The sequence below is a fragment of the Ferruginibacter paludis genome, from assembly GCF_030409685.1.
Taxonomy (GTDB): domain Bacteria; phylum Bacteroidota; class Bacteroidia; order Chitinophagales; family Chitinophagaceae; genus Ferruginibacter; species Ferruginibacter paludis.
This window is the reverse complement of sequence record NZ_JAUFQJ010000006.1, coordinates 634,134-731,397: the sequence shown is the minus strand read 5'-3', so window position 1 is coordinate 731,397 and position 97,264 is coordinate 634,134. Positions and strand designations below refer to the sequence as shown.

The 97,264-nt window shown below is 41.8% G+C and carries 81 protein-coding genes, 1 tRNA gene and 1 pseudogene (1 of these 83 running past the window's edge); 39 read left to right on the top strand and 44 right to left on the bottom strand.

Translation table 11 applies throughout. The features are described from left to right. The 3 genes from QWZ08_RS13530 to QWZ08_RS13520 all read right to left on the bottom strand — a co-directional run. A partial coding sequence (locus QWZ08_RS13530) for a beta strand repeat-containing protein (protein ID WP_290337965.1) occupies positions 1-2,095 on the bottom strand: 2,095 nt, incomplete at its 3' end. A gap of 579 nt (positions 2,096-2,674) precedes the next feature. Continuing rightward, positions 2,675-6,295, bottom strand: a complete 3,621-nt coding sequence (locus tag QWZ08_RS13525) for a beta strand repeat-containing protein (protein WP_290337964.1) — start codon at positions 6,293-6,295, stop codon at positions 2,675-2,677. Positions 6,296-6,455: 160 nt separating this feature from the next. Continuing rightward, a complete protein-coding gene (locus QWZ08_RS13520; protein WP_290337963.1) occupies positions 6,456-8,657 on the bottom strand; it encodes a T9SS type A sorting domain-containing protein in 2,202 nt (733 codons plus the stop codon). A gap of 560 nt (positions 8,658-9,217) precedes the next feature. Between QWZ08_RS13520 and QWZ08_RS13515 the strand changes: the two genes are divergently transcribed. Beyond that, entirely contained in the window at positions 9,218-10,675 is a 1,458-nt protein-coding gene (locus QWZ08_RS13515) for a M20 family metallopeptidase (protein ID WP_290337962.1), read from the top strand. A gap of 101 nt (positions 10,676-10,776) precedes the next feature. On the opposite strand, the gene QWZ08_RS13510 is transcribed toward QWZ08_RS13515, so the two are convergent. Then, a complete protein-coding gene (locus QWZ08_RS13510; RefSeq protein ID WP_290337961.1) occupies positions 10,777-11,274 on the bottom strand; it encodes a hypothetical protein in 498 nt (165 codons plus the stop codon). 236 nt (positions 11,275-11,510) lie between these two features. Then, on the bottom strand, positions 11,511-13,652 hold the full coding sequence (locus tag QWZ08_RS13505) for a M1 family metallopeptidase (RefSeq protein WP_290337960.1): 2,142 nt from the start codon (positions 13,650-13,652) through the stop codon (positions 11,511-11,513). A gap of 214 nt (positions 13,653-13,866) precedes the next feature. Here QWZ08_RS13505 and QWZ08_RS13500 point away from each other — a divergent pair, with 214 nt between their 5' ends. After that, positions 13,867-14,202, top strand: a complete 336-nt coding sequence (locus tag QWZ08_RS13500) for a hypothetical protein (RefSeq protein ID WP_290337959.1) — start codon at positions 13,867-13,869, stop codon at positions 14,200-14,202. Positions 14,203-14,731: 529 nt separating this feature from the next. After that, a complete protein-coding gene (locus tag QWZ08_RS13495; RefSeq protein WP_290337958.1) occupies positions 14,732-17,050 on the top strand; it encodes a GH92 family glycosyl hydrolase in 2,319 nt (772 codons plus the stop codon). Positions 17,051-17,060: 10 nt separating this feature from the next. Here the strand turns inward: QWZ08_RS13495 and QWZ08_RS13490 are convergent, their stop codons facing one another. Together QWZ08_RS13490 and QWZ08_RS13485 are read right to left on the bottom strand one after the other, a co-directional pair. After that, on the bottom strand, positions 17,061-17,492 hold the full coding sequence (locus tag QWZ08_RS13490; protein ID WP_290337957.1) for a phage tail protein: 432 nt from the start codon (positions 17,490-17,492) through the stop codon (positions 17,061-17,063). A 169-nt stretch (positions 17,493-17,661) separates the two neighbouring features. Then, positions 17,662-18,528, bottom strand: coding sequence for a CE1 family esterase (locus tag QWZ08_RS13485; RefSeq protein WP_290337956.1), 867 nt, complete (start codon positions 18,526-18,528; stop codon positions 17,662-17,664). Positions 18,529-18,666: 138 nt separating this feature from the next. On the opposite strand from QWZ08_RS13485, the gene QWZ08_RS13480 reads away from it, so the two are divergent. The 4 genes from QWZ08_RS13480 (at position 18,667) to QWZ08_RS13465 (ending at position 26,513) form a co-directional block, all read left to right on the top strand. Continuing rightward, a complete protein-coding gene (locus QWZ08_RS13480) occupies positions 18,667-21,177 on the top strand; it encodes a serine hydrolase (RefSeq protein ID WP_290337955.1) in 2,511 nt (836 codons plus the stop codon). Positions 21,178-21,285: 108 nt separating this feature from the next. Next, positions 21,286-22,350: an N-acetyltransferase DgcN family protein gene (locus QWZ08_RS13475; RefSeq protein WP_290337954.1), complete on the top strand. Its 1,065-nt coding sequence runs from the start codon at positions 21,286-21,288 to the stop codon at positions 22,348-22,350. Positions 22,351-22,352: 2 nt separating this feature from the next. Continuing rightward, complete coding sequence (locus QWZ08_RS13470) at positions 22,353-23,420, top strand: mandelate racemase/muconate lactonizing enzyme family protein (protein ID WP_290337953.1); 1,068 nt, start codon at positions 22,353-22,355, stop codon at positions 23,418-23,420. 108 nt (positions 23,421-23,528) lie between these two features. After that, positions 23,529-26,513: a T9SS type A sorting domain-containing protein gene (locus QWZ08_RS13465; protein WP_290337952.1), complete on the top strand. Its 2,985-nt coding sequence runs from the start codon at positions 23,529-23,531 to the stop codon at positions 26,511-26,513. Positions 26,514-26,603: 90 nt separating this feature from the next. On the opposite strand, the gene QWZ08_RS13460 is transcribed toward QWZ08_RS13465, so the two are convergent. Then, positions 26,604-27,797 (bottom strand): Gfo/Idh/MocA family protein, encoded by a 1,194-nt coding sequence (locus QWZ08_RS13460; RefSeq protein ID WP_290337951.1) that lies wholly within the window; start codon positions 27,795-27,797, stop codon positions 26,604-26,606. A 111-nt stretch (positions 27,798-27,908) separates the two neighbouring features. Beyond that, the gene (locus QWZ08_RS13455; protein ID WP_290337950.1) at positions 27,909-29,105 is read right to left on the bottom strand and encodes a nucleoside permease; all 1,197 of its coding nucleotides are present in this window, start codon (positions 29,103-29,105) and stop codon (positions 27,909-27,911) included. A gap of 251 nt (positions 29,106-29,356) precedes the next feature. Here QWZ08_RS13455 and QWZ08_RS13450 point away from each other — a divergent pair, with 251 nt between their 5' ends. After that, complete coding sequence (locus tag QWZ08_RS13450) at positions 29,357-31,111, top strand: SMP-30/gluconolactonase/LRE family protein (protein ID WP_290337948.1); 1,755 nt, start codon at positions 29,357-29,359, stop codon at positions 31,109-31,111. 10 nt (positions 31,112-31,121) lie between these two features. On the opposite strand, the gene QWZ08_RS13445 is transcribed toward QWZ08_RS13450, so the two are convergent. Next, the gene (locus QWZ08_RS13445) at positions 31,122-32,237 is read right to left on the bottom strand and encodes a Gfo/Idh/MocA family protein (RefSeq protein ID WP_290337947.1); all 1,116 of its coding nucleotides are present in this window, start codon (positions 32,235-32,237) and stop codon (positions 31,122-31,124) included. Between the two features lie 224 nt (positions 32,238-32,461). Continuing rightward, the gene (locus tag QWZ08_RS13440) at positions 32,462-32,812 is read right to left on the bottom strand and encodes a DUF6370 family protein (protein ID WP_290337946.1); all 351 of its coding nucleotides are present in this window, start codon (positions 32,810-32,812) and stop codon (positions 32,462-32,464) included. 237 nt (positions 32,813-33,049) lie between these two features. Here QWZ08_RS13440 and QWZ08_RS13435 point away from each other — a divergent pair, with 237 nt between their 5' ends. Continuing rightward, positions 33,050-33,727, top strand: coding sequence for a hypothetical protein (locus QWZ08_RS13435; protein WP_290337945.1), 678 nt, complete (start codon positions 33,050-33,052; stop codon positions 33,725-33,727). Positions 33,728-33,803: 76 nt separating this feature from the next. Here the strand turns inward: QWZ08_RS13435 and QWZ08_RS13430 are convergent, their stop codons facing one another. Further along, positions 33,804-37,160 carry a DUF7948 domain-containing protein gene (locus tag QWZ08_RS13430; protein WP_290337944.1) on the bottom strand — a complete coding sequence of 1,119 codons (3,357 nt, stop codon included), beginning with the start codon at positions 37,158-37,160 and terminating at the stop codon, positions 33,804-33,806. 230 nt (positions 37,161-37,390) lie between these two features. Next, entirely contained in the window at positions 37,391-37,972 is a 582-nt protein-coding gene (locus QWZ08_RS13425) for a WG repeat-containing protein (protein ID WP_290337943.1), read from the bottom strand. Positions 37,973-38,145: 173 nt separating this feature from the next. Here QWZ08_RS13425 and QWZ08_RS13420 point away from each other — a divergent pair, with 173 nt between their 5' ends. Then, complete coding sequence (locus QWZ08_RS13420) at positions 38,146-39,141, top strand: nucleoside hydrolase (protein ID WP_290337942.1); 996 nt, start codon at positions 38,146-38,148, stop codon at positions 39,139-39,141. A gap of 91 nt (positions 39,142-39,232) precedes the next feature. Here the strand turns inward: QWZ08_RS13420 and QWZ08_RS13415 are convergent, their stop codons facing one another. Together QWZ08_RS13415 and QWZ08_RS13410 are read right to left on the bottom strand one after the other, a co-directional pair. After that, positions 39,233-39,610 (bottom strand): DUF779 domain-containing protein, encoded by a 378-nt coding sequence (locus QWZ08_RS13415; protein ID WP_290337940.1) that lies wholly within the window; start codon positions 39,608-39,610, stop codon positions 39,233-39,235. Between the two features lie 71 nt (positions 39,611-39,681). Then, a complete protein-coding gene (locus tag QWZ08_RS13410) occupies positions 39,682-41,214 on the bottom strand; it encodes an aldehyde dehydrogenase family protein (RefSeq protein WP_290337939.1) in 1,533 nt (510 codons plus the stop codon). 147 nt (positions 41,215-41,361) lie between these two features. Here QWZ08_RS13410 and QWZ08_RS13405 point away from each other — a divergent pair, with 147 nt between their 5' ends. Then, positions 41,362-42,300, top strand: a complete 939-nt coding sequence (locus QWZ08_RS13405; protein ID WP_290337938.1) for an AraC family transcriptional regulator — start codon at positions 41,362-41,364, stop codon at positions 42,298-42,300. A gap of 116 nt (positions 42,301-42,416) precedes the next feature. Beyond that, on the top strand, positions 42,417-45,683 hold the full coding sequence (locus QWZ08_RS13400; RefSeq protein WP_290337937.1) for an alkaline phosphatase family protein: 3,267 nt from the start codon (positions 42,417-42,419) through the stop codon (positions 45,681-45,683). Between the two features lie 144 nt (positions 45,684-45,827). Here the strand turns inward: QWZ08_RS13400 and QWZ08_RS13395 are convergent, their stop codons facing one another. Together QWZ08_RS13395 and QWZ08_RS13390 are read right to left on the bottom strand one after the other, a co-directional pair. Beyond that, positions 45,828-46,361, bottom strand: coding sequence for an ORF6N domain-containing protein (locus QWZ08_RS13395; RefSeq protein WP_290337936.1), 534 nt, complete (start codon positions 46,359-46,361; stop codon positions 45,828-45,830). Between the two features lie 63 nt (positions 46,362-46,424). Beyond that, positions 46,425-47,552, bottom strand: coding sequence for a Gfo/Idh/MocA family protein (locus tag QWZ08_RS13390; protein ID WP_290337935.1), 1,128 nt, complete (start codon positions 47,550-47,552; stop codon positions 46,425-46,427). Positions 47,553-48,394: 842 nt separating this feature from the next. On the opposite strand from QWZ08_RS13390, the gene lepA reads away from it, so the two are divergent. From lepA to QWZ08_RS13375, 3 genes are all read left to right on the top strand, one after another. Beyond that, on the top strand, positions 48,395-50,185 hold the full coding sequence (lepA, locus tag QWZ08_RS13385) for a translation elongation factor 4 (RefSeq protein ID WP_290337934.1): 1,791 nt from the start codon (positions 48,395-48,397) through the stop codon (positions 50,183-50,185). 264 nt (positions 50,186-50,449) lie between these two features. Continuing rightward, positions 50,450-50,824, top strand: a complete 375-nt coding sequence (locus QWZ08_RS13380) for a hypothetical protein (RefSeq protein WP_290337933.1) — start codon at positions 50,450-50,452, stop codon at positions 50,822-50,824. Between the two features lie 285 nt (positions 50,825-51,109). Further along, positions 51,110-51,367 (top strand): hypothetical protein, encoded by a 258-nt coding sequence (locus tag QWZ08_RS13375; RefSeq protein WP_290337932.1) that lies wholly within the window; start codon positions 51,110-51,112, stop codon positions 51,365-51,367. Positions 51,368-51,463: 96 nt separating this feature from the next. On the opposite strand, the gene QWZ08_RS13370 is transcribed toward QWZ08_RS13375, so the two are convergent. The 14 genes from QWZ08_RS13370 to QWZ08_RS13305 form a co-directional block, all read right to left on the bottom strand. After that, entirely contained in the window at positions 51,464-52,684 is a 1,221-nt protein-coding gene (locus QWZ08_RS13370) for a family 8 glycosyl hydrolase (protein ID WP_290337931.1), read from the bottom strand. A gap of 76 nt (positions 52,685-52,760) precedes the next feature. Next, the gene (locus QWZ08_RS13365; protein WP_290337930.1) at positions 52,761-53,771 is read right to left on the bottom strand and encodes a hypothetical protein; all 1,011 of its coding nucleotides are present in this window, start codon (positions 53,769-53,771) and stop codon (positions 52,761-52,763) included. A 71-nt stretch (positions 53,772-53,842) separates the two neighbouring features. Then, entirely contained in the window at positions 53,843-54,388 is a 546-nt protein-coding gene (locus QWZ08_RS13360; RefSeq protein ID WP_290337929.1) for a D-glycero-alpha-D-manno-heptose-1,7-bisphosphate 7-phosphatase, read from the bottom strand. Continuing rightward, positions 54,385-55,149 carry a nucleotidyltransferase family protein gene (locus QWZ08_RS13355; RefSeq protein ID WP_290337928.1) on the bottom strand — a complete coding sequence of 255 codons (765 nt, stop codon included), beginning with the start codon at positions 55,147-55,149 and terminating at the stop codon, positions 54,385-54,387. The genes QWZ08_RS13360 and QWZ08_RS13355 overlap by 4 nt, the downstream gene beginning before the upstream one ends. 98 nt (positions 55,150-55,247) lie before the next feature. Then, the gene (locus QWZ08_RS13350; protein ID WP_290337926.1) at positions 55,248-57,014 is read right to left on the bottom strand and encodes an alpha-L-fucosidase; all 1,767 of its coding nucleotides are present in this window, start codon (positions 57,012-57,014) and stop codon (positions 55,248-55,250) included. Between the two features lie 42 nt (positions 57,015-57,056). Then, complete coding sequence (locus tag QWZ08_RS13345; protein WP_290337925.1) at positions 57,057-58,445, bottom strand: glucosidase family protein; 1,389 nt, start codon at positions 58,443-58,445, stop codon at positions 57,057-57,059. Positions 58,446-58,509: 64 nt separating this feature from the next. Further along, entirely contained in the window at positions 58,510-59,103 is a 594-nt protein-coding gene (gmhA, locus tag QWZ08_RS13340) for a D-sedoheptulose 7-phosphate isomerase (protein ID WP_290337924.1), read from the bottom strand. An 8-nt stretch (positions 59,104-59,111) separates the two neighbouring features. Then, positions 59,112-59,834: a TylF/MycF/NovP-related O-methyltransferase gene (locus QWZ08_RS13335; RefSeq protein WP_290337923.1), complete on the bottom strand. Its 723-nt coding sequence runs from the start codon at positions 59,832-59,834 to the stop codon at positions 59,112-59,114. Positions 59,835-59,837: 3 nt separating this feature from the next. Further along, on the bottom strand, positions 59,838-60,860 hold the full coding sequence (locus QWZ08_RS13330) for a GHMP family kinase ATP-binding protein (RefSeq protein WP_290337922.1): 1,023 nt from the start codon (positions 60,858-60,860) through the stop codon (positions 59,838-59,840). 74 nt (positions 60,861-60,934) lie between these two features. After that, complete coding sequence (locus QWZ08_RS13325; RefSeq protein WP_290337921.1) at positions 60,935-62,092, bottom strand: glycosyltransferase; 1,158 nt, start codon at positions 62,090-62,092, stop codon at positions 60,935-60,937. A gap of 58 nt (positions 62,093-62,150) precedes the next feature. Continuing rightward, the gene (locus QWZ08_RS13320) at positions 62,151-62,540 is read right to left on the bottom strand and encodes a GxxExxY protein (protein ID WP_290337920.1); all 390 of its coding nucleotides are present in this window, start codon (positions 62,538-62,540) and stop codon (positions 62,151-62,153) included. Positions 62,541-62,674: 134 nt separating this feature from the next. Beyond that, positions 62,675-63,616, bottom strand: coding sequence for a glycosyltransferase family 2 protein (locus tag QWZ08_RS13315; RefSeq protein ID WP_290337919.1), 942 nt, complete (start codon positions 63,614-63,616; stop codon positions 62,675-62,677). A gap of 323 nt (positions 63,617-63,939) precedes the next feature. Continuing rightward, on the bottom strand, positions 63,940-64,437 hold the full coding sequence (locus QWZ08_RS13310) for a DUF4199 domain-containing protein (protein WP_290337918.1): 498 nt from the start codon (positions 64,435-64,437) through the stop codon (positions 63,940-63,942). A 1-nt stretch (position 64,438) separates the two neighbouring features. Beyond that, positions 64,439-65,713, bottom strand: a complete 1,275-nt coding sequence (locus QWZ08_RS13305; RefSeq protein ID WP_290337917.1) for a dihydroorotase — start codon at positions 65,711-65,713, stop codon at positions 64,439-64,441. 108 nt (positions 65,714-65,821) lie between these two features. Here QWZ08_RS13305 and QWZ08_RS13300 point away from each other — a divergent pair. Beyond that, a tRNA-Pro gene (locus tag QWZ08_RS13300) sits at positions 65,822-65,895 on the top strand. 148 nt (positions 65,896-66,043) lie between these two features. On the opposite strand, the gene QWZ08_RS13295 is transcribed toward QWZ08_RS13300, so the two are convergent. After that, on the bottom strand, positions 66,044-66,817 hold the full coding sequence (locus tag QWZ08_RS13295; RefSeq protein WP_290337916.1) for an NUDIX hydrolase: 774 nt from the start codon (positions 66,815-66,817) through the stop codon (positions 66,044-66,046). Between the two features lie 195 nt (positions 66,818-67,012). Between QWZ08_RS13295 and QWZ08_RS13290 the strand changes: the two genes are divergently transcribed. The 5 genes from QWZ08_RS13290 to QWZ08_RS13270 all read left to right on the top strand — a co-directional run bounded on the left by QWZ08_RS13290 (position 67,013) and on the right by QWZ08_RS13270 (position 74,083). Continuing rightward, positions 67,013-67,396: a hypothetical protein gene (locus QWZ08_RS13290; RefSeq protein ID WP_290337915.1), complete on the top strand. Its 384-nt coding sequence runs from the start codon at positions 67,013-67,015 to the stop codon at positions 67,394-67,396. A gap of 127 nt (positions 67,397-67,523) precedes the next feature. Continuing rightward, positions 67,524-70,031 (top strand): glycoside hydrolase family 2 TIM barrel-domain containing protein, encoded by a 2,508-nt coding sequence (locus QWZ08_RS13285; protein WP_290337914.1) that lies wholly within the window; start codon positions 67,524-67,526, stop codon positions 70,029-70,031. A 36-nt stretch (positions 70,032-70,067) separates the two neighbouring features. After that, the gene (locus tag QWZ08_RS13280) at positions 70,068-71,105 is read left to right on the top strand and encodes a family 43 glycosylhydrolase (RefSeq protein WP_290337912.1); all 1,038 of its coding nucleotides are present in this window, start codon (positions 70,068-70,070) and stop codon (positions 71,103-71,105) included. Positions 71,106-71,155: 50 nt separating this feature from the next. Beyond that, positions 71,156-73,255 carry a PKD domain-containing protein gene (locus QWZ08_RS13275; RefSeq protein WP_290337911.1) on the top strand — a complete coding sequence of 700 codons (2,100 nt, stop codon included), beginning with the start codon at positions 71,156-71,158 and terminating at the stop codon, positions 73,253-73,255. Between the two features lie 18 nt (positions 73,256-73,273). Continuing rightward, the gene (locus QWZ08_RS13270) at positions 73,274-74,083 is read left to right on the top strand and encodes an SDR family NAD(P)-dependent oxidoreductase (protein WP_290337910.1); all 810 of its coding nucleotides are present in this window, start codon (positions 73,274-73,276) and stop codon (positions 74,081-74,083) included. A 32-nt stretch (positions 74,084-74,115) separates the two neighbouring features. On the opposite strand, the gene QWZ08_RS13265 is transcribed toward QWZ08_RS13270, so the two are convergent. After that, the gene (locus tag QWZ08_RS13265; RefSeq protein ID WP_290337909.1) at positions 74,116-75,012 is read right to left on the bottom strand and encodes a helix-turn-helix domain-containing protein; all 897 of its coding nucleotides are present in this window, start codon (positions 75,010-75,012) and stop codon (positions 74,116-74,118) included. A gap of 179 nt (positions 75,013-75,191) precedes the next feature. Here QWZ08_RS13265 and QWZ08_RS13260 point away from each other — a divergent pair, with 179 nt between their 5' ends. The 6 genes from QWZ08_RS13260 (at position 75,192) to QWZ08_RS13235 (ending at position 78,815) form a co-directional block, all read left to right on the top strand. Further along, positions 75,192-76,175, top strand: coding sequence for an aldo/keto reductase (locus QWZ08_RS13260; RefSeq protein WP_290337908.1), 984 nt, complete (start codon positions 75,192-75,194; stop codon positions 76,173-76,175). Between the two features lie 16 nt (positions 76,176-76,191). Further along, on the top strand, positions 76,192-77,031 hold the full coding sequence (locus QWZ08_RS13255) for an SDR family oxidoreductase (RefSeq protein ID WP_290337907.1): 840 nt from the start codon (positions 76,192-76,194) through the stop codon (positions 77,029-77,031). Positions 77,032-77,051: 20 nt separating this feature from the next. Next, positions 77,052-77,627, top strand: a complete 576-nt coding sequence (locus QWZ08_RS13250) for an NAD(P)H-binding protein (protein ID WP_290337905.1) — start codon at positions 77,052-77,054, stop codon at positions 77,625-77,627. 21 nt (positions 77,628-77,648) lie between these two features. After that, positions 77,649-78,038 carry a cupin domain-containing protein gene (locus QWZ08_RS13245; protein WP_290337904.1) on the top strand — a complete coding sequence of 130 codons (390 nt, stop codon included), beginning with the start codon at positions 77,649-77,651 and terminating at the stop codon, positions 78,036-78,038. A 71-nt stretch (positions 78,039-78,109) separates the two neighbouring features. Then, entirely contained in the window at positions 78,110-78,487 is a 378-nt protein-coding gene (locus tag QWZ08_RS13240; protein ID WP_290337903.1) for a putative quinol monooxygenase, read from the top strand. Positions 78,488-78,611: 124 nt separating this feature from the next. Next, entirely contained in the window at positions 78,612-78,815 is a 204-nt protein-coding gene (locus tag QWZ08_RS13235) for a hypothetical protein (protein WP_290337902.1), read from the top strand. Here QWZ08_RS13235 and QWZ08_RS13230 read toward each other — a convergent pair. Both QWZ08_RS13230 and QWZ08_RS13225 read right to left on the bottom strand, forming a co-directional pair. Next, on the bottom strand, positions 78,812-79,645 hold the full coding sequence (locus QWZ08_RS13230) for a hypothetical protein (protein ID WP_290337901.1): 834 nt from the start codon (positions 79,643-79,645) through the stop codon (positions 78,812-78,814). The two genes, QWZ08_RS13235 and QWZ08_RS13230, sit on opposite strands and share 4 nt — an antisense overlap. A 369-nt stretch (positions 79,646-80,014) precedes the next feature. Continuing rightward, positions 80,015-80,263: a hypothetical protein gene (locus QWZ08_RS13225; RefSeq protein WP_290337900.1), complete on the bottom strand. Its 249-nt coding sequence runs from the start codon at positions 80,261-80,263 to the stop codon at positions 80,015-80,017. Positions 80,264-80,461: 198 nt separating this feature from the next. On the opposite strand from QWZ08_RS13225, the gene QWZ08_RS13220 reads away from it, so the two are divergent. The 3 genes from QWZ08_RS13220 (at position 80,462) to QWZ08_RS13210 (ending at position 83,046) form a co-directional block, all read left to right on the top strand. After that, complete coding sequence (locus QWZ08_RS13220) at positions 80,462-80,923, top strand: Arm DNA-binding domain-containing protein (protein ID WP_353960488.1); 462 nt, start codon at positions 80,462-80,464, stop codon at positions 80,921-80,923. 751 nt (positions 80,924-81,674) lie between these two features. Continuing rightward, a complete protein-coding gene (locus QWZ08_RS13215; RefSeq protein ID WP_290337898.1) occupies positions 81,675-82,427 on the top strand; it encodes a hypothetical protein in 753 nt (250 codons plus the stop codon). A gap of 295 nt (positions 82,428-82,722) precedes the next feature. Continuing rightward, positions 82,723-83,046: a BRCT domain-containing protein gene (locus QWZ08_RS13210; protein WP_290337897.1), complete on the top strand. Its 324-nt coding sequence runs from the start codon at positions 82,723-82,725 to the stop codon at positions 83,044-83,046. 52 nt (positions 83,047-83,098) lie between these two features. Here QWZ08_RS13210 and QWZ08_RS13205 read toward each other — a convergent pair whose 3' ends face one another. Continuing rightward, a complete protein-coding gene (locus tag QWZ08_RS13205) occupies positions 83,099-83,758 on the bottom strand; it encodes a GTP pyrophosphokinase (RefSeq protein ID WP_290337896.1) in 660 nt (219 codons plus the stop codon). 662 nt (positions 83,759-84,420) lie between these two features. Between QWZ08_RS13205 and QWZ08_RS13200 the strand changes: the two genes are divergently transcribed. Beyond that, entirely contained in the window at positions 84,421-86,178 is a 1,758-nt protein-coding gene (locus QWZ08_RS13200; protein ID WP_290337895.1) for an adenosylcobalamin-dependent ribonucleoside-diphosphate reductase, read from the top strand. Between the two features lie 95 nt (positions 86,179-86,273). On the opposite strand, the gene QWZ08_RS13195 is transcribed toward QWZ08_RS13200, so the two are convergent. After that, positions 86,274-86,885 (bottom strand): hypothetical protein, encoded by a 612-nt coding sequence (locus tag QWZ08_RS13195; protein WP_290337894.1) that lies wholly within the window; start codon positions 86,883-86,885, stop codon positions 86,274-86,276. Between the two features lie 349 nt (positions 86,886-87,234). Between QWZ08_RS13195 and QWZ08_RS13190 the strand changes: the two are divergent. From QWZ08_RS13190 to QWZ08_RS13165, 6 genes and pseudogenes are all read left to right on the top strand, one after another. Further along, a pseudogene (locus QWZ08_RS13190) lies at positions 87,235-87,780 on the top strand (nitroreductase family protein). Between the two features lie 15 nt (positions 87,781-87,795). Further along, entirely contained in the window at positions 87,796-88,200 is a 405-nt protein-coding gene (locus QWZ08_RS13185) for a hypothetical protein (protein ID WP_290337893.1), read from the top strand. Between the two features lie 67 nt (positions 88,201-88,267). After that, positions 88,268-88,660, top strand: a complete 393-nt coding sequence (locus tag QWZ08_RS13180) for a hypothetical protein (RefSeq protein WP_290337892.1) — start codon at positions 88,268-88,270, stop codon at positions 88,658-88,660. A 5-nt stretch (positions 88,661-88,665) separates the two neighbouring features. Continuing rightward, positions 88,666-88,803 carry a hypothetical protein gene (locus tag QWZ08_RS13175; RefSeq protein ID WP_290337891.1) on the top strand — a complete coding sequence of 46 codons (138 nt, stop codon included), beginning with the start codon at positions 88,666-88,668 and terminating at the stop codon, positions 88,801-88,803. Continuing rightward, positions 88,787-89,236 carry a DUF5655 domain-containing protein gene (locus tag QWZ08_RS13170; RefSeq protein ID WP_290337890.1) on the top strand — a complete coding sequence of 150 codons (450 nt, stop codon included), beginning with the start codon at positions 88,787-88,789 and terminating at the stop codon, positions 89,234-89,236. The genes QWZ08_RS13175 and QWZ08_RS13170 overlap by 17 nt, the downstream gene beginning before the upstream one ends. A gap of 26 nt (positions 89,237-89,262) precedes the next feature. After that, positions 89,263-89,529 (top strand): zinc ribbon domain-containing protein, encoded by a 267-nt coding sequence (locus tag QWZ08_RS13165; RefSeq protein ID WP_290337889.1) that lies wholly within the window; start codon positions 89,263-89,265, stop codon positions 89,527-89,529. 84 nt (positions 89,530-89,613) lie between these two features. On the opposite strand, the gene QWZ08_RS13160 is transcribed toward QWZ08_RS13165, so the two are convergent. The 5 genes from QWZ08_RS13160 to hpf form a co-directional block, all read right to left on the bottom strand. Beyond that, a complete protein-coding gene (locus tag QWZ08_RS13160; RefSeq protein WP_290337888.1) occupies positions 89,614-90,651 on the bottom strand; it encodes a zinc-dependent alcohol dehydrogenase family protein in 1,038 nt (345 codons plus the stop codon). A gap of 63 nt (positions 90,652-90,714) precedes the next feature. Beyond that, a complete protein-coding gene (locus QWZ08_RS13155; RefSeq protein ID WP_290337887.1) occupies positions 90,715-91,302 on the bottom strand; it encodes a T9SS type A sorting domain-containing protein in 588 nt (195 codons plus the stop codon). 173 nt (positions 91,303-91,475) lie between these two features. Continuing rightward, positions 91,476-92,321 carry a phosphatidate cytidylyltransferase gene (locus QWZ08_RS13150; RefSeq protein WP_290337886.1) on the bottom strand — a complete coding sequence of 282 codons (846 nt, stop codon included), beginning with the start codon at positions 92,319-92,321 and terminating at the stop codon, positions 91,476-91,478. 63 nt (positions 92,322-92,384) lie between these two features. Next, entirely contained in the window at positions 92,385-93,164 is a 780-nt protein-coding gene (gene cysQ / locus QWZ08_RS13145; protein ID WP_290337885.1) for a 3'(2'),5'-bisphosphate nucleotidase CysQ, read from the bottom strand. Between the two features lie 64 nt (positions 93,165-93,228). Then, positions 93,229-93,531 carry a ribosome hibernation-promoting factor, HPF/YfiA family gene (gene hpf / locus QWZ08_RS13140; protein WP_290337884.1) on the bottom strand — a complete coding sequence of 101 codons (303 nt, stop codon included), beginning with the start codon at positions 93,529-93,531 and terminating at the stop codon, positions 93,229-93,231. 218 nt (positions 93,532-93,749) lie between these two features. Between hpf and QWZ08_RS13135 the strand changes: the two genes are divergently transcribed. Continuing rightward, positions 93,750-94,775: a CapA family protein gene (locus QWZ08_RS13135; RefSeq protein WP_290337882.1), complete on the top strand. Its 1,026-nt coding sequence runs from the start codon at positions 93,750-93,752 to the stop codon at positions 94,773-94,775. 104 nt (positions 94,776-94,879) lie between these two features. Next, the gene (locus tag QWZ08_RS13130; protein ID WP_290337881.1) at positions 94,880-95,551 is read left to right on the top strand and encodes a phosphoribosyltransferase; all 672 of its coding nucleotides are present in this window, start codon (positions 94,880-94,882) and stop codon (positions 95,549-95,551) included. Positions 95,552-95,556: 5 nt separating this feature from the next. On the opposite strand, the gene QWZ08_RS13125 is transcribed toward QWZ08_RS13130, so the two are convergent. Continuing rightward, the gene (locus QWZ08_RS13125; RefSeq protein ID WP_290337880.1) at positions 95,557-96,591 is read right to left on the bottom strand and encodes a hypothetical protein; all 1,035 of its coding nucleotides are present in this window, start codon (positions 96,589-96,591) and stop codon (positions 95,557-95,559) included. 15 nt (positions 96,592-96,606) lie between these two features. After that, on the bottom strand, positions 96,607-97,264 hold the 3' portion of the coding sequence (locus tag QWZ08_RS13120; protein WP_290337879.1) for a ribose-phosphate diphosphokinase. 314 nt of this gene lie beyond the right edge of the window; 658 of the gene's 972 nt are visible here — the last part of the coding sequence; its start codon lies off the right edge, out of view; its stop codon occupies positions 96,607-96,609.

Here is a 97,264-nt window from a genome sequence, read left to right as displayed (position 1 = left end):
CACCGGTAAATGACCATGGATCATTATTGTAAGTTCCTGCATTGGTATGAGTAGTACCGGCCACAATGATTGTTCCAACTGTTGCACCTGTTTCACCATTCACACCAGTGATGGTGTAAGTAGCTGTATGAGGATTGCCATCATAAGTGACACTGTATCCTGTTACATTAACAGTAGGATTAGCTTTATCAACAATCAGTGTTACCGATGCTGAAGCAGGTTTATAATTTGATGTAGGTGCTGCACTTACGCTTAATGTTTGTGTGCCCGCATTTAATAAAGTACCAGCAACTGGGTTATAAGTTAAAGCACCCGGGGCAGATCCGCCAGCGACACCTGCTACTGATGCATTCAATTGTGTTGAACTTAGCAATGTGCCGTAGGTTATGTTGGCAGGGTTAGACCAGGTAATGATTTGGTCTGCTTTGCTTACACTGATCTTAACTGTTTTTGTTGCGGCATTATAATTTGTAGTTGATGCAACATTTGCAACAAGACTTTGATTGGACCCTGCATCTAATAGGGTACCCGACGATGGCGTGTAGGTTAAAGTACCAGGTGCAGTTGCACCCGCTGTTGCAGAACCTGTCACTACCGCATTAAGTTGCGTTCCACTTAATAGTGTACCATATGTTATATCGGCTGGGTTTGCCCAAGTGATGGTCGGATCAGCTTTATTTACGGTTATTAAAACCGTCGTTGGGCCTGCCGCATTATAGTTGGAAGTTGCTGCAGCACTCACACTTAAAGTCTGACCGACTCCAGCGTCTAATAGCGTCCCTGAAGCAGGTGTATATGTTAATGCTCCTGGTGCGGAAGCCCCTGCTGTTGCGGAACCAGCCACCGTGGCATTCAACTGTGTTGCGCTCAATAAGGTGCCATAAGTAATGGCGGCAGGATTTGCCCAGGTAATTGTTTGATTTGCTTTGTTTACATTGATCTGTACTGTCTTTGGTCCGGCAGCGTTATAATTTGTAGTTGCCGCAGCACTTACACTTAAAGTTTGCGCCAATCCTGCATTTAATAAAGTACCTGCTGCAGGAGTATAGGTTAATGCCCCTGGTGCAGAAGCTCCCGCTGTTGCAGAACCAGCCACCGTGGCATTCAATTGTGTTGCACCCAACAATGTTCCGTATGTTATATCGGCTGGGTTTGCCCATGTAATTGTTTGGTTTGCTTTATCAACAACAAGCGCTACTTGTTTTGTAGCTGCGTTATAGTTTGTAGTTGCTGCAGCATCCACCTGTAATGTTTGACTTCCTGCAGATAGTAACACACCTGATGCAGGTGTATAGGTTAATGCGCCTGGAGCAGATCCCCCAGAAACTCCTGCGACCGTTGCATTAAGTTGCGTTGCACTTAATACCGTTCCATATGTAATGTTGGCAGGATTTGCCCATGTGATTGTTTGGTCAGCTTTATTTACAATTAATTTACCAGTGCCAGAAGAGGCTGACCAAGTAGGAAGTTCTGCAGCAAAACTGGCCCCTACACCGCTATTGTATGTATTCGCATTTATTGCGCCAAGGCTAACAGATGAGAGGGTTGCGACTCCAGAAGCATTTGTGACAGCTGTATTTATCAAGGTGCCATTTAATGTAAAGCTAATAGTCTTACCTGAAATTGGAGGATTACCACCCCCTTGCTGTTTTAGAGTAGCTGTCAGCGTTACAGTTCCTCCATATATTCCCGTTACATTGTCAACAGTTAAACTTGTATTTGCATCTGTAAACGTCCATTCCGCATGTAAACCCGAGCTTCCACCATCCGCAGTCAACAAAAAAGTTGCCCCAAGGGCATCACCATCTGTTGGAACGTCCCAAGACGATGACACGTTTCCGCTATTATCTGCAACTGTGGTAAAGGGTTGGTGATACGCCGCATCAGTACCCAATGGATCGTCTCCCACGTGAATTACCTGCAGCGTTACCGTTTCACCGGGCTGAAAGCCGGTACCAGTAATAATTGCAGTTGATCCTGGCGGGTAATCCAGCAAATCAGTTTTAATGGTTGCCTGTCCTTGTGCCTTAAAGGCACCTAAGGTTAAAAACAACATAAATGCGAGTGTTAGCCGGGTAAAAATTAGCTTGCTCATATGGCTTGTTTTGGTGAAGATGAAGATGTAGAATTGATTCTATTGTTAACTTGTTTATTAGTTGTTGCAATTATTAAAAGCTACAGTCCGTTACAATGCAACATGCATTATAGCATAGACTAATGATTTGAAAAAAGTATCTTCTTTGGAATGGGCTATTGTAAAACGACGTGGTTGTTAGTAAGGATAATAATCTTAGTTACGGAATGCAATAGGAATAAATAGAAATGGAGTTTGTAATGATAGTGGATCAGAAATCAGTAGATAAGACAACGAAAGTAGAAGACTTTTTTTAAAATTCCTAAATTTTGATAACTTTTTCTTAACAAAATTTCTTTTTAAACCTGAGAAAAGAGCGGTAATTATTGGTCCGGCATAAAAAATGGATAGAATTTCACTCTCGCTTACATCATTGAATATGTCCATTTTCAATTTGGGAAAAGATTCAAAACAAGACACCAGGCCTATTGGGCCTGGTGTCTTGTTTTGAATTTAGTTGGCCTTCAGGGCCTGAACTTTTCGAGGGAAAATTCTCCTTCGATATGTATCTGTGTTTCTCTAACTGAATTAATTAAAGGTCTAGTAAGTAAAATCCGCCGACCAGCTAACTCTGCGATGTGTGCCTGGTGCAGAAGTAGAGGAAATTACTATTCCCACTTCATCACCTGCGGCTACAGTAAATGAGTTGGAAGTGTCAGAACCACTTACAGCAGGTTGAGTTATTGTAGTTGTTACTGTTTGTGCAACTCCATTTTTATAAACTGTGATGATGAGGTTATTACCACCACCGGGCGATCCATCCAGTTTTACGTATAAATTCCTGACTGTGCCGGCTCTCGACATTACCGTTCTGGTTCCTGCCTGAACGTCTGATGTTGAAACAGAACTTATTGTACCCGTAATTGGATAATAATTTTTTTGACCGCCACTGGAAGTAGTCTCTGTAGAATTATTTGTATTACCGCTTAACATCATTGTTCCGCCATTTACCCACACCGGTGTGGCTGCTCCGGCAGACTGTAGTATCTGTCCTGTTGTACCTGCAGCAGTAGAGCCCATTGCGGTTGTACTTGCCCCGTAAATAACACCACCAGCTGTTAGGTTGGATGTTTGTCCGGTACCTCCGTTGGCTACCGTTGTTGTACCGCCGCCAGCTTGCTGATCTAACTGGTAGCGGGTGCCGCCAACAGTTCCATAAAAGTGCGTACCATTAAATTCCACCGCGCCGTTTTCAGGGGTAGTAAGGTTTGTGCCTGCAGTGAATTTTAAAGGGGCAGTATTTGCAGCTGCAGTACCTGCTCCAAGGTGTAAAGCTGCTGTAGGATTGGTTACACCGATCCCGACATTTCCTGCTTCGTCCACCACATCAAGTACAGTTCCTGACGACGTTTTCCATTCCGTTAAATTGGCTGTTTGTGTAGCGCTGTTGCCTTGTATACCTAGTGCCACACTTGCATCCCGCTGTGATGCCACTATAACACTGGTTCCTGAGATGCCGCCAATAAAAGCAGGGAACGCGGCTGTTTGTCTGTCACCACCCAAAATGGTAGCCCAGTAGGAGCCCATTTGCAGGGATTGTCCCCCGCCGCCCTGCCAGTAAATATCTCCACCATCTCCACCAATTCTAAAGTTACCAGAACCGGCTGTATTTGTAAAAATCATCTGTGCAGTTGTAGCAGTTCTTCTTATCTCCAAATTATCTTTTACAGACAGGTAATAACCAGCAGCAGGGTCAGTTAAGCCAACGCCCACCTTGCCCGTACTATCAATAATCATTCTTTCGGTATTGTTTGTTCTGAATCTTAAGGAAACATTATTGGTCGAGCCTAAGAAATGCGAACCTGCTGTTGCGGCGTTTCCAGTCAAACTCCAGGCTGTTCCGGTTGCCTGTTGGTCTAGCTGATACCGTGTAGTACCGATAGTTCCATAGAAGTGAGTACCGTTATATTCTACTGCTCCATCTTCCGGGGTTGTAAGATTAATCCCTGCGGTTAATTTTAAAGGAGCCGTATTGGCTGCGGCAGTACCAGCTTTTATATGTAAAACTGCCGTTGGAGCTGACGATCCTAAGGATGTTTTACCATTTGCATCCATATATAAATTGACTGATCCTCCGCCAATGGTGTTTCCTGTAAATGCTGAACGGGCTTCACTCATAATTGCAAATATGCCTGAATTATCGTAAGCTATTGCAGCTCCGGCAGACCCCGCCGCTATCGCTCCCGCTTTGCCGGTGGTATTTATTACTGAAACATTAGGCGTTGTAGTAGCCAGGCCGTTTGAAAACCTGAAGTCTGATACGTTCGAAACAGCCTGTAATAAGGTTGTCGGGGAAGTGGTCCCAATACCAACTTTTCCAAAACTATCAACCACCATCCTTTCAACATTATTGGTTCTCATTCTAAGCGACACATTGTTTGTTGAGCCCAAAAACTGTGATCCTGCAGTAACTGCATTGCCGGTTAAACTCCATGCTGTAGATCCAGGATTGGAAGACCAGGAAGGAATACCGCCTGCCAAAGTAAGCACCTGTCCATTAGTGCCAGCAGGTAATTTGCTCCAGGTATTAGCGGCTGAACCATACAGCAAATCACCGGCAGTAACTGTTGTTTGTCCTGTGCCACCATAACTTGCACCTACGGCAGTACCTTGCCAGCTTCCTGTTCCAACAGTACCCAGTGTCGTAATTGTATTTTGACCAACATAGGCAGAGCTGATATCGATTACACCGGAAGTTACCGTTATGCGGTTGGCCGTTCCGGAAACGGTTCCTTGTTTGTTGTTAAACGTATTCCAGTCAGCGCTGCTTAAATAGCCATTAGTGGATGTTGTAGCCTGTGTGATTGCAAAAGCACCAGTCGCATTGTTATAGGTTAACGGTGCCGACGAAGAAAGCGAAGCCAATCCGATACCGCCCAGACCCGCTAAAGTATAGGTGGGAACATTCAGGGTATTGGCTGAAAAAGTGGCTGCACCATTATTCCCTGTAGTAGTTAATGAAATTGCTGCCTGCTTTCCGTTAAAAGCAGTCCAGTCCGCAGAAGATAAAGCTCCACGGTTAGTTGCAGATGCAGTAGGCACATTTAATGTAATTACCGGAGTTGTTGTTCCTGTTGCAACTGTTGATGTTAAGTCAGTTCCGGTAGTTCCCAGCGTTAATGCAGCTACGCTTGTTACTGTTCCTGCATTGGAAGGGTAAACAGGTACATTCAATACACCAGTTACGTTATTGTAAGTTGCTGCACCACTTGTTCCAGTCGTAGTGAGGCTTATGTTTGTTCTACCTGTTGCAGAAGTGAGATAAGTATTGTTATCGTAGCTAATAGTTGTCCCTGATGCTTTTACGAAACCTGTACCGTTTATTGCAGTCTGTTTACTGTTAAAAATATTCCAATCAGTATTGCTTAAGTATCCGTTTGAGGATGTTGTAGCCTGCGTAATTGCAAATGCTCCGGTACCACTATTATAAGTTAAGGGTGCTGTCGTAGATAAAGAGGACAATCCTGCATAGTTGGGTATGTTGAGCGTGTTACCAACCAATGTGGCTGCACCGCTACCACCGGTAGTAGTTAGCGAAATTGCTCCTTGTTTTCCGTTGAAAGTATTCCAATCCGTATTACTCAAATAACCATTGGTGGTGGTATTTGCCTGGTTAATAGAAAATGCCCCGGTGGTGTTATTGTAACTCAATGGTGTTGTGGCCGACAAGGAAGTTAAACCAAGTTTGCCATTGAAAATACTCCAGTCGGAAGACGACAATGCGCCGCGGTTGACTGCGGAGGCGGTAGGTAAATTAAAGGTATGTGCCGTTCCGGAACTTGTTATTCCAAAATCGGTACCGGATGTACCTGTTGCAAATGTTTGCGTAACGCCGGTTAGCCCGTTGAGTGAGCTAATGGCAGCGCCACTGCCCATAGCCAAAGGCGTCCATAAAGGAACAGCCGGCGTGCCGGTATTCACTTTAAACACATTATCTGTGGTGTTAAAAATCAGCAAACCTGTGGCTGGAAGTGAAATGGCATTTTGCTGCGCTGTTGTCAGTCTCGGTGCCAGGAAACCCTTGTCAGTGGCGCTCACATCCAGCATAGCACTATTGTCGGGCAAACTTGATGTGGCGTTTATGCCAACATTCTGGGCCTTGGTTTTGGTAGCCAGTGCCAGCTGCAATATCAGCAGTGTCACGAGGTAAAGCTTTTTCATACTATTGGTTTATTTTTTGTTAGGGTTTTGCCATTCACCAAATCCCCAAAATATTTCAGGGATTCAGTGTATTAATCTTTATTTTTTATCTGTTGTTTCCATTGTTCTTCTACCTGCTCATACGTCTTCTCAATTTGTGCATTATGCGATTCACAATTAATTAATCAACAATTACTTTTTGTGTTTCGTGAGTGTTATCTCGTCCACTGATTTCCAGCTGGTATACGCCTGCCGTTAGTTTAGATACCGTATTCAATGCCTGCGTCCTGGTACCACCCTGGAATTGGATGTCTTTTACAAGGATTACCTGACCTATTGCATTGGTTAATTGTACTTGGTATTTGCCGGCAGGTTGATTGGTCATTACAAGATTGATGACGTTGGTCGTAACAGGGTTGGGGTAAATACTGTAGCCACTGGTACCAGCTGCCATCGTTGCTTTTACAATCACACTATATTTGACATCACCAGTGATGTCGTATGATTTAATCCTGTAATAATTCACTCCTTGCGTAGGTTTAACGTCTAACCAGCTGTAAGTATTGTTAGCATTGCTTGTACCACTGACATTTGTGGTGTTTACATAAGTGAATGTTGAACCGTCTGCCGATTTTTCAACATCATATTTTACCATGTTGATTTCATTCTCTACATTCCAATCTACGGCTATTGCGGTATTCTGCTGGTATGCCTTCACACTAGTAAATGTTACGGGTAAAACAGTTGTAGTTTTGAACACGATTTTAAAACGGTTGGTTGCTGCAGAAGCAGCAGCAGCATTGATCGAAAATTTAACGGTAGTTTTTCCATCGAGGCTGACCAACGTGCTGGTGCCAAGGTAGCTGTCCAGCAAATAGCCCACCATACCTGGCTGCTGCATATTGCTTGCATCAAACACAAACTGGTAAGCTCTCTGGCTGGTAGTCGTTAATTTAAAATAGATAGTATCGTTTACAGTTAGTTCTGGCCTTCTTTCCGCGGCCAGTGAAGTTGTATTTCTTACAATGCTCAGGTTTTCATTTGTATTACCAAATTTTAGAGCATCATTACGGTCAAGTCCACTGCTGAACTTATTGTTGAACTGAACGAAAGTGCCATCAGCCAATGTGGTTGTATTATCTGCATTTAATAAGTATAACGTGGTTCTGATAAGTCCTGATGGAACACCCATTGGCCGAAATCCTACATTGCTTCTGTTGACACTTTTGCTTGACTCATTAAAGCTGATAGAGGCTGTACCTGCAGCCAGGGTTTCTACAAAAAATGCCTGGCCTGATTGAATATCAGTAGTCTGGGCACTTGGTACAGACTGCAGCCAGTTGCCAGTTCCATCCACGTCATCCATTGAAACATAGCCGCCTGTTATGTTCAATGACGGATCCCATACGTAAAATCTTTTGACAAGATTATTCCTTGTAAGATTCTCAAAATTAACAGGAGAAGCATACGGATTGCCGATCAGTGTATATTTGCCAGCTACAGAAGAAGCAGGAAAAGTCTGCGTGCCTGTTTGTAGTGTACCAATGCTGCTAACAGTTGTGTTTGTAAAAGTGCAGGTACACGTATTGGCAGGGTTACGGTCACCTCTTATGAATATAAAATACCCGGTATTGTCGGCACTGCCGGTGTTACCAGCAGAAATAGGCACTTTGGTATTTAAGACATTTACTAAAGCCTGCGTACTGTAATTCCAGGTTTTCATTGAAACTGAATTTTGAGCACTTATATCCAACCCATTTCCAGAAGCACCGGTAGGATTTGGTCCTGTTACTAACAGCCCTATGCCTGGATTATCGGCGCCACGATCCTGCCATGTATTGTATATAGTATTAGAACTGGTAACAGGGGCGGTCATCAACCTCCAGGCTCTTTTTCCGGGAATATATCTTTGTACAGTTGCTTTACCTATAATTTGACTTGTTGCTGCAACAGGCGCTACTCTTGCAGTAAGATTTTCATCTGATTTTAATGTTAGGTTACTGTCTGCATATAAATTGCCACCATTTACCGTAAGTACGTTCGCAACAATTGCCTTTGATTTTAAAGCAACCCCGTAAGCGGATTTTATAACAGATAAATTATTAAATGTTGAAGTTGTATTTCCACCAACGTATGCCGTGGTAGTATCAGTACTACCAGCGAAAACAACTGTACTGGCACCTGCAGCAAAAGTGCCATTATTTTGAAATGCTGCATTATTGATCACCAGTGACACCGTGCCATTTAAAACAAGGCTGCCGCCCGTGTTGATGGTTATTTTTTGAGCATTGACAGTATCACATAACCCGACAACAATAACAAACGTTACAAAGAATGAATAATTTTTTAATGAAGGTCTGCTTATGGTTAAAAATGGTTTCATAATTTGGGTACAGTTTTCCGGAGGTAATGGGTTGTAGTCTGTTTTTTAATTTGCTGGCATTTTTTCTAACAGCTTGTAGTTAAATTTCCACAAAAACTAAAATTTGTATTGTAAAACGCAATTCTACTTTTGAAATTGTGCCTGGGTTGTTGGTGCAGTTATTTGAAGAAGTTGTTTTCATGGTAGTTTTACGTTTGTCACAGATAGCGCATAACCATGCCGTGTTTATAAGGTATTTATAATCATTGAGTTACAACTATATTTGCCATACTCGTTTCCTGATTATGGAACTGAATTTCTAAAAAACGGAACGAAACAAAAATATTTTTTTAGTACTGCTGTAATAGAACTTCTACAAATACAGGTAACCCAACATAAAAAAGGGCATCCCATTGTTTCTGTAAAATTGAAAAAAGGGCACATGGTTTATCAGGTTATAAAAACTGTGGTTAAAGTCTTTTTTTTTAAAGTGAATCAATTTTATAACTGCCTCAGTTTTTTTATTACCGTAAATCTGGCAAGGCTAAAGGCTTTCACTTAAATTGTGCTAAATATGTAGCATGAAATTGAATTACCGGACAATATTTTTACTTCCAGCTGTTTTACTCACCAATTTTTGTACAGGTCAGAAAAAGGCTTCAGGTGCGGAATCATTTAAGAGCCAGGCGATAGCCGACATACAGGCGAAATACCGGGACTACCGTCAGACTGCCATGCAGATATGGAACTTTGCTGAGGTTGGTTACAAGGAAGAAAAAAGCACGGCATTGCTGCAGCAGGTATTAAGTGATAATGGCTTTACCATTCAAAAAGGCGTCGCGTCAATACCAACTGCCTTTGTTGCAAGCTATGGCACAGGGCAACCGGTAATCGCTATCCTGGCAGAGTTTGACGCTTTGCCCGGCTTGTCCCAGGAAGCCATTCCGGAAAAAAAGAGTATACCCGGCAAAGCTGCCGGCCAGGCATGCGGCCATCATTTATTTGGAACTGCTTCAGTAGCTGCCGGCATTGAAATAAAAAAACTGATTGAACAAAAAAAGCTCACCGGTACAATCAGGGTTTATGGCTGCCCCGCGGAGGAGGGCGGTTCCGGAAAAGTATTTATGGTGCGGGCAGGTTTGTTTAATGATGTGGATGTGGCTATACATTGGCACCCGGGCGATAACAATAGTGTTACCATGATGAGCGCATTGGCAAACAAGTCAGCTAAATTCCGTTTTCATGGTATATCAGCACATGCTGCGGCTTCGCCTGAAAAAGGCAGGTCTGCACTGGATGCGGTAGAAGCAATGGATAATATGGTTAATATGATGCGGGAACATATTCCGCAGGAAACCCGGATTCATTATGTAATTACGAATGGAGGTAAAGCCCCCAACGTGGTACCGGATTTTGCAGAGGTATATTATTATGTGCGCCATCCTAAGAGAGAGGATGTTGTGAAAATATTTGACCGTGTAGTGAAAGCTGCCAACGGAGCCGCAATGGGAACAGAAACTACCGTTGACTATGAAATTATCGGCGGAACACACGACCTGCTTTTGAATAAAACACTGGCCGAAGACATGCAACTAAATCTTGAAAAGGTTGGAGGTGTGCATTTGACTACTGATGAAATAGAATTCGGCAAAAAATTACAGACCAGTTTTGGCCCGTTGCCACCTGAAATTGCTACCGCTGCCATTGTAAAACCGTTAAAGGCAGGAGATACCTCAGGTGGTGGTTCTACAGATGTTGGCGACGTGAGTTATGCTGTGCCTACTGTTGGTATGCAGGCCGCCACATGGATACCGGGCACTCCGGCACACAGCTGGCAGGCCGTTGCCTGCGGGGGAACTGAAATAGGAACAAAAGGTATGATGGTGGCGGCCAAAACAATGACGCTGACGGCCATTGATCTCTTTTTGAATCCTGCACTGATTGCAAAAGCAAAACAGGAATTTATACAGGATAAAGGCGATTACCAGTACAAAGCTTTGCTTGGGGATATCAAACCAGCTTTGAATTACAGGGATTAATTCATTTTAATAACTTAACAAAAAAGCTTCCGTAAAGGAAGCTTTTTTGTTAAGTGTATATTTTTTTAGATGGCAGGCAAATCTGTTAAATTCCTTATGATTTATTCGTGTATGAAATCAGTTCTTGAATAGGTGCCGGGTGAAGCATGCTCACCCTTTTGAAAACTAAAGTGCACAAAGTTGATGCCTTTTAGTTCGGTGAGATTATAAGTGACTTCTGCCATATAAGCCTCTGCGCCACTGGATCCTGTTTGGCTGGTTAAATAATTAGCGTTACCGACTTTTATAAAAATGCTGTCGTTGGAAACCTTGTTTAGACTGAGTTTCATCTCAGGATAAATTTCGTTGAAGGATTGAATAATATGCTCCGCTGTTAAAGAGTCTGCAGGAATTGGCCTGTTTCTAACCATCGTAAAACCTTTTTTACCGGAAAAGTCAGCAAACCAAAAATAGTGCGTGTCTTTATAAATATTGGCGGTGTCAGTAGTTACAACAGTGGAAATAGTGTCAGCTACTGGTTGATTCTTCTCAGATTCTTTACTATGGCAGGAAAAAATTACCGGCAATAAATAAAGAATAAATACAGCATACTTTTTCATGATTGTTTTTTATGGGTTACAAGTCAGCAATCTTTGTATCCAAAACCGTGCAAATTTGCCTTATTAAAAGTACTAAGCAATTTATAATATATAATGATAGTTGTCATTATCCCAGATGATTCTAGAAAGCAAAAAGCACTTGATCAAAATAAAAAAAATTACCAGTTCAAAAAAATACGGGATGTTATAGTTTGTTGACTGTTTCCATCCCGCATTTTTTGATAAGAAGTTGTTTGTTATTTGTCCTTCGTAAAAATATAACTGCCACCGCCCTGCGACAGGGAAAGTTCGTTTTTAACTAAATCGAAAACAATAACCAACCCCGCGGCTTCAAAACTAAAGCTGTCTTTGCCTGTATTATTAAGAGCTATTTTCTCCTGGCCTGTAGCTTCCAGTTGAAGGCTGTTATCTTCATTTGTAAAAGTCAGTTTAATCGGGATGTTTTTGTTTGAATATACCCCGGTGTATTTATCAAGATTAATTGTTGCAACAGTATTTATCTTCTTTACACCCCATTTGTTATTGCTTTCATCTGCATCCATGTAAATACCGCCATCCAGTTTTAAAAAGGCAATTTTCTTTTTAGTTTTAATGTTAATGATAGCGGCTTGCAGGTTCTTTTCCCAAATGCCGGCAGTTGCATGAATGGTTTCTTTTGTACTATCAGTATACTCTACCAATACATCTGTTGGTATTGCAAAGCCGCCAATGTTTTTTATGGTAAGTGAATAACCTCCGGCCACAGGAGCCAATTTATCTACCGCAATATCCATGTAATAAGTACTCAAAAACCAGTTACTGAAAAACCAGTTCAGATTTTTTCCGGAGAAAGTTGAAAAGCTATTAAACATATCCCATGGAATTGGGTGCTTGCCATGCCAGCTATCCATAAATCCATGCAAAGACTTTTTGAATAATTCATCGCCGAGCATATCTTTTAACGCCAGGTAAGCAAGGGCAGGTTTACCATATTCATTATGTCCCATGGCTTGGCCGCTTAAAATATTTACCGGTGTAATGATGGGCACCTGTGTTTCATCTGATGGATTTAGAGCCCAGCCTGCAACCCTGAATTGTTTGAAAAAATTATTCGCTTTTTCTTTCCCAAGATCCACCTGGCCTATCAGGTTTTCGAATGCTGTTGTCCAGCCTTCATCCATAAAACCATAGCGGTGTTCGTTGATGCCCATGTAAAAAGGAAAATAAGAATGTCCTACTTCATGCTCAGCAATAAAGCGTTGCATAATGTCATCATCCTGGCGGCTGTCGTTGGCCATCATCGGATATTCCATATCTGCAAATCCTTCTATGATGGTACTCTTGGGAAAAGGATAAGCAACACCCGGCCAGTTATTACTATACCAATCCAGCGAATGCTGAATATGTTTTACCTGGTTGTGAAAATTGGTGGCGTTGTTTAAATAGGCTGATTGGCAACTGGCTCTGCGGCCGGTTTTTTTGTCAACTAAAACACTTGCGGCATCCCATACATAATGGTCGCTGATGCAATATGCCATATCACTTATATTCGAAGCTTTCCATTTCCAGGTATTGCTGGCATTTTGAATGGTTATATTTTTTGCTTCAATATCTTTTTGTGTAGCAACATTAATTACGTCATCGCTTGTAAAACTCTTATTGAATTTTTCCAAGTAGGGAGATTGTAATACTTCTGCGGCATTTAATAAATCACCGGAGCCCCAAACCAAAAAGTTTTTAGGAACGGTAACGGCAACAGTGTAATCATTAAAATCGTTATAAAATTCCTGGGCATCTGTAAAGTCCATCCGGTCCCAGCCAAACACATCGTCCATCACTGCAACCCTTGGATAAAAATAAGCCAGGAAAAAACTGGTGCTGTCGAGTTTACCTTCCCGGCCGCTGCGGTCACTTAAATCATAATGCCATTTAAAACTTAATTGTACGCTGTCGCCTGTGGCAACAGGTTTGGTAAGGCTTACCCGTTTCCATGTTTCGCCACGGGCATCGCCAAAATTGGTAACCGTGCCGTTTTGAGTAAACTGATCAATATGAATACCGGTAGTTAAATAGTCTGCTCCAGTTGCGCTTTGCCTTTCTGCTCCCGGGTTATGAATGTTCATGATCAGTTTAATTACAATGCTGCTGATTGGCTTTGGGCTGTTGTTGATATAGGTAATGGTTTCATCACCGGTAACGGTTTTTGCAGGCGGTGCAACTGCAACATTAATGGTATACCGGCCATAGTTTTGCCAGTATTTTTTTCCGGGTCTGCCATCCATGCTGCGTGTTTCATTGGTGTATGCCTTTTTTATATTTTGTGGCATATATACAGGCTGCTGTGCATATACAATATTGGTTGCTGCGATCAGGCAGGCCGCCAAAAAGACTTTGTTCATACTATATTTTTTAATGAAAATAAGAAGCGGCAATGTACCAACTATTTATTTTACATAAGTGGTAATAATATTTATAAAGGTATAGCACCGTAATCTTGTTTACAATTTACGTCGCGTAAGCCGAATTTTATTTAGTCAGAAAAAAAACAAATGCGATGAATAAAATTTATAACCCCGATGATGGTTATGATGTATTTTATCAGCCTTATATAGAATGTCGCAAGATGGAAACCGGTTGCAGTCTTTAAAGAATATAGTGGAAGAGACCCGCAGCATGGTAGTAAACCTTTCCGAAGAAAATTTTAATTACTGGTACAGTCAAGGTAAGTGGATCCTTAAAGATATTGTTCTGCACCACGCCGATTGTGAAAGAATCATTATCTATCGTGCATTAAGAATTGCCAGAAGCGATGACACCAATTTGCCTGGATTTGATAAAAATCTTTTTGTATCAACTACCAGTAGCGGTAGCAGAACTACCCAAAAAATGTTATGGAACAATTACCCTTCTACCGAACAGCTGGCGTTTTTCTATTGGAAGATTAAGTGATGAAGTGCTGGATAATATAGGAATTGCAAATGGTTTTGATTTAACCGAAAGATTATTAATTAATTATTTGTATGGCCATCATCTAAACCATCTCAATATTACCGGGGAAAGATATTTATAATAAGTTTTTTAGAAAAGGTTTAAGGCAAATTTTAAAAAGAGAAGCCAGGATAAAAATCCAGCTTCGTTTTTTGTCCAATATCCTATGAAAAACCTATTCACCTAGTTGTAATAACTATGCCAATGTGTTTTACGTTATTACTTAACCATGGTCGGGAATAATTTTCCTCATATACAAAAATGAAGTTTTGCGTCTTTGGTAATTCTGTAGAGATCGTTCCCTGTATCTATTAAGTTACGATCATATATTATTAACATGCATCGTATAAACATTATCACACTTAAATTGCAAATGTGATATCAGAAAAAAATGACAGACCTGCTTTTTACGACTTATTTTTGCAGGCTTAATTTGTACAAACGCTCCCTTAAAGGACAGCATTCACCATACTAAATTTGTAAAAAATACATGAACATTTATTTGAAAATAGCTAACCGTGTTGTTACACTTTCTTTTTTATCATTTAATTATTTTGCGGCTAAAGCCCAGTCGCAGCCTGACCTTACACAATATGCCAAACCCATTATCGGCACTCAAAAAATGGGGCACACTTTTCCGGGCGCCATCGTACCTTTTGGTGCCGTGCAGTTAAGTCCTGATACAGACACATTACCCTATGAATATAACAACCGTTACAATAAAGACGTATATAAGTATTGCGCCGGCTACCAGTATGATGATAAAACGATTGTTGGTTTCAGTCATACACACTTCAGCGGTACTGGCCACAGTGACCTGGGCGACTTTTTAATTATGCCAACTGTTGGTGTATTGCAATTAAATCCCGGTACAGCTGATCATCCCGAAAGTGGCTACCGGTCGGTATTTCATCATGAAACAGAAGTAGCAGAACCCGGTTATTATAAAGTAAAATTAGAAGATGATAATATCCTTGCTGAAGTGACAGCCAGCACCCGGGTAGGCTTTCATCAATATACTTTTCCTAAATCAGACCAGTCGCATATTATACTGGACCTGATGGCTGGCATCTATAATTATGATGATAAAAATGTCTGGACATTTGTTCGGGTAGAGAATGATACGCTGGTAACCGGTTATCGCCAGACCAACGGCTGGGGTCGAACGAGGACGGTTTATTTCGCCATGTCTTTTTCAAAGCCAATGGCTGCTTATGGTTGTAAAGATTATTCTAAAAGACAAGTGTACCGGGGCTTCTGGGGCAAATTCAACCAGTCAAAAAATTTCCCTGATTTAGCCGGCAAGCAATTGCGTATGTATTTTGATTTTGCAACGGCAGCCAATGAAACGATTAAAGTAAAGTTTGCTTTATCTCCTGTAAGTACTATCAACGCAATAGAAAATATGCGTACCGAAATACCGCATTGGGATTTTGAAAAAACAAAGCAACAGGCAAAGCAAGCCTGGAATGCCGAGCTCGGCAAAATTGTAATTACTTCGACCAGCAACGAGGAGAAAATAAATTTTTATACCGCCATGTATCATGCGGCTTTGATGCCAACCGTGTACATGGATGTAAATGGTGAATACAAAGGTCTTGATCAGAATGTGCATAAAGCAACCGGCTTTACGAACTATACTTCTTTTTCTTTATGGGATACTTACCGGGCGTTTCATCCTTACCAGAATATTGTTAATCCAACCCGCAATGCAGATATGGTAAAATCTATGCTGGCGCATTATAACCAGAGTGCTTTGCACATGCTGCCCATCTGGTCGCATTACGCCAATGATAACTGGTGTATGAGCGGCTACCACAGTGTTTCAGTTATTGCTGAAGCAATTATAAAAGGTACTGTTACTACAGATTTAGACAAAGCGCTGGATGCATGTATTGCAACAGCCAATCATAAAGAGTATGACGGCATTGGTTATTTTATAGACAAGGGGTATATACCACAGGATAAAAATGGTGTTTCTGTATCTTCAACGCTGGAGTATGCTTTTGATGACTGGAGCATTGCACAGCTGGCTAAAAAATTAAACCGGCAGGATGTGTTTGAAACTTTCAGCAAGCGTGCACAAAACTGGCGCAATGTATATGATTCAACAATTGGTTTTATGCGACCACGCTTAAGTGACGGCAGTTTCAAAAAAGAATTTGATGTATTGAAAACAGATGGCCAGGGTTTTATTGAAGGCAACACCTGGAACTACAGTTTATATGTGCCGCAGGATCCTACAGCCATGATTCAATTAATGGGAGGTAAAAAAAGATTTACTGCACACCTGGATTCATTATTCACTATGCATTTGCCTGATGAATTTTTTGCAGAAACAGAAGACATTACCCGTGACGGAATTATAGGAAATTATGTACATGGCAATGAGCCGGCGCATCACGTAGCTTATTTATACAACTGGACTGATGCACCATGGAAAACACAGGAGCGGGTGCGTATGATTCTTAAAAACCAATACCACAGTGGATCTGCGGGCCTCGGTGGCAATGATGATTGCGGGCAAATGAGTGCCTGGTATATTTTTAGTTCGCTTGGGTTTTACCCTGTAGCACCTGCATCAGGGCAATATTGGTTAGGTAGTCCCGCTATACAAACAGCCAGTGTTCATTTGGAAAATGGAAATACTTTTTCAGTAACTGCCATTGATCAAAGTGATAAGAATGTGTATGTAAAAAAAGTAACGTTAAATGGGCAACTGCTAAACCGCCGTTATATTACTCACGATGAAATTATGAACGGTGGCAAACTTGTTTTTTATATGAGTGCAAAGCCGGTAAAAAAATAGCGACAATCAATTAAGTCTTTTCAACTGTTATCCCTTCATGGGTTAATACCAGTGTTTCCATTGCAACACAACTGTCGTCTGCATTCAGCACAGGTCCCTGGTATTTAACAGGAAAGGCGTTTTTTAATCGCCAGACAACTATCGGGGCGTGGCTTTCATCCAATAGGGAAATGGTCACGTCCCTTCTCTCAACTGTGCCAATCTTTTCTGTATTCAGCCATTCAAACAATTCATTGTCGCCTTTTACAATACCACGCTTCAGCGTGATATCTGTAAACTTTCTCAAGCCGGGAATTTTGCGGAAACTATTTTCAGTGTCAGCGCCATCCCTGAATGAAACAGCTTCAATCTCAATATCCAGTCCGCTTACTTCTGTAAAGCCAATTCTTGTACCGCCCCATTGCACGCTGAAATGGTAACGGTTGATCGCATTGTGTGCCATAAATAAAGGTTTTATTATGAAAAAGAAAATCAACAACAGTAAAATAAGTAATAACAGTAGTTGCACAAATATCATCGGGGTAGGCTTTAACCTGTTAAAATAAAAATTTTTATATAGAAAAGAAGTGGCTTTTTTTTTGATTCTGCGCTCAGTAATAAAATGCTGCTTCTTACTTCATGGTACTTTTAAAAAACTCCCAGGCATAAAGGTACACATCAATATCACCGGGGTAATCGTGATGGCCACCAACAACTTTCAGCAAAGTTACACGTGGTTTATTTGAGGCTTTGTAAGAATAACTTTCAATCGTCTTGTGATCGGTAGTATCGGTATCAGGTAGCAGTGTTTTAACCGGCTCCCCTCTGTAACCAGCGAGTGAAGCCCAATAGGCAAAGCTGTTTTCTGAACTTCGCACCACGCCAAAGCTGCTGTTATTGACAAACATCTCACCACCATTGTAAGGATTCGTTTTATCATCGGTGCCGTTGATGATCATTACCGGCAAAGCCTTATTGGCTAACGTACAATCGCAGCTTGCTGAGTCGGGCATATTGGCAACGATGGCCGTGATGGCTTTTATTTGGTCCGGCATGGTCATGGCTAATTTGTACGACATGTGACCGCCACCGGAAAACCCCGCAGCAAAAATATTTTCTTTACTGATGCCGTATTTTTTCACGAAGTATCCGATCATTGCTTTAAAAAAAGCTTCTTCATTGATGTTCTCTTTATTGGCTGTAGCTGTAGAATACTTACGGCATTCATTCCAGAAATGCTGGTAGCCTTCAGGATAAACGACTAATAATTTGTCTTTACCAGCAATGGCTTCGAGTTGGCCGGTTTTGGAGATGATGTCACCACTATTACCACCCGACCCATGCATCAAAAACAGCAGGCTGCCTCCCTTTAAATCAGCTTCAGGCTGATGAAAAGTGAAGGTTCTGTAATGACCTTCTATTAGAACAGAATCCTTTATCCACTGGCTTTTGGTGTTGCATGAAACCAGGAGTAAAAGTGCAGGCAGTAATTGTTTCATTTGAAAAAGTGTTGAATGAATGTTGCATAAAGATATCAAAATACAACGGCTGTTGAAACAAACAATTTTACTGAAACCGGGAGGGATCAAAAGGAAATTGATGCAATATTCCCCTAACTTTAATGCAAACCTTTCAACATGCCAAAGCTGGTAATTTTTTTATCTTTCATTGCAATTGCTTCCTTAACACAAGCCCAACAGTTGGACGTGAAAAAACTGGATAGTGCATTTAGCGGGTTAAATAAAATACATCGTTTCAATGGTACGGTGTTGTATGCAGAAAAAGGGAAAGTGTTATACAGCAAGGCTTTTGGCGTAACCGACTGCCGCACGAATGAGCCGCTGAAAACTACATCTTCGTTTAACCTGGCCTCTGTTACCAAGCAGTTTATTGGCATGGGTATTATGATATTGAAAGAAAGGGGGCAACTGCGGTTTGATGACAATTGCAAAAAATACATTCCTGAATTACCATATGATGGCATTACCATCCGCAACCTGATGACGCATACTTCTGGTATCCCGGAATATTTTGATCTGTTTCAAATGTATAAAACGCCGCTGGATACACTTACCAATGAAAAACTGATTAGTCTTTATGGCACTTATAAGCCGGTACTCGACTTTGCTACCGGCAGCAAATGGAATTACTGTAACACTAACTATGTTTTGCTGGTAAGTATTATTGAGCGCATCAGCAAACAACCCATTGATGTATTTGTAAAAAAGAATATCACTGGTCCACTGGGCCTTAAAGACACCTACGTGTATCATGTATTGATGCCTGCAGTACCAGCCAATCATGTGTATGGGTTTGAGGAAACAGGGGAGAAGAAAAAATTAAATGACCTGACTCCGTTTGACGGCGTGGTAGGCGATGGTAACATCTATTCATCTGTGGAAGATTTGTATAGATGGGAACAAAGTTTGAGTACGGGCAAATTGGTAAAGAAAGAAACATTCGCAGAAGCGCTGGTGCCCGTTAAATTAAAAGATGGTACAACCTATCCATATGGCTTTGGATGGTTTATAGAAAAAGATAAAGAAGGTGCTTATTCACATACCGGCGGCTGGGTTGGCTTTGCCAATTTAATTTACAGTGATACAAAAAATAAGCGCACCATCATTCAGCTAAGCAGTGGCAGCAATGGCTGGGGCATTCGTACAGCAAGAAATTTTATACAGGGAAAGCCACTGGATATCGCTCAAACCACACTCATAAAAAATGTAGTCGTAATGGATGGTACGGCTGCACCTGCAAAGAATGAATCGGTGAGGATACAAGGGAAAAAAATTATTGCCGTTGGAAATTTGCAGCCTTTTGAAGGCGAAGAAATCATCGATGGCGAAGGAAAGATTTTATCGCCGGGTTTTATAGACAGTCACAGCCATGTAGAAAGTTCATTGAAAAAATACCCTGAAGGGATTGCAGCTTTGAACCAGGGTATTACTACCATCGTTGGCGGACAAGACGGCGAAAGTGATCCGGTAGACAGCCTGAAAGCTGAAATAAAAGCTACGCCCATTGCCATTAACCTGGCTACTTATACAGGGCACGCAACCATCCGGCAGCAAGTGATGGGCGCCGCCAATTTATCAAGACCAGCGAAGCCGGAAGAGTTGGAAAAAATCAAACAAATATTAAAAGGGGAATTGCAAAAAGGTTCACTTGGTTTATCAACAGGATTGGAATATGAAGAGGGATTTTACAGCAACAGGTATGAAGTAATTGAATTAGCTAAAACAACAGCGGCAGAAAAAGGAAGATATATCAGTCATATCCGGAGTGAAGATATTAATATGACTGATGCCATTGATGAGATCATCCAGATCGGAAAAGAAGCGAAATTACCGGTGCAGATTTCTCACATTAAAATCGCATTAAAAGATGACTGGGGAACAGCCAATAAATTATTGGCAACGCTGCAACGTGCAAGAGCAGATGGCGTAGACATTACTGCCGACTGCTATCCCTACGATGCCTGGCACAGCACCATGCGGGTGCTGTTTCCAAAAAAAGATTTCACAAGCCTGGCAAGTGCCACCTATGCAACGGATCATTTGTTTGATGCGGATGGATCGGTGCTGGTACATTTTGCTGCGGATACATCCTACAATGGAAAAACATTCGGCGCTATTGCGAAGATCAGGAATGAGACAGCTGCTCAAACACTGCTGTACCTGGTGGGAACCGCGGAAGCCTACCAGCACCAACATCTCGGTGAATCGGGAGAAGATATTATGGGTAAGTCAATGGCCGACGAAGACATCCGTACCTTGCTTGCATGGCCGCATACCAATTTGTGCTCAGACGGCGCCAATGGCGGTCATCCGCGTGGATACGGTAGTTTTACAAAATTGCTAAACCAATATGTAAAGCAGCAAAAAATCATGAGTTGGGAAGCTGCCATCAATAAAATGACGGGCCTTGCTGCCGAACATACCGGCATCACTAACCGCGGTATCATTGCGCCTGGTTATTTTGCAGACCTGGTGTTAATCGATCCTGAAACGGTGAAGGATAATGCCACCATTCAAAACTCGAAAGCATTGAGCGATGGCATAAAAAAAGTATGGGTAAATGGTGTGCTGGTGTACACGGATAAAACTTTTTTAAATAAATATCCCGGTGAGTTTGTAGGTAGGTAAGTGTCAAAACCTTTGGGATCTTTTATAAGCCAGCTGAAAGGATAAATCTCATAGGTTTACAGATGGTTTTACAAACAGAATTATTGCTTAATAAAACAGATTTAATAAATGATGACTGAAACAAAACCTAAAGCCATTGTATTAACGGATGGCCTGTTACAAACAGCAGATGCTAAAACCGCTCATGGCCTGATCCGTGGCACGGAGCGCTATGAAATTGTTGGCGTGATTGACAGCCAGTTCCCAGGCCGTGACGCAGGCGAAGTGCTGGACGGCATTCACCGGAACATTCCGGTGCTTGCCAGTGTAGAGGTAGCAATACAATCCATTAAGGATATACAATGTTGCATCATCGGCATCGCAACAGTTGGAGGGAAATTACCGGTGCATTTTCTACCCATCATAAAATCCTGCATACAAAATAAAATTTCGATGGTGAATGGCCTGCACGATTTTTTAACCGGTATGGCGGAACTGGTAACAATGGCAAATCAATATGGTGTTACATTGACTGATGTAAGAAAGCCTAAAGAAAGAAAAGACCTGCATTTTTGGAAAGGCGATATTTTTAATTTGAAAGCCCCGGTGATTGCTGTGATGGGAACAGATTGTGCGCTCGGAAAACGTACTACCTGCCGAATGGTAAAACAGGCCTGCGCAGAAGCCGGTATCAACGCCCAAATGATTTATACCGGGCAAACGGGCTGGCTGCAGGGAGGTCAATATGGTTTTATTTTCGACAGCACTTTAAATGATTTTATTTCGGGTGAACTGGAACATGCCATCCTTTCCTGTGCTGCAGAAACAAGTGCAGAAGTTTTATTGGTAGAAGGACAATCCGCCTTGCGCAATCCCAGCGGGCCTTGCGGCTCTGAACTGTTGGTTTCGGGCAATGCAAAAAACGTGATATTGGTACATGCACCCAAAAGAAAATATTATGATGAGATACCGGAGTGGGGCATGATACATTCGCTGGCTTCTGAGATTGAACTCATCAAATTATACGGTTCTACAGTAATTGCAGTGGCCATTAATACAGAGCATTGCACAACCGAAGAAGCGTTGGACTTTCAAAAAAAGTATGAAGCCGAATTGCAATTGCCTGTACTGTTACCTTTACAGCAAGGCGTTGAAAAAATAATTCCCATCGTCAAAAACCTTATTAAAAACTAATTATGAAAATTAAATCAGTAAAAGCATGGTTGCAACACTTGCCGCTTACAAAACCTTATACCATAGCCTACAAAACGATAGCGGATACCGAAATTATTTTTCTTGAAATCGTTTTGGAAAATGGCATCATTGGTCTTGGTGCTTCCAACCCTTTTGCAGAAGTAGTAGGTGAGACACCAGCCATGGCCTTGGCCAACCTGCAAAGCGATTTTGTACAGCAACTAACAGGCAGGGATATACGCCATTTCAATCAGCTTATTGATGAAGCCCTGGTGCAATTTCCGCATTTGCCCGGCACCATTGCCGCCATTGACATTGCATTGCATGATGCCTTTTGCCAGCTGATCGGTATACCTGTGGTTGATTTATATGGACGTAAGATGAATGCATTGCCAACATCCATCACTATCGGTATTAAAGATACGGCCGCCATGCTGGAAGAAGCCAAAGCCAACTATGCCGCAGGTTTTAAAGTGATCAAAATAAAAACCGGGCTGGATGTGGAGGAAGATATTGAAAGGGTAACAAAACTTACGGAGCAATTTGGCAACAACATGCTGATAAGAGTAGATGCCAACCAGGGCTATGATTTGAAGCAACTGCAAAAGTTTATACATAAAACAAAAGACCTTTCCATAGAGTTGATTGAACAGCCAATGAAGGCGGGCAAGGAAAGTGAATTGGCCGGCCTCGATTCAGCTGATAGGAAAAAGCTGGCTGCGGATGAATCCCTGCTGGATGCAGCATCAGCTTTGCAATTGTCGCATCCGCCAACGCCGTTTGGTATCTTCAATATCAAACTGATGAAATGCGGCGGCATAAGAGGTGCCCGGGAAATAGCCACCATCGCCGCCGCAGCAGGTATTGATTTGTTCTGGGGATGCAATGATGAAAGCATCGTCAGCATTACCGCAGCGTTGCATGCGGCCTTTAGCTGCAGCAACACCAAATACCTCGACCTGGATGGAAGTTTTGACCTGAGTAGTGATTTAGTTACCGGTGGATTTATTTTAAAAGACGGAGTTATGTATTGTAGTGATGGGACTGGGTTGGGCTTGCACAGGTTGTAGCATTTGTATTATATGAAAGTCGTTTCTATTATTTGCAGACTATCGTTTGTATTTGAATTATTATTCTATATTTACAAGATACATATGTTCACTATTTAAACACTGCCTATGAAAATTAAAATTTTACTCCCATGTTTTTTTCTTGCTTTTTTTTTGAAACCTTTTACGGGAAAAGCACAGGTGAATACACAGGATTCACTTGCCCTGGTTGATTTGTATAATAGTACAAATGGACCGGGTTGGGTTAATCATACAAGCTGGCTAACTACAGCACCATTAAATACATGGTTTGGCGTAACTATAGAGACTAATGCTGTTCTAGCTTTGCGATTAAGTTCCAATAATTTAAATGGCACCTTGCCGAACTCGTTTGGAAATCTCTCTTTTGCTCAAGATATTGAATTAAGTTTCAACAGGATTTCCGGTAACATTCCCTCTACAATAGGAGGGCTTACTAATATTTTTGTATTGAGTCTGGATCATAATCAATTAAGTGGGCGGGTTCCTGATGCATTAATTAGCGTAAACTCACAAAACTATCCTTCAATTACTATAGAATACAACAAGCTAACATTTGATGGTATTGAGTTAATCGGAAGTGATAAATTTTCTTTTCATTATGATCACCAGGCAAATCTTCCGCTCATTCAAAATGGAAATATCCTTTCTGTGTCTGCTGGAGGAACAATGAGTAAGAATACATATAAATGGTACAAAGACGATGCTTTGGTGTTAACTAAAACCGGAGATTCAACTTTTTCGTTTACAACCTCAGGAAACTATAGTGTTGAAGTTGCAAATGCAAATGCACAATTCCTTAAGTTATATAGTATAACTACAGCCAACTTGCAAGATTCGCTTGCTATTGTTGATTTATATAATAATACCAATGGTTCGCAATGGCTTATTAATACCAACTGGCTAAGTTTGGCCCCTTTGGCATCGTGGTATGGTATCACTTTATTACGTGGGAAGCTAACAACATTAGAAATCATGGGAAACAATATGGCAGGCTCGCTACCCCAGTCGATTGGTAATTTGGTCAATGCTGGCTGGATAAATTTGACGGATAATAAGTTAACAGGGGCAATTCCCGCAACTATTGGTAATCTTGTTAATACTTCCACTCTTTATTTAGAGAGTAACAAATTAACGGGCTCAATACCGGAGGCTATTGGTAATATGATAGGCTTACAAAATTTAAATTTAAGTAACAATCAACTAACAGGAAATATTCCCACAACTTTTAATAATATTCAAATTGGGAATATCCTTCTTAGTCACAATCAACTGAGCGGCTCCATACCAGGTAACATAAATAAAACAAATTTCAGCGCCCTTGACTTAAGTTACAATCAACTAACTGGTAGTATTCCTTCAGATTTAGGCAACTTTACTTTTTTAAATTCTATTTTGTTAAATAATAATCAATTGACTGGAAGTATTCCATCTTCAATTGGCAGACCAAAATATCTTCGTTTCATCGATTTTTCTAATAATCAATTGACTGGCAGCATACCAGATTCTGTTACAAATTTGCCGCAGCCATTTTCAACCCTCAACTTATCGAATAACCAATTAACCGGCAAAATTCCCGATTCGTTAAGCAAAATTTCGAACGGTGCAGATATTGAACTAAATGGAAATAAATTAAGTGGTACTATACCTTCATTTGCATCAGCAAATATGCTCAGGTTATATTTGCAGGACAATAGTTTTACATTTGAAGGCATTGAACCCTTAGCCGCTTCTCCTCCAACTGTTCAATCCCCTCTGCTTTACTCCCCCCAAGCATTTATTCCTATTACAAAAACTGGAAATACAATTTCTGTTTCTGCTGGAGGCACAGTGACGAACGACACATTTCGACTGTATAGAGATAGCATCCTTTTAAAAACCCAAACAGGGGATTCAATATTTGTACTTACCGGCGCGGGAAAGTATTATGTTACCGTAACCAATAGCATTGCCACACAGCTTACTTTAACATCTACAATCGACACCATCATAGGGCTTGTTATTGCAGATACTACTGTAAGCGTTACTCAGAATATTGCTGGCACAACTCCTGTTCTAGCAGAGGACAGCGTGTTGCATAAATTAATTGCGACGCTTACGCCAACGGCAGGCGTTAATGCACTTTCAGGCAGTGTTACTTCTACTGTATTTATTGATAAAACAATTTCAGTATTTAACAACCAGCCATATGTACAAAGGCATTACGATATAACGCCTGCAACCAATGCGGCCAATGCTCAGGCAACCGTAACGTTGTATTTTACGCAGCAGGAGTTTGATAATTTTAACGCTTATCCCGGTCATGGTCTTAGCTTGCCGACAGGCCCATCAGATGCTGCTGGTAAGGCCAACCTGCGTGTGTATCAGTTTCATGGTTTTAGCGCAACAAGTCTGCCCGGCACCTATTCAGGAAATGCAGTAGAAATAAATCCGGCTGATGGCAACATTGTGTGGAATGCAGCCGCACAATATTGGGAAGTAAGTTTTGCGGTAAACGGTTTCAGTGGTTTCTTTATCAGCAGTTTAAACGGTGCGATTTTGCCGATAAAATTATTGAGTTTTTCAGGAACTGTACTTGATAAAAAAGCAACCTTAAAATGGATTACAACGGCAGAAATTAATGCCAGTTATTACGAACTGCAACGCAGCAGCACCGGCAATAATTTTAATGCGATTACAAAAATAGCAGCATCAGGTAGCAGCAGTGCCAATTTGAATTATCAATACACGGATATGTTGGGAAGTGATCCTGTATATTTTTACCGGCTTAAAATGGCTGACAAAGATGGCGGATTTACTTTGAGTAATGTAGTGAAATTAAGCTCAGCTAATAACGCGATGTTTACCATATTCCCAAACCCGGCAAAGGCGTTTGTATTTGTAAATCTTCCAGTAGCAACAACTGATTCAAAAATAAAAATCAGTGATATGGCAGGCCGGGTATTGCGAACAATTGATGTGAAAAAGTCAACCTCGCAACTGAAACTAAATACAGGCAATTTGACAGCCGGTACTTACAAAATTATTTACAATGATGGAGAAAGAGAAGTCAGTAAGATGATGATAATTGAATAAAAATCTGAAACAAATTTGAAGGGTTTTATAAAAAAGATGCACTACAATTAAGTGGTGCATCCTTTTTATATTGACAATCCTGCTTTTATTCTATTCTATTACCTTCTCCTCAATCTTACCAGTAACCTTATTTTTTAAGATCACTTTTTTTGCGCCATAGTGCGTTGTTTCTTCTTTAATTAAATAATGTTCCGCATCGTATTCTACCAGATGGCTTTCTTTGCTGAGACCGCTTTGGCCACGCCAGATATCGAGTTGTACCGGTTCCCATAATTTTGTTTTGGCTGATTTGTATGCGGCATCAATTACTGCATTTACCACATAGCCATCATAAAAAGTTTCTCTTGGTTCAGTACCTTTCTCCATGCAGTTAAACATCTCTGCAAACATGTGGTTATAACCCAGGTCGTTGATTTCATCTCCTACAGGAAACAGCCATCCGGCATTGCTTTCAGACTTTTCGGCAACATAATCCGTTGCTTTTCCGGTAGTAAACATTTCCAGGCCGGTGCGTAAAAAATTATTGATCCAGATGGTACCTTCGGTGCCCATTACTTCATCCCTTAAATCTAGGCCGCCACGAAAAGTCCAGCTTACTTCAAACTGGGCTATGGCGCCATTTTCATACTTCACCAGGCCAATGGAATGGTCTTCTGCATCAATAGGTTTTACCTGTGTATCAGCCCAGCACATCACTTCTATCGGCTTAATATCTTTGCCGATAAATGTCCGGGTAATTTCAATACAATGGCAGCCTAAATCTAAAATGCAACCACCGCCGGCTTGTTCAATATCCCAAAACCAATCACTGTGCGGACCAGGATGTGTCTCCCTTGATTTGGCCCATAAAATTCTGCCCAACGCACCATTCTTTACACTTTCATAGGCCTTTAAAAATTTAGGCGTGTAAACAAGGTCTTCCAGGTAACCATTAAAAATACCCGCTTCTTCTACTGCCATCAACATGCGCTTGGCTTCTTCTGCATTGCGGCCCAGCGGCTTGGTGGTAATCACTGCTTTTTTATGTTTGCAACAAAGCATTACGGCAGCCTCGTGTAAATTATTGGGCAGCGAAATGCACACCACATCTACATCTGCGCCGGAAATGGCTTCTTCCATATTGGTGGTAAAACGTTCGCAGCCGTAATCTTCTTTAAACTTTTTGGCGGCTTCTTCCCGGCGGGAATACACAGTTACAATCTTGTCCTTACTTCTTTGTCCGTGTAATGAATCTGCATAAAATCTCCCGATAAAACCGGAGCCAAGCATAGCAATCTTTTTCATGGTTGTTGTTTACTGTGTTTTTGTTGTTGAAATATATTTTGCAGTACAAGTGTGCGACGCAACGATGTTTAATAGTAATTCCACTGCCCGGACAAAAAAATAATTTGTTGTTTACCCGGCTGCGGCTATTTGCTTTTTCTCCCTGAAAAATAAAATAAAATATACGACTACAGCTGCCGCAATATAGGCTGGTACAAACCATATTTTTAACCAGTTGTGGTTTTCTCCCACCTGGTACATGTCAACTATACGACCAGAGAACCAGGTGCCGATGAACATGCCCACACCATAGGTTGCAAAAGTGAAGAGGCCCTGCGCAGAGTTTTTTATTTTTTCGCCAGCTTTTTTTTCTGTGTACATATAACCAGTTACAAAAAAGAAATCGTAACACACGCCATGTAAAATAATGCCGGCATACAACATCCATGCATTGGCGCCGGTATCACCATAGGCAAAACAAACGTAGCGCAATATCCAGGCGGCCATACCCATCAGCAACATATTTTTTACTCCGATACTGTTGAATAAAAATGGAATGGCTAAAATAAATACGGCTTCCGAAACCTGTCCCAGCGTCATTTTACCGGCAGCATTATCAAAATTTAATTCATTCAAAAACTTATTGGCAAATCCATAATAAAAGGATAACGGTATGCACACCAGGATAGCGGCTACAAAAAATATGAGATAGGGTTTTTCTTTGAACAATACAAAGGCATCGGTGCCAAGTGCTTTCGATGCCGAGGCATCTGCATTTTTCCGTGGAGGCGTGCTGGGTAAAATAAAACTCATTAAACCCAATACTACCGAAACCGCTGCGGCCATATAAAATGTAGAAGAAGTTTTTTCTATTCCAAGTGTACCAATAAGTACTCCGGCCACTATCCAGCCCAATGTGCCAAATACACGCACCCATGGAAATTGTTTACCAGGGTCTGTCATTTGATGAAAGGCAATACTGTTGCTTAACGCAATGGTGGGCATGTATAACAACGAGTAAAATAAAATAACCCAATAAAAAGTCGTACTGTTTTCGATTGTTGTTGCCAGTAACAAAAGGGCACCACCAACAATATGCAGCACACCCATAATGCGCTGTGCGGCGAAGTATTTATCAGCGATCATGCCCACAAAAAAAGGTGATATCATGGTGGCGATTGCCAGGGCACTGTAGGCCGCACCAATCTGGATGCCTGTTGCGTGCAGATGTTCGCCCATGTACGTGGCCATCGTTACATACCATGCGCCCCATACAAAATATTCAAGGAACATCATTACCGAAAGCTGCACTCTTACTGTTGATTTCATTAAGCTGATTTTAGATAAATACCATTCGCAAGTCCTGCACCGTAAATTAAGGATTGTTATTTATTTTCTGCAAGCTTTTTTAATTGATTTAGAGTGCCCGGGGTGTATTACCGGCAATGTGAATAATTTTTGAGTGATGATATCATTGTCCTTCACGTGCACTTAAACAAGATGAACAGGAAAAATATATTATCAAGGCAATACTATTTATGCTGATATTGCATCAACTAATATATAAAACTGCCTCGTGTATGAACAAACTACTGATTGCTTTGCTGCTGCTTATTTCAGCTAGTCAAATTTTCGCACAACCTGCCGCCATTTCATATCCTGTTGATTCGGCTTCCATAGAACAACCTGGTGTACCTAGAGGCGAAGTATTGAAATTTACTTTTGATAACTCAGTAATTTTTCCCGGTACCTGGCGGGAGTATTGGGTATATGTACCGGCACAATACCGTGCAGACAAACCTGCCTGTGTGTATGTGGGCCAGGATGGTATTCAATGGAAGGCGCCCACCGTTTTTGACAACCTGATTTATCGTAACGAAATGCCTGTTACCATTGGTGTTTTTGTAATGCACGGCAGGGTTCGGGCAGCCAATGGCACAGTAGCCAACGACCGCTTCAACAGAAGTTTTGAGTATGATGGTTTGGGCGATGCCTACGCCCGTTTTATTGTAGAAGAAATTTTACCTGCCGTTGACAAGCAGAAAACAACTGATGGGCGTGCGATACATTTATCCAAAAATGGTAATGACCGTGCAATCGGCGGATTGAGCAGCGGGGCGGTTTGTGCCTTTACAGCGGCATGGGAAAAGCCTGCTGAATTTTCACGGGTATTCAGCGCCATCGGTACTTATATTGGTCTTCGCGGTGCTGATGACTATCCAACTTTAATTAGAAAATACGAACCTAAACCGCTCCGGGTTTTTTTACAGGACGGCAGTAAGGATTTAAATATTTATGCCGGCGACTGGTGGATGGCCAACCAAACAATGGAAAGGGCGCTCACTTTTAGCGGGTATGAAGTAACGCATGTTTGGGGAGAAGACGGGCACAATGGCAACCATGGGACTTCCGTTTTTCCGGCAGCCATGCGCTGGTTATGGAAAGACTGGCCAAAGCCAATTACTACAGGGTCATCTAAAAATAAATACCTCAGCGAATTGCTGATACCGGGACAGGATTGGGAACTCGTTGGTGAGGGCTATGGATTTACGGAAGGCACTGCTGTCAACGCAAAAGGGGAAGTTTTTTTTCAGGATATTCCCGGATCAAAAACGTATAAAATTGGGTTAGACGGAAAAGTAACAATGCTGCCGCTGGATGCGAAGAAAGCCAGCGCCAACTGCTTTGATGCGGATGGTAAAAGATACACTACTGCCGCTGCAACGAAACAAATCATTCGCTATGATGCCAATGATAAAGCAACCGTTGTTGCCAATGATATTGATGGCAACGACCTGGTAGTGGCGAAGAATGGCAACATGTATGTCACAGCTCCTGATGGATCGGAAAAACCTGGTAAACTTATTTTGATTCGTCCCAATGGCGAAAAAGTGATTGTGGATGAAGGGATCAAATATCCGAATGGGGTTGCGCTCACACCGGATCAAACACAATTGTATGTGACAGAATCGGCCTCGAAATGGGTATGGATTTATAGTATCAATGCAGATGGAACACTAACGAATAAGCAACGATATGGCTGGCTGCATGTACCGGATAATGCAGGCAATGCATGGAGCGACGGATTAAAATCAGATACCGCCGGAAGAGTGTATGTTACCTCCCGTTTGGGATTACAGGTAATGGATCAGCTCGGCCGGGTAAATGCCATTATCCCCATACCCGGCGGACAGGCCAGTAATGTATGTTTTGGTGGTGCCGACTTTGATATATTATATGTAAGCAGCCGCGATAAAGTTTACCGCCGTAAATTCAAAACCCGTGGCGTAAATCCTTTTGAAGCGCCCTGTAAGCCAATGCAGCCGGGGCTTTAATAGTTATTAGTTACAGTTTAATGTCAACTTTCTGTCCTGTTTTGGCAGCAAAAAAAATAGCATCGATAATTTTTAAATCTTTTACGCCTTCCTCGCCATCCACTGGCACGGGAGGTTGTTTTCCTTCCAAAATAATACCCGCCATTTCATCCATTTGTACTGTTTGATGCGTAACATGTGGCTGGGTTAATTCGCCTTTGCTGGTGCGCCCCTGTATGGGGCCGTAGCCGGTTGAAGGATACAATTCTGCATATCCCTTTTCAGCATCCAGGAAAAAACGATCCAAATTATTCATGCTGTAGGTAGATAAACAGGAGGCAACTGCGCCGCCTGGGAAACCAAATTGAAACTGGATCGTTTCATCTACACCTTCTTTGAATTTTTCAGGATTTGTTTTTGTTTCCTGGGCGGTTACCCAAATGGGTTCTTCGCCTACCATATAACGTGCACCGTTGATGGCATAAATACCAATATCCATCATCGCACCACCGCCAGCCAACTGTTTATTTAAACGCCATTGTTTTGGGTCGCCAATAGTAAAACCACAAAGCCCCTGGAAAAATAGCACTTTTCCCAACTCTCCGGCTTTACGCATGCGGATAATCTCCAGTGTCTTTGGCTCGAAATGCATGCGATAACCTACCAGTAATTTTACGTTGGCTTTTTTACAGGCGTCCACCATTTCCTGCCCGTCCTTTGCATTGATTGACATGGGTTTTTCACAAATCACATGTTTGCCTGCCTTTGCAACACGTATCACCTGGTCGTGGTGCAGGGCATTGGGGGTAATAACATACACCGCATCAATATCCGGATTGTTTTTTACCTGGTCGAATGTTTCATAATTATAACAGTTTTTTTCTGGTATGTTATACTTCGCCTGCCAGTCTTTTATCTTAGAGGGTGTGCCGCTGATAACGCCCACCAGCTTTGCTTTCTTGCAATCTTTCATAGCTTCTGCTACCCGTGTGCCGTAGCTGCCAAGCCCCATAATAGCAACACGCAAAACAGGACCATCGTAATGAGAGGTGGCATTACTGCAACTGGCAGCAATAATGGCGGGAGATATTTGTAAAGCGATAACTGAGCCGGTAAGCTTTTGTAAAAAGTCGCGACGTGATTGCATAAATAATTTATTAAAAAATGATTGAAACGATGAAGGCTTGGCGATGTGGTGGAATTTAAAATCGTCCGCCCTTGACCGCAGGCCGATAAAAATACAAAAGATGAATGGAACGAACAAAAGCACAACAGAATAACGTTTGCCTAAACTATGGCTGATAGTGATCAGCCTGGGTGCAGTATATAGCACTTAAACGAAGCATATTTTTTATCCGGCATTAGGTTACTTCATTTTTTACTACCAGAAGGCATCAGTTTAAAATAGGTAGCCTTAAACCTATTGCCTGTAATTTGTCCCTGCACCTCTGCAGTGCGAACTGCTTCGCAAAAGCCATCCTTTGCATGTGCATCGCCAAAAGAATCTATGTGGGCGCCATCAACAAAATAAGCCTTTCCATTAATGCGTATTGCGAGGTCACAACTTTTACCATGTAGTCCAAGCTGGCATTCGCCGCAGGCGGTTTCAACAAGCATTGTTTTTTTTGACGGATCGGGTTTACCCATAATGCTGTTAGTATGTTGGGCCAGCAACGGTAAAAGAAATAACGAAGAAATAAGAAGGCAGATACAACTTTTCATACAATACAATTGTGATGGTAAGTTAATCATTTTTCCGGTGTCCGTGTCAACAGGTAACTTTTATAAATGTAGCCAACAAAACCCGTTTCAAAAAATCGGCAGATTGTACAAATGAGTTGGTGATGTAAACGAAAGGTGATCAAAGCTGAATTTTATATTACCTTACAATGATTATTGTTTGTTTGATATGGATGCGGTTATTATCGCAGCATTACTGCCACTGCTTTAATTTAAAATATGAAATTATTACTGTTTATTTTTGTTAGCTGTTTTAATGTTGCTATTGCCCAGCAGTCAAATTTTTACCCGGTAAAAATGGGCGAAATTCCTACCCGGGTGCTGCCCAATGAGGCGATGTATGCCATGCCTGCCTTCACCCGTGGCACAGCCTTTTTCAGGGATGGTACAGCATCTGAACAAAAGTTTAATTATAATTTCCTGCTGGATGAAATGCATTTTATTGGCGCTGCCGGTGATACCCTTGCCATAGCTGACCCTGTCTTGTTGAAATCGGTCGTAATTGATTCAAACGTTTTTTATTATGAAAAGGGATATGTACAGGAGATGTTGAAAGCAGGAAATTATATCCTTGCAGTAAAGCGCCAAACGTTGCAGGTAGTCAATCAAAAAAGGGGAGGATACGATGCCACCTCAGAGACCGGCGCTATTAAAACCTTCAACTCTGTGATTCTTAGTAACCAGAATTATAAGCTGCAGGTTAGAACGGATGTATTGTTTCAGCAACAGTTTGCCTACTATCTCGGCACATCCGGCAACTCTTTTGTTAAGGCCAGCCGTAAAAATTTTCACCTTCTTTTTCCTGGTAAAGATCTTAAAACCTACCTGAAAGAGAATAGCATCAATTTTAACAGCCCGGCTGACCTGAAAGCGTTACTACAGTTTTGTACCAGGTAGGGTTTTACAAAAGGTAAACGCCGGCTGAAGCTGACTGCTTAGTTGCACATCTGGAGGCAGCGTAATATACAAATGACTAATGTTCAGCCAACTTGATTTTTTTAACTGTTATGGTATCGCCGCAGGTTATTCTTAAAAGATATTGCCCCGGCGGGTAATGACTTACATCGATGTTTTCTACCCTGGTAAAATTGTTGATTTTCTTTTGCGTTAGTAGTTTTCCATCCATGCTCAAAAAGCTGATGGTGCCCTGCCTGGTAAAAAAGCTGCCCGTTAAAACATTCACCAGGCTGTTTGCCGGGTTCGGGTAGATTGTTACCGGTATATTTTTACTAAAGTTGATGATTTGCAGGGCGCTGTAGCGGATTGTTTTGTCTTTACCGGTAATTTTTAAACGATAATAATTAACACCCGTAAAAGGGTTTACATCAAGCCAGCTATACCGTAACTTATCATTTGCTGAAAGGGTGCCAATTTTTTTAAAATCAGTTACGCCGGGTCCCCGTTGTATTTCGTATTGCGCCACATCGTTTCCGGAGCTCACCAGCCAGTTCAGTAGTACGTTTTCATCCTGCGGAGTTGCAGTAAACTTTTGCAAAAAAACCGGCAACAGCAGGGTTTGTAAAGCAACATAATCTTCCACTTCCCCTTTACCAAAAGAGCCCGTAGCTGCCGACGATGCCAGGGGTACATTGGCAATACGTACCCGTAAATAGGTAAGGCCGGTTGTTGTTGTGAAGGCTGGTAAACCTGTAAAATTTAACACCAGTGTTTGTTGCACAGCACTACTGGCAACAGTTACGGATGCATATTCGTTAATATCGAAAATTCCGTTACCGTCCGTATCTATCCAGCCAGCCAGGTACACCGGAGAACCCGTATTATTAAATACAGACACGGTTACCGAATAAGTTGTTGCGCCGGTGGCGATAGGAGGAACAAAACTGATTCCGTCTTCATCGTCATCGGAGCCGTAATTTTGCAGGTCATCTCCATTGGCCAAAACGGAATTGTTGGCTTCATGCTCCGCATCTGTTTCTGCACCGATACGGATATTAAAAAACGATACTGCCGAGCTTGCGGCAGAAGCTCCGTCATAACTGAGCGGAGCATCTCCAAAATCATCCGTATTTGGATTCATTGAAAAAATAAAATGACTGTCCTTACTCTTAGTTGCTGCTGGTATTGATTTGTCAAAGCCGGGTATGTCACTCATCCATTGAGTGGGAAGCGTGGTTTCATCTGAGTGTATGGTGGTACCTATATAGGTTAGACCGTTGGTGGGGTTATACTGAAAATGACCGGCTCCCTTTAATTTTCCAGTGCTCCCCAGGTAGTCATTTTGAGCGCCACCTATAAAGCTGGAAAATTTCCGGGTGGTTAAACCATTGGCAAAAACAGTATAGCTGATATCCAGTAACCCATCCGTTGTTGCTCCATGAATATCCTGGTAGAACGGACTGTACAGTGACGTATTGAATACGGGGAAATCTGTGGATTCGGTGGAACCAAACAGCAATACATCTTTGGTGCGCAGATCAAGCACAAGTCCACCGACAATATCATTGGCATCACCCCCGTTGTAAGTAGAAATAAAACCTGTGCTGGCACTGCCAAGCAGCGGAATTTGCGAAAGAAATTGATCATACAATGTTGCATTTGTACCGTGTACATTTTGAACTCCGGACGCTTTGCCGGGAAAATCTGTGGAAGTGGTATTACCAGCAACGTAAAAGAAGTTATTGTCTGCTGTGACCAGTGCGGCATTGGTGCCTGTGGCCAATTTACCCTCGTTGGAACTACCCCCGAGGAATGATAACATGTTGAATTTGGTAGGAGCCGCAGCAACATCAAAATTTCCTATCAATAGTTCACTTCCCGCTATAATATTATCTACAGGTTTTACCAGCGATGGAAAGCTGTTGCCTCCCCCGTCGATATGTACGGCAAAAGCTATTTTTGTTTTATCGGGTGTTGCGGCAATAGCCGTAAAGGTTTCATTGGTAGACCCTCCTGCATAGGTGCCCCAGGCTGCGACAGGGGTGCTTGTAGCGCTAGCAATGCGTAATATTATTCCTTCATCCTGTAACAGGGTGTTATCCGGTGCATTGGAAGGTACAATGGAAAGCGGCAGCGCAGTGCCTGCAACTCCACCCAGGTAAAATACATCGTTGTCGATGATGGTTTGCGACTGGTAGGAGGTTACATTGTTTGCTACATCGGCCGAAATGTCACCATTGTAGTAGCGTATGGTTAAGTCGCCGGAGTATATCTGTACCGTGTCCGTCTGGTATACAATCAATACCCGGTTGTTCGGAAAAATTCCCATGTCTACAGGTATATTGTTGGTCATTCCGGTATAGGTCCATGCGGTAATAAGCGTTCCTTTCGCATTTAATTTATACAGAATTCCGGATTGTTGTGCACCGGAGGGTTTCGCTGCATAGTTATAGGTACTTAAAAATCCCGGTGCGACGCCGCTTAAATAGCTGTTGTTCATTGCCTCGCTGGTAAGGCCGCAGGCATATACTTCACTCGCCGTATTTACTGCAATGGTATAAAGGTATTCATCGAAAGTACTGGTGTTATTGTGCATGTAAGTAGACCACATCATCACCGGGTCTATAACGAGCGGCAAAGCAGTATTAATATTACCTGCGATATCATACTGAAAAGTATTCGCTTCTTTTGCCTCGACCATGCCCGTTTCAAAAACAGCTTTGTGCCCGTTAGTTACCTGGTAAGTTTCAGGCACCAGGATGGTCATGTCTTCGTATTTCATATTCAATACAACACTGCCATGTTCATTCAATGTAACGCTGTCTTGCCCCGTAAAATGTAGTTTTATTTTTTTATAATCGTCCGCCCGGGAAATCAGCCAGTCAAATTCAAGGGCACCTTTTTCGCCGGCGTATAACCGAAGATTGATACCCGGGTACACATTTTTCAATGTTATTTCATTGAATATGGGTGCAACAATGGTGGAGTCTTTTGTGTTGTACGAACCTTTTACGGCTGAAATCATTCCTGGTTGCACTGTCCAGGCTGGCAATGACCCTGGAAAAGTAATGTCAACGATTTGCTTACCTTTTTCTTTTGAATCAGCCACTTGACGGGTAACCACTCTTAGCTTATTGTTGTACACACCCATTGATCCAAAGGATGTGAGAAAACCGTATAAAATGTCATTGCTTCCAAATTGCCCCGCATTTTTTTGAAACCAGATGGTATTCCGGCTTGTTTTAAGGGTATGTAAGGCTGTTTGCCTTATTTTGGCAATACTACTTTTACCGGTTGTTCTTTTATTTTGGGCAACTGCAGCCGCTTTAATATTAACCAGCAAAACCAGCAAAAAGCCAGCCTTAAAAAGCCTGCCTGCCTTTTGACGTCTCGAACTACATCCATGACTCTGCGGGTAAAAAATTGTGTTCATAAAAATAAATTTCATCAACACTCCAAATCAAAAGGGCTTTATAGGTGGTCCGGGTGATCTCACTTGTCTGCAGTCTTTTTCTTGGAGATTAAATCTGCCTTATGAACGTTTAATTGTAGATTTTATTCTATTAAAATAAGTTGAGATGTAAAAAACAGGAAAAGGCGTGGCTTTTACCGGGCACACGCCATCAAACTGATTGAATAAAAGGCTGCGGCAAACTACTGAGCCTAATCATGTAATACTTTATTTTGTTTATCGATATAGAACACCTTTTCTCCTTTGATAACCCTAGCCTCCCCGTTTTCAAAATTATCTGTAAAATCGTACATCGGCTTAACTACCCAATTCCCTTTCAGATCTATATATCCCCAAAAACCTTTGGCGTTGGCAGCCGGAGCAAGGCCATCTGCAAAGCCTCTTGCATTGGAAAATTCAAACGGTATCTCCGTTTCCCCTTTGATGTTGATGTAGCCATACTTTCCATTTTTAGATGCAGGTGCAATACCGTTGGAAAAGTTCAGCGCATCATCAAAAATGGCGTCAGTAATAGCTTTTCCGGTGCTGTCGAAGTAGCGCCATTTTGGCCCATCTTTTACAGCCGCATATCCTTCGTTGAACGTCAATCCGTCTTCAAATTGGGGTTTAATTACTTCTACACCCTCCTTGTTGACATAACCAATTTTTCCATCTTTTTTTACTTTCGAAAGTCCACAGGTGCAATTGTCTACATAATCATATTTTTTCTCCCATTTCTGGGCTACGCAACTCAGCGCAGGTAAAACAAACAGTATAACCAGTAACTTTTTCATGATCTTTAATTTTATAATGAAAGATGATTTGATTAACAAAATAGCTCAGATGACAATCAATAAATATGATCCCCGCCTGTCCATAATATGATTTTGGTTTGTATGGTTTGCAGTGGTTAACTTCACTGTTTAAGCCATAAGCGAATTGCAACTGTTACTACAAAAAATGCTGAATGAAAAAACTAAGTATTCTTCTGTTACTGTTTTTTAGTTTTACAGGTACTGCCCAGCAGCGTACAGCCGTACCCATCATTTTCGATACTGATATAGCCCCTGACTATGACGATGTTGGTGCGATGGCTTTGCTGCATGCTTTTGCCGACAAGGGAGAGGCCCGGATTTTGGCAACAATTTCAAGCAACGCCTTTGAAACTACGGTACCTACATTGAGCGTACTCAATGCTTATTTTAAAAGACCCAATATTCCGGTAGGAGTTGTAAAAGCTGACAAGCCTGACAAGGATTGTTCGCAACAATGGGCTCAGGCAATTATTGCCAAATATCCGCATGCATTACAATCAAATGATCAGGCGGTTGACGCAGTGAAATTGTACCGCAAAATATTGGCGGCCCAGCCTGGTAAAAGTGTAACGATTGTAAGTGTTGGTTTCTTTACCAACCTCGCCGGTTTGCTTAATTCCGCTGCAGATGAATATTCATTGCTTGATGGAAAGGCATTGGTTAAAAAGAAGGTGAAGCAGTTGGTCTCAATGGCAGCAAGAATAGGCGAGGATGGTAAAACAGGTTATGAATTTAATGTGATGGTAGATGCGGCAGCCACTAAAAAAGTATTTGCAGAATGGCCCACGCCAGTCATTATCAGTGGCTTTGAAATTGGAGAAAAAATATTAACCGGCATACGCCTGATTCATAATGAAAAGATACAAAACAGCCCTGTAAAAGATGCATTTAGTGTGGCGCTTGCAAAAGACAGCAATACGGTTGGCCGCAACAGCTGGGATGAAACAGCCGTGCTGGTAGCAGTGCGTGGTATTTCGCCCTGGTTTGGCAGCCGGAAATTAAATTTTGACGTGGAGGCCGATGGAAAGAATGTACTGGTACCGGGAGAAAAATTCACCTATCTGACTTTTAGACAAACACCTGCCCAGATTGCGATAGTGATAGAAGATTTAATGATGCATCAGCCGGGGAGAGGAAGTAAAAATTAAAAAGTAAAAATCCAAAATTCAAAAAAATCAAGTTTCAAATAGACTGGCTTTATCCACCAGTATCAAGGTATTTAGTATCCGGTATCCAGCCTCAAGCATCCTGTATCTCCTTCAAAGGTTCCAGCAGCTCCAGTTCTTCATCCGTAAACATTCTTGACTGAATATAGAAACGAACGCCGAGTGGGATTTCGAGTGAGAAACTGCTGCCGCGGCCTGGCGTAACATCCAGAATAAGTTGCGTGTGTTTCCAGTATTCAAACTGGTCGGCGCCCATATAAAATTTGCAATCACTGATGGTACCCATCCATACATCGCTGCCGCCGACTTTAAATTCGCCTGCGTTGAAACACATGGGCTGGCTGCCATCACAGCAACCACCACTTTGATGAAACATCAGCGGGCCATGCAATTGTTTTAATTGTTCTATTAACGCAAGCGCCTTGTCTGTTGCCGTTATTCTTGGTATCATATCGTTATACTATTTGTAGAAAAAAAGGCGGCAATAAATACGCCGCCTTTTTTCTTTAGGTTTTCCAAATATTAAAAGAAGCCCAGTTTACTTTTACTGTAACTGATAAGCATATTTTTAGTTTGACGGTAGTGGCTCAGCATCATCAAATGATTTTCTCTTCCGAAGCCAGATTTTTTGTAACCGCCAAAAGGAGCATGGGCAGGATACGCATGATAGCAGTTTACCCAAACACGGCCAGCTTTAATGGCTCTTGGTACCTGGTATACTTCATGGGCATCTCTTGTCCAAACACCGGCACCCAGACCGTATAAAGTATCGTTGGCAATAGCAATAGCTTCTTCGGTTGATTTAAAAGTGGTAACTGATACAACCGGCCCAAAAATTTCTTCCTGGAAAATGCGCATCTTATTATGGCCTTTAAAAATGGTCGGCTTAATGTAGAAGCCATGTTCCAGTCCGCTGTTTTGATGAAAGGCTTCACCACCACATAGCACTTCGGCACCTTCCTGTTTACCAATATCCAGGTAACTTAAAATTTTATTGTACTGGTCTTCGGAGGCCTGTGCACCCATCATGGTATCAGCCGCCAGCGGGTTGCCCAGCTTAATGGCACGGGTGCGCTGCACTACACGATCCATAAATTTCTGGTAGATATTTTCGTGTACCAATATCCGGCTTGGGCAGGTGCAGACTTCGCCCTGGTTCAATGCAAACATCACGGCGCCTTCTATTGCTTTGTCGAAAAATTCATCATCAGCTTCAGCCACACTTTCAAAAAATATGTTCGGGCTTTTGCCTCCCAGTTCCATGGTTACAGGAATCAAATTTTCGGAAGCGTATTGCATAATCAAACGGCCGGTAGTAGTTTCTCCGGTGAAAGATACTTTATTGATCCTGGGTGAGCTGGCCAGGGGTTTACCTGCTTCCGGGCCAAAGCCTGTTACAATATTCAATACACCGGGCGGCAATAAATCACCAATCAATTCCATTAAACACATGATGCTGGTAGGCGTTTGTTCTGCCGGTTTTACCACTACGCAACAGCCTGCAGCAAGTGCGGGTGCGATTTTCCAGGTAGCCATCAGCAAAGGAAAATTCCATGGGATGATCTGGCCCACCACGCCAATGGGTTCATGTACATTCAGGCAAACAGTGGTGTCGTCATGTTCACTCATGCTGCCTTCTTCTGCACGGATTACACTGCCAAAATACCGGAAATGATCTATTACGAGCGGCAAATCTGCCAGCCTTGTTTCGCGGATGGCTTTACCGTTATCAATGGTTTCCACCACGGCGAGGTATTCCAGGTTATCTTCAATTACCTGTGCAATTTTAATTAAGAGATTGCTGCGGAAAGTGGCGGAACTCTTTCCCCATGTTTCAAAGGCGGTCTGTGCTGCATCAATGGCCAGGTCAATATCCTTTGCGTTGCCACGGGCCGCTTTGGTAAAAACTTTCCCGTCAATAGGAGAAGAATTGTCAAAATATTCACCGCTGGAAGGGGCAACCCATTTGCCACCGATGAAATGCTCGTATTGTTGTTTAAAAATAGGTCGTGCAGCCACATTACTAACCGGTGCTGCGGTTGTAGTTGTACTCATAATGGAAGCGTTTTTTCGTTAATTAATAACTAAATGTGGAACTAATTCGGTACAACCTGCTGTACGATCGTGTCTTTAAATAGCACAATCGTACCTAACATTTTAAAGAATGCCCAAAGCACATTAACTTACAATCAAACGAATGCCATGGCAGCAAAAAATAACCTGCACCATATTGACCTTACCCAACCCAAATACCTGCAAACGCTGGTAGAAAACCGCCGTATTTTCAACCTCAATAATTGCGAACTGAATGTTTTTGAAAGTTACCAGCAAGCCTACAGGGTGCCTTTGACTTTTAGTGATTTTGTAATTACAAGTATGATCCGCGGAAAAAAAATAATGCACCTGTTTGATGAGCCCGCCTTCGATTATTTGCCCGGCGAAACGGTGATTGTGCCTGCACACCAAACCATGGTAATTGATTTTCCGGAAGCGTCGGCAGCAACACCTTCGCAATGTATAGCACTGGCAGTGGATGCTGAATACATAACCGGCACACTTGACTATCTGAATAATTTTTACAACAACAAGCAGGATTTGCATGAATGGAAGCTGCAGTTTAATCAATATCATTTTGACAATGACAACGAAGTAAGCGACCTGATCAATAAACTGATAAGGATTTGCAGCAGTGCAGAAACTACTAAAAATATTTATGCCGATCTTAATTTAAAAGAACTGTTGATAAGACTGGTGCAGAGTCAGCACCTGCAACAGGTAAAAACAGAAATTACTCACAACGGCAACCAGACCCGTTTACAGTATGTGATGCATTTTATTCATGAAAATCTGACGGATAAAATTTTGATCAATAACCTGTGCCGGAAAGCCTACCTGAGCCGGAATCATTTTTTCAGGTGGTTTAAGGAACAGTTTGGTGTTACGCCGGTAGAATACATCAACCAGGAACGCATTAAGCTGGCCAAACAATTACTGGCCGAACAACAGAAAAGCATCACTACCGTAAGTTCACTGTGCGGTTTTACAGATGTGAATTATTTTGTCCGGATTTTTAAAAAGATAGAAGGCATTACTCCGGGTGCCTACCAGGGCTGTTTAAAATCAAGCAGCAGTATCAATTAAAGAAGTATCACCAACCCGATCCTAACGTTTTTTGTTCATTCGCCATTAAAAAATTATTATTAAAAGATGATCTGTTGTAATACAGGTCATCTTTTTTAATTTTGATAAACTTCATTATGAAATTACTTTTTGCTTCTCTATTGTTTTTAATCAGCAGTTTTTTTATGGGTGTGTTTGCGCAGCCCGTTATCTACACGGCTGCCAATGCACATTCGCACAACGATTACCATCGGCGTAGTCCTTTCTTCCAGGCATATAATGAACAATTCGGGTCAATAGAAGCAGATATCCATTTAAGAAATGGCAGTCTTGTGGTGGGCCATGATTCTGATAAACTGGTGCTGGCAAATACACTTGAGTTATTGTATCTCGATCCATTGGTAAAAAGTATTGCAGCCAATAGTGGCACTGTTTATAAAGATATCAACCGCAAACTGCAATTGCTCATTGACATCAAAACCCAACCTGAACCAACCTTAAAAGCATTGGTTGCATTACTGCAAAAATACCCCACCATTATTCGCAATAAAACCATCCGCATTGTAATTACCGGCAACCGGCCGGATGTAAAAACATTTAAAAATTATCCCGCTTTTATTTGGTTTGATGGGGATGCCAATAAAATGTATAGTAAAGATGTACTGGCAAAAATCGCCATGTTGAGTGAGGATTTTGAAGACCATACCAAGTGGAGAGGAATAGGCGAACTGCCAGATTCTGCCCGTACAGCGTTAAACGAAATGATCGGCAGGGCACATGCAGCACATAAACCAATCCGTTTTTATGCATGTCCTGATTTTGCCGCAGCCTGGAAAACAATGGAGCAACTGAAAGTGGATTATCTCAACACAGATCACATTGAAGCGTTGGGTGATTTTTTAAGGCGGCGCAATGATTCCTTACGGTTAATGCCTTTTAACCGCATACTCCATTCTGCCGGCGAGGTTATCCGTTTTGGTGATCCGAACCAGGAAAATCATGCGCTGGATGCGGCCACTATTACCAGCGATGGTAAAATGGTTATTGAAGACCGCTATGGCGTTGTAGTGCTGGATGCGGTCAACAAAAAAATAATTGAACGCTGGAGCTATTCAGATTTGCCGGCGTATAAAAATTACATCAGTACCTATTCAGGTATCACATCATTTACATGGATGAGAAAAACATGGATCTTATGGAGTGCTACTGAAACAGATAATGGCAATTCTGCGGTCATGATTGCAGAATGGAAAAATGGATTACAGGATATATCGGCTGTTTCAATCAATAAAATAGCACCTGCAACAACGGCTATACCCAACCAGGTAATTGTATCCATAGAAAAAGACGAACCGTATTTTTATACCGTACTTAACGGTAACAATGAATTGCTGAAATTTCGCTGGAGCGATAAAAGTATTATTTGGAGAAGCCCAACCGGCGTAGCTCCGTACGGAGTTGTAATGGCCGGTAACAAACTTTATGTTTCCAACTGGGCGGGCAATACCGCAACGGATAGTTTGAAGGAAAGAGCAGGCGTTCCATGGGGTTTGGCGTATACAGATCCACGTACCGGCGCTACTGCCGCCGGAAGTGTTTCGGTATTTGATGCTGGTGGAAAAAGGGTGCAGGACATTACTATTGACTTGCATCCCAATGCCATTATAGCTTCAAAAGACGGACGGTTTGTGTATGTGTCCAATGCATCCAGCGATGTTGTCAGCGTAATCAGCACAAAGACAAATACAGTCATCGGTAAAATTGATGTGGGCTTGCTGAAAGGTAAAAACAGTCTGCAGGGCAGCAGTCCCAATGCACTGGCTTTAAGTAATGACAATACGATTTTATATGTTGCCAATGGTTTTGATAACGCCGTGGCAGTTGTTGCGCTTGGAGCTAAATTGTCCACTTACGGCAAGGTCAATAGTTATGTGACTGGCTACATTCCAACAGAAGCTTATCCCGGCGGTTTGGCTTTAACAGGAAACAAACTAATCGTCACCAACCTGGAATCTGATGGATCAAATGTGATCAGCGCCACAAAAGGCGCCAGACAAATTCATAACCAGCTGGCTTCCGTCAGCATTATTCCGTTGCCGGATAAAAATGTGCTGGCAAGATATACACAGGAGGTGGCACAGCTCAGTCTGTTGAGCAGAACAGAACAACTGCAGTTATTGCCAAGAGAAGGTGTTGCGCCGGTGCCGGTACCGGAGCGGCTTGGCGAGCCTTCGGTGTTTAAACATGTTATTTATATCATCAAGGAAAATAAAACGTACGACCAGGTCTTTGGTGATATGCCTGCCGGAAAAAATGATTCCTCGCTGTGTATTTTTGGTGAAAGAGTAACACCCAACATGCATGCACTGGCAAAAAAATATGGCTGGATGGATGATTATTACGCCTCCGGTAAATCATCTGCCGAAGGGCACCAGTGGACGGATGCTGGGATGGTATCTGATTATGTGGAGAAGAATGTGCGGGCATGGATAAGAAGCTATCCTCACCGTCAGGAAGATGCGCTGGTGTACAATAAAAATGGTTTCATCTGGAACCAGGCGCTCGATCATGGAAAGACGGTTCGCATTTACGGCGAAGCCTGTAAAACAGAATATGATGAAAAGAGAGACTGGCTTAGTTTGTATACCGATTATATAGGAGGCAATAAACCCAACTGGCGCAACGGTAGCACCATTGCGAGAATAAGGCCCGTTATTCACCCAACCTATCCCGATTGCGACAATATTAATTTTACCGATCAGCAGCGGGCAGATTTATTTATGGAGGAGTGGAAACAATTTGAGTCGACTGGACAATTACCCAACCTGATGGTATTGAGTTTACCAAACGATCACAGCGCCGGTACATCTCCTTCTTTTCCCACGCCCAGCGCCATGGTGGCTGATAATGACCTGGCTGTCGGCCGCATTGCTGATATGGTAACCAAAAGTAAATATTGGGATTCAACCGTAATTTTTATTACGCAGGATGATTCGCAAAGTGGCTGGGATCATATCTCTGCCTACCGAACCATTGGTTTAACCATCAGCCCTTACAGCAGTGGAAAACTGGTGACTGCCAACTACAATCAAACCTCTATGCTGAGAACCATTGAGCAAATTCTGGGCGTACCGCCAATGAATATTATGGATGGTACGGCCCGACTGATGATGGATTGTTTTACCACTCAAAAAGATACCTCCGCTTATACTTATTTACCCAACAATATTCCCTTGAACCAGATGAACAAAGACCTCAAGGCCTTACAGGGGAGGGCAAGAAAATACGCATTGCAATCGCAGGAAGAAGTTTTTAACGAAGTGGATGGGGGAGAAGACGATGCGATGAACCGCATTCTTTGGTTTTATGCAAAGGGAGAGGAGAAGTATCCCGGGACGAAGTGAGTAAGCCATTTTCAACTTTAACAATGGAAATCTTTTATTATCCATTTAAATTTTTCCGATCAGTCAAATTATTGAATTATAAAGCCAGAATATTTACAGCAAACAACGAATGGTTAGTCGTTTTAAGATAAAGAATTTATGTTTTCAATTATCGGGCTTAAAACCGATTCTTCTTCTCGGCTCTCTCGGTGGATTTAATAATTGTTTCAGCACGGAAAAAATTGTTTGTATTTCCCCACTGTTTTTTACAACCTGTTTTTCCAGCAATTCTAACTTTAATAAAATGTCGGTATGAGTCAGTAACATTTCGCGAAGTTTTACAAATACATCAATCACTTTTATACTCATTTCAATGGCCCGGGCGCTTTTCAAAACATTTGCCAACATTAATATGCCATGCTCAGTAAAAGCATAGGGAAGATATTTTGTATGACCGCCTTGTTTTAAGGTCGCAATTTGCGACCTTAAATTATCATACTCTTCTTTCGTTAATTCAAACATATAATGCTTTGGAAAGCGGCTTAGATTTCTGTTTACCTGTTCCTTTAAACGTTTTGTTTCCACACCATATAATGCTGCAAGGTCGCTGTCCAACATCACTTTCTGCCCCCGAATCAAATGTATCTGGTTAACTATTTTTTCTTCAGCAATAACAGTCAAGGATTTTGGTTTTGCCATTTTATAAGGGTTTTAAATTATAAGGTCGCAAATTGCGACCTTATAATTTCATGTTGCACAGTATTACTTTAGATAAACCGTCTTCCCCGTTTTTGCAGATTCCCTTGCAGCCTCTAAAATCCGCACCACTGTTACATTTGTTTTCAATGCATAAACACCATTTTCAGGCACTTTAATTTTGTTGTGTACCACGTCTGCGAAATAACTAAACGGGTCTTCATACACCGGAACTTCGGCAGAAGTTACCACGCGGCTATGTTCTTTAGCATCCTTCTCTGCCCTCAACCGCATATCGGTATTGTTTACGGTAATCACATAGCCGGTTTGCCCGTAAACCTCCATATCTTTTCTGCCAAAGGGCCAGTTCCAGGACGCCTGTATAATACATTGTGCTGTTGGATAGCTTACAACAATCGTAGCTTCATCATCTACTTTTGGATAGATGGCCGGCTTAAATTGCTGTGTAACTGCGGTCACAGAAATGGGTTGCTCACCCTTCATTAAATAGGTCATCAGGTTGGCGCCATAGCAACCGAAATCTATCAGCGCACCGCCACCGTTTTGTACCGGATCAGTAAGCCAGTCAAAAAATTCTTTGTTTACATTAATTTCTTTTGGTCCCTGGTGACCATCGTGTATTACGACCTTTTTAATTGGGCCAATATAATTGCTGTCGTTTGCCAGTTCATAAGCTTTTACTGTGGAGGGATACCACGAAGTTTCGAAATCGGTCAGTAGTTGAATATTGTTTTTTGTAGCCAGCTCCTGCATCTTTACGGCCTGCGCCAATGTAGTTGCGAGCGGCTTTTCAACCATTACATGAATGTGCCGCGGAGCACAGGCTTCCACAACTTCCATATGCTGCAATATGGAGCCAAAAGCTACGACTGCTTCAGGTTTTACCGCGTCCAGCATTTTGCCAAGGTCGTGGTAAATTAATTTAGGATCAAGACCATATTGTTTGGCGTAGCGCTGGGCCAGTTCATCGTTGGGTTCGTAAATACCAATCAATACCATGTCGGGCTTCTTCCTGCTTAACAGCCAGGCTACATGACCGTGCGTAATACCGGCAACGGCTACCCGAAGCGGCGCCGCGTTGGTTGATTGTGCCTGAGCCGGCGAATCGGCCATGCTGTTTACAGCAATAAAAAGCAAAATAAAAATGTAGCGGGAGAACCTGGTTGTATTCATGCAGCAGTTATTGATGATTTATAATCGTTTAGATAAAAATACAAAGTATTCTACACAACGGAACAAAGAATACAACGGGCACAAAGTTCAATATTTCGCCGTTTCCTTGTCCATAGCGTTCGTTGCGTGTGACAAAAAATAGTTTTAAATAATCCTCATTTTTAATACGGATTTTTATTTATGCCGAATGCAATTTGCGGGGCGAAAGCTGTGCAAAACTAGAAGGGTAAATTCGAAAAATACCCGTCTAAAAAGTTGCAAAAGTGCCAACTGCGTTTGTATATTTACATCATGAATTGAGAAGAAAGAATCTGTAAAAAGATCGATTAACTCAAAGCAGGAGCATCAGGTTTAGGAAGTACTACGGAACAAGCAATTGGAAAGTGGGAAAACAAATTTGGTGCTTTTTTATGTTGATATATTAACCATTTTTTGATTGAGTCATCAAGCATACGTTGCTAAAGTTAATTTCCAAAACACCCTGTCCGTACTGCCTTATATAAAACCCTTTCGAATATTGCTTACATCGTTTATGTACAATCTTTTCAATACAGCAAGCACTGCATTTCCCCATGCTCAACAAAGCTTCAAACGCCTAATGGCTGCCGGATAGGAGTGGAAAGACCGGAGTAACCCTGGTGGCGGTTGCTAACCCCGCCAGCGGTTACGGAGGGCTTGCAACGGATAGCCGGAACCAAAGCCGATGGGCATAATTCGGCTGAAAGCCCCGACTGTACTGTAAAAAGCAACTATTTTACACCGTGTATTTTCAATTTTTAGCCCTGTTCCAAATCCGGCAAAAGCGGCTATCTTTGCGGCTCTAAAAACAGACGTACAAGGGAATGAAGAACATCAGAAATTTTTGCATCATTGCGCACATTGACCACGGAAAAAGCACGCTGGCAGACCGTTTACTGGAATTTACCCATACCATCGGCGAAAGGGATATGCAGGCGCAGGTGCTGGACGATATGGATCTTGAAAGGGAGAAAGGTATTACCATAAAAAGCCATGCGATACAAATCAACTACAAGTGGAAGGGCGAAGAATATGTTTTTAACCTGATTGATACACCCGGCCACGTGGATTTTAGTTATGAAGTGAGTCGTGCACTGGCAGCCTGTGAAGGCGCTTTGTTGCTCGTAGATGCCAGCCAGGGAATACAGGCGCAAACCATCAGCAATTTATACCTGGCGATAGACAATAACCTGGAGATCATTCCCGTGATAAACAAAATTGACATGGACGGTGCCATGATACCCGAGGTAACCGACCAGATTGTGGAATTGATTGGCTGCAAGGCAGAAGATATTTTGCTGGCTAGCGGTAAAAGCGGCATCGGCATTGAAGAAATTCTGACAGCGATTATCGAACGCATTCCACCGCCAAAAGGCGATCCGGAAGCACCACTACAAGCCTTAATTTTTGACAGCGTGTACAATTCCTTTCGCGGAATAATTGTTTATTACCGCGTGTTCAATGGCACATTAAAAAAGAACGATAAAATTAAATTCAGCAATACCGGGCTGGAATATGGAGCCGATGAAGTAGGCATTTTAAAAATGGGCCTTGCACCCAAAAATGAAGTGCGGGCCGGCGATGTGGGCTACATTATTACAGGCATAAAAAATGCCCGTGAAGTAAAAGTGGGCGATACCATCACCACCATGATAAATGGTGCAACGGAGTCCATCAAAGGTTTCCAGGATGTAAAGCCAATGGTATTCGCCGGTATTTTCCCGGTTGAGACAGATGCTTTTGAAGAGCTGCGGGATTGTATGGACAAGCTGCAATTGAACGATGCCTCGCTTACGTTTGAACTGGAAACATCTCAGGCTTTGGGCTTCGGTTTTCGCTGCGGATTTTTAGGCATGCTGCACATGGAAATTATTCAGGAGCGTCTGGAAAGGGAGTTTAACCAAACCGTAATCACCACTGTACCCAACGTAAGTTTTATTGCCACCACCACCAAGGGCGAAGTGATTACCGTAAACAATCCTACGCAAATGCCCGACCCGAGCCGCATAGAAAAGATTGAAGAACCTTTTATCCGGGCACAAATGATCAGCAAGCCGGAATACATTGGTAACATTATGACGCTTTGCATCAGCAAACGCGGCGTGCTGGTAAGCCAGGGTTATCTTACACCAACAAGAGTAGAACTGAGTTTTGATATGCCTTTAACGGAAATCGTTTTTGATTTTTACGACCGCTTAAAAAGTATCACCCGTGGTTATGCCTCTTTTGATTATCATCCGATTGAATATCGCCCAAGTGATATTGTGAAGATGGATATTTTATTAAATGGCGATAAACTGGATGCGTTGAGCGCCCTGATTCACCGTGCGAGAGCGCATGAATTTGGCCGTAAATTATGTGAAAAATTAAAAGAACTGTTGCCGCGTCAGCAGTTCCAGATTGCCATACAGGCCAGCATAGGCGCCAAAGTAGTGGCCCGCGAAAACATCAGCGCCATCCGAAAAGATGTTACCGCCAAATGTTACGGTGGTGATATCAGCCGTAAACGCAAACTGCTGGAAAAACAGAAAGAAGGTAAAAAAAGAATGAAGCAGATAGGCAACGTAGAAGTACCGCAGGAAGCATTTTTGGCGGTATTGAAGTTGAATGATTAAGGAGTAGTCTGGACCCCTAAATCCCCCAGATTGGCATTTTGGAGTTCGCAGTTTTGGAGTACTTTTCTTGACATGGTGTTTGAACGAAATAAATTTTGGTCCGGGCTAAGAAGCTTTGTGAATCATCGTTGCATCGCCCTCTTGTACAAAGACAGCTTTGATGAACTTTTATTAGAGCGGGTGTCATGCAGATGTGGTTACTCCAATCAGCAGATTCATTTTTTAATTTTAATTTTTTACTTTTCACTTTAAATATCTTCCACAATGAGCAAGCTCTCTTTAGACTCCGACATGATGTTCGAAATTACTGCCCGCTTTATTGCAAAGGGCAGTGATGCGCCTGTAACCGGGGATGCTTACAGGGTAAGGCTTTTCGACAAGGATATATTCGACAACGATTTTATTGGTGAAAGCGGAATTGATAGCAATGGATATGCTAAAATTGCCTTTCGCCACCAGGCATTTGGCGACCTGGCGAACATAGAAACCTTCCCTGATTTTTACTTTGTAGTGTACAAAAACGATGTGCCTGTTTTCCAAAGCCAGGTAATGCAGGATATTGATCTTGAAACCATTCAGCAATATAAAAAAGGAGAAGGAGAAGTAGTTGATTTGGGAACTTATTTGATTGATGCGTGATAGCTATTCTACCATGAACTCCACACAATTCCTTTCTTTTGTTGGTGGATTCCTTTTGACAACGCTTCTATAAGTATTGCTTGTTTTTACTGTAATGTTTTCCGTATTTTCTTTGGCAGGAGAGAGATTAGATGAAAAAGAAAATATAGATGCCTTCTTTTTTACTCCTGCTTATTAGTCATTGTTTGTACCCTTTACATAATTTACAGACGATTAAAAACAAACCGGAAGTTTTCTGCCATTGGAATTGCTGTACCATTATTGTTTGCTTTTTACATGTTGTTCGTGACAAGCCAGGCCTGTTTTCACAATCTCAATTATCGTCAAAAATTTGACAAGGAGAAATGGACAAGAGCTGAATCAAAGCCTTTTAAAATGGCGAAAACATTGGTGAAAGACAGTATTCTTATTGGACAATCCAGAAAGCAAATTATAGAAATGCTCGGTTCATCAACTGACACGTTGCAATATGAAAAAAATGATAATCTGCAATATTTTACAGATCAAGATACCTGGGAATTAATTATAAGGTTCAAAGGATAAAGTAATTGAATCGTATTTATTTGAAGAAGGGGAAGGTGTTTAACAATATGCTTGCCTGTATTTTTTACAGCGTAATCAACACAATGCGGATAGTGCCTAAGACGTCCAATAATTCCCCGATAAAATAATCAGGGTAAACATTTTGATGGTATTGTCGTAGTAATCAAATTGATCTAGTTTAAAGCCTATAATATAATCCCACAACTTATTCAGCCAGGCCTGATTTTTAGCGTCTACCATAGCCGCGACCGCGAACGAACTGATGAAACTCAACGCTTCGAAATTGCGCTTTCGCATATCATCGCCCTGCAGTGTATAACCTGCAGAAATATTATCCGGATTGTCTTCAGTAGTGCTGCGTATCCAGGCATTGATTTTTGCTGCGAATGCTTTTGAACGTTTGTCGCCGTTTACAATATAGTCGGTAGCAATACGCCAGGGAACCCGGCAGGCATTGTAATTATAACTACCATCATGCCTCGACTCCAGATAGCTGGCTCTTGCCGGCCCTGGCCTCGAATGGATGTGTTGAATAAAATCCGGCACCAGCCCGGCATCGGGACTGTATTGTTTTTGTAACAGAAAAAACAACGTGTAATTTTTGTCAATCACTTTATCCCACAATTGACTATTAATCACTTTTTTGAATGCCTTAAAATGCGCAGGCATAAAATCTGAGGGACGCATATCAAAATAATCCCTGCTGTCCGGCTCTATCGCATTGCTCAATAATACCGAGAAGGTGATTGGGTTAATTTCCTGCTGCATGATAGCGCCCAGCATTGCCTTTGCTTCGCTTAAATAAGGGATGCTTCCCTTGCTTCCCCATTGCGCATCCGCAAGCAACAAGGAATAAGCAATGTCCAAATCACCATCAGAAGCGGAACTGCCATCCGTATCGGCGAATGAATTGGTTTGTGCCCATGCCATCAAATATTTACTGTTGGTACTTGGATGGCTGCGGTAGTAATTATACAATCCATCATATATTGTTTGTGCTGCAGTATCCTGCCCGGCCATCAGGGCAATGATGATCATACCATAACCCTGGCCTTCAGAAACGCTTTTGTATTTACCCGTTGCATCTCCCGTCCAAATATAATACTGGTTATTGCTGGCGTTGCCGCGGATGTAGCGGTGCTTCCAGTTATAGTAGAAAGATGTTACAGATTCGTCGGCTTGTTGTTGTGAAATATGGATGGGAGTAACGACGCCTTCAGAATAATGAACGTGTTGGGGAAATGGCTTCGATGGTGTTTGAGCTGATGAAACAACATTAAGAAACAGGAGGTAAAAAAATGGCAAAACGGTTTTCATAATTTCATTCTTTTAACCAGCTATCGCAGCAATTTTTTAGTGAAATGAAAACAACTTACAGGTAAGCCGCTGCATTTTAATTCTCCGGTTTCACTTTCTTCTTTACCACTTTTGGTTTTTTAACAGAGGCAGGCGTTCCTGCTGCAGCTGCTTTTTCACCAGGCGAATCCTGTAATTTATCTTCTTCCAGGTTACCCTGCGTTTCCCTCAACGGGCTTGGTACGGGTTCCTTGCCTTCTGGTGTTATTTGGTTGAAAACTTTTTCTACATGTATCCATTGTCCGTTCTTCCATTTAAACCCCTCGTAATCTCCGTCAGGTATCAGCGTCCACTTCTTTTTTGGTTCATTGCTTTCGCTTTCCAAATGCTCAAAAACAATCATGTCAAGGTCAGCATCGTAAGTAAGCCGTGGACCGGTGGATTTTTTATACTCCATGATGTAACGACTTACGGCCGGCTGTTTCACCGCATCATTGTCAAAACTAAAATAGCGGCCACCAAAAACGGGTTCACCATCTTTAAAACTCAATACTTCAATTATTTTACGGTTACTGCGAATGTTGTTTTCATCGTATCCCAATAGGGTATAAAAATTTTGGTTAGCGCTTCTTGTTTCAATCATCCGGTAATATACAGCGCCAATCCAGCCCCTGTTGTCACCTACCGTATCACTGATATTGTCTGTAACATCTGACTTATCAATGAGTGGAAATAATTTTAGAGAGCCATCCGTGGTCTTCATCTGGATGGCACCATGCTGGCGGATCACATTGTCGCTGATCACCATTTGCCAGGTAAAAATGCGGAAGCTGCTGTCGGGCGGATATAATTTTGAAATTGTTTCCAGGCTATCAAACGGATAGCTGAATGAACCGTTTGTTTTCAATGCCCGTACAAACATTTTTGTAAAAAGACTGTCCGCCTTAAAACGGTTTTGCGGGTTGATGGCCTGTATCATATCTTTCGCATACGTCTTTAAAGAGTCTTCTTTTTGCTGCAAAAAAACAGCATCAGTTTTATGCAGTCCCTGCGAAAAACACAATTGAACAAAAACAATACACCCAGCCAATACAAACAATTTCTTCATACAATAAATGTAAAACAATACTTTAATAAACAGGATAATAAGGGCTCCTGTGCTGCAAAATTAACGAAAGCTTACAGGCTTTTTGCAAAATCAATCAGGGAAGGATAGATAGCATCAATCCGTTTATCCGGGCCGGTTACTTCGGGTTGAGTAGTGGGTAAAAAAATAGTTTTAGCACCTATGCCGCGGCCAAATTCCATATCGCTGAAATTGTTGCCCACCATGATGGATTTCAAAAAATCAATATCTGTAAAATCTCGCTTTGCCTGTAAAGCCATGCCGGTATTGGGTTTTCGGTTGATACTGTCTGCATTTACATCAATGCAAAAATAGATGCTGTCAATTCTGCCGCCCGCTGCTTCAATTTCTTTTACCATCTGCTGGTGGACGATCTGCAGATTTTCGGGTTTGGTAATGCCGCGGCCAACGCCCCGCTGGTTAGTGATAACGATGATATATTTAAAATGGCAGGCGAATATTTTTAACGCTTCTTTTACGCCTGCATAAAATGTAAAATCTTCCCAGGTATTCACATATCCGTCAACTTGTTCGTGGTTGATTACGCCATCCCTGTCTAAAAAAAGAGTCCAGCTATTGTCAATTAAAAACGGGCTCATGCGGTTAATAAGTTTAAAAATTTGTTTGTGTCATCCGGGGTATTGGCCAGGTTGTTTGCTGCTGAAATTATTTTGTATTCGTCCTGGAAACGCTGGTAATCTTCGGGTATGCCAATATCAATAAAATAATGGTTGTTGATTACGCCATATAACTTTCCGGTACCGGTATTTTTTTCGAGGTATTCTTTTTCAAAAGAAAAAACGTCCGGGTAGGTGCCCTTCAGCAAGTCGGCTACCGTTAGTGCATACACACCGCCATTGATGGTTCCGTGTTCACAAAACTGTTTTTCTTTAAATGCTTTGATAGATTGATCGCTGTTGATTTCTACTGCGCCATATCGGTCAAATGAGGTCATTTCTTTCAGGGCAATGGTACAAACGGCACGATGCTTTTCATGAAAGGAAGAGAGGGCTGCAATGTCTGCAAGAAACAACGTATCACCATTTACTATGACTGCGTTTTTTTCGTTTACTTCTTTACAAGCAGCTCTTATTGCACCGCCCGTACCCAGCGGCGTGGTTTCAACAACATATTTTTTTTGCAGCGCAGGATATTGTTTATCTACATAATTAATGATGGCTTCGCTTTTATAACCCAGCGAAAAGATAAAGTTTTCGACGCCTTCTTTTTGTAAGGCTGCGATTACAAAATGAATGAAAGGAAGTCCTTCCACAGGGGCCATGCATTTTGGTAAATCCGCTACTGCACTGCGCAGACGGGTACCCAAACCTCCCGCTAATATGATTGCTGTTTTAATCATTCCTTTGTGTACTATACTAAAAAGAGTTATAAGGCCCGCAAGATAAATTATACTGCGAAATAAATATTATTCAATGTACTCCATATTGCACCATCACATTACTCCACAGGTTCAGCAATGATTCTTTTTAAATTGAACAATTCTTTGCCAGCCTTTGCGGGCATCATTTTTAAGGTATACGAGCCCGGCTTTGTAACTGATAAAATGGTAATGGTCTGCCTGATCCATGTCAATGGTTTCCATTCATCATGCTCACCTGTTTTAAGTACCTGGAAGGGAAATTGTTGTCCTCCTATTTCCAGTATTCCTTCTTCGCCTTCACTGTCTTTACCGGCTGCATATTCCAGGGTTATTTTATAATCGCCCTTTTCTTTTACCTGGATATTAAAACTCACTTCATCTGTTGGCAATTGCAAATTTTTGATGCAGACCGCATGCTTCCAGTCGCCAAAATAATGGGAGTAAGTTACCGGGCTAATGGTGGCATTGCCCTTCACTGTTGCAAAATCCGGCAATAGCGAAAATTCTGAGTATTGCATGCTCCATGTTTCGGGTGTGTCATAATTTTCAGTCATTGTGCCACTGTATTCAACCGCCACAACAGCGTCTCTTAAATCTGGCAATGCGGCCGGTAGTCGCAGTTCCAGCCCCGTAGCGGTCATTGCAGCTGCTACCTGTTTTTTATTGGAAAGCCAGTAAACCTTTCGGATGGTTATTCCTTTTAACGGTACACTGATTTTTCCATTGAGCGGTGATTGAAAAATATGTATAAAAAGTTTACCGGGCTTGTTGGTGGTAACGCCCCATGGTTGAGGCTTAATGAGTGAACTGGTAGTGCCATAAATACTTTCTCCATTTTTATTTAGCCATTCGCCTGTTGCTAAAAAATATTTCTGCGATGCGTCGGGTATTTTGCCATTGGCCATCGGGCCGATGTTCAACAGCAGGTTGCCACCTTTTGAAGCGATAGTTGTGAGCAGCCGGATAATCTCTTTGGGTGTTTTAAAATTATTGTCAAATGAAGAATATCCCCAGGAATCATTGTGCGTAAAGATGGCTTCCCAGGGGCCTTTCACTACACCGGCCGGCACTTCTCCGTCACCAAAATCAGTATAATCGCCCAACCCGTTACCAACGCGGCTACTCACCAAACAATTGGGTTGCCAGCCCTTCACTTTTTTTAAAAATTCTGCTGATTGTTCGGGTGTCATATCTCCGGGTGTATCAAACCATATCAGTCCAAGGTCACCGTAATTGGTCAGCAGTTCTTTTATTTGCGGGATTGCTTTAGCAGCATAATAAACGGGGTAATCCTTTTTTGTTTCATCAAAATCCCAATTGTTGCCTCCTCCATTTGGTTCGTGCCAGTCCTGGAACTGAGAATAGTAAAAACCCAGCTTGATGCCCGCCTTTTTGCAGGCTGTCGCTAATGCTTTCATGGGGTCTTTTTTATATGGTGTGGCATCTACAATATTAAAGGCGGATACCATCGATTTAAACATCGCAAAACCTTCGTGGTGTTTGGCGGTGATAACGATGTATTTTATGCCCGAGGCTTTTGCAAAACTTACCCATTGCTCCGCATCAAAATCTACGGGGTTAAAGTTGGCCGCAAATTGTTCGTATTCTTTTGCGGGAATTTTTGCCCTATGCTGCAGCCATTCACTGATGCCATAATATTTTTTCCCTTTGTAAGTGCCTGCATGTCCCGCAAACAGGCCCCAGTGAATAAACATCCCGAACCTGGCTTCCTGAAACCATTTTGTTTTTGGATTTTGTTCAGGTAAGGCAGTAGTGACTTGTGCTGAAACTGTAGCACCATACAGTACAATGCAAATAAAAAGGGCAATAATTTTTTTTACCATGAAGCATTTTTTTTATGAACGGGCTGTAAAAAAGTATTCAGTTTATTGAATGGTTTTCTTAGTTTTTTTTACTGCTTTTAAAGCAGCTTTTACGCCTGCAGATTGCCTCTTAAATGCGATGTACGGGCAGCTTACAGACGCCAGGTAGACTGCATTTTGCGGAGCATCTTTGTTATAACATTCCCACGGGGCACCAAATTCAGGCCCCTTTCTATAATCGCCTGCACGCAGATCATTAATGTATTCTTTGGCCAGTTGTTTGGCGGCAGCGATATCTGTTTTAGCCATTGCATAACAAACCCAGCCGGTTGGCGTGCCCCAATATGCGCCATTTTGGTAGGTATTCTTTCCGGCTAAACTATGCTCCCAGGCAGTTGAATCATTGTAATCATCGGTGGTGAGTGTATGCCGAATATTTCCTTTGGCAGACAACGTTCCACTTTTATAAGCTTTGCAAAGAAAGTGGCTGGTTTTTATGAGCCGATCACCTTCCAATACGCCAAAATACACGGCCAGCGCCGTACTCCATACATCAGCCTGCCTGCTCTTACCCGTTGAAGCCACCAACATCCCCCGTGAGTCGTAAAAGATTTGAGGAATAGTTTGTTTCAATTTGGCGGCAAGATTTTTGTACGATTTTGCTTTGTCTTTCAGGTGAATCAATTCAAATAATTCAGCCATTTCTAACGAAGCCCGGTATTTTAATAAAGATGGTAAACAAAGATCCCCGGTCATAGTAATCACATCCCTGAATCCAAAATCAACGCCCCTGAAATTATCTGTTGTATAAACCAACGCACTATCCTGGCGGGTGGGTGGTACTTTATAAGCCATTTCCAACCGGTCGATTAATTGTATGCCATTAATTTGCTGAAATAGAAATTTGGGAGACGAAGCAGTGGTGACATAGTAATGGGCCATGTGAATGAAAAAGTACTGATCGCAATAGGGTGGTGTCATTCCCCAGATTTTTCCGCCCTGCTCCCGATAGTCGTAAGTGCCCGGAAAAAAGATGGGCTTGCTGTCGTCAATCCTGATGTGATCAGCAATGGCACCAACCGGTATCATACTGCCGGTATTTGAAATCCAGGTTTGATCACACTGCGTTTTTGCCGTTAACAACAGCAATTGTTTTTGTTCTTCGGCTGTTACAAAACCGCTTTCAATTGACATGGCATAATCCCTTATCCAATAGGCCGGGTAACTGCTGCGGCCGCCTGGCCTTATTAACACAATGCCGGTATTGTTATTACCGACATCATCCGTAATTTTTTGCCCTGGATAGATTCTTGAACTTTCCATCACATCCCTGGTGAGGCCTTCCAGGTAATTCATATCCGTTTTGGATAATAGACTTGTATTACTACCCTGTTGCCCTTTCACGCCAGTTAACAAAAGAAAACTAACAAGTAAAAGGTAGATATTTTTCATAAATGCTAAGCAAAGAGTTTAGAATTCTACTGTACACTATATAGAAAGCCCTTTAATGCAGCGCTTAGCTGGCTGTCGTTGTTTGGCCAAACAATCTTTCTTCCACTAACTCGCAAATAATATGGCCCAGTAAAATATGACTTTCCTGAATCCTCGGCGTATCAGTTGATGGAACATTTAGTAAATAATCCGAAATTTCTTTCATGGCGCCACCGGTAAAACCTGTAAAACCAATGGTGATCATTTCCTTTTCTTTGGCGGTCTCAAAAGCATTTACAATATTGGCGCTATTGCCGGATGTGCTTAATCCAACCAGCACATCGCCTTTTTTACCGAGGCCTTTAATTAGCCGTGCATAAATTAAATCAAAGCTGTAATCGTTTGCTACCGCAGTTAAATAACTTGTATTGCAATGCAAAGCTTCCGCCGGTAAAGCATCCCTGTCAATATAAAACCGGCCACTGAATTCTGCCGCCAGATGCTGTGCATCGGCTGCACTGCCGCCGTTACCACAGAACAATACTTTGTTACCATTTTTAAAAGCAGTTACAATAATATCTACGCAGGTGGCAACGGTGCTGATAATTTTTTCATCTGTCAGCAACTGCTGTTTTACTGCGATGGATGCATTGATGCGGTCTGCTATTTTTTGGTTCATATGTTTAATTAATTTACCTGCAAAGCCGTAAACAAAAAATTGTTGGATGCGGCAATGGGTGTAAGGTTGATGTAGTACGATTCCGTGAAATTTTTAACTGCTAAAAATTCATGGGTTGGTACGCAAAATTCATCAAATAAAATGATATCACCTTTTTTTAAATAGGGCGCAAAAGAAGTTAAGGTATATAAGGTAGAGGAATATAAATCAGCATCCATATGGATCACCGTCAGCTTATCGTTGTTAAATGTTTTTAAAAATCCGGGAAGCGTTTGCTGAAACAATCCCTGGTAAAAAGCAGCCCTGGTATCATCGGTTTTTAACACTTCATTGCCATTGCTCATATCTCCTTTTTTAAAAGGACCATAATCTTCCGGCAGTCCGGAGAAGGTATCAAAGCCCGAAAAAGTTGATTGTGAGTTAGAATGATTTTTTAACCACCAGTAAAAAGAACCACCATTGGCCACACCAAATTCCAGGTAGTTCATTGGCTGATCTTTAATAAATTTTTTATTGATAAATTCATATAAACCAAATCGCTTTTCCCTGGACCGGTCACCGCTAAAAAAATCATTATATGCCAGACCTTTTTGTTGGTTGATCCATTTGGATTGTTTGGACAGGTAGGCAAGGTTTAATAAAAAACCGCTGAAAGGCTCTACCAGTACATGTAATTTTAAAAGGCTGAAAAGCGCTTTTGTTTTTTGTATTAAGAAAAATTTAAGCCACATCAGTTAAATCGTCCAGGTGGTCAGCCCGTATTTAGTGAAAGAATAATCCCTTATTTCGCCGCCAAAAGTATTTAAAGTTTCTATCACTGCATAACGGGTATTGTTGGGGCAATAAAAAATCATAAAACCGCCGCCACCTGCACCACTGATTTTACCGCCGGTTGCACCTGCTTTTTTTGCGGCATTGTAAATCAGTTCAATTTTGTCGTTGCTGATATTGTGTGCCATCTTACGTTTCTGCTCAAAACCAAAATCGAGTATTTCACCAATCTCATGTAACCTTCCTTTTAACAAAGCTTCTTTCATCATCCTGGCCTGCTCCTTTAACTGGTGCATGGCTTCAATGCTTTTCTCATCTTTGTTGTTTACATTTTTTACCTGCTCTTTTATAATATGGGCGCTTTCCCTGGAAGTGGCTGTAAAATACAGTACCAGGTTATTACCCAGCTCGTGCAAATATTCCGGGCGAATGCGCAGCGGATTTACAATCACTTTATCATCTCCATAAAATTCCATGAAATTAACGCCTCCAAAGGTGGCGGCATATTGGTCTTGTTTGCCCCCGGCCAGTTGAAGGTCTTCTCTTTCTATGGAGTAGGCCAAATGTGCAATATCGTAATCGCCCAATGGCAGTTTCAACATTTCAACAAAAGCGCCTAAAATGGCGACAACGAGTGTAGAGGAAGTGCCAAGACCAGAGCCTGCAGGGGCATCAACAAAAGTAGATAAACGAAAGCCAGATGAAGGCAGGCCGTACATGGAATTGATACGGTTGTAAACGCCTTTCAATAAATCCAGGTGTCCGTTGATGGGAAGGCTGGGCGCCCAGTCAAAACGTTCGCTTTCTTTTCTGTCAAGCGCTTCTACAATAATAGTATTCTCCTGCAGCGGCTCAATGCTGGCGTAGGCAGAAAGGGATACCGTTGCATTTAAAATGGCACCACCATACTCATCGCTATAAGGACTAACATCGGTACCACCACCCGCCAAACCAATGCGTAAAGGCGCTTTGCTTCTGTAAATCATGGCTGCAAATTAACGAATATGCGGAAGGAAATAATGGAAGGTGAAAGATATAATAGCCGTAGGCCGGCAGTAAACTAAAGGCCAGCCACATCAAATATGGTTTCCACCATTTTTGCCCAGCTGTATTTTTTCTTTTCTTCAATTAAATGCGGTAAAAAATGCGCTGCACCTTTTTGAAAAAACTCTGTGATTTTTGCTGCAATGGACTCGGCGGTTGGCTCCGCAATCAGCCCCACTTTATCGTCCGGAACAAGGCTGGGTAAGCCTCCGACGTTGGTAACAATCATGGGTTTTTCAAAATGATAGGCGAGGGGAGTAACGCCGCTCTGGGTGGCGCTTCTGTAGGGCTGAATCACTACGTCTGCGGCACTTAAATAATATTTTACTTCGCTGTCGGCAATAAATTCTGTTCTTAATATCAGCCAGTCCTCAATGCCGAGTTTTGCTATCTGCTCGTCGTAAGGTTTTCTGTCTTCGTAAAATTCGCCGGCTATTAAGAGTTTGCCCCCATCGCGTAAAGGCGGGTACTTTGAAGCTTTCAATATTTTTATGGCGTCTAACAAAATGTCAAGCCCTTTGTACTTTCTTATGAAGCCGAAAAACAACATTATTTTTTCATTCTCCGGAATATTTAAATGTTGCCGTGCTTCCTGCAGACTTAGCTTTTCTCCAAAATTATCGTACAACGGATGCGCCACAAATTTGGCTGGTTTGCCTTTCGCAAACAGGGGCAGATCACTTAATACTTTTTCGCTCATGGTGATAAACGCATCAATGGGCGGTACAAAATATTTTGTAAAAGCAACATCGCCAATCCGTTTTTCGTGTGGGATAATGTTATCGGCTATGCAGACTATGCTGGTATGCCTGTTTTGTTTTACAATCCGCAAGATGCTGCCCAGGCAGGGCCCCATAAACGGCAGCCAGTAACGCACCACAATTAAATCAGGTTGTTGCCTTTTTAGTTCCATTCCTACGCTGATCCAGTTAAGCGGGTTAACTGAGTTGATGCGTACATGAATATCCAGGTCGGCAGGCGCAGGCTCAGTGGAAAATTGCGTGGTGCCTGGAAATAAAAAACCGGGGTATTGTAAAGAAAATGTATAAATGCTAACGGTATGGCCTTGCTCTTGAAATTCCTTTGCAAGCCTTTCATCGTAAGATGCCAACCCGCCCCGCAAAGGATGCGCCGGGCCAATGATGACGATATTTTTATGGAACGCTGATGACACTGATTAGGCTGATTTAACACTGATTTTATGGAACGCAGATGATATTAAAGGCATGGATTTAAAACTGATTTTTATTGTTATTTGTAAATATTTTTCTTTTGAACTGCGGCTTTTTTCCAAAGAAAAGCAACAGGCCTACTTCCATTTTTGTTGCTTTTAAATAGTTTATCAATTGCAACTCATGCTCCTCAACTAACAGGCCTTCGCCTGCTTTCAATTCAATAATTATTTTATCTTCAACGATGATGTCGGCGAAATAACTGCCCACTAAAATGCCTTCGTAAAATACTTCTACAGGAACCTGCTTTGGTGCAATCAATCCGTTAGCCCGTAGTTCAATCAGCATGGCATTTTCATACACTTTTTCTAAAAATCCAAAGCCAAGCTCGTTGTAAACCTTATAAAAGCATTTTATAATCAGATCGGTTGTTTCCTGATGAAGCAGCATATAAATTATTTTATAAAATCTGTTTAAAATCAGTTGTGTCAATTCCTCCAGGCCCAAATCAAACCTGGCTTATCAGCCCATCTTTTAAAAAAAATCCGTGAAAAATCCGCCCGATCTGTGTCATCAGCGTTCTATCAAACGCCCATTTTTTCTTCAATCAAATATGTATTTCTGTCGCTTGAATTCCTTGCTATCAGTTCGCCCAAAAAACCGGCTAAAAATAATTGCGTACCAATAACAATCGAGATGATGCCTACATAAAACAGCGGCCTGTCCGTCATATTAAACTTATCGAAAAATATTTTGGCGACAAACAACCAGATCCAGATAATGGTACCAATAAAAAAAACAATGCTGCCCCACAATCCAAAAATATGCATGGGTCTTTTACCAAACTTACCCATGAACATGATGGAAGCAAGGTCTAAAAATCCATTGATAAAACGGCTCCAGCCAAATTTGGTAACGCCATATTTCCGGGGCCGGTGTTCCACTACTTTTTCGCCAATCTTTTTAAAGCCTGCCCACTTGGCCAGCACCGGAATGTAGCGATGCATTTCGCCATAGACTTCTATACTTTTTATCAACTTGTTTTTATAAGCTTTCAGCCCGCAATTAAAATCGTGAAGGTAGATACCGCTCGACCGGCTGGCCGCTGCATTGAATAACTTGGAAGGAATATTTTTAGTGAGTTTGTTATCGAAGCGTTTTTTCTTCCAGCCACTTACCATATCAAATCCATCGTTTACAATCATGCTACGCAGCTCCGGTATTTCATCCGGACTGTCTTGCATATCCGCATCCATGGTAATTATTACATCCCCTTTCGCGGCCTTAAAACCTTCATTTAAAGCGGCGCTTTTACCATAATTTCTTTGAAACCGGATGCCCCTTATACAATCATTTTGTTTACGCAGCAACTCTATTACCTGCCAGGAGTTATCGCTGCTGCCATCATCCACCATAATCACTTCATAACTGAAGTTGTTGGCACGCATCACCCTTTCAATCCAGGCAGTTAACTCCGGCAAAGATTCGTCTTCGTTAAAAAGTGGCACTATCACTGACAGATCCATGGTTGTCTTTTTTGTTTGCAATAAGCTTTCTAAAATAAATGATTGCGTATTCTATTTTTTTTGGTCCGGGCTACAAAGCAATGTGGAACATCGTTGCATCGCCCTCTTGTACTTTTTCAGCTTTAAGGATCGCTTTCAAATTTGTTACACCAAAATTAATATGAAAGGATGCAGCCTGTTTTATTTGTCCGTTTTTAATTTGTTTAATCTTCGTTTTTGTTGTTGCCCATTGCTGTAAAAGTAAAAGGGAGCCGATAGCTATCGGCTGACACAACGACGACCGATTGAAAACATATGCTGATAAAGAAAAACAGGCATTCTAATCATGAAGCATTATTCTTTTTGCTTAAAAAGCCAGCTGCAATTACGGTAACCAGCGCACCAATAATCAGATACCTGAAAATGGCGGCAGATATCATCATCGGCATAAACATCTTTTTTAATTGCACAGCATTCTCTTCAATTTCCTTCGGTAAATGATTGCCTTGTTGCAATAGCAATTTGCTGTTTTCTGCAATCTTGCTATCCCTGAATTCCGGGTGCAAACTAAAATAAATAAAAGCAAATACTGCCATCAATAAAGACACCACCACAAAAGTTTGAAAGCCGATGGAAAAATAAGTGCCAAAATTTTTCTTGTCATTTTCCGATCTGAAATAGCTCACCATGCTCCACACAATGCCAAAACAAAAAATGCAGTACACCAAAAACTGAAACTCACTTTCAACCGGGTTCTTTAAAATGTACAACGAAAACAGCGAAGCAACAATCATGAGCCCGCCGGTAAGCAGGCCTTTTTGTGCAGGAGTTGTTTGCTTCATTTTAATTAAAATAATTTTTATTGCCGTTTACAATGCCGATCACTTTACCAGTTAAAGGCCTGCCAATAAAAGGTGTGTTTTTCGATTTGGAAGCAATCATTGTTTCATCAAAAGTATAGCTGGCAGAAGGATTGAATAGGGTAAGCGAAGCGCTGGCGCCTTCTTTTATTTCAGGCACCGGCAGGTTAAAAATATTTCTGGGTGCAACACTTAATAAAGTAATTAATTTTTCGACAGTCCAGCCATTTTCGTTGGCAGGTAAAATATGGCTGAGTGCGCCAAACAAAGTCTCCAGCCCAATCATACCATTTTTGGCATATTCAAATTCACATACCTTACTATCATAATTCTGCGGAATATGATGGCTTGCAATAGCATCAACTGCTCCATTTAAAATGGCCGATCTTACTGCCAGCATATCTTCTCTTGTTCTCAGCGGTGGATTCACTTTTAAATTCGTATCGTATTCCGTAAGGTCCTCATCACAAAAAACAGCGTGGTAAGGAGTGACCGAAAAACTTATCTTTAAACCAGCCGCTTTTGCTGCCGTAATTAACTCAATTCCTTTTTTTGTTGATACACCCGTAAAATGAATTTTTGAACCGGTATATTTTACCAGGTCAATGTCCCTGGCAATCATCAGTTCTTCTGCAATAGCCGGTTTTCCCGGCAAACCCAATTGGGTGCTGGTAATACCTTCATTCATCAATCCCTGCGGATTGATAGTTTTATCATCTGCCACCTGCAAAATGGTACCGTCAAACGCCAGCACATATTGTAGTGCTTTTAATAAAAGCCCGGGCGATTGAATGCTGCTGGTACCATCGGTGAAAGCCACGGCACCAGACTGGTGCATATCATACATTTCAGCCAGTTCTGTACCCGCTGCATTTTTAGTAACCGCACCCATCGGGTGAACATTGGCTACCAGCTGATTTGATTTTTGAACAATATACTCCACCTGCGATTTGGTATGTACCACCGGGTTGGTATTGGGTACCACCATCACGTCTGTAAAGCCACCGGTTGCTGCCGCAAGGGCGCCCGTTTCCAGCGTTTCCCTGTATTCGTACCCGGGGTCACAAAAATGACTGTACATATCCATCCAACCGATGCTGGTATGCAGGTTGGGCTGTTCAATTACAATATCGGCCGGCTGATTGATGTTGTCTGAAATCGACTGAATAATGCCATCTTCAATAAAAATATCTTGCTGTGTTCCGTTAAACGGCGAAGAAGAATGGACGATGGTAGTTTGCTTGATTAAAACCTTCATGAATTAAAAAGTTGCGCTAAGGTACAATATGTTGTGTTTTTAAAATTGAAAATTTCTACTACATTTGCAATCCCATTATTACACCCCGGGCATGTTAAAATTCTTTTTCGGGACGTAGCGCAGGCCGGTAGCGCACCAGGCTGGGGGTCTGGGGGTCGCAAGTTCGAATCTTGTCGTCCCGACAATAAGGCCCTGATAATCAGGGCCTTATATATTTTTCGGACACATTTCGGACAGATTATCACAGCACTTCATATTTATTTCTGATTGCTTTACCCCACGTGGAAAGTTTACATTAAGATTTGGCACCGTTTCAGAATAAAAAGAAATTCAAAAGGCCAGGGTAACACCACTTTTCAATCCCTCATCATATTTTTCCTTATCGAATTTGTAAAGGAATGGAGCACGGTGAGCTCCGATCTGTCTTTTCTCATTCAGTTTAACAAGAATGCCAGCTGCAATCAGGCGTTTAGAAAAATTTCTATCATCCAGCGGCCTGCCAAGAATGGTTTCGTAAAGATTATGGATTTCTGGCAAAGTGAATTTTTCAGGAAGCAATTCATATCCAATCGGGTAATGGGCGATATGCAGTCGCAACGCTTTCAGCGCTTCGGCAACAATCATTTTGTGATCAAACATCATCTTAGGCAAATCGTTCACCGGCCACCACCTGCAGTCAGTTTCTATTTCACCTTTTTTCACTTTTACCTTTGAGAATTCTGTCAGGGTGTAAAACCCGACCGATACAAAATAGTCAAATATCCATAAATCTGTCGGCACCTTAATTCCAGTCAGTTCGCTTAAATGCTTAGCATTAAACCCTGGATCGGTGTTTCTTACCGGCGTACCAAAAGAACGGAACTGCTCAAAAAATAATTTTTTTAATCCTGTCCGTTCAAACGCCACCCTCTTTGCAGCTTCTTGTATGGTTTCTGTTTTTTTTATGTAGCCACCAGTGATCGTCCATTTATCTAAAACAAATGGCTGTTGCAACAGCACCTTCAACTCTCTGTCACTATAGCCAAAAATTACATTGTCCACCGCCACATTGCGGAGTAATTCATCTGAATTCAACATTGCTTCCTGCCTTTTTAAATTTTTCATAACTAATGTTTAAGCACCCAAAGCTACAAAAAATATTATTCTGTAAAAAATACGGAATAATATTTTGTTGTTTAAAACTTTCATTATACTTTTATTCCGTAAAAATTACGGATTGATTATTTTCTGAAGGATATCAGTTCGTGAATTACATTTTAGTTCAATCAATTTTTAATCAAACAACAAAAAAAAATTACAATGAAAAAAATCAATGTATTTATCGCAGGCGCTTTTTTCCTTTTATTATCAATGGGTGCAAACGCCCAGGCAAAAACAGGTGCAGGTTATTTTAGTGGTAGCTGGAATGTGCTGGTAAAAGGCACACCCAATGGAGACAGCAAGATGATACTTGTTCTGGAAAAGAAAGATAGTTTAATGACCGGCGTTGTTCAGGATTCTACAGGTAAGGAAATGGCGAAGATCTCCAGTGCAGAATTAAAAGAGACACAGCTGACAGTATATTTTACCACCCAGGGGTATGACGTTAATCTTGTGATGGACAAAAAAGACGAGGATCATACAACCGGCAGCCTGATGGGTATGTTTGATGCAGAAGCGGACCGGATAAAAAATGCAAAATAACTGAATGGGTAGCACTCTTGCCACCTTCATTCTTCAACTATTCCCTGATTAGCATTATTAAAAATAGTATCAGCAATGCTATCTCTGCGACAACCATCATTCAATTGGTGTGATCAATAAATTAATTATGAAAAAGGTAATTTCAGGTTTTTATTTCCTGTTTTGTGTGGTCGTTGTACATGCACAAAGGAATGCAGATGGCCGCACAAGGCCATTTGATGACGGTTGGCATTTTATAAAAGACAGCATCACCGGGGCGCAGGAGATGAATTACGATGATTCAAAATGGAGAACAGTCAATCTTCCGCACGACTGGAGCATAGAAGATTTGCCCAATCAAAAACTGGATACCATTAATGGCCCATTCGATAGGAAAAGTGTTGGACAATCAGCCACCGGTTTTACCGTAGGAGGAACAGGCTGGTACAGGAAGAAATTTACGACGGCAAAAGCAGATGAGAAAAAACTTGTTACTATTCATTTCGATGGCGTGTACATGAATTCTGATGTTTGGCTCAATGGTCATCTGCTGGGCAATCATCCTTATGGATATACGCCTTTTTATTATGATTTAACTCCTTATTTGAATCCTAGCGGCCAGGAAAATGTACTGGTAGTTAAGGTGCAAAATGAAGGAAAGAATTCCCGCTGGTACAGCGGCTCTGGCATTTACCGTCATGTATGGTTAACCGTTACAGAGCCGTTGCATGTGGTTGTATGGGGCGTGTATATTACAACACCCGTGCTATCAAAAAATAGTGCTACCATACAGATAAAATCCACTGTCAATAACGAACAAAATCAGGCAGGCAACATCAACCTTGTCACAACCATTCTTTCTCCTTCTGGTAAAGCAGTTACACAAACACTAAAGGCATTGGTACTTGAAAAAAATGCGTCGAAAACAGACTCGCAAAATATCAATGTCTCCAATCCTCTTTTGTGGTCGCTTGATGCACCTGAATTATATAAAGTTGTTACAGAAATAAAATCGGGAAATAAAACTATTGACCGCGTAGAAACAAATGTTGGTATAAGAAGCATTCGCTTTGATGCTGACAAAGGATTCTTGCTTAATGGTAAAAGAGTGATATTGAAAGGCGGGTGTATTCATCATGACAATGGACCTTTGGGGGCTGCTGCCATAGACCGTGCAGAAGAACGTAAGATCGAACTCTTAAAAAAAGTTGGGTATAATGCCATTCGTCTTAGTCACAACCCACCATCGCAACAATTACTGGATGCCTGCGACCGGCTTGGTATGCTGGTGGTGAATGAAGCATTTGACATGTGGGAGCTTTCCAAAAATCAACAGGATTATCATTTGTATTTTAAAGAATGGTGGCAAAAAGATTTGGATGCAATGTTAATGCGAGATCGCAACCATCCTTCCGTTATTATGTGGAGCATCGGGAATGAAATTTTTGAAGCGCCTGATACTGCAGGTTACCGCATGGCGAAAATGTTGTCAAATGAAGTACGTAAATTGGATGCTACAAGGGCCGTAACGGCAGGCATTGTTTATTTGCCTGGTTATACAAAGAAGCCATTCGAAGACTATGCACCCTACCTGTTGAATCTTGATGTGGATGGATACAATTACTTTTTGGAAAGTCAGTCTAAATTTTTTGTTCGAGATAGTGCTACGGCTCACCGCTTTGAAACAGAGCATGCAAAGCATCCCAAAAAAACTTTTATTGTTACAGAATACACTCCACAAAGTGCGCTGGAAAATTATGAGTACTCGATAAAAAATTCATACATGTTAGGAAGCTTTAAATGGACAGCCATGGATTATATTGGTGAAGCAGGCATCGGAAGACCGGTTCAGGTTCCTGCTTCAAGAAAGCTGCCAACCGGACTAATCCGCATGGGGCTTTTCTACATGCCAAAGTGGTCGGTATTTAATGCGTTCTGTGGCGACCTGGATTTGATTGGCAATAAAAAGCAGGCCGCATACTACCAGGATGTTGTCTGGAAAAAAAGCCCGGTAGAAATGTTGGTGCGTCGTCCCATCGCTGACGATATGCAGGAAGTAATTGCGCCGTGGGGATTTCCTGATGAACTAAAATCCTGGACATGGCCGGGGCAGGAAGGAAGGAAAATATTGGTGCATGTATATACAAGAAGTAAGCACGTAAAACTGGAATTAAACGGAAAGGTCATTGCAGAGCAGGCTGTGCCAGACACCAGCATTACTGCCACTTTTGAAATAGCGTACCAGCCCGGAAAACTGGTGGCCAAAAGTTTTGATGGTGATAAAGAAACAGGATCAAGCACTTTAGCAACTGTGGGCAAACCGGTTACTGTAAGGCTGACCGCAGACAGAAGTACAATTAAAGCAAACACCAATGATCTTGCTTATGTAAGTGCAACTGTTGTTGATGAAAAAGGAAACGTGGTGCCATACATTGATGATATGGAAATTACTTACCAGCTTACCGGTAACGCAACCATTGCAGGTGTTGGCAACGGAAGTTTTGATGATGCCTCCAGCTTTCAGCAAAACCATAAAAAAGTTTACCAGGGAAGAGGGTTAGTGATTATCAGGCCGAAAGGTGTTGCCGGTAATATAATCCTTAAAGCAACTGCAAAGGGTTTAGCAGCAGCTTCGATAAAAATTACAATGAAATAATAAATTTGGAAATTGTATTTTTCAATAAACAATTGTATGAAAAAACACTTGCTTACAGCATCCTTTACCTTATTACTGTCGTTTGCATTTGCCCAAAAACAAAATGTTATTCGTCCCGGCGAGGTCTGGCCCGATAAAGATGGCAATCATATCCAGGCACACGGTGGTGGCATTATTAGATTGGGTAAAACCTATTATTGGTATGGTGAAGAACGCAGACCAGGATTAGATACCAACTACCGTTATGTAAGTTGTTATTCATCCATGGATTTGATGAACTGGAAATTCAGAGGCGATGTAATAGCATTGACTAAGCCAGACACTGTATTGGAAAATAATAAATGGGTGTTAGAAAGACCCAAAGTTTTTTACAATGCCACGACAAAGCAATATGTAATGTACATGCACCTTGATGGCGCAGTAAAAGGGGTATCCAAATCTGCATGGGCATATGATTATGCAAGTGTGGGAGTTGCTGTAAGTAACAGAGCTACAGGCCTATTCAAACTTATAAAAACCTTCCGGCCGTTGGGAAAAGAAAGCCGGGATATCGGGCAGTTTATTGATGATGATGGCAGCGCCTATTTAATTTTTGAATGCCGTCCTGTAAAAGGATTTTACATAGCAAAATTATCAGATGATTATTTAAGTGTTGAAAAGGAAATCGCATTTATACAATCACCATTGGAAGGCGGTGCAGTTGTTCATTATAAAGGATTGTATTATGCGGTCGGTTCAAGATTAACCGGTTGGTCGCCCAATGCTAATAAAGTTGCTACAGCTGTTTCATTGGCTGGTCCATGGAGTGAGTTTGTTGATATAGCTCCACCAGATACCAGAACTTACAGTTCACAATCTACCATGTTTATAAAAGTCGCAGGCACAAAAGATACCACGGTGATTTTTATGGGCGACCGATGGAAACCTACTGCCTTGTGGGATTCGCGATACATCTGGATGCCGGTACAAATTGGAGAGGGCAAATTATGGCTACCGGAACCTAAGCCATGGACAATCAATGTGAAGACGGGAAAGTGGAAGCAAATGGAAGACAAACCAGCTCCAGGTAAATAGGTAACAATAAAACACCACCATTGAATTTTAGACTTCTACATTAAATTGATATGAAAAAATATTACAGCACCCTGGGGCTTTATCTCTTGTTAGTGATGGCAGGTGCCGGCCGGGTATCAGCGCAGCATATCGCCACACAGGACACGATGTTCAAAGCACCTTATGTGGATATAGACGAGTGGCGGGATAAGCCGGTGCGCCATCATTATGTGCATGGCGGTTTCACGGGAACAGATACCCGGTTCTCATTCTACTTTCCTCCTAAGGAAAAATACCAGGGCCATTTCTTCCAGTACATTACACCGGTTCCGGACAATGAAAATTTATCACAAGGCGCCACCGGTGAAGGCGACAAGATTGGTTTTTCTGTTACCAAGGGCGCTTATTTTATTGAAACGAATGGTGGTGGAAAATTTGGAGCGGGCATGCCCGGTTCCGGCATTGATGCAACGATCGGGGCTTACCGTGCCAATGCTGCCTGTGCACAATACTCACGGGTTGTTGCTGCGCACATGTATGGTACCCAACAACGCCCGTACGGATATGCATTCGGTGGTAGTGGTGGTGCCTACCGTACCATTGGCGGCATAGAAAATACGGGCGGTGTTTGGGATGGTGCGGTACCGTATGTATTAGGTTCGCCGATGGCCATACCAAATGTGTTTACTGTGCGCATACATGCCATGCGTGTGTTGCACGATAAATTTCCTCAGATAGTGGATGCGATCGAACCGGGCGGCGGTGATATGTTCGCAAGTCTTAATGACGAAGAAAAAAAAGCCTTGACGGAAGTAACTAAAATGGGTTTTCCACCCAAAGCCTGGTTTGCTTACCAAACGATGGGTTTACATGCTTTTCCTGTTTTATATCCCGGCGTTGCTATGGCAGATGCAACATATTTCAACAATTTCTGGACGGTGCCAGGTTACCTTGGTGCTGATGCTGCAAGCTCCGTGCACAAGGCACGCATTCAGCAAAGCAGTAAAATAAAGACGATCATTACTGCTGAACTTGCAACGAAGTTTGGATTATCAGCTCCTGAAACTGCAGGACAGGCAAGAGGTACAGCCGATGCTGCCTGGAAGAGCATTGGTGGGGCAGAAGGCGCCATGCCGGTTGCTTTTCAATTGGAGAATACCTTGCCGGACGATAATTATCTTGGTGGTGATTTAATCATCAAAAGTGGTGCTGCTGCAGGCAAAAAATTATTCGTGCCGCACGTTTCAGGTGATAAAATAATACTGGGTACTACAGATGCAAAGGTACTGGCACAAATAAAGCAGGGTGATGAAGTAATGCTCGATAATTCAGATTTTCTTGCGGCACAAACCTATCATCGTCACCAGGTGCCAGGAAAAGAATATCATTCATGGGATCAGTTTCGTGATTCAACCGGCAAACCCATTTATCCGCAGCGCCCCATGTTATTAGGGCCATTATTTACCAAAGCAGCATCTGGTGTGTTGCCATCCGGCAAGTTTAAAGGCAAGGTGATTTTGCTTGGATCGTTGTGGGACAGCGAAGCCTTTCCCTGGCAGCAGGACTGGTATCGCACCAAAGTGAAAGAGAATTTTGGAGACAGTATAGATGATCATTTCAGGATATGGTTCACCGACCATGCCAATCATGGAGATTATGTAGTTCCCGGAGATCCGGGCCACCTGGTAAGTTACCTCGGTGTGCTGCAGCAGGCGCTGCTTGATTTGAGCGCATGGGTGGAAAAAGGCATTGCTCCCCCTGCAAACACCAACTATAAAGTTGTTGACGGACAGATTGTGCTGCCAACAACTGCTGCGGAACGAAAAGGGATCCAGGCAACGGTGATGGTAAAAGCGAATGGTAAGGAAAGTATCGTAGCTGATAAGAATAAACCGGTTGATTTCACTGCGACAATTGATTTGCCAACCAACACCGGCGGCGTAGTAAGTGCAGCCTGGGATTTTGAAAATACAGGTGTGTTCACGGCCGCGGAAAAATTAATTCCTGTTGGTAAAGCGGCTTCCTGCCTCGCATTAAAAACCACGCACACTTTCGGCAAGCCGGGAACGTATTTTCCAACGCTGCTGATTGCTTCTCAACGGCAGGGCGATACAAAAACATCGTACACACTCATAAAAAATCTTGGTCGGGTAAGGGTAGTGGTGAAATAAAATATCAATCAACAAATCATGAAAGTTCAGAATAAAGTAATCGTAGTAACAGGTGGTGGCAGTGGCATGGGCCGGGAAATGGTGCTGAACCTGCTTGCAAAAGGTGCAACAGTGATAGCATTAGACATCAATAAAACCGCACTTGAAGAAACCTCAGCATTGGCCGGCAGCAACAAAGAAAAGCTGGCATGTTATGAACTAGATATCACCAATAAAGAAGCTGTTGAGCAGTGTGTTGACAAAATAATTTCGGTGCATAAGCATGTTGATGGGTTGATCAACAATGCTGGCATCATTCAACCTTTTGTAAAACTAAATGAACTTGGTTATGAGGAGATAGAACGTGTTATTAAAGTAAACTTTTACGGTACGTTGTATATGACGAAAGCTTTTTTACCACACTTGCTTACAAGGCCTGAAGCACACATTGTAAATGTTTCCAGCATGGGTGGTTTTCTGCCGGTACCGGGCCAAACCATGTATGGCGCCACCAAGGCTGCAGTTAAATTGATGACAGAGGGCTTACGCTCCGAGTTGATGGATACAACTGTCCGTGTAAGTGTAGTTTTTCCCGGAGCAGTCAGCACTAATATTACTGCCAACTCGGGTTTAGGAAACCCTTCCATGGCTGCATCCAAAGAGAACAATTCATTTACCATGCTATCTGCTTCAAAAGCAGCTCAGCTAATTATCGATGGCATGGAAGAGAACCGCTATCATATTTTAGTTGGCAAAGATGCCCGGATGATGGATTTGTTATCCCGGTTAAATCCGGGCTATGCAGCAAAATTGATCTATTCTAAAATGAAAGGGTTGCTGGTAAATTGAAGATCCGCAGCAATAAACTAATTGAGCTTACGTTAGTTTAGCATCCGGTACTCATTCGGCGATACGCCCACCTTTTGTTTAAACAGCCTGGTAAAATGCTGCGGATATTTAAAACCCAATTCATAAGCTACCTGGCTTACTGATTTGTCAATATCAAATATGCGTTCCTTAGCAACATCAATTATTTTAGCTTGTATGTATTCCTGTGCAGATTTTCCGGTCTCTTTTTTTACCAGGTCACCAAAATAATTAGGCGATAAATTCAATGCATCCGCACACCAGGCAACAGATGGCAGGCCGATGTTAGCAGGCTTGTCTGAAGAAAAATAGCCGTTCAATACATCTTCAAACTTTTCTAACACGCCTTTGTTGGCATTGTCCCTTGTAATAAACTGGCGGTCGTAAAAGCGGATACAATACTTCAGAAATAATTCTATGTTGGAGGCAATCAACGTCTTGCTGTGCTTATCTATGGCATATTGTAATTCGTATTCAATTTTTGCAAAACAGTCCAGCACTATCTGTCGTTCTTTATCTGATAAATGCAAGGCTTCATTTACGTCATAAGAAAAGAATGAATAGTCGTGGATATGCTTTCCCAAAGAAGTTCCTTTAATCAAATCGGGATGAAACAACAAAGCCCATCCTTTTGGGGCAAAGGTCTTTACGCCTTTTTCCACTGCCATCACCTGGCCTGGCGCAATGAACACCAGTGTCCCTTCCTGGTAATCGTAATGACCCCTGCCATACTTTATTTCCCCGTAGTTCAATTCTTTCAGGTATACTGCATACAATCCAAAGTTAAAAGTCCGTGCAGGCATGGGCGCTGCTTTAGACAGATCCAGTACAGTAACCAGCGGATGCAATGTACTCACACCTCGCATTGTATTATAAGCCGCTACACTATCCAGTTTTATTATTTTGTCCATGATAATTCTTTTTCTCACACAAATTTACACATTCCGGTACACGGCGTCAATCTATGAACCGGGATCAGTAATAATGGTATAAAAAGCAGTAATCTGTATACCAACATCTTAATTTTGCAGCTTGATCTTTGCACCATCCAAAAAAGAAAAAATATTTCATTACAATAAAAGTAGTCATCATGAAAAAAAGAATTTTAGGAAGCAGCGGTTTAGAAGTGTCTGAACTTGGTTTGGGTTGTATGGGTTTAACGTTTGGTTATGGCCCGGCCACCAATGAAGCGGACGCTATCGCTTTGATCCAAAAAGCATTTGATCTTGGCGTTACATTTTTTGACACCGCAGAGGCGTACACGCAGGGCGGCAATGAAACCTTGTTAGGCAAAGCAGTAAAGCCCTTCCGCGAAAAAATAGTGATTGCCACAAAATTTGGTTTTAAAAACGGAGTTCCAACAGAAGGCCTGGATAGCAGGCCTGAAAGAATCAGAACAGTGGTGGAGAATTCTTTAAAGTACCTGCAAACAGATGTGATTGACCTGTTGTACCAGCATCGTGTTGACCCCAATGTGCCCATTGAAGACGTGGCAGGTACCGTGAAAGACCTGATCGGCGAAGGAAAAGTAAAACACTTTGGGATGAGTGAAGCAGGTGTGGAGAGCATACGTAAAGCGCATGCCGTGCAGCCTGTAACCGCTTTGCAAAGCGAATACTCTTTGTGGTGGCGGGAACCTGAAAAAGAAATATTGCCAACCCTGGAAGAACTGGGTATTGGCTTTGTTCCTTTCAGTCCACTGGGAAAAGGTTTTTTAACGGGCGCCATCAACGAAACAACGCAGTTTGATAAAACTGATTTCAGAAATGTAGTGCCCCGCTTTAGCGAAGAAAACAGGAAGGCGAACCAGCAACTGGTTGACCTGATGAGTGAAATTGCGAAGGAGAAAAGTGCGACGCCGGCACAGATTGCACTGGTATGGTTGCTGGCGCAAAAACCATGGATCGCTCCAATACCCGGCACTACAAAGCAACACAGGTTGATAGAAAATATTGGCGGAGCAAATGTGGTGCTGACCGCAGCAGAAATTAAAAACATCGATGCCTCTTTTGCAGCCATCCCCGTACAGGGCGAGCGCTATCCAGCACAATTGCAAAAGATGGTAGGCAAATAATCCAGTATACATTATTATGAAAAGTAAATCAGTTATCGTAGTAATAGGCGCAGGCTCCATTGGCCAGGCCATTGCACGAAGAGTAAGTGCAGGCAAACATGTATTGCTTGCAGATCTGCGGCAGGAAAATGCCGACGTAGCAGCCAAAACATTGCTGGATGCAGGCTTTGAAGTAAGCACCGCCGTTGTGGATGTTGCATCACGGGCATCTGTGCATGCCCTGGCTGAAACAGCTACGGCAATTGGAGACGTTATGGGGCTTATTCACGCGGCAGGTGTTTCACCTTCGCAGGCATCACCATCCACGATATTTAAGGTGGATCTGTATGGTACCGCATTGGTGCTGGAAGAATTTGGCAATGTTATAGCAAGCGGTGGCGCAGGAGTGGTGATCGCTTCTCAATCCGGACATCGCTTACCATCATTAACAGAAGAACAGGATAAAGGATTGGCCACAGCGCCAACAGAAGAATTATTATCACTTCCTTTTTTACAATCTGATGCAGTGGACAATTCGCTGTTCGCATATCAATTATCAAAAAGAGGCAATTCATTGCGGGTAAAAGCGGAGGCAGTGCGGTGGGGTAAGCGAGGTGCAAGGATCAATACCATTAGTCCTGGTATCATCATGACACCATTTGCCAATGATGAACTGAGCGGGCCAAGGGGAGTGGGATACAGGAATATGATCAATAAATCTGCAGCTGGCAGGGCGGGTACTCCCGACGAAGTTGGCACGGTGGGCGCTTTATTGATGGGAGCAGATGGTGCCTTTATTACCGGCAGCGACTTTTTAATGGATGGCGGTGTTACGTCTGCTTATTGGTATGGCGACCTTGCCCCAAGGTCAGAATGATGCGTAAAAAGTTAATTCAAATGAAGAAAGTATTGATCATCGGTGCAACGGGAAGCCTTGCTGAATATGTAATTGAAGCAATAAAAGAATTGAAAAATATAGAGCTTACATTATTCGCAAGAAATAAAAACAGGCTGTCCAAAACCAGCGGCGAAGGATGCGCTGTTATGGAAGGCGATGCCATGAATTACGCCGATGTAAAAAAAGCAATCACAGGACAGGATATCGTGTATGTAAATCTTGCGGGCAATTTAGAAGCCATGGCAAACAACATTGTAAAAGCCATGCAGGAGACAGGAGTAAAAAGAATTATTGCGATCAGTTCAATTGGCATCTATCAAACGCCATTAAAGCCCGTGTTAATGCCATACAGAAAACTGGCTGATGTGATTGAAGCGTCGGGTTTGGAATATACTATCTTACGGCCCGACTGGTTTACCAATACCAATGAAATAGATTATGCACTCACAAAAAAAGGAGAACCCGAAAAAGGCTCCGCCATTTCAAGAAAGAGCATTGCGGCTTTTATTGCAACCATCATTGAAAGCCCTGAGTTGTATAAAAAAGAAAATTTAAGCATCAGTAAACCAAATTAATTAACCATATAAAAAATCATCATGAACAATGTAGAAAAAGAAAGCTTTAAACCTGCGCCGGCGGATTATTTTACAGGAAAAGCTTTTATAAAAGCATTGGTAGTGGCCGACACAGTTACCAATTGCAATGTAAGCGATGTAGCCTTCGAAGCTGGCTGCAGGAATAACTGGCACACACATCCATCCAACCAGATATTGTTGGTAAAGGAAGGCACCTGTTATTACCAGGAAGAAGGGAAGCCTATACAGAAAATTGCTGCAGGTGGTGTAATCAATGTGCTGCCCGGCATCAAACACTGGCACGGGGCTTCACCGGATGCACCGATGGTTCATGTGGCCATTAATATCAATACCGACAAAGGATTGGTGAATTGGATGGAACGGGTAACGGATGAGCAATATCACAATTAATCACCGGGCGTTTGTTTAATGGTATTGTTTGTTTAACTCAAGTGCTGCAACCACCAATTAAAAATATCATCATGAAAAAAATAATTTTCGTAGCCATGTTGCTGGCGATCAACTACAGCGTTTTGGCGCAGGATAAAAAAGTAATCCGGATGGCAAGAATCACCATCGACTCTTCACAAACAGAAGCCTACCGGAAATTATTGAAAACGCAAATGGAAGCTGCGGTACGTATTGAGCCCGGCGTATTGAGTTATACTGTTTATGAGGATAAGACCGCCCCCGCCAAACTAACCATACTGGAGGTGTATGCAGACAGCAACGCTTACCTGGCACATCGGGAGACGCCTCATTTTAAGCAATACAAATCGGCAACAAAAGACATGGTGAAATCGCTGGAACTTTCAGCACTAAACCCTGTGTTTTCTTTAAAAAAGAAAGAAGATTTTTAAAATGTCAACAACAACAGATCAATAGAAAGCCAACAACCACTTAATCATGAGATTATTTTTACACTTGTTGCCATGTGCTGACTGCACAACTATTTGCACAATCGAAAGAAGAAGCTGAAGCTTTGTGCACAATAGCATTGACCTGGAAGAGAATACCGCTACCGTTGTAAACAATACAGCTATTGTTGAGGAAAAAGGAAAGTTCACCGTGACTGTTTCCGGAAACAATAAGTTGCTTCATCTTTCTTATGGAGAAGTGTTTACCACGCCAAACAGTAAACAGCCCTGGAAAATACTGGCCATGCATGCGAGCGTACTGGAGCATTAATTCACTTTCAGTTTTAAAAATTTACCGAGTACAGTGTAGCGTTTATTTACCTGCAGGCGAACATGGTTGTTGGAAAGCAGCACCATATTAATCTTATCATTTGAAGTGTTCAGGCTGAAAGAAACGCCTTTTTTTAATGCGGCTTCCTGCTCAATGCCGGGTTTAATTTTTAATGGCAATTCAGCACTAAAGCCGATCATATATACTGTTTGTGCGAGCAATGCATTTTCTGGCCGCAGCAACAATTCTTTATAACGAAGCAAGGATGAATCAGTAGTTCTGTTAAGGGTGCTGATCAGTGTATCAGGCCTAAGGGCATCATAATACAACGTACCAACTCTTATACTCATTTGTGTACTGTCAAAATTTGCCGGCAGGTTTTTATACTCGGTTGACACGCTTAACAACTTTGTTATCTCGGTATAAAAATCTTTTCTTAAGTGATTGCTTAACGGCAAGGTATCACTGCAATTGGCTGAATTCATAATCGCCAGCAGGTGAAAAAGATTTTTATTTTTGGCGGTATCTAAAATTTTCAGTCCTTTGGTAATGTCGGTTGCATGTGCGTTGTTGATACTTCCAATATTGATTTTGTCCTGTAGTTGTAAATAAAATGCATCGGCAAACAAGGGCTGGTTCATGCAATGTTCATAATACTGCTTCCATGTAGCCAAACCCTGTTTATAATTTTCATCCGATTGATATAGGCTGTCATTTACGGATTCAAATTTCAGGTTTTGGTACTTTTTATTACTATCATTACTGGAGTTGCATCTGGTAGCGACAATGCCCATACAAACGAAAGCCAGGAGGATATAAGTCTTTACCATATGTAGAATTTTTGTAGTAACTACTTGCTGTAAATGTAAAAAAATTAAAAGTAAAGTACTAAAACAGTTTACGCTTATTTATAGTCTATTTAGACAACAGTTGCCAAATCATACCGGAGAGGAAATACTTGGTAATTGGAGGGAAATTAATTTCCTACGGATATTTCCGAATTAGGAGGTGGCTACAATAACGGAATTTTAGACCTTGACTAATGCATTGAAAGAAGAAAGTTTGTAGTTCCAAAATCATTATATATACGAAGTAAATTTCTCTGACAATTACATATTCCGTTTTGCTAAAGATAAAAAGGCATTAAGCACCAAGACCCCGATAACATTTCGCTTCCAAATAAATCCACTACATCAAACTCATACTTTCTTGGTAAAATCTTTTGAAAAAGGTTGGTTATAAAACCGTTTTCCCATTTTTTTATGCAGCGCGTTTGCCACTGCACCAAACACCGGCGGAAACGGCGGTTCGCCCAAACCTGTTGGATCAATGTCATTTTTTACAAAATGAACTTTGATTGTTTTTGGCGTCTCTTTCATCCGGATCATCCGGTAACGGTTAAAGTTGTTTTGTTCCGCAGCACCAGTCAGAAAATGAATTGATTTCACTTTTACCGCTTATTCAGCGACTATCTGGCATGAGAACTGGAAGGTGACGCGAGCGGTGACCTATCTAGAGGTATCGCAAACTCCACACGTGATTCAATACCACTCTTTTACTAAAATCTAATTTGGTATGTTTTGCTGCATTTTGGCCTCATTTTCTTGTGTAGACAGATAAGCTTTAGGTGAGGTCACAGTAAAAATATTAAAAAGATCTCACCTGAAAAATACAAACACATTTGGTGTTCATTCGCCATCCGCCAGGACAAACAAAATGATGGTAAAGTTTCTGTATATGCAAGGATAACCATGAATAAAAACAGGGTGGAATTATCAATAAAAAGGCGTGTAGAACCTAACGGCTGGAATAACGGACGTGGATTTGCGAAACCAAAAACAGAGGCGCTGAGATTATTAAACAGCTACCTCGAAGAGGTTCAGGCGAAAAGCCCGTCTGTTGTAATTTACCGCTCATTCTATATGCAGTTATTAAACGGTTTTTTGGAAAGCGGCTGTTCCTTTTTCGAAATTACTGGCCAGCAATACAATTGGCAGGTTTTACATGCTGCGAAGAAAAAGCAACTCCAGGGAATGCTGAAACTGGTGTGCGTATTCCAGGTTTGTTATTCCGGGAGAATATATAATTACAATCAATTTATCCGCTGACCGCTGTCATTTTACTGCGCCCGGTATCAGTATATTTTTGTTCTTAAATGTAGCGTTTAAAAGAGTGAAAAATTTCAAATAATCCAAAAATAAAAAACATAAAACAGGTAATGAAGTTGGGTATTTTTATATCTATTGCTGTATTCGGTGGCAAGTGCTTTGCTCAGGATTTATTACCGGAGGTTAGGGTTGTTGCATTAAATTATAAGTATATTTAGGCAGTTGGGGATACCAACGCGGTCCAGCCTGTAAACCTGTTGCAACGAAGGGCGGCGACATTCGATGTAAAAAATTCCGAATTCTATGAAGATGAGTAGGAAAATTATTTCATTTCTTTTTTTATTCCCGACGGGGAAGTATTGGCTGTTTATGATCCCAGTGGAGAGCTTTTACGTACAGCGGAAAAATTTAAAAATGTTGCGTTACCTCCGGCTGTGAAAAAAGCGTTAGATAGCAGATTTCCGAAGTGGGTGGTTGCAAAGGATGTTTATCTGGTACATTATTCAGACACGGAGGATGCCAGGAAAGTGTACAAACTTTTATTAGAGAATGGTAGTAAGGGAATACGGGTAAGCATAATGATAAAGGAGAATTTTTGTAGACTACTGATAAGCCATCATGTCAATTCGGTGCAGATATTTACATGATGGCTTCCCGCCAGCGATTCTTTATGTAAGCATTTAAAAACGTTGTCGCCTGCCATTTTCTTCCACGCTTTCCTGTGCATCTATTCATCTCTAAAATAAAATGTATGAAACAATCGAAATTTATTACCATGCTGTTTGGTACAGCCTTAGTGTATTTGCTAATTTCCTGCCATGGTGGTGGAAGTAAAGAAAAAACCGGCGCTGACACAACCAGCGCTGCAATCGCTGCTACTGCAACCACTCCTGCTACAGCAACACCAGCAAACAGCATTATTACCATACCGCAAAATATGCTGGTAGTGAGACATAAGGTGCAGAATTTCGCAAAATGGCTGGGAATATTTGAAGCAGACGATTCAGCCCGTACAGCAAATGGTTTACACAAATATGTAATCGGCCGCAGTTTTCCGGATACTAACATGGTGTTGGTAGCGCTAAAGGCAGATGACATCGTGAAAGCAAAGGCATTTATCAAAGCCCCCGGGCTTAAGACAGCTATGCAGAAAGGCGGTGTTAACGGTACGCCGATTATGTCTATTGTTACCGCTACCTGGCAGGATACTGCAAGCATAAGTTCTGTCATTCGCTCTATCGCCACTTTTTCAGTAAAAGATTTTAATGCCTGGCAAAAGGAATTTGAAACTGGCAGGCAGGAACGAATGGATAATGCAATTACAGACAGGATCATTAGCCATGATGCAGACGATACTAAAAAAGTATCCCTTGTAGCGGCTATAAGTGATACAGCAAAAGCATTTGCCTATTATAAATCAGACGCATTGAAAAAGAGGAGGGAGGCAGGTGGCGTGATTGGCACGCCGGACCGTTTTTTATTCAGGATTGTGAAGCGTTATTAAGTGAATAGCTGATTTCAAAAATGATGTAACTGGCAAAAGATGAAGTAACTGCTTCATCTTTTTTGATATTTTGCAATTGCTTATACAAGAGATGCTTTATTGAATGAGTGCAGGGGTTTAAAACAAGTCGACTGTTGAATTGTACGGCATGCCGGTACGTTGTATGCCAGCTGCTATAGCTTTATATGCTGTTTGTTTACACATAACCTTGTTGTTTTTATACCGTTGGTTTCTATGTTCTCTGGTTATGCCACGGCTGCCGGAGTACCCGGTTAATATATTTGCCGTTGACCGAATGAACAGGGATAACATTAAGATGATTCAGCAACGGGAACAACTGGCAGTGAAAATGAGGAATGACAAAGAAGATCAGCCAACAGGAGGAAGTTTTGCGAGGCCTGCATTCGTATTTACCGGTACGCTTGCCACTTTAGAAAAAGATGAGGCGGAAGCGATGGTAGAAGAAAAGGGCGGGCAGATTCTCAGTGCCGCGAGCACTAACCTGCATTACCTGGTAGCAGGAATAGATGCAGGCAGCAAATTAGAAAAAGCAAAAAATATTGGATCAGTAAAAATTATTTCAGAAACAGCATTCCTGAAAATTCTTGGTAAGAGATAATAATAGTCATGATCATTGATTGATCGGATTGGTGAATGCTGATTCATTTGTACTAACTCTTACCTGGTAATGTATATACATTTCTAAGCTGAAGCAGCTCATTGTCTTCCTGTAAAAGTCTTTTTGAAATGGCATTTAAAAAGCTGTAGTACATCCTGTCCGCTTGTTTGGCATGCTTGGCCCGGTAGTACAAGTCGTGGGTAATATCACCCCATGCATCCTGGAGCCTTGTTCTTATCTGAATTTCGCAAATTATTTTATTTGTCATTGATTCTTTTGGCATTGCACCGTTATAATTGACGTTAGCCAGCACATGTAATGCACGGTAGCCCGACGACTTGGGATTTAAAATATAATTTTCAATTGAACTGCTTATTATTTCAATTTCCGTGCTTTGCATAATTGATTTTAAAATGCCGGTACAATCATCCAGAAACCAGCATATAATTCTGGCGCCAATAAAATCATTGATTACTTCTGCAGGGTGATTGAATACGGGCCAGCCTTTTTTTTCTAACTTTTTTAAAAAACTATCAAGTGGTTTTATTCTGGCCTTCACAATCAATGCCTCCTTTGGGAGGCCATGAGCTGAAGTATAGGCGAGGCTTAGTTGGGCAAGTCTTATTTCAAGCAATGTTTTTGTTTGTTCAATTTCCTGGTTGTATGTGGAATAGAAACTGATTGTAAGATCTTTCAATTCTTCTTTTGTCATGATGTTGATTCTTTATAAAACAAGTGTACTGAAATAGACGGTAAGCCAAATGGTGCAACAGATTAAGTAATATTTAATATTGGTTTTATACAGGACATATTCAGAGGAGATTTCTTTTTACAGGAGGGGAAATTCATTGGACGTACAGATAAGCGTATCATAAAAAAACAAGGCAAGCTCGCTAAAACCTGCCTTGCAAGCAACCGGTGCAGGGTATAGTCTTTTACAACTTTTATTCTGCAGCAGTCTATCCAATGCGGCCATCGTCCTTGTTAAGTAACAGTTTTTATTCTGTCTTTCAGTCGCACAGTTTACTGTCGTTTAAACAGGTATATCTGTCCTCCTTCTTAACCGACCTAACCCGGATTGAACTTGTGTAAAGATACTTCGCGGATATTGTTGTTACCAATGACGGGCGTCACCATTTACTTTGATTGTTGTTTCTTTTTTAATAAATATTGGGAGGATCAACAGGTTGCTTTTTTATTTGATTGTCAGCTTTCTTTTTCTTAAATGCTTCCACCGAAGCCCATGAGGGTTTGTTGCATAGTCAAAACAATATAACCTGCCTGTGCCGTCAAATGAGGAGTATCAAAGTAAATGCTGATATGCGTCAGTTTACCGCTGCCGGCTGATGTTTACCTTACTGTTCGCTTTAGATTATGAACACTACTAAGTCGTTGAAACTTTCCGGTAATGCACTGAAGGTGTTACAAAGCCGGTACCTGTTACACCAACATGGACTGGAGGAAACTCCGGAACAATTATTCAGAAGAGTTGCAAAAGCAGCGGCATCGGCAGAATTAAAATGGGGTACGAACCAGGATGCCGCCCGATGGGAAAATGATTTTTTTAAAATAATAGCAAACCTGTTGTTTCTCCCTAATTCACCCACACTGATGAATGCAGGCACGCCATTGAATCAGCTCAGCGCCTGCTTTGTATTACCTGTTGAAGATAGTCTTGACCAGATATTTACCAGCCTGAAACATGCTGCCATCATTCAGCAAAGTGGTGGCGGAACCGGATTTAATTTTTCACACCTGCGGCCCAAAGATGATCCTTTGACAATAACACAGGGAACTGCTTCAGGCCCGGTATCTTTCATGAAAGTATTTAATGCAGCCACAGAAAATATCCGGCATGGGGGAAAGCGAAGGGGCGCTAACATGGGCATACTAAATATCGATCATCCTGACATTGAAGCATTCATTGAATCAAAAAAAGAAACAAATAACCTGTCCAATTTTAATATTTCAGTTGGCGTCAGCGATGCATACATGAATGCTGTGGAACTAAATAAAGAATGGTCCCTGGTGCATCCTAATACAAAGCAAGTTGTAAGAAGAATTAGTGCAAAAAAACTATGGAGAAATATTGTGGCAAATGCGTGGCAAACAGGCGATCCGGGTTTGGTTTTTCTCGATACCATCAATAGCGCCAATCCTACGCCGGCATTGGGAAAAATAGAATCCACCAATCCCTGCGGCGAAGTGCCGCTGTTGCCTTATGAACCCTGTAATCTTGGTTCTGTTAATCTTTCAAAATTTGTAAAAATCAACAAAGGATGCAGCGAACTTGACTGGAAGGGGCTGGAGGAAGTGGTGAAAATTGCTGTTCGTTTTCTGGACAATGTTGTTGAAGTCAACAACTATATTATTCCTGAAATAAAAGCACTGGCATTGGGCAACAGAAAAATTGGCTTGGGCGTGATGGGATGGGCTGAACTATTGATTTTACTGGAGATATCCTATGATTCTGAGCAGGCTGTGCGCCTTGCAGAACAACTGATGCATTTTGTGCAGGAAAAAAGCATGGAGGCTTCCGTTGCGCTGGCTGATGAGCGGGGTGTTTTTCCTAATTGGGAAAAAAGTATTTATTATCCTGTAACACCAATACGCAATGCAACACGCACCAGCATTGCCCCAACCGGAACCATCTCAATTATTGCAGGCACTTGTTCATCCATTGAACCGTTGTTTGCACTGGCTTTTCGGCGTCAGCACGTACTAAATGAAGAAAGCCTTTTTTCATTGAATCAATTGTTTATAACTTATTTAAAAAAACACCATCTGCATTCAAAGGAAATAATTGATGAAGTGAAAAAGCAGGGTGTTGCAGGAAGAATAGAAGCATTACCGGCAGGTGTAAAAAATATATTCAAAACAGCATTGGAAATATCGCCGGAGTGGCATTTGAAACACCAGCTTGCATTTCAGAAATTTACAGATAATGCCGTATCTAAAACCATCAACCTTGCAGAAACGGCGACAATAAAAGAGGTAGCCGATGTTTATAAAACAGCCTGGGTGCAGAAAGCAAAAGGCATTACTATTTTTCGTTACAATTCAAAAGATAAGCAGGTAATGTACCAGGGGATAAGATCAGGCAGCAAAGCATGCAAAGTATGTATTGAATAAATAAATCTGCCTTAAATGCTGGATTAACACAACACAATAGGTGTCGCATTAATACACTTCAAAACCATCATCAACAGACACATCTTTACAGGTTATCATTGGGGGCGCACAATTTTTTTTCTTTCCTGTTTATTCTCTTTCATTTGCGGTCTAACCTTTACGGGCCGCCCGATGTCCTTTCCGTAATAATGGGGTGCCTGCGGTTGCCTGGGAACTGGTGCATTTCTTCGGGGTATTTCAATTTTTCGCAGGTCATTCATTTTGTCTCTATCTTCCGGTCTCCGGTAAACGGGATGTCGGTCGTTCTCGTTAAATCCCCGCATGGTGGAAAAATTGTTAGGGTAGATGTTATGATAATAGTACCGTGGATAATGAGCTACATAATATTGATGATGCATCCACGGCTGGTAAACATTCCATTGAAGGGAAATGACAAAACTGTTGAATAAATCATATCCGGCATAAATGGGAGGCAATAACGGCGAAAATGACCATTGACCATTATCAAGGTATATAAATTCCGGGTCAGATAAATCGTAGTACACTTCAATATCCGGCAGGTAATAGTATCGTACTCCTTCAGAATAAGGCGGAGCCCATGATGGATTAGAATATTGTACGCCGGCAGCTATATAAGAAGGCGTACTGCAACCACCTGATAAAATGGCTGACATGGCAACAAGAGTCAATTTTTTTAAGTATTTCATGTCATTTTTTTTTAAGATTCTTTACTACATCTTTCTGTATTGTATTTGATTCCCCCGGTCCGCAATGAGTGCCTTTTATAGCTGCAAATTATATTTCAAACGTTTCAAAAAAAATGACCTCTGTCAAAGCCCATAATGACGGACCTCATCGTTCTGCAGAAAGCCGTATTTGATTATCATCAGGATTATGGCTAACTGTTGTCATAGCTATCGGTAATACAGAATAATAACTTTGAATAGTACGCACTCCGGAAGTGGTTTTATGATGCACGCATTGCTATTCAATCAACATTTGGCCGGATGCGGGCATGGTTTGAAAAATATTGATTACTATTTCAAAGCGAATTAGATGGAAACACTAACAGATAAAGATGCGCTGACCATCATTCAGGAAAGGAAAAGTGTGCGCAGTTATACAGGTGAGCCGGCGGGTAAAGAAGCAATAGATAAATTGCTTCGGGCGGCAATGGCGGCTCCTTCTGCGGTTCATATGATGCCCTGGAAATTTATAGTGGTAACGGATATAAAAAAGTTAGAATAATTAGCTGGCGGTTTGCCATTTGCAAAGATGCTAGTCAAGGCGGGAACAGGTATTGTGGTATGCGCAGTTGCAAACGAAGCGGCAGGAAGTAGCGAAGAATTTGCGATACTCGATTGTACCTGCGCCAGTGAAAATATTTTATTGGCTGCGGAAGCATTGGGTTTAGGCGCCGTGTGGACGGCGGTTTATCCCAATAAAGAACTGATGGATTTTGTGAGAAAGGAATTGGATATTCCTCAGCATGTAATTCCGTTGAATCTAATCCCGGTTGGTCACCCTACGGGAGATGAAAAAGCACTGGATAAGTTTGATGCAAAAAATATTCACTGGCAAAAATGGGGAGGTGATTTTTAATTGAAAAATTAACCATTGTTCATAGAAGTAAATGATACCACATCGCTCCGTCAGATACAGGAAGTCTTTTCTGACTTTTACCCTTACCTGAAACTGGCGTTTTATGGAAAGGGCCATAAAAAATACCAGGCATCAAATGAAGGCGGGGAAATAGAACCGAATACGCTCATCGGAGAAATAAAGGCAACGCATGTGTCAGGTGTAATTGAAATGCTGCCCTTATATAAAGTGGCTGACGTGGAAAAAGAATTTCAGCAACGTTTTGGTCTATCTGTGCAGGTGCTTCGCAAAGAAAAAAAAGGCTGGGAGCAAACAACTGGTATGGATGATTTTACTTTAAAAGAACTGAACGAACTGGGACGTAATTCATCCGACGAATTTATAATGAATGAAGATGTACGAAATGATTTGGAATATTAGGATATATATCAAGCTGACCAACCGGAACGATCTGGCGCCGGCAGCAGACAATTTAAAATGAAAAACAATGGCAACAAGTATTGCAGAGCACTACACAGATGAACTGGTTGACTGGGCACGCCTGATTGCTTTTTATGATCAGGAAGCAACAGAATTTGAAACTAAACTGGAAGAAGTGATCCAGCGAAACTCTATCCCCAACATTGCCGCAAAAGTAGAAGAACAGCAGGATAAGTTGAACATAGTATGGAAGAAGTTTAAAGGGCTGAGGAGACAAATACAAAAGCAGGTAGCTGCACTAAAAACTGACAGCACCTTCATTGATAATACCCGCATAAATACTGAGACAGCAAATAAGCAGAACGAACTACGCCTCTACATGCAACAAGCGGAAAGGGAATATATCGATGCTAAGTATTCCTGCTCTGGATTTTTATCGGCAACATTAAAAAAATATTGAGCGATGTGCAACGCAGTTGGCAGCTGAAGATGGGCAATAACGCAGATGCAGAAATACAACTGGCGGTTGACTTTGTGGAAGCAGCTACATTGGAACAGGTCAATGATCTTACAAAATATGTATACAGTGAAAGTGAAACATGAGACAATTCATTTATGGACATGCCCGAAATGTAAGCGGCAATTTGAACGTAAAGGACAAATGCATTCCTGCACACCGTATGATTTAGAAATGCACTTTGAAGGAAAGCCCGCCGGAAAATTGTTGTATGAAAAATTTAAGCGGGCCGTTAAGAAACAGGTAGGATCTTTTAAAACAGAATCGCTGGAATGCTGTATTCATTTTGTGAGCCCGTTCACTTTTGCAGCGGTAAAAATCTATAGGGACAGAATAAGGGTAGATTTTGCCCTGGACCGGAATATCAAAAGAAAACGGGTTAAACAATGTGTTCAAATGTCGGCGCAGCGGTACTTACTGGTAATAGATATTGTGAGCGAGGATGATATTGATAATGAGTTAATGGCGTGGATACAAGAGGCGTATGATAAAAAGCATGACAAGCATAACCTTGCTTGAAATTTGTCAAAATTAAAATGATAAGTATGGAAACAGAAACCTATTGCCAGAGTTGCAGCATGCCGTTGGATAATCCGGATCTGCAGGGCACAGAAAAAGATGGTAGTAAAAGTAATGAGTATTGTAAATACTGCTATCAGCAGGGTGCATTCATCAATCCCAACATGACATTGAAAGACATGACATCACTGGTGATTACGCAGATGGAAAAAATGAATGTGGATTCAAAAATAATTGATATGGCGGTGAGCAGTTTGCCGAATTTAAAAAGATGGGCAGCCAGGCAACAGTAACCTTCTGCGAAGTGAATAGTAAATGATAAAGATGATATTGTTGATATGCATACTTTACCCGCAGTGCCTGTTACCGTTGGTTTTTTAGTGACCTGGATCCATCACCAGAACGGCAGCCCCGTGAATTTTTCCATTCCTGAGATCATTCAATGCTTCGTTTGCAAGATGTAAAGGATATGCCTGGGTTTCAGTTTGTATTGGTACCTGTGCAGCCATTTTCAAAAAATTGTCTCCATCGCTGCGGGTAAGGTTTGCTACTGACCGGATCACTCTTTCTTCCCACAACAGCCTGTATGGGAACGATGGAATATCACTCATGTGAATGCCGCCACATACTACAACACCACCTTTGTCTACAGCAAGCAACGCCTTTGGAACCAGGTTTCCTGCCGGAGCAAAAATAATTGCCGCATCCAGCTTTTCGGGAGGAGATTGTTCAGAATCGCCTGCCCATACGGCACCCAATTTTAATGCAAATTTTTGTGCATCCATATCGCCTTCCCGGGTAACAGCAAACACTTGCTTGTGCTGGTATTTTGCCAATTGAACCAGGATGTGTGCTGCGGCTCCAAAACCGTAAATGCCAATCTTAGTGGCGTGTTCGCCAATCATCGTATACGATCGGTAACCAATTAGCCCTGCGCACATCAGCGGTGCACCTGATGCGTTGGCGTACTGTGCTGATAGTGGGAAACAAAACCGTTCATCGGCTACAGTAAACCCGGCATAACCTCCATTGATGGTGTAACCTGTAAACAATGCTTTTTCGCAGAGGTTTTCCTGGCCATTGCGGCAATACTTACATGTTCCGCAGGTATAACCCAGCCATGGAATGCCAATTATTGCTCCATTTTGTATACGGGTTACTTCTTTACCCGTTTTTACAACCGTTGCAATTATTTCATGTCCGGGAATCAGCGGGAGCTTTGGAGCTGTAAGTTCACCATCAACGATATGCAGATCCGTTCGGCAAACTCCGCAGGCGATTACTTTTGCCAGCACTTGTCTGGCAGAGGGCTGGGGGACAGGAAGTGTTCGCATGACCAAAGGCTGGCCGGTTCTTTCCAATACCATGCCCGCCATCGTTTCAGGTATTACTATTTTGTCAACGCTGTGAGGCATGTCGTAAAAGTTTTAGCCGGTGGTCCCAATAAAAATCTGACACTGCATGTGTTCAGGCGTACCTTAATCTTTTACAAATTTTCCAACCAACATTTCATTTTCGTGTCGTACGTGCAGCACATATATTCCTTTGGACAAACGAATGGTGGGTACATCTGTAATGAGATTGGTGATGGTAATTTTTAGTATTTCCTTGCCTTCGGTATTTATAATATCCATGCGTCCGTTAATGTAGGGAGTTTTAACATGCAGCATATTTTTTGCCGGGTTGGGCCAGATAAACAATTTGCCGGTTTCACTGAACTGCACCCAGTTTACCCATGAATATAAAAATTGGCCTTTGTCGCCCACCTGCCGGATACGATAGTAAATCAAACCTTCTCCCGGTTGCTCATCTGTGCTTGAATAGCGGTGCGATGGTTGCACCGGTACAGACGCAATTTTTTTCCAGGTGCTGTTGTCCCTGCTTCTTTCCAATTCAAAAGGAAGCGAATCCATTACGGGCGGCACGCTCCATTGAGTAAGCACGGTATGATTGGCCGTTGGTAAAACATCAAATAAAAAAGGTGGCTTGGTTTGCGAGTTGGCCTGGCCCGGACTGAATAATAAAAAAACAAAACTTACAACGATAATAATTTTAAAGCGTAACATAAGTTGTCATTTTGATAGCTAAGATAACACTATAATGACGGCTGGAAAATGATTGCGGGCAATAGAATGAATGATCCATATTATCTTCAGTGGCGGACGTTTTAAAAAGCCGGTCAAGATTTGATCGCACAGAAAAACTTGTCAGTTGCAGCCTGACAACTACCGGTAATTTTTCATAGTTTAATGAAGTGCGTTTCGAGGTAAGGGAGTATAAATAAATAGCAAAATACAAAAGGTGCTGAGCCCAGCAATGAATCAAAGCGGTCAAGCATACCGCCGTGGCCTGGTAAAATGGTGCCGGAATCTTTAAGATGCAGACTTCTTTTCATAAGTGATTTTATAAGATCCCCAAAAGTGCCTGTCACAACAATTATAACTGCCATCATTATCCAGCCCGAAAGACTGATTGTTTTAAAAAAATGTGCAGTAATGCACGCCACCAGCAAAGCCGAGGCAGTTCCTCCAAAGCTGCCTTCCCATGTTTTTCCGGGAGAAATGCGCTCAAATAAATGATGCCTGCCAAAATATTTTCCGGCAAAGTAAGCGCCGGTATCGCTTGCCCATAGCAGAAAAAAGTATCCAAGAGGAATCGGAGCGTGATACTGTCCCAAAGGCAAACATGCAACTGCGGTAAAAAAACAAAGGGGAATAGTGATACAAATAATACCAAGAAAAGTAAAGGCGATGTTATGGAAAGGATTTTCAGCTTTTAAAAAAAGTTCTGCAATAAAAACTCCAAACGCAACGGGGATATTTATCAACAGCACATTCAGATTACTTTTTCCGGTGAAAAACAAGGTTGAAGTAAGCAGCATACAAACTGATAAAACAATACCCTGAATTTTTCCCGGGATAACTGCTGAGGAATAAAATAAGCGATAGAATTCCAGTAAACCAAGTAGGTTGATCACCATTATCAATAAAATAAAAGTAGCAAGGCTTAAACTTATTGCAACTATAATAATTGCAGCCAAGACTATTCCAGTGATCGTTCGTTTTATTAAATTATCCGAAGCCATGGTTAACATGTTTAACTGTTTTATGCTGCAAGAAATAAGGTCATTGAAAACCACTTAACAGTATCAGAAAGCTACAAAGGGTGGGTTCCTGAGATCTGGTTTATTGTACATCAGCTCTGATTTTAAATTGGTATGATACACACCGCGGTTACAGGCATTTAGAATGGCATGTGCGGCGGCCGTATCCCATTCCATCGTTGTACCCCATCTCGGATAAATATCCGCTCTGTTTTCAAGCAGCAGCATAAACTTAAGCGAGCTGCCCATTGATGTAACTGTAGCGTTTTTAAACCTGTTTATAAATGTTGTTGTTTCGGGCGACTGGTGCGATCTGGATGCTACTATTGCCAGGTGTTCAATATGCAGCAGATCATTGAATTGTCTCCTGTTTTGTAATGCTGAAAATTGAGTCAGCTTACCTTTTTCATTTTTATACGCACCGGTTTCTTTTGAACCAACATACAGCGTCTCAGAACAGGGGACATAAATAACACCTCCTGACGGCGAATTTTTGTGCATCAATGCAATGTTAACCGTAAACTCGTCATTTTTACTGATGAACTCTTTTGTTCCGTCCAGCGGGTCTGTCAGCCAGAAATATTCCCATAACTTTCGTTCGCTGTACACAATGTTCTTTCCTTCTTCCGAAAGAACAGGCAATCCTGTTTTGCGCAGATGATTCAGGATAATATTGTGAGCACACCGATCTGCTTTTGTCAGCGGAGAATGATCGCTTTTAATGCTGGCAGAAAAATCTCCGGACCGGTATACTTCCATAATAGCTTTGCCAGCTTCAACTGCTGAGCTTTTTGCTATTTCCAATAAATGCGGGACATCAGCCATTTTTGCTTCCTCTTTTTTAACACGTTTAAATTGAGATGGCTCCCTGTGAAAGGCCCATTATTGCCTAGCGAAAATGGTTTCTTTCTTCCTTGTACCGGTGCAACTGATGTTCCAAATCCTCCATCACTTTGTGGAGCGCTATTTCGAATGTTTCTGCTTTATCATTTGCAAACAATGTTTTTTGTGGAACAGCCACTTGTGCCTCTACATGAAAATATTTTTTACGATCATCGTTTTCTTTCCTCAATACTACAAGGCTGTTCGTAATGCGGCTGTATATATTTTTCAGGTCGTTGAATTTTGATTGTATCAGTGATTCTAAATTGGCATCTGTTTGTAAGCCGGGAGATTCTATAGTGAGTTCCATAATCAGTATGTTTTAAAGATTAAAATTAAAAGAGTAATCAGGCTGGTTGCATGACCCGGATCATCTTTTTTGCTGATTGAAGGCAGCCTGCATGGGGCTGAAAGTGAAATTGCCTTCGGTGATTTTCCTTTTTGCTTAATTGAAGAAATAGTAAGGAGTGTTCAATAAAAATAGCGAAAGCAAAACCTGTAATACTGATTGGAATCAATCCCTTTACCATGCTTCGTCATTCATTTTTGCGCCGCATTTTGCTAACCTTGCTGATGATGAATGATAAGCTGATTATCGGGCTTGCAGGCGACGTAATGATTGGCAGAAGCGTTGATCCCGTAATTTCAACGGAAGGATATTCATACGTTTGGGGAAATATGCTTCCCCTGCTCCGCGGTACAGACCTGAACATTATTAACCTGGAAACAACACTGACCAGCAGCGAAAAAAAAGTTTCAAAAGTTTTTAATTTTAAAGCGGCGCCTGACAAAGTAAAATCTTTAACAGAAGCCCATATTACTTTTGCCAACCTGGCTAATAACCACATACTTGATTATTCAGAAGAAGGCCTCAAAGAAACTTTACAAGTATTACACAATGCGGATATACAGTATACTGGTGCAGGAATGAACCAGCAGGAAGCGGAAAGGCCCTGCTTCTTTGCAAAAAATAATTTGCGGTTAGGATTACTCGGCTATACCGATAATGAGCCGGGTTGGAGTGCCGGCATTAGTAAAAGCGGTATCAATTACATCAACGTATCAGCAAAAAAATACCGGCAAAAAGTGCTGGAAGCGATTGTACGGGTAAGAACGGAAACGGATATTGTTGTTGTCAGTATGCATTGGGGACCCAATATGCGGCAGGAACCTTCGGATGAGTTTATTGCCTTTGCACATGACATGGTTGAAATGGGAGCAGACATTATCCACGGGCATAGTGCTCATATTTTCCAGGGAGTAGAAGTATATCATAACAAACTGGTGTTGTATGATACCGGGGATTTTGTAGATGATTATGTGGCAGATCCAATATTGAAGAACAACCTTTCTTTTCTTTTCAGGATAGAAATGACCGGGAAAGGAATTGAAAAATTGACGCTGACGCCTGCATTGATAGGCAATTACCAGGTAAACCAGGCAACAGGAAAAAACTATGAATGGAGCATAAAGCGGATGCAGCAATTATCAGTTCGATTCGGAACAACGGTGAGCGATACAGGGGAAGTGATGATTAAAAGCGGAAGACTTTGAACGGTTACAAACAATGTCTATAGCCAAATGAAAAACCAAATTAATACCGCTGTAGCCAAATGAAAATCTGCGGAAAATTTAATTTATTTTAAAAATGAAATGTTATGTTCTACGATAGAAAAGATGCAGCGCTGCAATTGGCAAAAGCGCTGGAGAAATACAAAGATCAACAGGCTGTTGTGCTGGGTATACCAAGGGGAGGAGCTGTAACAGGGTATTATGTGGCGCTGCATTTAAATGCAGTATTTTCTTTACTGGTATCAAGAAAGCTGGGTCATCCGAATAACCCGGAGTATGCCGTTGGCGCAATTGCCGAAGATGGAACGATACACTTAAATGATACAGTGGTACGGGAGGTATCCCAGGAAGAGATTGATACAGCTGTAGCTCAACAGAAAAAGGAAATTGAGCGGCGTATTAATGTGTTGCGACAAGGGCAGCCGTTGCCGGAAATTAAAAACAGGATTGTATTGATTGTTGATGACGGGATAGCTACCGGCGCCACTATTTTCGCAGCCATTAAAATGTGTAAAAAAAAGGAAGCCGCTAAAATAATTGTGGCAGCGCCGGTTTCGGGTAATGCTATTTTAAGGCAATTAAGGAAAGAAGCAGATGAAGTAGTAATATTGGAAACACCAGCTTTTTATCATGCTGTTTCGCAGGCCTATGAATCATTTGGGCAAGTAACGGATGATGAAGCGCTGGGATTGCTGGAAAAATGGCAAAAGCAGCAAAATAATCCCAGGAGCGAATCCCATGTGCCCAATAGGAAATAATATACTTATACAGGCAATTGCTGATGGTAGCGTTCCGCCAGTTGAAGATACACACGGGCCTTGGTCAGCCATTTTGGGTCATCTTTATAACGGGGCTCCTCAATATGTCTCGCAACAAGATAAGCCCGCAGACAGGCTGCTTTTATTTTGAAAAAATTGATCAGGGGTAAAGGAATAATATCGTTACTTTTTTTACGGTACACATCAATAAACACGTGGCCGATGTGGCTGTTACCCAACATTTCGCATTCCACGGAAAGCAGAGATAACTCCTGGGCGGGATCCATTATACGAAGCTCCCTGCTAAATTCAAGCCTGTCTATAAAGGCAACCTGCGGCCCCAGGCAAATATGTTCCGGACGCAGGTCGCCGTGCGCATCAATAATTTTGCCGGCGGCAATTCTTTTTTCGAATAAGTCTTGGCGAGCGGCAATAAATGCTCTTTGCCCAGCTGTTAATTCTTTTATTAAGAGGGGGGGTAATGCAAATAACGGGGCCAGCAATTCATCATGGATAAAAAGTATTTCTGATTCCAGCTTACCGGCATATCCGGTAAGCGTAACCGGAACAGGAAGGGATGTTTGATAAAACTCAGCAAGAAGGGTAGCTGCCTGGTGCAATTGCGTCTCATCAATGCAATCATGTTTAATGGCATAGCCGAGCATGTTTCTTTCGGGAATACGTTTCATTTTTACCAGCCAATCTGCTATTGCACCTTTCCCTTCCAACTGTAATTTGCCTTCTTTATTAATAACAAGCGGAACTATGCCGATATAAATATCTTCAGCCAGTTTTTTATTAATGCGTACTTCTTCAAGACTGTTTGTAAACCTTGATTCCAGCGTACGGTGATCAAACAAACGATAGCTAACCGGCTTTTTCATTTTATACACAAGATCACCCGCCAGAAAAACCCAGGACATATGTGTTTCTATTGATTTGACTGAGCTTACGCTATACGGGTAGCTGGAGGGTTGCAGTAAAAAAGCAACCTTTTCTTCCGTTGTAATTGTTGCTGTTGTATCAGCTTCTTTATACATCTTGATAAACATGGTTTAATCTTCCAGTAGTTCAACAATAGAGCCACCTTCATAAAGTCTTTTAATGGCTTCAGCAAACAGTGGTGCTGCATTTAATGTTGTCACTTTCTCTATTACTCTTGTATGCTCCAGCCTGAAGGGAGGGATAGTATTGGTGGTAATGATCTGCTGTAAAGCTTCTTCCCCAAGGGTATCATCGGTGTTGCCGGTAAAAATACCATGGGTAGCCAACGCCACAACTTTTTTAGCACCTGACTTTTTACATGCGGCGGCGGCCCTGGCAATGGTACTGCCTGTACTAATCAAATCATCCACAATGATAACAGTTTTATCTTTTACATCGCCGGCAATCCGTTCTCCCCATACCATACCGCTGCTGCGGTATTTTTCCATCAATACCATTGGCAATTCCCGTTTCAATTGCTTTTCCAGTGTTTGCAGTAATTGTTCCGCCCGCTTAACACCCCCAAAATCCGGCGACATGATTACCGCGTCTTCGTTTGTCAAAAAGGGGGTCAAATGATCCGCAAATAATTTTCTCGCTTCCAGGTTTTCTGTTGGTATAGTAAAAGCATTTTGAAAAGCCTGCAGGTTGTGCACATCCATTGTTACAACCGCATCAGCGCCGCAGGCTTCCAGTACACGGGCTACATATCGGGTAGTCACCGGATCC

Bases quoted from the DNA above. Each gene is read 5' to 3' on its own strand.
- QWZ08_RS13335 (WP_290337923.1), bottom strand. From the start codon at position 59,834: ATGTGGCTTAAATTTTTCTTAATACAAAAAACAAAAGCGCTTTTCAGC.
- QWZ08_RS13135 (WP_290337882.1), top strand. From the start codon at position 93,750: ATGCTTCGTCATTCATTTTTGCGCCGCATTTTGCTAACCTTGCTGATG.
- QWZ08_RS13435 (WP_290337945.1), top strand. From the start codon at position 33,050: ATGAAATTATTACTGTTTATTTTTGTTAGCTGTTTTAATGTTGCTATT.
- QWZ08_RS13255 (WP_290337907.1), top strand. From the start codon at position 76,192: ATGAAAAGTAAATCAGTTATCGTAGTAATAGGCGCAGGCTCCATTGGC.
- QWZ08_RS13395 (WP_290337936.1), bottom strand. From the start codon at position 46,361: ATGGCAAAACCAAAATCCTTGACTGTTATTGCTGAAGAAAAAATAGTT.
- QWZ08_RS13310 (WP_290337918.1), bottom strand. From the start codon at position 64,437: ATGAAGCAAACAACTCCTGCACAAAAAGGCCTGCTTACCGGCGGGCTC.
- QWZ08_RS13260 (WP_290337908.1), top strand. From the start codon at position 75,192: ATGAAAAAAAGAATTTTAGGAAGCAGCGGTTTAGAAGTGTCTGAACTT.
- hpf (WP_290337884.1), bottom strand. From the start codon at position 93,531: ATGGAACTCACTATAGAATCTCCCGGCTTACAAACAGATGCCAATTTA.
- QWZ08_RS13355 (WP_290337928.1), bottom strand. From the start codon at position 55,149: ATGATTAAAACAGCAATCATATTAGCGGGAGGTTTGGGTACCCGTCTG.
- QWZ08_RS13240 (WP_290337903.1), top strand. From the start codon at position 78,110: ATGAAAAAAATAATTTTCGTAGCCATGTTGCTGGCGATCAACTACAGC.
- QWZ08_RS13160 (WP_290337888.1), bottom strand. From the start codon at position 90,651: ATGCCTCACAGCGTTGACAAAATAGTAATACCTGAAACGATGGCGGGC.
- QWZ08_RS13295 (WP_290337916.1), bottom strand. From the start codon at position 66,817: ATGAAAAATTTAAAAAGGCAGGAAGCAATGTTGAATTCAGATGAATTA.
- QWZ08_RS13485 (WP_290337956.1), bottom strand. From the start codon at position 18,528: ATGAAACAATTACTGCCTGCACTTTTACTCCTGGTTTCATGCAACACC.
- QWZ08_RS13205 (WP_290337896.1), bottom strand. From the start codon at position 83,758: ATGACAAAAGAAGAATTGAAAGATCTTACAATCAGTTTCTATTCCACA.
- QWZ08_RS13510 (WP_290337961.1), bottom strand. From the start codon at position 11,274: ATGAAAAAGTATGCTGTATTTATTCTTTATTTATTGCCGGTAATTTTT.
- QWZ08_RS13245 (WP_290337904.1), top strand. From the start codon at position 77,649: ATGAACAATGTAGAAAAAGAAAGCTTTAAACCTGCGCCGGCGGATTAT.
- QWZ08_RS13470 (WP_290337953.1), top strand. From the start codon at position 22,353: ATGAAAATTAAATCAGTAAAAGCATGGTTGCAACACTTGCCGCTTACA.
- QWZ08_RS13320 (WP_290337920.1), bottom strand. From the start codon at position 62,540: ATGCTGCTTCATCAGGAAACAACCGATCTGATTATAAAATGCTTTTAT.
- QWZ08_RS13400 (WP_290337937.1), top strand. From the start codon at position 42,417: ATGAAATTACTTTTTGCTTCTCTATTGTTTTTAATCAGCAGTTTTTTT.
- QWZ08_RS13275 (WP_290337911.1), top strand. From the start codon at position 71,156: ATGAAAAAATATTACAGCACCCTGGGGCTTTATCTCTTGTTAGTGATG.
- QWZ08_RS13515 (WP_290337962.1), top strand. From the start codon at position 9,218: ATGAAATTGAATTACCGGACAATATTTTTACTTCCAGCTGTTTTACTC.
- QWZ08_RS13405 (WP_290337938.1), top strand. From the start codon at position 41,362: ATGGCAGCAAAAAATAACCTGCACCATATTGACCTTACCCAACCCAAA.
- QWZ08_RS13265 (WP_290337909.1), bottom strand. From the start codon at position 75,012: ATGGACAAAATAATAAAACTGGATAGTGTAGCGGCTTATAATACAATG.
- QWZ08_RS13460 (WP_290337951.1), bottom strand. From the start codon at position 27,797: ATGAAAAAGATTGCTATGCTTGGCTCCGGTTTTATCGGGAGATTTTAT.
- QWZ08_RS13420 (WP_290337942.1), top strand. From the start codon at position 38,146: ATGAAAAAACTAAGTATTCTTCTGTTACTGTTTTTTAGTTTTACAGGT.
- QWZ08_RS13505 (WP_290337960.1), bottom strand. From the start codon at position 13,652: ATGAACAAAGTCTTTTTGGCGGCCTGCCTGATCGCAGCAACCAATATT.
- QWZ08_RS13250 (WP_290337905.1), top strand. From the start codon at position 77,052: ATGAAGAAAGTATTGATCATCGGTGCAACGGGAAGCCTTGCTGAATAT.
- QWZ08_RS13520 (WP_290337963.1), bottom strand. From the start codon at position 8,657: ATGAAACCATTTTTAACCATAAGCAGACCTTCATTAAAAAATTATTCA.
- QWZ08_RS13150 (WP_290337886.1), bottom strand. From the start codon at position 92,321: ATGGCTTCGGATAATTTAATAAAACGAACGATCACTGGAATAGTCTTG.
- QWZ08_RS13180 (WP_290337892.1), top strand. From the start codon at position 88,268: ATGGCAACAAGTATTGCAGAGCACTACACAGATGAACTGGTTGACTGG.
- QWZ08_RS13280 (WP_290337912.1), top strand. From the start codon at position 70,068: ATGAAAAAACACTTGCTTACAGCATCCTTTACCTTATTACTGTCGTTT.
- QWZ08_RS13290 (WP_290337915.1), top strand. From the start codon at position 67,013: ATGAAAAAAATCAATGTATTTATCGCAGGCGCTTTTTTCCTTTTATTA.
- gmhA (WP_290337924.1), bottom strand. From the start codon at position 59,103: ATGAACCAAAAAATAGCAGACCGCATCAATGCATCCATCGCAGTAAAA.
- QWZ08_RS13350 (WP_290337926.1), bottom strand. From the start codon at position 57,014: ATGGTAAAAAAAATTATTGCCCTTTTTATTTGCATTGTACTGTATGGT.
- QWZ08_RS13215 (WP_290337898.1), top strand. From the start codon at position 81,675: ATGAAACAATCGAAATTTATTACCATGCTGTTTGGTACAGCCTTAGTG.
- QWZ08_RS13490 (WP_290337957.1), bottom strand. From the start codon at position 17,492: ATGGCACACAATGCGATCAACCGTTACCATTTCAGCGTGCAATGGGGC.
- QWZ08_RS13455 (WP_290337950.1), bottom strand. From the start codon at position 29,105: ATGAAATCAACAGTAAGAGTGCAGCTTTCGGTAATGATGTTCCTTGAA.
- QWZ08_RS13270 (WP_290337910.1), top strand. From the start codon at position 73,274: ATGAAAGTTCAGAATAAAGTAATCGTAGTAACAGGTGGTGGCAGTGGC.
- QWZ08_RS13475 (WP_290337954.1), top strand. From the start codon at position 21,286: ATGATGACTGAAACAAAACCTAAAGCCATTGTATTAACGGATGGCCTG.
- QWZ08_RS13390 (WP_290337935.1), bottom strand. From the start codon at position 47,552: ATGAATACAACCAGGTTCTCCCGCTACATTTTTATTTTGCTTTTTATT.
- QWZ08_RS13125 (WP_290337880.1), bottom strand. From the start codon at position 96,591: ATGTATAAAGAAGCTGATACAACAGCAACAATTACAACGGAAGAAAAG.
- QWZ08_RS13425 (WP_290337943.1), bottom strand. From the start codon at position 37,972: ATGAAAAAGTTACTGGTTATACTGTTTGTTTTACCTGCGCTGAGTTGC.
- QWZ08_RS13195 (WP_290337894.1), bottom strand. From the start codon at position 86,885: ATGAAATACTTAAAAAAATTGACTCTTGTTGCCATGTCAGCCATTTTA.
- QWZ08_RS13200 (WP_290337895.1), top strand. From the start codon at position 84,421: ATGAACACTACTAAGTCGTTGAAACTTTCCGGTAATGCACTGAAGGTG.
- QWZ08_RS13465 (WP_290337952.1), top strand. From the start codon at position 23,529: ATGAAAATTAAAATTTTACTCCCATGTTTTTTTCTTGCTTTTTTTTTG.
- QWZ08_RS13500 (WP_290337959.1), top strand. From the start codon at position 13,867: ATGTCGCAAGATGGAAACCGGTTGCAGTCTTTAAAGAATATAGTGGAA.
- QWZ08_RS13380 (WP_290337933.1), top strand. From the start codon at position 50,450: ATGAGCAAGCTCTCTTTAGACTCCGACATGATGTTCGAAATTACTGCC.
- QWZ08_RS13210 (WP_290337897.1), top strand. From the start codon at position 82,723: ATGAACAGGGATAACATTAAGATGATTCAGCAACGGGAACAACTGGCA.
- QWZ08_RS13130 (WP_290337881.1), top strand. From the start codon at position 94,880: ATGTTCTACGATAGAAAAGATGCAGCGCTGCAATTGGCAAAAGCGCTG.
- QWZ08_RS13330 (WP_290337922.1), bottom strand. From the start codon at position 60,860: ATGATTTACAGAAGCAAAGCGCCTTTACGCATTGGTTTGGCGGGTGGT.
- QWZ08_RS13155 (WP_290337887.1), bottom strand. From the start codon at position 91,302: ATGTTACGCTTTAAAATTATTATCGTTGTAAGTTTTGTTTTTTTATTA.
- QWZ08_RS13345 (WP_290337925.1), bottom strand. From the start codon at position 58,445: ATGAAAAATATCTACCTTTTACTTGTTAGTTTTCTTTTGTTAACTGGC.
- QWZ08_RS13370 (WP_290337931.1), bottom strand. From the start codon at position 52,684: ATGAAAACCGTTTTGCCATTTTTTTACCTCCTGTTTCTTAATGTTGTT.
- QWZ08_RS13230 (WP_290337901.1), bottom strand. From the start codon at position 79,645: ATGGTAAAGACTTATATCCTCCTGGCTTTCGTTTGTATGGGCATTGTC.
- QWZ08_RS13430 (WP_290337944.1), bottom strand. From the start codon at position 37,160: ATGAACACAATTTTTTACCCGCAGAGTCATGGATGTAGTTCGAGACGT.
- QWZ08_RS13315 (WP_290337919.1), bottom strand. From the start codon at position 63,616: ATGGATCTGTCAGTGATAGTGCCACTTTTTAACGAAGACGAATCTTTG.
- QWZ08_RS13445 (WP_290337947.1), bottom strand. From the start codon at position 32,237: ATGCAATCACGTCGCGACTTTTTACAAAAGCTTACCGGCTCAGTTATC.
- QWZ08_RS13440 (WP_290337946.1), bottom strand. From the start codon at position 32,812: ATGAAAAGTTGTATCTGCCTTCTTATTTCTTCGTTATTTCTTTTACCG.
- QWZ08_RS13165 (WP_290337889.1), top strand. From the start codon at position 89,263: ATGGAAACAGAAACCTATTGCCAGAGTTGCAGCATGCCGTTGGATAAT.
- QWZ08_RS13360 (WP_290337929.1), bottom strand. From the start codon at position 54,388: ATGAGCCCGTTTTTAATTGACAATAGCTGGACTCTTTTTTTAGACAGG.
- QWZ08_RS13525 (WP_290337964.1), bottom strand. From the start codon at position 6,295: ATGAAAAAGCTTTACCTCGTGACACTGCTGATATTGCAGCTGGCACTG.
- QWZ08_RS13305 (WP_290337917.1), bottom strand. From the start codon at position 65,713: ATGAAGGTTTTAATCAAGCAAACTACCATCGTCCATTCTTCTTCGCCG.
- lepA (WP_290337934.1), top strand. From the start codon at position 48,395: ATGAAGAACATCAGAAATTTTTGCATCATTGCGCACATTGACCACGGA.
- cysQ (WP_290337885.1), bottom strand. From the start codon at position 93,164: ATGGCTGATGTCCCGCATTTATTGGAAATAGCAAAAAGCTCAGCAGTT.
- QWZ08_RS13365 (WP_290337930.1), bottom strand. From the start codon at position 53,771: ATGAAGAAATTGTTTGTATTGGCTGGGTGTATTGTTTTTGTTCAATTG.
- QWZ08_RS13450 (WP_290337948.1), top strand. From the start codon at position 29,357: ATGAACAAACTACTGATTGCTTTGCTGCTGCTTATTTCAGCTAGTCAA.
- QWZ08_RS13480 (WP_290337955.1), top strand. From the start codon at position 18,667: ATGCCAAAGCTGGTAATTTTTTTATCTTTCATTGCAATTGCTTCCTTA.
- QWZ08_RS13285 (WP_290337914.1), top strand. From the start codon at position 67,524: ATGAAAAAGGTAATTTCAGGTTTTTATTTCCTGTTTTGTGTGGTCGTT.
- QWZ08_RS13410 (WP_290337939.1), bottom strand. From the start codon at position 41,214: ATGAGTACAACTACAACCGCAGCACCGGTTAGTAATGTGGCTGCACGA.
- QWZ08_RS13495 (WP_290337958.1), top strand. From the start codon at position 14,732: ATGAACATTTATTTGAAAATAGCTAACCGTGTTGTTACACTTTCTTTT.
- QWZ08_RS13415 (WP_290337940.1), bottom strand. From the start codon at position 39,610: ATGATACCAAGAATAACGGCAACAGACAAGGCGCTTGCGTTAATAGAA.